Annotated in this window: 102 protein-coding genes and 2 riboswitches (2 of these 104 cut by a window edge); of the genes, 32 read left to right on the forward strand and 70 right to left on the reverse strand. The window is 51.3% G+C overall.

Annotated elements, in window-relative coordinates:
• The 4 genes from thiC to BN2762_RS22980 all read right to left on the reverse strand — a co-directional run.
• Positions 1-1269, reverse strand: the 5' portion of a protein-coding gene (gene thiC, locus BN2762_RS22965; protein ID WP_055109153.1) for a phosphomethylpyrimidine synthase ThiC. The gene continues 513 nt to the left of window position 1, outside the view; 1269 of the gene's 1782 nt are visible here — the first part of the coding sequence; it begins with the start codon at positions 1267-1269; its stop codon lies off the left edge, out of view.
• 94 nt (positions 1270-1363) lie between these two features.
• A riboswitch (TPP riboswitch) is annotated at positions 1364-1475 on the reverse strand.
• Between the two features lie 156 nt (positions 1476-1631).
• Complete coding sequence (locus BN2762_RS22970; RefSeq protein ID WP_009225122.1) at positions 1632-1856, reverse strand: helix-turn-helix domain-containing protein; 225 nt, start codon at positions 1854-1856, stop codon at positions 1632-1634.
• Between the two features lie 132 nt (positions 1857-1988).
• Positions 1989-3479, reverse strand: a complete 1491-nt coding sequence (gene glpK, locus BN2762_RS22975) for a glycerol kinase GlpK (protein WP_055109154.1) — start codon at positions 3477-3479, stop codon at positions 1989-1991.
• A 780-nt stretch (positions 3480-4259) separates the two neighbouring features.
• Positions 4260-4718, reverse strand: a complete 459-nt coding sequence (locus BN2762_RS22980) for a MarR family winged helix-turn-helix transcriptional regulator (protein WP_083485097.1) — start codon at positions 4716-4718, stop codon at positions 4260-4262.
• A 510-nt stretch (positions 4719-5228) separates the two neighbouring features.
• Here BN2762_RS22980 and BN2762_RS22985 point away from each other — a divergent pair.
• Genes BN2762_RS22985 through nagA form a run of 3 tightly spaced genes read left to right on the forward strand, consistent with a single transcriptional unit; the run spans position 5229 to position 8009 of the window.
• The gene (locus BN2762_RS22985) at positions 5229-6089 is read left to right on the forward strand and encodes a MurR/RpiR family transcriptional regulator (protein ID WP_055109156.1); all 861 of its coding nucleotides are present in this window, start codon (positions 5229-5231) and stop codon (positions 6087-6089) included.
• A 4-nt stretch (positions 6090-6093) separates the two neighbouring features.
• Entirely contained in the window at positions 6094-6822 is a 729-nt protein-coding gene (gene nagB, locus BN2762_RS22990) for a glucosamine-6-phosphate deaminase (RefSeq protein ID WP_055109157.1), read from the forward strand.
• 2 nt (positions 6823-6824) lie between these two features.
• A complete protein-coding gene (nagA, locus tag BN2762_RS22995) occupies positions 6825-8009 on the forward strand; it encodes an N-acetylglucosamine-6-phosphate deacetylase (protein WP_083485099.1) in 1185 nt (394 codons plus the stop codon).
• 84 nt (positions 8010-8093) lie between these two features.
• On the opposite strand, the gene BN2762_RS23000 is transcribed toward nagA, so the two are convergent.
• Positions 8094-9227, reverse strand: coding sequence for a YhcN/YlaJ family sporulation lipoprotein (locus BN2762_RS23000; protein ID WP_055109158.1), 1134 nt, complete (start codon positions 9225-9227; stop codon positions 8094-8096).
• A 137-nt stretch (positions 9228-9364) separates the two neighbouring features.
• Here BN2762_RS23000 and BN2762_RS23005 point away from each other — a divergent pair, with 137 nt between their 5' ends.
• On the forward strand, positions 9365-10438 hold the full coding sequence (locus tag BN2762_RS23005) for a glycosyltransferase family 4 protein (RefSeq protein WP_055109159.1): 1074 nt from the start codon (positions 9365-9367) through the stop codon (positions 10436-10438).
• 69 nt (positions 10439-10507) lie between these two features.
• Here the strand turns inward: BN2762_RS23005 and BN2762_RS23010 are convergent, their stop codons facing one another.
• The 25 genes from BN2762_RS23010 to BN2762_RS23130 all read right to left on the reverse strand — a co-directional run bounded on the left by BN2762_RS23010 (position 10508) and on the right by BN2762_RS23130 (position 33684).
• On the reverse strand, positions 10508-11578 hold the full coding sequence (locus tag BN2762_RS23010; protein WP_055109160.1) for a glycosyltransferase family 2 protein: 1071 nt from the start codon (positions 11576-11578) through the stop codon (positions 10508-10510).
• A 17-nt stretch (positions 11579-11595) separates the two neighbouring features.
• Positions 11596-12585 (reverse strand): polysaccharide biosynthesis protein, encoded by a 990-nt coding sequence (locus BN2762_RS23015; RefSeq protein ID WP_055109161.1) that lies wholly within the window; start codon positions 12583-12585, stop codon positions 11596-11598.
• A gap of 45 nt (positions 12586-12630) precedes the next feature.
• Entirely contained in the window at positions 12631-13326 is a 696-nt protein-coding gene (locus BN2762_RS23020; protein ID WP_055109162.1) for a glycosyltransferase, read from the reverse strand.
• Between the two features lie 45 nt (positions 13327-13371).
• Positions 13372-14664 carry a nucleotide sugar dehydrogenase gene (locus BN2762_RS23025; protein WP_187386574.1) on the reverse strand — a complete coding sequence of 431 codons (1293 nt, stop codon included), beginning with the start codon at positions 14662-14664 and terminating at the stop codon, positions 13372-13374.
• Between the two features lie 90 nt (positions 14665-14754).
• The gene (locus BN2762_RS23030) at positions 14755-15687 is read right to left on the reverse strand and encodes a glycosyltransferase (RefSeq protein WP_055109164.1); all 933 of its coding nucleotides are present in this window, start codon (positions 15685-15687) and stop codon (positions 14755-14757) included.
• 106 nt (positions 15688-15793) lie between these two features.
• Positions 15794-16201, reverse strand: coding sequence for a hypothetical protein (locus BN2762_RS23035; protein ID WP_055109165.1), 408 nt, complete (start codon positions 16199-16201; stop codon positions 15794-15796).
• A gap of 158 nt (positions 16202-16359) precedes the next feature.
• Positions 16360-17073 (reverse strand): glycosyltransferase, encoded by a 714-nt coding sequence (locus BN2762_RS23040; RefSeq protein WP_055109166.1) that lies wholly within the window; start codon positions 17071-17073, stop codon positions 16360-16362.
• Positions 17070-18002: an NAD-dependent epimerase/dehydratase family protein gene (locus BN2762_RS23045; RefSeq protein ID WP_055109167.1), complete on the reverse strand. Its 933-nt coding sequence runs from the start codon at positions 18000-18002 to the stop codon at positions 17070-17072. Before BN2762_RS23045 ends, BN2762_RS23040 begins: the two co-directional genes overlap by 4 nt.
• Positions 17995-18825 carry an SDR family oxidoreductase gene (locus BN2762_RS23050; protein WP_055109168.1) on the reverse strand — a complete coding sequence of 277 codons (831 nt, stop codon included), beginning with the start codon at positions 18823-18825 and terminating at the stop codon, positions 17995-17997. Before BN2762_RS23050 ends, BN2762_RS23045 begins: the two co-directional genes overlap by 8 nt.
• The gene (locus tag BN2762_RS23055) at positions 18822-19808 is read right to left on the reverse strand and encodes a polysaccharide biosynthesis protein (protein ID WP_055109169.1); all 987 of its coding nucleotides are present in this window, start codon (positions 19806-19808) and stop codon (positions 18822-18824) included. The genes BN2762_RS23050 and BN2762_RS23055 overlap by 4 nt, the downstream gene beginning before the upstream one ends.
• The gene (gene wecB, locus BN2762_RS23060) at positions 19798-20892 is read right to left on the reverse strand and encodes a non-hydrolyzing UDP-N-acetylglucosamine 2-epimerase (RefSeq protein WP_055109170.1); all 1095 of its coding nucleotides are present in this window, start codon (positions 20890-20892) and stop codon (positions 19798-19800) included. The genes BN2762_RS23055 and wecB overlap by 11 nt, the downstream gene beginning before the upstream one ends.
• Before the next feature lie 24 nt (positions 20893-20916).
• Positions 20917-22329: a glycosyltransferase family 4 protein gene (locus BN2762_RS23065; protein WP_055109171.1), complete on the reverse strand. Its 1413-nt coding sequence runs from the start codon at positions 22327-22329 to the stop codon at positions 20917-20919.
• 63 nt (positions 22330-22392) lie between these two features.
• On the reverse strand, positions 22393-23526 hold the full coding sequence (locus tag BN2762_RS23070; RefSeq protein WP_083485101.1) for a CgeB family protein: 1134 nt from the start codon (positions 23524-23526) through the stop codon (positions 22393-22395).
• 39 nt (positions 23527-23565) lie between these two features.
• Positions 23566-24663: a CgeB family protein gene (locus BN2762_RS23075; RefSeq protein WP_055109172.1), complete on the reverse strand. Its 1098-nt coding sequence runs from the start codon at positions 24661-24663 to the stop codon at positions 23566-23568.
• Positions 24664-24864: 201 nt separating this feature from the next.
• On the reverse strand, positions 24865-25275 hold the full coding sequence (locus BN2762_RS26300) for a FliH/SctL family protein (RefSeq protein WP_074048677.1): 411 nt from the start codon (positions 25273-25275) through the stop codon (positions 24865-24867).
• Positions 25269-25580, reverse strand: a complete 312-nt coding sequence (locus BN2762_RS23085; RefSeq protein WP_055109173.1) for an alpha-helical endospore appendage domain-containing protein — start codon at positions 25578-25580, stop codon at positions 25269-25271. The genes BN2762_RS26300 and BN2762_RS23085 overlap by 7 nt, the downstream gene beginning before the upstream one ends.
• Positions 25577-25924 (reverse strand): alpha-helical endospore appendage domain-containing protein, encoded by a 348-nt coding sequence (locus BN2762_RS23090; protein ID WP_055109174.1) that lies wholly within the window; start codon positions 25922-25924, stop codon positions 25577-25579. Before BN2762_RS23090 ends, BN2762_RS23085 begins: the two co-directional genes overlap by 4 nt.
• Before the next feature lie 24 nt (positions 25925-25948).
• The gene (locus BN2762_RS23095; protein WP_148499991.1) at positions 25949-26236 is read right to left on the reverse strand and encodes a nucleoside-diphosphate sugar epimerase; all 288 of its coding nucleotides are present in this window, start codon (positions 26234-26236) and stop codon (positions 25949-25951) included.
• A gap of 125 nt (positions 26237-26361) precedes the next feature.
• Complete coding sequence (locus BN2762_RS23100; RefSeq protein WP_074048678.1) at positions 26362-27726, reverse strand: glycosyltransferase family 2 protein; 1365 nt, start codon at positions 27724-27726, stop codon at positions 26362-26364.
• Positions 27723-28817 (reverse strand): GT-D fold domain-containing protein, encoded by a 1095-nt coding sequence (locus BN2762_RS23105; protein WP_055109175.1) that lies wholly within the window; start codon positions 28815-28817, stop codon positions 27723-27725. The genes BN2762_RS23100 and BN2762_RS23105 overlap by 4 nt, the downstream gene beginning before the upstream one ends.
• Positions 28818-28856: 39 nt before the next feature.
• Positions 28857-29588 carry a sugar phosphate nucleotidyltransferase gene (locus tag BN2762_RS23110; protein ID WP_055109176.1) on the reverse strand — a complete coding sequence of 244 codons (732 nt, stop codon included), beginning with the start codon at positions 29586-29588 and terminating at the stop codon, positions 28857-28859.
• A 27-nt stretch (positions 29589-29615) separates the two neighbouring features.
• Positions 29616-30362, reverse strand: a complete 747-nt coding sequence (locus BN2762_RS23115; protein WP_055109177.1) for a glycosyltransferase family 2 protein — start codon at positions 30360-30362, stop codon at positions 29616-29618.
• Positions 30359-31465, reverse strand: coding sequence for a glycosyltransferase family 2 protein (locus tag BN2762_RS23120; protein ID WP_230202576.1), 1107 nt, complete (start codon positions 31463-31465; stop codon positions 30359-30361). The genes BN2762_RS23115 and BN2762_RS23120 overlap by 4 nt, the downstream gene beginning before the upstream one ends.
• 4 nt (positions 31466-31469) lie before the next feature.
• A complete protein-coding gene (locus BN2762_RS23125) occupies positions 31470-32285 on the reverse strand; it encodes a glycosyltransferase family 2 protein (protein WP_055109178.1) in 816 nt (271 codons plus the stop codon).
• A gap of 241 nt (positions 32286-32526) precedes the next feature.
• Positions 32527-33684 carry a glycosyltransferase family 4 protein gene (locus BN2762_RS23130; RefSeq protein ID WP_055109179.1) on the reverse strand — a complete coding sequence of 386 codons (1158 nt, stop codon included), beginning with the start codon at positions 33682-33684 and terminating at the stop codon, positions 32527-32529.
• A 205-nt stretch (positions 33685-33889) separates the two neighbouring features.
• Between BN2762_RS23130 and BN2762_RS23135 the strand changes: the two genes are divergently transcribed.
• Positions 33890-35008: a YheC/YheD family endospore coat-associated protein gene (locus tag BN2762_RS23135; RefSeq protein WP_055109180.1), complete on the forward strand. Its 1119-nt coding sequence runs from the start codon at positions 33890-33892 to the stop codon at positions 35006-35008.
• A 54-nt stretch (positions 35009-35062) separates the two neighbouring features.
• On the opposite strand, the gene BN2762_RS23140 is transcribed toward BN2762_RS23135, so the two are convergent.
• Genes BN2762_RS23140 through BN2762_RS23150 form a run of 3 tightly spaced genes read right to left on the reverse strand, consistent with a single transcriptional unit; the run spans position 35063 to position 38088 of the window.
• A complete protein-coding gene (locus tag BN2762_RS23140; protein WP_055109181.1) occupies positions 35063-35863 on the reverse strand; it encodes an energy-coupling factor transporter transmembrane component T family protein in 801 nt (266 codons plus the stop codon).
• A complete protein-coding gene (locus tag BN2762_RS23145) occupies positions 35860-37479 on the reverse strand; it encodes an ABC transporter ATP-binding protein (protein WP_392391604.1) in 1620 nt (539 codons plus the stop codon). The genes BN2762_RS23140 and BN2762_RS23145 overlap by 4 nt, the downstream gene beginning before the upstream one ends.
• 6 nt (positions 37480-37485) lie before the next feature.
• Complete coding sequence (locus BN2762_RS23150; RefSeq protein ID WP_148499992.1) at positions 37486-38088, reverse strand: ECF transporter S component; 603 nt, start codon at positions 38086-38088, stop codon at positions 37486-37488.
• 103 nt (positions 38089-38191) lie between these two features.
• Positions 38192-38304: riboswitch (TPP riboswitch) on the reverse strand.
• A 183-nt stretch (positions 38305-38487) separates the two neighbouring features.
• Here BN2762_RS23150 and asd point away from each other — a divergent pair.
• Positions 38488-39318: an archaetidylserine decarboxylase gene (gene asd / locus BN2762_RS23155; protein WP_148499993.1), complete on the forward strand. Its 831-nt coding sequence runs from the start codon at positions 38488-38490 to the stop codon at positions 39316-39318.
• Positions 39319-39685: 367 nt separating this feature from the next.
• Here asd and BN2762_RS23160 read toward each other — a convergent pair whose 3' ends face one another.
• The 6 genes from BN2762_RS23160 to pdxR all read right to left on the reverse strand — a co-directional run bounded on the left by BN2762_RS23160 (position 39686) and on the right by pdxR (position 45135).
• Complete coding sequence (locus BN2762_RS23160) at positions 39686-40696, reverse strand: IS3 family transposase (protein WP_148499994.1); 1011 nt, start codon at positions 40694-40696, stop codon at positions 39686-39688.
• Positions 40603-40947 (reverse strand): transposase, encoded by a 345-nt coding sequence (locus tag BN2762_RS23165; RefSeq protein WP_230202464.1) that lies wholly within the window; start codon positions 40945-40947, stop codon positions 40603-40605. Before BN2762_RS23165 ends, BN2762_RS23160 begins: the two co-directional genes overlap by 94 nt.
• Positions 40948-41094: 147 nt before the next feature.
• Positions 41095-41994 (reverse strand): DUF4097 family beta strand repeat-containing protein, encoded by a 900-nt coding sequence (locus tag BN2762_RS23170; RefSeq protein WP_055109185.1) that lies wholly within the window; start codon positions 41992-41994, stop codon positions 41095-41097.
• 605 nt (positions 41995-42599) lie between these two features.
• Positions 42600-42740: a hypothetical protein gene (locus tag BN2762_RS27075; protein ID WP_154674786.1), complete on the reverse strand. Its 141-nt coding sequence runs from the start codon at positions 42738-42740 to the stop codon at positions 42600-42602.
• Positions 42741-42835: 95 nt separating this feature from the next.
• Positions 42836-43621, reverse strand: a complete 786-nt coding sequence (locus BN2762_RS23175) for a helix-turn-helix domain-containing protein (protein ID WP_055109186.1) — start codon at positions 43619-43621, stop codon at positions 42836-42838.
• A gap of 59 nt (positions 43622-43680) precedes the next feature.
• Positions 43681-45135 (reverse strand): MocR-like pyridoxine biosynthesis transcription factor PdxR, encoded by a 1455-nt coding sequence (pdxR, locus tag BN2762_RS23180; RefSeq protein WP_055109187.1) that lies wholly within the window; start codon positions 45133-45135, stop codon positions 43681-43683.
• Between the two features lie 127 nt (positions 45136-45262).
• Here pdxR and BN2762_RS23185 point away from each other — a divergent pair, with 127 nt between their 5' ends.
• From BN2762_RS23185 to BN2762_RS28105, 3 genes are all read left to right on the forward strand, one after another.
• Positions 45263-45886, forward strand: coding sequence for a pyridoxamine 5'-phosphate oxidase family protein (locus BN2762_RS23185; protein ID WP_055109188.1), 624 nt, complete (start codon positions 45263-45265; stop codon positions 45884-45886).
• 103 nt (positions 45887-45989) lie between these two features.
• Positions 45990-47288, forward strand: coding sequence for an aminotransferase class I/II-fold pyridoxal phosphate-dependent enzyme (locus BN2762_RS23190; RefSeq protein ID WP_055109189.1), 1299 nt, complete (start codon positions 45990-45992; stop codon positions 47286-47288).
• Positions 47289-47390: 102 nt separating this feature from the next.
• Complete coding sequence (locus tag BN2762_RS28105) at positions 47391-47516, forward strand: hypothetical protein (RefSeq protein ID WP_262362838.1); 126 nt, start codon at positions 47391-47393, stop codon at positions 47514-47516.
• 79 nt (positions 47517-47595) lie between these two features.
• Here the strand turns inward: BN2762_RS28105 and BN2762_RS23195 are convergent, their stop codons facing one another.
• From BN2762_RS23195 to BN2762_RS23215, 5 genes are all read right to left on the reverse strand, one after another.
• On the reverse strand, positions 47596-48828 hold the full coding sequence (locus BN2762_RS23195; protein ID WP_055109190.1) for an ABC transporter permease: 1233 nt from the start codon (positions 48826-48828) through the stop codon (positions 47596-47598).
• Positions 48829-48831: 3 nt separating this feature from the next.
• The gene (locus tag BN2762_RS23200) at positions 48832-49578 is read right to left on the reverse strand and encodes an ABC transporter ATP-binding protein (RefSeq protein WP_055109191.1); all 747 of its coding nucleotides are present in this window, start codon (positions 49576-49578) and stop codon (positions 48832-48834) included.
• A gap of 57 nt (positions 49579-49635) precedes the next feature.
• Positions 49636-51078, reverse strand: a complete 1443-nt coding sequence (locus BN2762_RS23205) for a DEAD/DEAH box helicase (protein WP_055109192.1) — start codon at positions 51076-51078, stop codon at positions 49636-49638.
• Between the two features lie 138 nt (positions 51079-51216).
• Positions 51217-51993, reverse strand: a complete 777-nt coding sequence (locus BN2762_RS23210; RefSeq protein WP_055109193.1) for an SDR family NAD(P)-dependent oxidoreductase — start codon at positions 51991-51993, stop codon at positions 51217-51219.
• Positions 51994-52100: 107 nt separating this feature from the next.
• Positions 52101-52562, reverse strand: a complete 462-nt coding sequence (locus BN2762_RS23215) for a chemotaxis protein CheX (protein WP_055109194.1) — start codon at positions 52560-52562, stop codon at positions 52101-52103.
• Positions 52563-52845: 283 nt separating this feature from the next.
• Between BN2762_RS23215 and BN2762_RS23225 the strand changes: the two genes are divergently transcribed.
• Both BN2762_RS23225 and BN2762_RS23230 read left to right on the forward strand, forming a co-directional pair.
• Positions 52846-53748, forward strand: a complete 903-nt coding sequence (locus tag BN2762_RS23225; protein WP_055109196.1) for a LysR family transcriptional regulator — start codon at positions 52846-52848, stop codon at positions 53746-53748.
• Between the two features lie 31 nt (positions 53749-53779).
• A complete protein-coding gene (locus BN2762_RS23230) occupies positions 53780-54589 on the forward strand; it encodes a histidinol-phosphatase (RefSeq protein ID WP_055109197.1) in 810 nt (269 codons plus the stop codon).
• Positions 54590-54745: 156 nt separating this feature from the next.
• Here BN2762_RS23230 and BN2762_RS23235 read toward each other — a convergent pair whose 3' ends face one another.
• The 5 genes from BN2762_RS23235 to BN2762_RS26585 form a co-directional block, all read right to left on the reverse strand.
• Positions 54746-55321, reverse strand: a complete 576-nt coding sequence (locus BN2762_RS23235) for a GNAT family N-acetyltransferase (RefSeq protein WP_055109198.1) — start codon at positions 55319-55321, stop codon at positions 54746-54748.
• Positions 55322-55459: 138 nt separating this feature from the next.
• Entirely contained in the window at positions 55460-56197 is a 738-nt protein-coding gene (locus tag BN2762_RS23240; protein WP_055109199.1) for a DUF1361 domain-containing protein, read from the reverse strand.
• Between the two features lie 131 nt (positions 56198-56328).
• Positions 56329-57636, reverse strand: coding sequence for a beta-N-acetylhexosaminidase (nagZ, locus tag BN2762_RS23245; RefSeq protein ID WP_230202577.1), 1308 nt, complete (start codon positions 57634-57636; stop codon positions 56329-56331).
• Positions 57637-57659: 23 nt separating this feature from the next.
• Positions 57660-57827 carry a hypothetical protein gene (locus tag BN2762_RS27080; RefSeq protein WP_154674787.1) on the reverse strand — a complete coding sequence of 56 codons (168 nt, stop codon included), beginning with the start codon at positions 57825-57827 and terminating at the stop codon, positions 57660-57662.
• Positions 57824-58744, reverse strand: a complete 921-nt coding sequence (locus tag BN2762_RS26585; RefSeq protein WP_083485102.1) for a GNAT family N-acetyltransferase — start codon at positions 58742-58744, stop codon at positions 57824-57826. Before BN2762_RS26585 ends, BN2762_RS27080 begins: the two co-directional genes overlap by 4 nt.
• A gap of 190 nt (positions 58745-58934) precedes the next feature.
• Here BN2762_RS26585 and BN2762_RS23255 point away from each other — a divergent pair, with 190 nt between their 5' ends.
• Both BN2762_RS23255 and BN2762_RS23260 read left to right on the forward strand, forming a co-directional pair.
• A complete protein-coding gene (locus BN2762_RS23255) occupies positions 58935-59612 on the forward strand; it encodes a response regulator transcription factor (protein WP_055109200.1) in 678 nt (225 codons plus the stop codon).
• The gene (locus BN2762_RS23260) at positions 59609-61000 is read left to right on the forward strand and encodes a sensor histidine kinase (RefSeq protein WP_055109201.1); all 1392 of its coding nucleotides are present in this window, start codon (positions 59609-59611) and stop codon (positions 60998-61000) included. Before BN2762_RS23255 ends, BN2762_RS23260 begins: the two co-directional genes overlap by 4 nt.
• Before the next feature lie 74 nt (positions 61001-61074).
• Here BN2762_RS23260 and BN2762_RS23265 read toward each other — a convergent pair whose 3' ends face one another.
• The 3 genes from BN2762_RS23265 to BN2762_RS23275 all read right to left on the reverse strand — a co-directional run bounded on the left by BN2762_RS23265 (position 61075) and on the right by BN2762_RS23275 (position 62909).
• Positions 61075-61413 carry an avidin-fold protein gene (locus BN2762_RS23265; RefSeq protein WP_230202578.1) on the reverse strand — a complete coding sequence of 113 codons (339 nt, stop codon included), beginning with the start codon at positions 61411-61413 and terminating at the stop codon, positions 61075-61077.
• A gap of 209 nt (positions 61414-61622) precedes the next feature.
• Positions 61623-62354 carry a suppressor of fused domain protein gene (locus BN2762_RS23270; protein WP_055109202.1) on the reverse strand — a complete coding sequence of 244 codons (732 nt, stop codon included), beginning with the start codon at positions 62352-62354 and terminating at the stop codon, positions 61623-61625.
• 48 nt (positions 62355-62402) lie between these two features.
• Positions 62403-62909 (reverse strand): DUF2569 domain-containing protein, encoded by a 507-nt coding sequence (locus tag BN2762_RS23275; RefSeq protein ID WP_055109203.1) that lies wholly within the window; start codon positions 62907-62909, stop codon positions 62403-62405.
• 340 nt (positions 62910-63249) lie between these two features.
• Between BN2762_RS23275 and BN2762_RS23280 the strand changes: the two genes are divergently transcribed.
• Together BN2762_RS23280 and BN2762_RS23285 are read left to right on the forward strand one after the other, a co-directional pair.
• Positions 63250-67503, forward strand: a complete 4254-nt coding sequence (locus BN2762_RS23280) for a S8 family serine peptidase (RefSeq protein ID WP_055109204.1) — start codon at positions 63250-63252, stop codon at positions 67501-67503.
• A 110-nt stretch (positions 67504-67613) separates the two neighbouring features.
• Positions 67614-68345 carry a L,D-transpeptidase family protein gene (locus tag BN2762_RS23285; RefSeq protein WP_074048679.1) on the forward strand — a complete coding sequence of 244 codons (732 nt, stop codon included), beginning with the start codon at positions 67614-67616 and terminating at the stop codon, positions 68343-68345.
• Positions 68346-68795: 450 nt separating this feature from the next.
• Here BN2762_RS23285 and BN2762_RS23290 read toward each other — a convergent pair whose 3' ends face one another.
• Positions 68796-71339, reverse strand: coding sequence for a beta-mannosidase (locus BN2762_RS23290; protein ID WP_055109205.1), 2544 nt, complete (start codon positions 71337-71339; stop codon positions 68796-68798).
• A gap of 321 nt (positions 71340-71660) precedes the next feature.
• On the opposite strand from BN2762_RS23290, the gene BN2762_RS23295 reads away from it, so the two are divergent.
• From BN2762_RS23295 to BN2762_RS28110, 6 genes are all read left to right on the forward strand, one after another.
• Positions 71661-72989: an ABC transporter substrate-binding protein gene (locus BN2762_RS23295; RefSeq protein WP_055109206.1), complete on the forward strand. Its 1329-nt coding sequence runs from the start codon at positions 71661-71663 to the stop codon at positions 72987-72989.
• A gap of 228 nt (positions 72990-73217) precedes the next feature.
• On the forward strand, positions 73218-74114 hold the full coding sequence (locus BN2762_RS23300) for a carbohydrate ABC transporter permease (RefSeq protein WP_055109207.1): 897 nt from the start codon (positions 73218-73220) through the stop codon (positions 74112-74114).
• Positions 74111-74944: a carbohydrate ABC transporter permease gene (locus BN2762_RS23305; protein ID WP_055109208.1), complete on the forward strand. Its 834-nt coding sequence runs from the start codon at positions 74111-74113 to the stop codon at positions 74942-74944. The genes BN2762_RS23300 and BN2762_RS23305 overlap by 4 nt, the downstream gene beginning before the upstream one ends.
• Before the next feature lie 31 nt (positions 74945-74975).
• Positions 74976-76799, forward strand: coding sequence for a cache domain-containing sensor histidine kinase (locus BN2762_RS23310; RefSeq protein ID WP_055109209.1), 1824 nt, complete (start codon positions 74976-74978; stop codon positions 76797-76799).
• Positions 76799-78304, forward strand: coding sequence for a response regulator (locus tag BN2762_RS23315; RefSeq protein WP_055109210.1), 1506 nt, complete (start codon positions 76799-76801; stop codon positions 78302-78304). Before BN2762_RS23310 ends, BN2762_RS23315 begins: the two co-directional genes overlap by 1 nt.
• 130 nt (positions 78305-78434) lie before the next feature.
• Positions 78435-78557 carry a hypothetical protein gene (locus BN2762_RS28110; RefSeq protein ID WP_262362840.1) on the forward strand — a complete coding sequence of 41 codons (123 nt, stop codon included), beginning with the start codon at positions 78435-78437 and terminating at the stop codon, positions 78555-78557.
• 1381 nt (positions 78558-79938) lie between these two features.
• Here BN2762_RS28110 and melA read toward each other — a convergent pair.
• On the reverse strand, positions 79939-81447 hold the full coding sequence (gene melA / locus BN2762_RS23325; protein WP_055109212.1) for an alpha-glucosidase/alpha-galactosidase: 1509 nt from the start codon (positions 81445-81447) through the stop codon (positions 79939-79941).
• 166 nt (positions 81448-81613) lie between these two features.
• Positions 81614-82651: an AraC family transcriptional regulator gene (locus BN2762_RS23330; RefSeq protein ID WP_055109213.1), complete on the reverse strand. Its 1038-nt coding sequence runs from the start codon at positions 82649-82651 to the stop codon at positions 81614-81616.
• A gap of 265 nt (positions 82652-82916) precedes the next feature.
• Here BN2762_RS23330 and BN2762_RS23335 point away from each other — a divergent pair, with 265 nt between their 5' ends.
• Entirely contained in the window at positions 82917-83858 is a 942-nt protein-coding gene (locus BN2762_RS23335; RefSeq protein WP_055109214.1) for a helix-turn-helix domain-containing protein, read from the forward strand.
• 153 nt (positions 83859-84011) lie between these two features.
• Positions 84012-85304, forward strand: coding sequence for a glycoside hydrolase family 27 protein (locus tag BN2762_RS23340; RefSeq protein WP_055109215.1), 1293 nt, complete (start codon positions 84012-84014; stop codon positions 85302-85304).
• Between the two features lie 246 nt (positions 85305-85550).
• Here the strand turns inward: BN2762_RS23340 and BN2762_RS23345 are convergent, their stop codons facing one another.
• The 9 genes from BN2762_RS23345 to BN2762_RS23385 form a co-directional block, all read right to left on the reverse strand.
• On the reverse strand, positions 85551-85913 hold the full coding sequence (locus tag BN2762_RS23345; protein WP_055109216.1) for a family 43 glycosylhydrolase: 363 nt from the start codon (positions 85911-85913) through the stop codon (positions 85551-85553).
• A 3-nt stretch (positions 85914-85916) separates the two neighbouring features.
• Positions 85917-86882 (reverse strand): pectinesterase family protein, encoded by a 966-nt coding sequence (locus BN2762_RS23350; protein WP_055110347.1) that lies wholly within the window; start codon positions 86880-86882, stop codon positions 85917-85919.
• Between the two features lie 46 nt (positions 86883-86928).
• Positions 86929-87819, reverse strand: coding sequence for a dienelactone hydrolase family protein (locus tag BN2762_RS23355; protein WP_055109217.1), 891 nt, complete (start codon positions 87817-87819; stop codon positions 86929-86931).
• A gap of 11 nt (positions 87820-87830) precedes the next feature.
• Positions 87831-89192 carry a glycoside hydrolase family 28 protein gene (locus tag BN2762_RS23360; RefSeq protein WP_055109218.1) on the reverse strand — a complete coding sequence of 454 codons (1362 nt, stop codon included), beginning with the start codon at positions 89190-89192 and terminating at the stop codon, positions 87831-87833.
• Positions 89193-89294: 102 nt separating this feature from the next.
• The gene (locus BN2762_RS23365; RefSeq protein WP_055109219.1) at positions 89295-90392 is read right to left on the reverse strand and encodes a glycoside hydrolase family 88/105 protein; all 1098 of its coding nucleotides are present in this window, start codon (positions 90390-90392) and stop codon (positions 89295-89297) included.
• Between the two features lie 67 nt (positions 90393-90459).
• Positions 90460-91335 carry a carbohydrate ABC transporter permease gene (locus BN2762_RS23370; RefSeq protein WP_055109220.1) on the reverse strand — a complete coding sequence of 292 codons (876 nt, stop codon included), beginning with the start codon at positions 91333-91335 and terminating at the stop codon, positions 90460-90462.
• 21 nt (positions 91336-91356) lie between these two features.
• Positions 91357-92322: an ABC transporter permease gene (locus BN2762_RS23375; RefSeq protein ID WP_055109221.1), complete on the reverse strand. Its 966-nt coding sequence runs from the start codon at positions 92320-92322 to the stop codon at positions 91357-91359.
• 125 nt (positions 92323-92447) lie between these two features.
• Positions 92448-93977: an extracellular solute-binding protein gene (locus BN2762_RS23380; RefSeq protein WP_055110350.1), complete on the reverse strand. Its 1530-nt coding sequence runs from the start codon at positions 93975-93977 to the stop codon at positions 92448-92450.
• Between the two features lie 325 nt (positions 93978-94302).
• On the reverse strand, positions 94303-95838 hold the full coding sequence (locus tag BN2762_RS23385) for an extracellular solute-binding protein (protein WP_055109222.1): 1536 nt from the start codon (positions 95836-95838) through the stop codon (positions 94303-94305).
• A gap of 204 nt (positions 95839-96042) precedes the next feature.
• Here BN2762_RS23385 and BN2762_RS23390 point away from each other — a divergent pair, with 204 nt between their 5' ends.
• From BN2762_RS23390 to BN2762_RS23425, 8 genes are all read left to right on the forward strand, one after another.
• Entirely contained in the window at positions 96043-98391 is a 2349-nt protein-coding gene (locus BN2762_RS23390) for a helix-turn-helix domain-containing protein (protein WP_055109223.1), read from the forward strand.
• A 111-nt stretch (positions 98392-98502) separates the two neighbouring features.
• The gene (locus BN2762_RS23395) at positions 98503-99498 is read left to right on the forward strand and encodes a LacI family DNA-binding transcriptional regulator (RefSeq protein WP_055109224.1); all 996 of its coding nucleotides are present in this window, start codon (positions 98503-98505) and stop codon (positions 99496-99498) included.
• A 1161-nt stretch (positions 99499-100659) separates the two neighbouring features.
• On the forward strand, positions 100660-102072 hold the full coding sequence (locus BN2762_RS23400) for a tagaturonate reductase (RefSeq protein WP_055109225.1): 1413 nt from the start codon (positions 100660-100662) through the stop codon (positions 102070-102072).
• Between the two features lie 14 nt (positions 102073-102086).
• A complete protein-coding gene (locus BN2762_RS23405; protein ID WP_055109226.1) occupies positions 102087-103574 on the forward strand; it encodes a UxaA family hydrolase in 1488 nt (495 codons plus the stop codon).
• Positions 103575-103620: 46 nt separating this feature from the next.
• The gene (gene uxaC / locus BN2762_RS23410; RefSeq protein WP_055109227.1) at positions 103621-105021 is read left to right on the forward strand and encodes a glucuronate isomerase; all 1401 of its coding nucleotides are present in this window, start codon (positions 103621-103623) and stop codon (positions 105019-105021) included.
• 14 nt (positions 105022-105035) lie between these two features.
• On the forward strand, positions 105036-105854 hold the full coding sequence (locus BN2762_RS27900) for an alpha/beta hydrolase (protein ID WP_055109228.1): 819 nt from the start codon (positions 105036-105038) through the stop codon (positions 105852-105854).
• A complete protein-coding gene (locus BN2762_RS27905; protein ID WP_055109229.1) occupies positions 105851-106549 on the forward strand; it encodes a rhamnogalacturonan acetylesterase in 699 nt (232 codons plus the stop codon). Before BN2762_RS27900 ends, BN2762_RS27905 begins: the two co-directional genes overlap by 4 nt.
• Positions 106546-107388, forward strand: a complete 843-nt coding sequence (locus tag BN2762_RS23425) for a sugar phosphate isomerase/epimerase family protein (RefSeq protein ID WP_055109230.1) — start codon at positions 106546-106548, stop codon at positions 107386-107388. The genes BN2762_RS27905 and BN2762_RS23425 overlap by 4 nt, the downstream gene beginning before the upstream one ends.
• A 230-nt stretch (positions 107389-107618) precedes the next feature.
• Here BN2762_RS23425 and BN2762_RS23430 read toward each other — a convergent pair whose 3' ends face one another.
• From BN2762_RS23430 to BN2762_RS23455, 6 genes are all read right to left on the reverse strand, one after another.
• Entirely contained in the window at positions 107619-108479 is an 861-nt protein-coding gene (locus BN2762_RS23430; RefSeq protein ID WP_230202579.1) for a MurR/RpiR family transcriptional regulator, read from the reverse strand.
• Positions 108480-108729: 250 nt separating this feature from the next.
• Positions 108730-110322: a DUF4127 family protein gene (locus tag BN2762_RS23435; protein WP_055109231.1), complete on the reverse strand. Its 1593-nt coding sequence runs from the start codon at positions 110320-110322 to the stop codon at positions 108730-108732.
• 45 nt (positions 110323-110367) lie between these two features.
• Positions 110368-111201, reverse strand: coding sequence for a carbohydrate ABC transporter permease (locus BN2762_RS23440; RefSeq protein ID WP_055109232.1), 834 nt, complete (start codon positions 111199-111201; stop codon positions 110368-110370).
• Positions 111202-111211: 10 nt separating this feature from the next.
• Positions 111212-112132, reverse strand: a complete 921-nt coding sequence (locus tag BN2762_RS23445) for a carbohydrate ABC transporter permease (protein WP_055109233.1) — start codon at positions 112130-112132, stop codon at positions 111212-111214.
• An 87-nt stretch (positions 112133-112219) separates the two neighbouring features.
• On the reverse strand, positions 112220-113545 hold the full coding sequence (locus BN2762_RS23450) for an ABC transporter substrate-binding protein (protein ID WP_055109234.1): 1326 nt from the start codon (positions 113543-113545) through the stop codon (positions 112220-112222).
• 90 nt (positions 113546-113635) lie between these two features.
• Complete coding sequence (locus BN2762_RS23455) at positions 113636-114340, reverse strand: N-acetylmannosamine-6-phosphate 2-epimerase (RefSeq protein WP_055109235.1); 705 nt, start codon at positions 114338-114340, stop codon at positions 113636-113638.
• Between the two features lie 369 nt (positions 114341-114709).
• On the opposite strand from BN2762_RS23455, the gene BN2762_RS23460 reads away from it, so the two are divergent.
• Positions 114710-115343: the 5' portion of a phosphatase PAP2 family protein gene (locus BN2762_RS23460; protein ID WP_230202580.1), read on the forward strand. 44 nt of this gene lie beyond the right edge of the window; the window shows 634 of its 678 coding nt (coding positions 1-634); its start codon is at positions 114710-114712; its stop codon lies beyond the right edge, outside the window.

Consider the following 115343-nt stretch of genomic DNA (forward strand, 5'->3'; position numbering starts at 1 on the left):
CAGCGTATAGAAAGGAGCCTCCTGGCATATCTCCATTTGTTTGTCTACATTTTCTTTAATTAAATGCATCGGTACGTGGCCCGGCCCTTCGATCATCACCTGAACGTCATGCTTCCAGGCGATTTGGGTCAGTTCACCGAGCGTCTCGAGCTCAGCGAACTGAGCTTCGTCGTTAGCATCCGCAATCGAACCCGGCCGCAGGCCGTCGCCAAGCGAAAAGGCGATGTCATAGCTTTTCATGATTTCACAGATTTCTTCAAAATGGGTATAAAGAAAATTTTCTTGATGATGAGCCAGGCACCAGGCTGCCATGATGGACCCGCCGCGAGATACAATGCCTGTTACACGCTTAGCCGTTAACGGAATATACCGCAGGAGCACTCCGGCATGGATCGTAAAATAGTCGACGCCCTGCTCTGCTTGCTCGATCAATGTATCGCGGTAGACTTCCCAGCTCAGTGCCTCGGCCTTTCCGTCTACCTTCTCCAACGCCTGGTAGAGCGGGACTGTGCCTACAGGCACCGGTGAATTGCGAATGATCCACTCTCGCGTCGTGTGAATGTTTTTCCCCGTGGAAAGATCCATAATCGTGTCGGCTCCCCAGCGGGTCGCCCATCTCATCTTCTCCACTTCCTCCTCAATGGAGGAGGCTACGGCCGAGTTGCCGATATTTGCATTGATTTTAACCAGAAAATTACGGCCGATAATCATTGGCTCGCTTTCGGGATGATTGATATTGGATGGAATGATTGCTCTGCCTTCGGCGACTTCCCTGCGCACGAATTCCGGAGTCACGTTCTCCCGGATTGAAATGTACTCCATTTCGGGCGTAATGATTCCCTTTCTTGCGTAATGCATCTGCGTCACATTGCAGCCGGCTTTAGCTCTTAGAGGCTTACGGCGCAGGCCGGGGAAAGTCTCCGTCTGATCAGGCTGCTTTTCTGTTTTGTATCCATCATCCTCAGGCTTTATGCTCCTGCCTTCATAATCCTCCACATCCCCCCGCTCCAGAATCCAATTCTTGCGGTTCGCTGGAAGCCCTATCCTAATATCCGCCTGGTGGTTAGCGTCTGTGTAAGGACCGCTGCAGTCATATACCCGAACAGGTTCATTCTCCTCTACCGATTCTCCGCGAACAGTCGGCGCAAGTGCAATCTCTCTCATGGGCACCTGTATATCCGGCCGTGAACCTTGAAGATACACCTTGCGACTGCCCGGAAAAGCTAAGAACTCAGGGTTAACCGTGTTGTTGCTAGTTTCGCTTGCCATTTCTATTCCTCCTTAGAATGAATGGGTTCAAGCGGAGCTGATGCTGCTATGTGCAACAAAAAAAGACCGCAACGAAAGAAGCGGTCTCTGTATACACAAAGGCTCGAACATTTCCTCCGCTGGCATTACCCAGATCAGGTATTACGGTCGACAGCGCACTAGCTGTCCTCTCAGCCTGGTTAGCCCAAGCTCCCGTTTATTCAATTCACCAATATATAATATATGGAAAGTGAGGAATAATCAACCCTAAACTAGGGCTCCTCTATCGGCCACAAACAACAAAAAACCTTCTAGCCCCTCTCCGCGTAACGATAGAGGAATTTAGAAGGTTTACTGTTTCTTGACGTGCTTTGGCAAAACCGTCAGATTTTTAGTTCCCCAAGCTTGATTAGCTCGACAACCGCCTGCGCACGACCTTTTACGTTCAATTTCTGCATGACATTAGAAATATGATTTCGTACGGTCTTCTCGCTGATAAATAGTTGCCCCGCAATGTCGCGCGTCGTTTTATCCTGCACGAGGAGTTCAAAAACTTCCCGCTCACGATGTGTCAACAGAAATTTGCTGTTACGATCGCTGCTCTTCAAAATGCGTCACCCCTCCTTGCTCGGGTTTTGTGGTATAACAAGGTTTAGGGATACAGTCAACACATATTATGAAAATAAACGGGTAAGCGTGCGATACTAAGCAAAAATGGGCTGCTCCGGGCAGCCCATTCCTCATTTAAACGCCATAGCGGCATATACGGCCTTTTTCCAGCCATTGTACAGCGATTCCCGCTCTGTCTCCGGCATCATCGGTTCAAATCTTCGCTCTGCGCTCCAGATACGGCGAATCTCATCAAAATCCTGCCAATAACCGACGGCCAGCCCGGCCAGATAAGCTGCGCCCAGCGCGGTCGTTTCTTGTACAGCCGGACGTTCTACCGGAACGTTCAGGATGTCGCTTTGAAATGCCATCAGGAACGCATTCGATACCGCTCCGCCGTCCACGCGCATCGTATTCACCTTGTAGCCGCAGTCCTTCTCCATCGCCACCAGAATATCCTTCGTCTGATAAGCCAAAGATTCCAGCGTCGCCCGGACGAAATGCTCCTTGCTCGTTCCTCGGGTAAGACCGAATACTGCGCCGCGCACGTCGCTGTCCCAATATGGGCTGCCCAGGCCGACAAAAGCCGGCACGACATATACCCCTTCCGTGGATTCGACTCGTTCGGCATATCTCTCGCTATCCTTTGCCTCGCGAAACATCCGAAGACCATCTCTTAGCCATTGTATGGCTGAACCTGAGACAAAGATACTGCCTTCAAGGGCATATTCAACCTTGCCGCGAATCCCCCAAGCGATCGAGGTAATCAGTCCATGCTCCGAGTTGACTGGCCGGTCTCCCGTATTCATTAGCATAAAGCAGCCTGTGCCGTATGTTGTTTTGACCATGCCACGCTCGAAGCAGTTCTGCCCAAACAAAGCAGCCTGCTGATCACCCGCGGCTCCGGCAATCGGCACCTCATGTCCGAAAAAATGGTAGGACGCCGTACGGCCGTAAACCTCGGAGGATGGCCGGACTTCGGGAAGCATAGCTTTCGGCACATCGAGCAGCTTCAGCAGTTCATCATCCCAGCACAGATCATGGATGTTATACATCAGGGTCCGCGATGCGTTGGAATAATCAGTGACATGCACCTTGCCTCCAGTCAGCTTCCAAATGAGCCAGGAATCGATTGTACCGAAGAGAAGCTCGCCGTTTTCCGCGCGTTTCCTCGCTCCTTCAACATGATCCAATATCCATTTGACCTTCGTCCCCGAAAAATATGGATCAATCAGCAGTCCCGTTTTTCGCTGAAATAACGAATCATGACCCGCTGCCTTCAACGCCTCGCAGATGTCTGCGGTTTGGCGGGACTGCCATACCACGGCATTATAAATGTGATTTCCGGTCTCTTTTTCCCAAATAACCGCCGTTTCCCTCTGGTTCGTAATACCGATCCCGGCTACCTGCCCCGGCTTGACCCCCGACTCCGACAAGCAGGAAGCGATTACTGCAAGAACAGAACCCCAAATCTCATTGGGGTTATGCTCCACCCACCCTGGCTTTGGAAAATGCTGCGGAAATTCCCGCTGCGCCAGGTGCACGATTTGCCCTTGCTTATTAAACAGAATCGCCCGTGTGCTCGTGGTTCCCTGGTCTAAGGCAAGTATATACTGTTCCATAAACATCCTCCGCTCTTCGATCTGACTATTTCAATAACGTTAAAAATGCAGATGTATGAAATTAAAAATTCATGAAGTTAGGAATTATTAACCTTATTCTACCTCGACAGCAGATTGCGTTACAATTGAAAAAAACGCTTCTCAAACTAAAGCTGGCGCTTAAAGCAAGCAGGAGATCGAATGAGCCCGCGGCATTGCCGGCACTTCGCAAACTATAGCTGACGCTAAAGCCAGCGATTGAAATGCGCCAGCGGCATTACCGGCGCTTCACAAACTATAGTTAGCGCTAAAGCCAGAGTCTTTTTTCGCGAACTATCCATTGTCCCTAGAGCCGTTATTCCTGCAATCCTGCTGATTTGGAGAGACTAACGGATACAGGGTCCCTTATTGCGGCAATTTTGCTGGTTTTTACGGATTATCGGACACAGGAGCCCTTATTTACTCATAACAGGCGTGAATATAGCGAATTCTAGGCCAATAGCGGAACCATGGTCCGTTACTTTGACTTTGGCGTCCTTTTTATGGAAATAGCGGAACGTCGGTCCGTTACAGCATTTTCAGGCAAAAAAAAGCACCCATAGGTGCTCAACCCGCTTCCCCGTATCTTCAGCTCCAACTCTTCTGCTTCCTCAACCTAGCTCCTTCTACTTCCCTACACTTCTTCTGCTTTTGCTTCCCTACATTTCTTCTTCTCCCTACGTTTCTTCTGCTTCCCCAGCCTACACTTCTTCTGCTTCTCTACGTTTCTTCTGCTTCCCTAGCTACGCTTCATCTACTTTCCTACGATTCTTCCGAGTTTCCGCCTTTAAACCGTTCCGCCTCATCCAGCTTGATGACGATGCGTTCCAGCACTTCCCTCTCGTTCTCATCCAATCGAGCGAAGTAATATTCCAGCACTTCCCTTGATTTCTGGCGGGCTTTCTCGTACACTTCCTTGCCCTGGCTCGTAATGGATACCAATACGGCGCGGCGATCCTGATCATCATGCTTGCGCTCCACATAGCCGTTCTGAACGAGACGGTCAAGCATGACTGTAATTGCGCTGGGCTTCACAACGAGCGCCTCCGCCAAGTAGGAGACATTGCAGCTCTGCTCCCTGGCTATAAGCGACAGCATGTGGAACTGCGGCCCCGTTAACGGCAGATCCCGATGGTTCATTATTTCATTCCGCAGCTTCTTCATTACCGTAGAAAATTTTGATTGCAGCCGGTCTATATATTGATTGAGATTCGTATCCACGCTACTCCTCCTCATCGGACACTGATTCGGATTAAGCCATTGAAGCTTAAATAAATATAAGTGTATTATGGGCTCCCCAAAAAGACAAGGAGCTTCGTTTCAAAAGTGTCACATCCGTGTGGTATAACAGCTTGCATCTTAAGCTGGAATATTTTATTATGTATTAAAATAGTTTTCATCATATTTCGAATATTCGCAAAAATTATTTTCTTTCGCAGCATCCGGATTGTCCAGTATTTGGATTGACCACCTCCTGGTGGCACATCATCCGCGTTGCCCAACATCTGGCCTACCTAGCTGCCAAGCATCCAGCCTGCAATGCATTTGGCTTGCGCCGTGCTCGGGACACCAGCATCCAGCCTGCAATGCATTTGGCTCGCGCTGCACTCGGGATGCCAGCATCCAGCCTGCAATGCATTTGACTTGTGCAGCTTACTTGCCTAACGTTCGGCCTGCCTGGTCCAGCTTGTCTAGTGTCCGACTTCTGCTCAGGAAAGAAGGTGAACCTGTATTCTTACTCCTATTCTGCATGCGTTGTCTGCTCAACTTAACAGCTTGCCGCCTCAAGAAAAACGCTTGGCAGAACACATTTTAAGTGCCCCTACATCTGTTATTCATATGGGCATTACCGATCTCGCTGGGGAGTGTGGAATAAGCCCTTCCACGGTGACAAGATTTTGCAAGACATTTCATTTCAAAGGATTTCCCGACTTCAAAATGAAGCTCGCCTTTGAGCTCGCTCACAAACCGTCAGAAAGCCATTACCAGGATATTATCGCTGGCAACGATCTTCACAGGATCGTAGAGGCCATGGAGGCGAACCACCTGGCTTCGATTACGGACACAACCCGCCTGCTGGATATTACCCAGCTTCAGAAGGCCGTTGAGGTGCTTTGCCGCGCCAAGCGGATTGATCTCTACGGTGTAGCAACGTCTTCCGTCATCGCGCAGGATTTCTATCAGAAGCTGATCCGGATCGGCAAAAATTGCACCGCCTTTGCGGACTCGCACATGCAAATCACTTCTGCTTCCAGCTTGAACGAAGGGGATGCAGCGCTCGCCATCTCCTACTCCGGAGAGACCCCGGAGACGATCGATGCGCTACGATGCGCCAAGGACAGTGGCGCCGTAACCCTGTCGTTGACTCAATACGGGAGCAGCACCCTTGCATCCCTTGCGGACATCTCCTTATTCTCCTCTTCCTTGGAGGAAGGTATGCGCCGCGGCGACATGGCTTCAAGAATCGCCCAGCTCCATGTGATCGATATTCTTTTCACAGGAATGGTAAGTCTCGAATTTACAGAATATACACCCAAGCTCAAGAATTCTTATCAGAACGTCCAAATTTATCGCAAGACTACAGGAGGCTAATAAAATGTTCAATATCATTAAAGTAAGCAATGAACAGCAATTCAATGAGACTGGAGCAGGAATCATCGCAAGCCTGCTGCAAACGAACCCGCGCGCCAACCTCGGTCTGGCTACCGGCGGTACTCCTGTTGGAGTGTATCAGCATCTGATTGAGCTGTACAAGAAAGGACTGGTCAGCTTCAAGGAAGCTCGCAGCTACAACCTGGACGAGTACATCGGACTGCCGGAGGACCATTCTGAAAGCTATCGGAGATTCATGAATGAGAAGCTCTTTAATCATGTAGACATTGATATGAACAACACGCATGTGCCAGCAGGCGTATCCGGCGACGGACATAAAGCCGCAGAAGAATATAACGCGCTGCTGGAGCAAGCAGGCCAAATCGACTTGCAGCTTCTCGGCCTCGGCCATAACGGGCATATCGGCTTTAACGAGCCAGCTGAAGAATTGAAGGCAACGACGCATGTCGTGGAGCTGGACGAAGTAACTCGTAAAGCTAATGCGCGCTATTTCAATTCCATCGACGAGGTGCCGACTCATGCGATTACAATGGGCATTGGCTCCATTATGAAGGCTAAGCAGATTTTGCTGATGGCCAAAGGCGCAGACAAGGCTGAAATCATCGCAAAAGCTTTGAAAGGCCCTGTAACTACGCAATGCCCGGCTTCCCTTCTTCAGCTTCATCCGAATGTCGTCGTTATCGTCGACCAAGATGCTGGGAGGCTGTTATAATCATGGCTGACTCGAACCGGAGTTTTCAAATTACCCACGCAGAAGTCGTTACGCCAAGAGGCATCATTCATGACGGAGCGGTGGTCGTTGAGGAAGGCCTTATTGCATACGTAGGCTCGACATCAGGAATGCCTTCAGAATCTCCGGCTTCATCCACCACGATTGATGCCGGCGGAAGCTATGTGCTGCCCGGATTTATCGATGTTCATGTTCACGGCGGCATGCTTGAGGACTTCTCCAGTCCCAGCAAGAAGGCCTTTGACGAGATCACGAAGCTTCATTGCAGTCAAGGTACAACATCCATGCTGGCTACCACGATGACCATGCCTAAAGCCGTGATCGAGGAAGTCCTTGAAGAAGTCCAAGCTTATATGTCGGACGATATGCCCTACGCTCAATTGGCAGGCGTTCATCTCGAAGGGCCTTTTATTAGCCCCAAATGGCCCGGTGCCCAAAATCCGGCCCACATCGTGCCTCCTAACCGTTCCTGGGTAGAAGCCTGGAACAAGAAATATCCCGGCTTGATCAAGCAGGTCACCTTTGCACCGGAAAGAGAAGGCGCTCTGGAACTGATCCGCTACCTTCGCAAGGAGGGAATCGTCGCGTCCGCAGGGCACACGGATGCTTCTTACGAGGAGATTATGACCGCCGTCGAAGTTGGGCTGCATCATGCCGTCCACACCTTCAACGCGATGACTCCGCTTCATCACCGCAAGCCAGGTACGGCCGGTGCTGTACTCAGCACCCCGGCGATTAGTGCCGAGATTATCGCGGACGGCATTCATGTCCATCATGCGGCTATCCGTTTGCTCGCACAGGTGAAGAATGACGGCAACCTGATCTTGATCACAGACGCCATGTCAGCAGCAGGCCTGGGAGACGGCGAGTATATGCTCGGAGACCTTCCCGTCATCGTGAAGGATAATGTCTGTACCCTCAAGGATAGCGACAACACCCTTGCAGGCAGCACTTTAACGATGATTCGCGGCTTTCGCCATCTTGTTCGCGAAGTCGGACTCTCGGTGGAAAGAGCCTCGCAGGCAGCCAGCCTGAACCCGGCAAGGCTGATTCGGATCGATCATTTGACCGGCTCCGTTGAGACGGGAAAACAAGCGGATCTACTGCTAATTGACCAGGAGCTCAACCTGCAAACCACTTGGGTCAAAGGCCGTAAATTCCAAGCTTAGCCGATATCCAAAAAGCAGCAGCCATTGGATTGAATTGAACATCAATTCATCCTTTGAGCTGCTGCTTTTTTTACAATACCGGCCTTATCGCGTTACTCCGCCAGTGAATCCTGTACCGCTGCCGGTTCCAGTACCTGTAGTGCCAGACATTCCCGTCCCCGTTCCGGTTGTTCCGACACCGCCACCTGTGTTTCTATATCCGTTCGGCCCGGTCATCGTACCGGCACGCCCTGGAAAGATCCGGTTTACAAGGGTTTCAAAGTCGCGTACATATCCTTGAAGGGTAGCACCGGTACGCGATTGGGTAGCGTAATTGCCGACGTGAGTCACAAACTCCTGATCTCCGGAGACATGGACATTGCGGATATGAGGAGCCGTTTTCTTTATGGTCTTGGAGATTTTATCTTTAACGCTCTGTGGAACATTATCCCCTACAGCCGCACCGTTCCCAGTACCAAGTCCTCGAGCAGTACCATTGCCTGTTCCGTCTATGGTCGTCGTACCTCTGTTGCGAGTGCTCTTCATGCCAAGCATTCCATCGGCCCCGCCATTCATTCCGGTTACTCCTCTGTTGCGTCGAGTAGTTGTATCAAACAGACTGCCGGCTACCCCGGATCTGCCCATAAGGCCTCTGCCGAGCCCATCATCTGCTCGTGTTCCGGCGTTGGCACCTGTTCCCGTGCCGGTTGTTCCTAAACCGGTCACCCCATCGCCTGCTCTTGTACCAGTACCGGTCGTTCCGTAACCTGTACCCACGCCATTTCCATAACCTGTCTGATATCCTGTGGTCCCGTAATTGACTGTCCCCGGAGTTCTGGCGTTCAGGCCGTTAGTTGTCCCCAAACCGGCTGCTCCGTAATTCGCAGCCGTTCCACGGCCGTTCTGGTTACCGTGAAGCGTCACGGCAACATAGGCATCACGATCCGTAACCACGACGTGAGCGGACTGGACTTCACGAAGCTGGGATACTTTGTTCGTCAACGCCGGGCTGTACTTCAAAGAATTAATGCGCTCGCTCTGGCCGTTGCCAAGGCTTCTCGTGAAATTCCGGTCACCATCACGCAGCGAATTTACGTCGTAATTTCGCTGATTATTGTTCCGCAAGCTTTGAGTACGGATATTGTTGTTATCCGTTCTAGTCCCGCAGCCCGTAACTCCGACCAAACCGGCAATGAGCGTTGCTGACAGTGATAAGCTAACAACTTTGGCAATTCGCATGTAGTCATCCCCCGTCATTAAAGTAATGTATGATAAACATCTGTTAGGATGCTCGCGGAGCAGTTTTCGCATACAGGTAAACATATCCGTGCATCAAGCGTACAATAGGATATACCATTGCCTGAGGTGAGGCTTCCATGAAAATACTGTTTACCTTTCACGTTCCCAGCGGCGGCGTGGAAACCCTGAATCGGCTCCGCTGCCGGGCGCTGCGGGAAATCGGCATCGAAGGTCATCTCCTCTATCTTCAAGCCGGCTCCGGACTGCAGAATATTTCCGACATCCCTGTATATATTTCCCCTACCGATTATGAATTGTATACCTTGATTACAACGCATCGGTATGATGCCATCGTGGCAACCTCGGATTATTCCATGCCGCAGCGGCTGCGAAGTATCGGCTATGAAGGCCCTGTTGTATACGAAGTCCAGGGGCTTGGAACCCGGGAACAGGCTGAACAGATGCTCAGAAAAGCCGAGCCCATTGTCCAGGAATGCTGTCAAGGCATTCTCATGCCTCCAACTCAGCATCTTCTCGAGCTTGTTACGGCGATATGCCCCGCTCTCCCTCGCTATGTAATCCCCAATTTGCTGGACACTGTAACGTTCTCGCATCGGATCACAGAAATTCCGGCAAGACCGGTGATCGCCTGGATCGGCCGGCTTGAGGTTAATAAAAACTGGGAAATGTTCCTACAAATCGCCCATTCCCTGGTATTGAACAAGCCCCAGCTCCTATTTTGGATTTTTCTTGACGATCGGCTGAGCACGGATGAGGTGCGCAATTCATTTTGGCAGATTGTGAACTCACGGGGTCTTTTTGATCATATACATCTTTTCCCCAATGCCCCGCACTCGGAAATGCCGAAGTATTTATCCGCTGTCGGAGATTCCGGAGGGCTTCTGCTTTCGACCTCTTATCTTGAAGGCTTCGGCTATGCCGTCGCCGAGGCCATTGCCTGCCGCTGTCCCGTGCTTAGTACAGACTCCGATGGAGTGCGATCCTTTATTCGCCATAATGAGACAGGCAAATTCTTTGCCATGGGAGACATTTCAGGAGCTGTCAAGGAAGCTCTTGAACTTATGGATAATCATGACCTGCGGAATAAGATACGCTCCCAGGGCCAGGAATATATCTCTGGCCTAATGTCCCCCCAGCAATATGCGGCTAACTTTCAGCAAATGCTCTTTAATCTCAAGGGCTCTGGCTAAGTTGTATAGAGGAAGCAAAAAGGTTGCCCCTCCGTCATCCAAGGATAACGATAAGGGCAACCTTCTCCATTATGAGGAATGTTCCTCGCACAGCATTCCAAGCGCTAGTTGGAGCTTGCGGCGATTCTCCAGCAAACCGCGGTCCTGCGGAAGATATTCGAGAGCCTTTTCATTATGCTGGTACGCGATATTCAGGTCTCCCTGATGAGCATAGCAAATGCATAACCGGCTGTGAGGGATCCAGGTGCGGAGGCTGCGGTTCTCCATAATGGCTAAGGAAGATGCGGCATGCAGTGCCTGTGAATACCAGTAAATCGCCGCGGGCCATTGCCTTCTTTCCTCGAAACAGCTCCCGATTGCGCAGCAGACCTCGCTTTGCGGCAGATCATACTGGAAGGATTGCAGCAATGCTTGCAGCTTTTTCTCCTTCAAGCCAAGCTCCTCGTAACAATCCGCCAACTTAATACAAGCCAGAATACAATCGTCGATATAACGCCCTGGCTGCTTCATGAACAGCTCCAGCTGAACCACGGCCTCCTCGTAACGCTTCAGATCGGCCAGCTCGCTTCCGTAATGAAGCAGGAGCCTTCCCTCCAGTTTACGGCCGGATGCCATCCACTTCTCGATGATCTGCAGATTACGCTCTGTATGGACGCCCTGACGCCGATGAGTAATAGCCACATCAGAATAAGACAGTTTTGCACCATGCACCTCTATATCTTCATGGACGATTCCCTTCCACTTTAGGCCCTTGTCCCTGCGGACAAGTCTGTGCCTCCGGGCTGAAACAAGCGGATTTCCATCATTGTCAAACGCCAGATGGTAATCCATGATGATGACTTCATGCAGGGGGCTAAGTGTCTGCTTCAACTGCCGCAATTTATCCCGGTCCGGCGGCATAAGATGGTCATCGGCATCCAGCCACATAATGAACTCCTTCGTAGCCTGCTCAAAGGAGTAATTTCTGGCGGCTGCAAAATCATCGATCCAGGGGAAATCGTAGATCTTCTTCGTGTATCGTGCGGCAATTTCCTTGGTTCGATCCGTGGAGCCCGTATCGACGATAATAATTTCATCGACGATGTCGCATACTGAGTTCAGACATTCCTGCAGATGCTTCTCTTCATCCTTTACGATCATGCATAGGCTTATAGATATCAGGAAATGAAGCCTCCTTCCCGAAGCAAATCAACAATATCCTGGTTGGAGATCAGACTGTCATTGGAGTGGTATTCGGTAAAATTGACCCGCTGAAGATAACTGTACTGCTTGATTAAATCTGCTGAAGGATTGGATGGAAGAATGACGAAGTATTGTTCATTGTATTTGTAAGTGTAGGGCGACTCATACCGGGAAACCAGGACCTCATGCAGCTTCTCGCCTGGTCTCATCCCGATCTCCTTTAAAGGCGTGATATGCCCCAAAAAATGCTCCGCCAATGCGTCGGCGATATCGGTAATCCGGCACGCTTTCATCTTCATGACGAACATCTCACCGCCGATCGCCGTTCTCGCCGCCTTAAGCAGCAGCTCAATCGCTTCCTCCAGCGTCAGGAAGAAACGGGTCATTTGGCTGTCGGTAATCGTCAGTTCGCCCCCCGATTTCAGCTGCTCGATGAATAAGGGCACCACGCTGCCGTTGGTTCCCAATACATTGCCCCCGCGTATGCAGGTAAAACGGGTATCCTTACTCAAATAATTCGCATGAATCATCAGCTTTTCCCCGATCGCTTTTGTCATGCCATACGTATTGATCGGATCTACTGCCTTATCAGTCGAGACATCAATGACTTTGAGCACCTTCTGAGCTATGCTGGCCCGGATGATATTCTCGGTGCCGAGAACGTTCGTCTTCAGAGCCTCCGTCGGCTGATGCTCGCATACAGGAACATGCTTCAAGGCGGCCAAATGGAATACATAATCCGCACCCTTGCATCCGGCTTCTACAGCATCGTAATCTCGAACGTCGCCGATGACAAACTTTAGCCTGTGATCATATCCGAATTCACGCTGCATCAGAACCTGAGCATATTCGTTGCGGGAAAAAATGCGTACTTCTCTCGGATTTTCCCGGAGCAGCGTTCGGGTCAATGTTCTCCCCCATGATCCGGTGCCCCCCGTAACAAGAATAGTCTTATCCTTAAACATTACAGCACCCTCCTTTCTTTCCGTGCCACCGGATGCCACTCCGCATTATTTAGGCGGCCGGGCCATAAAATTCCGCAACACGCCTTTGATTTCATCTGCCCGCATCCGATTCTCTTCCGGAACGACTTTCGGCGACGTATTGGTCGAGTGGACAACATTGACCCAATTTCGCCCGTCCAGCTTTTCATGAGGAAATTTAATGACATGACCATGATCTCGTACGGTATACCGTTCCCCCTTCAGAAAATTCTTAGCCTGATAAATCAGCACATAAAATTGGGGAGAAGCATAAAACCTCGGTGCCATTATATTGCGATCCCGATCCCAGTAATATCCGTTCTGATTGAGCAAAGCCCAAGTTTCAGGCTTATGGCGATATTTATGCAACTTTTGAAAATAGTCCCGGTGCAGCAAATCATCCGAATCCGTTCGGGCAATATACAGCTCATCTGCCCCTTGGATATATTCAGCTATCGCTTGGTCGTACTGCTCCACCGGAACAAAACGGATATGATCCGGCAGCTTGATGCCCAGATCGCTTAATACTTCATAAATGACGTCATGCGATCGCGGATCATATTTAAGCAGCGTCAAGAAATTCTGATTGCTCTGATGAATCAGACTGTTCAGCGTCAGATCCCGGAACAGCTTGATGCGATGCTCTACCCATGGCCGAGTTAACCGGTCCCGGCACATGCCCATGTTGTTAAATCTGATATCTATCACCAACCGCCTTGTCAAGAATATCCCTCCTGTTCTGGATTTGAAGAGGCTGCGGTTATACTGCTATGCCGTACCTGTTCGGCCGCCTCCCAGAATTATAACCTTCGCCCTGCCAGGCGGCATGCCGGCAGTGGCATTTCTAGTGTCGAATACTAGCCGGGAATGCTTCAGTACCCGCTCCAGCGGGAGTTCGCGGTGATCGGTGGCTATCACGACGCAGTCCGCCCGGCGAAATTCCGAATTGCTGGCCTGCGTGGCTTTCAGCATCGTTCCTTGAATGTCGAGCTTTTCTATATAAGGATCATAATAGAGTACCTCCGCCCCCTCCTTGGCTAGCAGACGAATCAGTTCAATAGAGCTGGAGCCCCTGATGTCAGCGACGTTCTTCTTGAAGGTAACCCCCATTATAAATACTCTCAGGCCCTTCATGCTTTTTTGCCCTAGCGCTTCCTTTATTCTTGAAAGGACATACGCAGGCATACCCCGGTTAATGCGGGACGACAGCTCGATGAATGAACTGGTTACCCCGATTTGCTGGGTCTTCCACTGCAGATAATGCGGATCCACCGGAATACAGTGCCCCCCGATTCCCGGCCCGGGATAGAATGCCGTATATCCAAACGGCTTGGAGGATGCCGCCTCGACAACCTCCCATACGTTGATATTCAATTTGTCGCATAATACGGCGAATTCGTTGATAAAAGAGATGTTGACGAACCGAAACGTATTCTCCAGCAGCTTTGTCATTTCGGCCGTATCCGTGGAGGACACCTTGATCACTTTGCCAAAAACGGACTTATACAGCTGCTCAGTCCGCAGCGCACATTCCTCGGTCACGCCGCTCACCACTTTGGGAATAGCGGTTAAAGGAAATGCTTCATTCCCCGGATCGACTCTCTCGGGCGAGAAGCCGATGAATAGATCCTTGCCCGTGGATAGGCCGCTTTTCTCCAGCAGCGGCATCAGCACTTCTTTGGTGGTTCCCGGATAGGTCGAGCTCTCTAAAGTCACCAGCTGACCGGCCCTCAGATGAACCCTTAAACGCTCAGCTGCATCTATCAGATAAGAAAGATCCGGCACATGCTCCTTGGTTATCGGGGTAGGTACGCAAATGATGACCGATTCAGCGGGCTTAATGGCGCTAAAGTCCGAGGACGGTGTAAGTCTTTCCTGTTCAACAGCCCGCTTGACGACCTCGTCCGGCACATCGGATATATAACTTTTGCCTTTTCGCAGACTCTCTAATTTTTGTTCGTCCAAATCGATTCCTATTACACTGTATCCTTTATTTAGAAAAGCTGCGGCTAACGGCAGGCCTACATAACCAAGCCCAATGATGGCAATAATTCTATTCACTATCAGCCCTCCTTCTCCTATACTGCTAAATCAGTATATGAGAGGATAACCATAACAGCTTGGATGCTTGCTCATCTCACAATTTCATTTTTAGCTGGTTTTCACAATGTTCTGTATAAATTTCAACAGTCTCTGGGCGCGCGTCGCTGTCGTATGCTTCTCATGAATGAACTCGTATCCTTGCCTGGTGATCCGCTCACGCAAGCCTTCGGCATGCGGCTTTAAATAGAACGCGACTTTATCTTCATAATCATGCTTGGCAATTGCAACATAGTGTACGCCCGGTCTAAAGCCCAAATCTCTCAAATCCTCATTGGGCGGAGCCATTAAGAGCGTATAGCTGGCCGGCACCTCAAAATACTTGCGAAGCGAGTATTTATAAATAGAATCACAGGTCAGGAATATTTTCGCCCGGTTAGCCTCCATGGCGAATCGTTTGGCCACGAGCACCTGGTCATTTCCGTCAAAGTTGGCGTACCCCGGATGCTTGTGGAAGACAAAGCCTGGCTCCCTCATATACCTGGTTTTCATTAAATAACGCAGCGGATATATCCTGCGGTTAATAGCCCCCATCAGCAAGATATCAATGTCCTTGACTTGATGATAATTCTGGAATACAGTAGGCTCCGCAAAATGAGGGAGCCAATATAGATTGCCCTCGTATTCCGGATACCTGTTGCGAAAGGCGCTGCGGTAGATCGTAAATATATTTGGCGGCTTTCTGGCCAGAAACGCCTTTCGTTTCTCTACATGCCCATGGAGATCGTGCATAATCATCCCCCAAGGAATTTGCAGGTCGAATACTCCTTCCACGGGCGGACAATGCGTGGAATGAAACATGTCATTCAATAGGATAAAATCAGGAGTAAATGGCAGCCGCCGAAGAATCTCCGGCAGCTCTCCACCTTCATGACAAAGCGCCAAATCCGCATGCTTGGCAAGCTCCAGCTGCAAATAATAAAAATTCCGCTCTAAATACTGACTAAAATCCTTTGTAATAAACAAAATTTTTAGCCGCTTCATCGCTCCCATCCTTTCTCAAGGCGGCCTTTCCGGTTCCCATTCCTTATATCTAAAAGTTCAAAAAGCTTGCCAAGATGCTCCTGACAAGCTTTCGACCAATTCTTGACTAAGGAGTTGAAGCTGTGCCTACAAAGGCTTCCGGGCCATTGCGAACCGACGTGGATACTCCTGATACAAACGAGGAATAAACCGTAAGCGGGGAGGCTGGCGCATTCAGATCTGCGGCAACAAAGCTGACAATATTCGTTGACGCATCCTCGCTCACCGCAGCTTCCAGCGTGTAAATTACATTAGACGGAGCATAGGTAGCACCTCGTACAATTTCAATCGTAAATGTATCGCCAATATCCCCCAAAATGCCGATAGTTCCATGAAGAGTCACAACTGGATTGGGCACATTCTGCGTCTCCAGCCCGATAATTCCGAACAACTCGGGACTGGAGGACAGCGGAGTACCCGGGAAACCTGGTTGATTCGAGTTCACCGATGTATTGGTGTCCAAGAAAACTCCCATGACATTACCTCCTAATATTTCAAGATATATTACCTTATGCTAGAATTCCGGTAGATGAATAGACAAGTTCCCTGGGATAAATGCTCATTTTAAGAAAAGAACAAGTATTCGATCTCATTAGGAGGATTAGCTTCTATAGTACGCGCCTAACTGAATTGTTAACGCCCACGATGAATCAGCCGGCTCAGCCTTCGCTTGTAACGCTGCTGTACCGCGACGATTTCATCATCGATTACGCCCTGGTGCCGGAGCGTTCCCATGCCGGGATGGCGGCGATAAGCCGTAAGCGGCAGATTCAAATAATGGAACGGAATGCCGGCTAACAGGATTCTATGCCATAAATCGTAGTCATGAGTATATGGGAGGCGTTCATCGAATAAGCCTACTCGGGCAAGCAAGCTTCGTTTAATCATCACCGTGCATCCGTTCACCGGATTGCCCCTCTGGAATGTAAGCAGGAGCTCCCGGCGAGTCATGGCAGGGGCGCCTGCAGTATATTGGAACGTTATTCCGTTCTCGTCAATGTAATTGAAATTGGTATGAGAGATGAGCGCTTTATTCTGGAGCATATAATCAAGCTGTACGCTGACCTTCTCCGGGTAGAACAGATCGTCCGAGCTCAGCCAGGCGATATAATCTCCGGATGCATGGCGTATTCCATGGTTAAGGGCTGTTGCCGTTCCTCCGTTCTGCTTGCCCAAATAAAAAATACGCTGGCGATAGGGATCAAGCAGTTCGGCATAAGAGGTCGAACCGTCATCCACTACGATAATTTCAATATTAGGGTAGGTCTGATTCATAGCGCTTGACACAGCCTGCGCGATATAAGGACAATTGTAGAAAGGTATAACGATGCTTACCTTTGCACTCATGTTTGATCCGCGTCCTCCCTTCGAAAATAGCGCAAAATATCGCTTACAGAGGCTTCCCAAGCGATCGCTGGGCGCCAGCCCATCTCCTTTAAAGCGTCGGGCTGAATCGGCGAAGCAACCGGCTGCATCCCTGCATGCTTGCTTCGGCATTCCTCCTCGATAGGGCACTCTACCTTCGCCATGCCTATGAAGGATTCGCATACATCGCCAAGGCTTCTCTCCACCCCGGAGCATACCGGATAGATTTCTCCGGGAATTCCTCGACGTAGAAGCAGTTCATAAGCATGGACGGCGTCCCTTACATCAAGGAAGTCCCTTTGAACTTGGGCGGAAGACAGGCTGAATGGCTCCCTTGTCTCCCCCCGTTCGAGTGCGGCAATATGTTCGGCCAGCAGGGAGCAGATGCCGGTGGAGGGCCCCGGCCCGATTAGATTGCCGGGTTCGGCTATAATGATTTTCTGCTGGAACAATTTCCCCCACGCCAAGGAAACAATCTCCTGAAGCGATTTACTGAGACCATACGGATGAGTAGGCTTTACCGGGAAGCTCAAATCGAATTTAAGCCGGGAGCCTGCAACCAGGATCGTAGCGCCCTCGTACTCGCGCAGGGCATTCAATAAATGCACGGTAGCCATAATGTTGCTTTCCATATAGAAAATAGGATTCGTCCACGATTCCGGGACCGAATTCTTGCCCGCAAGATGAAGGACGTATCGAGGAGCGACGCGCTGCACAGTTTCATGCACCTCGCTCGGCTCATTCATGTCGCAGACGTGGTAATCCACGCCCGCCACAGGAGGCAAAGCTTTGGGGGAAGCCGGTGTCCGTATCAGGGCGGCCACCCGATAACCTTTGTCCGCCAACACCTGGCACGCATGCCGTCCCGTAAATCCTCCAGCTCCCGTCACCAGAACGACCGGGCTATCCATCGTTTCTCATCCAGTCTGCCATTTCAGCGATCATTTCCCGGAAACCGGGCAGCTTAAAATGAGCATCCTTCCGGGTGGATACCAGAGTGCGATCGATGGACGGCTCATCCGTTGGCACGATCGTGACGTCCTGCTTGTTCCACAATTCCTGAAACAGCTTCAGCATGTCGTGCTTTGTGACGATTTCAGGGTGAGCCAGATGCACAAGCCCCGAAAGGGAGGAGTCGAGCACAGAGTCGATGGCCTTGGCAAGCTGAATAGTCGTAACACCGTTCCAGGGAACGCGCCGGTAGCCGTTCACCTCGCCTTTTTGCTTCAGGAACCAATGCAGCAGCCCAATGCCATTCCCTCGTATTTCCGGACCGATAATCGATGTCCGTATCGTAAGATGCCCCTCCTCGCGCACCTCGCCGAGCGCCTTCGTGATCGCATAGGTAGACGTGCCATCCGTTGGATCGTTCTCTGTGTATCCCCCTTGGGTGCCCAGGAAAACGCAATCCGTACTGATGTGAATCAGCCGGGCCGACAGAGCATCCGCTGCTCTGCGAAGCCGGTGAGGGAGAAATCCGTTAATATGGTAAGCTGCGATTTTATCCTGATCGGCAAATTGGTTGAGAACCCCTACCGCGTTGATAATGACATCCGGTCTGACAAGCTGTACAGCTCGATCTACGGCCGCAATGTCATCGACATCAAGAATGAGCGACCCGGGGTCGCTCGTATCCCGGGTCGTATAGAATACGCGATGCTTCCCCTGCCGCTGGAAATAACGGACTAATACATGGCCCGCCATGCCATTGCCGCCCACGATTAGAATTTTCATGATATAAACCCTCCGCGGATCAACAATTTCCGGATCTCTTCCTTACTCATCAAATTATGTTCCGAGCTGAAGCTATCAAAAGGGACGATGGGATAGTGCTTGTAATGATCCTTTAACTCCGGGAAATGCAGGGTGGGAAGAATAACCAGATACTCGCGATCATAGATTACTGTAGTCATGCTCTCGTATTCGCTCATCAGGATTTCATGGATTTTCTCCCCAGGGCGAATGCCCGTTTCGATAATTTCCACGTTTTCTTTGCCGGATGCTTCAATCAGCACTTCAGCCAAATCCACAATACGGCAGGTCGGCATCGACATTACGAAGATTTCCCCGCCGATGCTCTCGATGGAAGCCTTAAAGAGCAGGCTTATGGCGTCCGGCAAGGTAAAGAAAAAGCGGGTCATGTTCATATCCGTGATTCGAACATGATTCTTATTCGTAATTTGTTGTTTAAATAAGTGAATGACGCTGCCATTCGTGCCAAGCACATTGCCCCCCCGGACACAGACGAATTTCGTCTCGTTTTGCAGCAGATTAGCATAGACGATCAGCTTCTCCCCGATCGCCTTGGTCATGCCGTAGAAATTGGACGGGTTGGCGGCTTTATCCGTGGAGATGTAAATGACTTTTCTCACTTTATTCTCTATTGCAGCCTCAATTACGTTCTGCGTCCCGATCACATTGGTCTTTAAAGCCTCGTAGGGCTGATCCTCGCAGACGGGAACATGCTTCAAGGCAGCTAAATGATAAATGATATCGACATTTCTGCAAGCATCCATCAGGGCCTCTTTGTCACGGATATCGCCGATGCGAAAGGTAAGTCGGCTATCCTCGAATGCCCGGCTCATAGATACCTGTGTAGACTCGTTACGGGAAAATACGATAATTTCCTTAGGCTGCTGCATAAGCAGCTGCTTGACAAGCTCATATCCCCATGAACCCGTCCCCCCCGTAACGAGTATGACTTGATTAGTGAACATTCGCCTTCCCCCCAAGCACGAATTTTACAACCTTATGCGATACTCGCTCTTCTAAATAGCCTTCGGGACAAGTCCAGGATCGCTCCAGCCCGATCATTAGCTCCACTGCGGCTGCAATTCTCTTCGAATCGAGCCCGGATACGACATTGCTGCCGCAATCCACTGTTTCAGGCCGCTCGGTCGTACGGCGAATAGTTACCGTCGGCACCTGCATAATACAGCACTCCTCCTGCACAGTGCCGCTATCGGTCAAGGCGCAGCGGGCATGCCGCTCCAGTTTGACGAAATCAAAAAATCCGAAGGGCTCATGAAATTCGACCAACGGGTTCATCTGGATTTTCAAATCCTTGGCGATGCGGGATTCAGTACGGGGATGAATGCTGCAAATGAGGCGCTGTCCATAGGCTTCGGCGACCTTGTTCAAGCCCTCCATAATTGCCTGCAGATGGCTGGGATAATCCACATTCTCAGCACGATGCGTCGTAACCAGAAAATAATTGCCCGGCTTCAGCTTAAGCCGATCAAGAATACTGCTGGCCGCGATGAATGGCTCGTAGTGCTTCATCACCTCGTAAATCGGATTGCCTGTCACAATGATCCGCCGGCTGGGTACTCCCTCCGCAATAAGATGCTGCTTGCTTTGCGGAGTGTACGGCATGTTAATCGTCGAAATGGCATCGATCAGCTTGCGGTTCTTCTCCTCCGGCACCTCCAGATCAAAGCAGCGGTTCCCGGCCTCCATATGAACGACCGGAATACCCATCCGCTCCGCCAGTATGGCGCACAAAGCACTGTTAGTGTCGCCCAGCAGCAGAACCCGGTCCGGCCGTTCCGCCTGCAGGATTGTCTCCATCTGAGAGAACATGGCGGCCAGCTGATTCCCCAGAGAAGTATTCCGGTTCTGCAGAACATAATCCGGCTTCCTGAGACCGAGCTCCTGAAAAAAAATATCACTGAGGCTGGAATTGAAATTCTGACCTGTATGAACCAGCACATGCTTATCGGCATAACGATCCAGCAGGGGAATAATCAAGCTGAGCCGAATGATTTCCGGGCGTGTGCCGAGTATCGTCATAATTCTCACTATCTCATCTCCCTGTTGAAGTTCTTAGCCTGCTTTCCGCTTTCGTCTGCGGCTGGCCCGCTTCGCTTGGCGAAGATAGCGCCCGCCTCGTTTTATCCGTTTCTTGCCGTCAGGCTGGCGCCGCCGATTGATTTTTCGAATTCGCCGGCGAGCGGAAGAGGACCGTCTGATCCTTTTGGCGCGGCGAAGTGTTTTTCGCTTTGCTTGGGGTGCTGCTGGAAGACTCGCAGGCAATTCCGAGACTGAATCATTCCTGATCGGCAAATGGTTAATCTGGTTAATTACGGCCTGAAGATGGGCATCATAGGCCTCCGGTCCAAAACACGCCTCGATCTGAAGGCGATTGTTGCCGCCAACAGACTCTATCAGCCCCGGCTCCTGAAGTATCAAGGATATTTTGGCGCTAAGTTCATGATAATCCCCCGGTTTAACAAGATACGATTGATTGCCCGTCAATCTTAATATTTCCTCAAGTCCTCCGGATGCATAAGCGATGACGGGCTTGCCGAGGATCATCGCTTCCATGGCCGTGAGCCCGAAGCCTTCATCCCTCAGGCTAGGGACAACAACGACATCCATCGCACTAAAAGCCGCTTCGATGCTGGGTACGCAGTCAATGAATATAAATCTGTCAGCGTAAAGAGATTCATTAACCTTTCGCCGAATATTGCTGTAGAATGAAGCGCCGTTTGCTGCACCGATAACTACAAATTTGCTATTTCCATGTCTGCCTGCCAGTTCCAGGGCTGCATTAATAAAGTGCTCGCTTCCCTTCTCGGCGGTCAAGTAAGACGATATATAACCAATCAGCTTTATCCCGGGATCCACGTTCCATTCGAGCCTTTGCTGTTCTCGCACTTGCGGCCACAAGCTAGGGTTGAAGTCCTTCCAGGACCAGGAAGGGTACAGAAGGCTGAGCTTTCCGGCAGAGCATCCGCGTAAGGGAGCTGCTGCAGATTCCGAGATGCAGACGATCCAGTCGCTGTATTGATCAATAATCCGGGCAGAATCCGCAGTATGCTCGTTATTAGCGATGACTTCGGTAATATGCCAAATCACGGGGATCGAAAGGGACTTCGCAGCCATAGCAGGGATTACGTGGACACTGGTGTTCACCAGCACGTAATCCGGCCGCTCCTGAGACAATAGCCTGGACGTTTCCGCAAATGAAGCTTCCCTTGAAAGAGCTTCGGCCTGCTGCGACAGCCCTTCATACGGCAGGCACATCCCGTAGAGCAGCGGGATAGGGTGCACAATCGTTCTTATGCCGCTTTGGGCTGCCAATCGGGTAAGCATTCCTTCTTTGGGAACCACAATGACGCATTGATAATAGGCTGACAGCTTCGCTGCAAGAAATAGCAGCAGCTTTTCGGCACCTGTAATATTCTTTTTGTTGCAGACGTGCGAGAACATAAACAGCTTCTTCGTGCTAGACATCATCGTCTCTCCTTACTTGAAGCACAGGAGATCTCACCTCCTCGTCCTGTAATGAATAGCAGCCTAACCGAAAATGCGGCTTAGCATTTCATGCAGACGATGGGAATACGTGTGCTCCCGATACGTTCTCTCCAAAGCGCGAAGAGCGATTTCACGGCGTTCCGCCTCATGGGTCAGATAATATTCAACCTTCTCATACAGCTCGCTTGGGCTGCTGAAGGTTTCTATCTCCTGCCCGGGAATATAGAAATTGCTCAAATCATCCCGTACATCGGCAAGCTGCAGCGTGGCACAGGCAGAGATTTCGAAAGTGCGGGGATTGGGCGAAGCAGCCGTAAGACCAATCGTATTATTGTTCACGGACTCATCATGCGGAGAACGATGCAGGTTCAGCACGATCCTTGAGCCGCTGTACACCTCCGCCGTTTCACCGGGTCCCATCCACTTCCCAATTTCGATCCGGTCAGGATAAGAAGCATATTCAGGCAGCCGATCCCACCAAATTCCGTTAATCGTCAAGCCTTTATCCATCAGTCCCCCTAAAATCGGCTGCAGGAAATGAACTCGATTCCAGTAAGCAGAGCCGATAAAGCTGATCTCCCGACGAATGGCAGACCGGGTCAGTGTCGGTCGATAATGCTCGATAAAAGCGGCAAAAGGCAGATAAAATACATTCGCGCAGCCCACTGAGCGATAGAAATCCAAGCAGTTGCGCTCCAGCGTAAATACATAATCGTAATGTGGCGCGATTCTAACGGTCATGTCGGTATAGTAGGGATCATCCGTCAACCAAATCGCGGTTCGAATCCCCTTGGACCTTATCGCGGCAATATGCTCAATACCCAGCTCCATCCCGTCCAGCACCAGCACCAAATCGGGCATCGTGCTCACCGCAAGCTCCGATACCGGCTGGCTGGGATCGGCTACGCTCACTCCTGTTGCAAGCGTATGAAGCGTAGCGATTATGGCTTCATCGATCGGAGAATAAGGATATCCTTTTCCTGAGGATACATAGAGTACATTCAAGGGCCTTTTAGGAAAAATCGTGCGTGAGGACTCCACGATCGCTTTCGCTCTTCCACGCAAATATCCCTCATTAAAGCCGTCCTTTAGCCCTGCTGCCCTACCTCTACTTCCTGAATCATGCACTTCTCCCTCACTTGGAGGCATAAACTGTGGTTCCGAATGAACGAACATATTGTCACTCCTTCTGATGTAGTTCACTTCACTAACGGCTTAGGGGATATTCAGTTCAGCAAGCAAACGCACAATGCGCTCATGAAACGTATGCTTTTGTCGAGTCGTCCATAGAGAACGCCAGGCGATATGGAGACGCTCTTGATCATGATTCAAGTAATAGTCGATTTTCTCCCGAAGCTCGGCAGCGTCTGTAAACGTCTCGATGTCGTAACCTGGTTCATAATAAAGCGTTAAATCGCTGCGGATGTCCGTTATTTGCAGCGTTCCGCAGCTGCTGATTTCATAAGTTCGCGGATTAATCGAGCCCCCCGGAATGTTCATGCCGTTCCGGTTATCCGACCCCGTTGTCGCAGGACGATGAATATTAATGACGATTTTTGAGCCGTTATAATAGGAAACTGTTTTCTCCGGGACGATCCAATCTTGTTGAATGGATGGAGAGAGCTTGCTGTAATTGGCCATGCGATCCCAGTGCATGCCCGCAATAAATACTTTCTTGTCTTGCAGATACGAAGCCAACTGATCGAATATCTCGACCCTATTCCAAAAAGCATTGCCGATAAAGCAAATATCATAGCGGTATTCCGGCGACGTACGCACCGGGCGGAACATGGCCGGATTTGCGGCAAGAGGGAGGTAATGAACACGCTTGTGCCCGATTCTTCGGTAAAGCTCTACACACTCCACCTCATGCGTAAACACGACATCATAGCTTAGGGCGATTCTACCTGTGTCATCCGTAAAATAGGGATCATCTACAAACCATATTGCTGTATGAATTCCCATTTCGCGGATCGCTCGAATCTGCTCCTCGTAACCGGGAGGAAAGACATGCAGTCCGTTCATCACCAGCACCAGATCAGGACGTGCAGAGGCGGCTAAAGCCAATGCCGATTCAGGAGCGCCAACGATGCATTGCGCCGTTAAATCCTGCAAAGCTTGGATAACTCCGCAGTCAATCGCCTCAAAGCCTTGGGAAATATAGAGCACACGATATTTGCTCTTGCCGGGTAGATTCAGCTTCACAACCCGTTCAAGGACGGCCTGGCATCCGCCGAATCGATAACCTTCAAGGTATCCGTCCTCGAAGCCTTCGTTTGCATCCGACTTGTTCAAAATACTCAAGGCATTCATCCTATCTATATTGGAATTTCCTAGGTCTGTATAAATATATGCGGGGAGGGCATGTGCATCATGGACGACTACCCCGGAATTTCATAAATTGGCGAATGCCATGGAATTCAACCAATCAGGCCCGGGAGGATACTGCCCGGGAAAATGCAAACAAGCGAGCTTCCCCCGGCTATTGCCGGGAAGAAGCTCGCTTGTTTGCACCTAAACTCTATTCTTGTAAGCCAGTTTATGACCGTCTTCAAAGCCTTTGGAGAAGCCTGAATTGAACCCCTCCTGGTAGGCTTCATCGTATGCCTGCTGATACAATGCGGGATCGTGTACATACGGCGCCTGCAAGGGAACTGCTTTCTCTGGCTCAGGCACTGGCACTGGCCCCGGTACTGGCTCGGATACCGCCGCAGGTGGGAGCACAGGGTTAGGCTGCTCTACCGGCAGCGGCAAGGGCAAGCGGCCCCTTCTGCGCCGCAACCTCCCCTGTCTTACTCTGGAGCCTCTCCTTCTGCGCAGGGGCCTGCGCTTGCGTTTAAGCAGCAGCTTGCGTTTGCCGCCTGCTCCGGTTCTTTTACGCTTCACTAGCGTTCGGCGTTTACGCCGGGGTTTGGTCGTTAACATTCATAATCCTCCCATTCTCCTCGGGCTGCAGTGTTTGCGGGGTAGCACAAATTCGTAATCCAGGGCTTTGAAGGAGTTCCATAGTATACTTGATGCAGAGTAATTCCGCATACCGTTTCGGCTATGGCCTGCTGATATTTGGTTAAGGCCTGAATATTTTGCGTCAAATGGCGGGCCGTCTCGGCTGAATGATCCGATACATCCGCCAGACTGTCCAGAATCCGAGCCATGGCCATCTGGCTCTTGGCGATCGAATCTATCAACCGCAGCTTGGCTGCCTCAACGGAGCCGATTCCCGGCATCATTTCTCCGGATCCTCCATATCAAAGGAGCCGCTGAACAGTCCGCCGAATTCATCGTCAGAGCCCGACTCCTCTTCATCGGAGACAAGCATGGCTTTCAAATTGCTGCAAAATCCATTCTGCAGCTTTGTTAAACCGTCTATGACCTCAACGAGCTGCTCATGGATATCCAGCGGTTCGGACAGCATTTTCTCATGGCTGTCGAAGCTGCCTCCATGCACATGATTCAGTACCCAGTTGCGCACCTTTTCAGCCTCTACCGCTTTGGCCTCCAGTATCATCGATACATTCCATTGAACCTTCGCAGCGGCATCCAACACATTCAAAAAAGAATCCTCTCTGCTCATCGTATCATCCTCACTCTTAACAGCCTATTCTTCGTCCTGATCCCTTAGTTCTTTAATCACAAGCTCTAAATTTTGCGCCATGGCCTCCTCCAGATCAGCAATCGAATTCAAATAGGCGATGACGCTCTTGTTTATGCGCCCCGCGCTTTCGATTAATCCGTCTGTCCCATCAAAGGCCGGTTCTGCATCAGGAATGGCATGGATAATTTGCGCGATGCGAACCGCAACATGCCGCTCAGCATCGATGATTCTTGCGATTTGCCCATGCGAATGGGACAAATGAATAATCATATCTGTGATCTTCTGATCCACCCGGATTCCTCCTACTTCACTCGATTAATGCCGGGTACAGGCAGTTTCATTCGTGACCGGTCCCGGGTTCACCTGCTCCAGCATATGCGGAGACCAAGCTCATCGTTACTCCAAGCAGTTTGAAATTACAGATCTTCCGATCCGAGCCTTGGCGGCGGCAGAATAGGAAGGCCTATCTCGTATTTCTCCATCTCCCTGAGAGACATAAGCTTCGTCTTTAAAGGCAGTCCCCAGAACTCGCAGGCATAGGCTGAGACGATTTCACGCAGTCGGCCTCGATCCAGTTGATACCGCTTGCCATGCTCGGTTCGAACGACTGCCCCCTCCTGCAAGCAGCCTTCCTCGCCATAGGCAGGGTGAAGCGAAGGAGGCGGCCCTGCTCCTGTGGGGATCTGCAGCAAATCGATGACCGACAGCCTCACCGGCCTGACGGGCAATAATTTTTTATCCGTTAGTCCGGATAAAGGATATTTAATGCCGTGCTCCAGCCAAAAGCTCTTGCCGGGGCCTCCTTCAATCCACACATGCGTCGGATAGAAATCTGCAGACCTTTTTGGGCCGGACTCCCCCATCCATTTCTGCATACGCCCACGAAGCTCCAAGGGATTCCCCCATTTATGATGATAAAAATACTCGTTCTTGCCATTTACGGCAGCAAAGCCATCCTTGCCAAGGCTCTTCATCGACACGCTTCCGAAATGATGGACAAAGGTATCGCCGGCAACCATCAAGCGCTTGCCCTGCAGCTGCAAGCGCAGCAACCAATCGTCGTCTTCAAAATTGCCTGTCTCATACCCTTCATCGAAATAGCCGACATCTTCAAAGGTTTCGCGCCGAAATAACAGACAAAAGCCGACCAGCCGATCGGTATACCGCCATTTCGACCTGTCGGTCACGTTATAGTTCGCCGCAAATAACTCCATTTCCGGCACATCCTTGTAAGCTGTCTCTATTTGCTGATCTCCGCCAATATAATTTGTGACCGGGCCTACCGCCGATGCCGCCGGATTATCGTTCAGCGCAGTTAGCAATTGGCTAAGCCAGCGTTCCGTAACGAGAACATCGTTATTCAGCAGCAGGATCATCCGTCCCTTTGCCATCATCAAACCGGTATTCACCGCACTGGCAAAGCCCCGGTTCTTCAAGTGGACGCCGATGCGAATCGACCCTCTCCGCTTCTGCAGCGCTTCGCAGGTTCCATCCGTGGAGCCGTCGTCCACGACGATGATTTCATAGGGATGCGCGGTGTGTGCTTCAATACTGGCAATACATTGGAGTACCAGCTCTTTTTGATTGTAAGTGGGGATAATGATACTCGTGCCTTCGAAAGGGATGCCAAAAGCCCGCTGTCCCTCGACGAGCCCCCGGACGTAACCGGCCTGGAATCCCTTCTCATATTTCTTAATGGATCCCCTCTCTGAACGCCTCACCGCCTCGGCCCGCTCTTGTTGTACAGCGCGGCGCAGCGCTTCCAGCCTCAATTCTCTCATCGATTCACCTCCAAGCCGGGCAGCAGCGGAGCTTCCCCGCTCTCGAGCCGATTGGCCAAATGCCCCAGATCCAACGATACTTTACCGAGCTCTTCGGCAATAGCCGTGCAAATCATGACCGCAGCCACGCCTGCCGCAACCAGGGCAAGATCAAAATCGACGGCTGCAGCTTCTCTCGTAATGCGCGCAGCATCATGCACCCCGTTGACAGGTGTAATGATACCGGCGACCGCAAAGCCGTGGCTGTTTAGCACATTCGCCACGCCTGCCGCTCTGCTCCCGATCAGAAGCAGTTTCCGCCCTTGAAGCATTCTATAGAAAAGACCTTGCTCATGCAGCGCATAGTTAATTGTAGAGGTGGTCAACTTCAGCTCCCGGCAGGATATCCCCAGCTTCCTCAGTACCGGAAATAACAAGCCTTGGAAGGAAGGATGACGGGATTCAGGAATCCCTACGATGCTCGCCTGGCGAAGAGAGGCTGCTAATGCACGGCGCGCCGCTCCGTCTGGAAGAACGACCCCGGCATAAGGCAGGAACGGCCCCCACTGCCGTGCCTGATCCGTAGAAATAACCAAATCATGCGCCAGGGTAAGCAGCTCCCCGTCCCCAAGGCGGACGACCGATAACGGCCGCCGCCGATCAAGAGCCTGAACGATCTCCGTAAATACGGATGCCGGAGGCATGATGGGAACGAGCGAAGCAGCTGCTTGCTGAATCCCCCGGGCGATTACGTCGTCAAGGGTCAAATCGGGCAGTACGGTATAGGGAGGCAAGTGCCGGCACAGTCTGCCTTCTCCGCCCTCATAGTATCCTTGGCGGTAGCCCTCCTCGAAGGCTGCAGCGGAGATGTCCGCTGGAGGCTTAACCTGTGAATCGGCCTCCGTCCCCTTTGCAGCCTCGGAAATTTCCCTGTGCTGGCGCATTCTATGCCCGGGAAGCAGCGCCGATGGAGATTCCTTGCGTAACCGTCTTCTCCCCGCATTTGCACGCCCGCGAGACGTTCTTCCCCAACCCGTTATTCCCGTGTGGTACATCCTTTTCCTTGAATCGCGTTTGCGGCGTACGGAACGTTGGCGGCGTTTCCCTTCCATGCAAGCTCCCTCCTCCGGTTTGTTATGCGCAATGCTGTTTTAAGGAAGAACTCCTCTCATACGAACCCCGGCCTCCAGCAAGGATTCGAAGGTTCCAGCATCCCCCCACCATAATTGAAGAATATCGTATTCCAGCTTCCCCTCCCTGGCATATAAATTGTTCACATCGGTTATCTCCAGCTCCCCTCGGACAGAACGGCTTATCTTGCTGATCCGTTCGAAAACCGTGTCGTCATACATATATATTCCGGTCACCGAATAATTGGATTTCGGCTTTTCCGGCTTCTCCTCGATATATGAGATCAATTCGGGACGAGACGGATCAAACACAGGAACCCCATACCGTCTCGGATCATCGACCGGCTTCAGCATCACTCTGGCGCTTCCATGAACCTGCTTCATGAAGCTCTGCACATAAGGCGTCAAATCATCAAGGAATAAATTATCGCCCAGCAGCACTACGAATTTCTCCCCCGGTGCGATAAAACTGCTAGCCAAATTTAACGCCTCGGCAATCCCCCCGGCAGTCTCTTGAACGCGGAAGGTCAAGCTTACCCCAAAGTTCTCCCCGCTTCCCAAATAATTCGTATACAGCCCTGCGGACTGCTTGCCGATAATGAGAAGAATGTCCTTAATTCCCGCTTGCCGGAACCGTTCAATGCCGTAGCTGATCATTGGATAGCTCCCGACCGGGAGAAGATGCTTGTTTACGATTCGAGTCAACGGATGAAGACGGGTTCCCGTCCCCCCCGCCAAAATAACACCTTTCATGGGCTCCCCTCCCTTTCAGCTGTTTTCTTACATAAATATCCACGGATCGACTCCCCATTTATCTATAAATATCCGGCGATTGCGTTCGATCAGAGCCTTCCAGTCATTCGGATGGTTTGACGCAAAGCTGACGCTGCCCTCATGGTATACCAGTGTATCCCCGCTAATGAACAGCCGAAATGCTTTCTGTCGTGCCCGGTAGCAATAGTCATCGTCCTCATAGTGCCCTGGCGAATAACGCTCATCTAACCGGCCCACCATATCCCACAGCTTCCTTCGAAACAAGAAGCACAATCCGACAAGGCGCTTAACCTCCTGCCATTTCGCCGGGTCAGACTGATTATGCCGCTCCGCAATTTGCATGAAATCCTCCAGCGAATTCCATGTCATGTCCACCTGCTGGCGTCCGCTGGCATAGTTGGTAATGGGTCCGACAATGCCGACGTCATCGGCGCTGTACAAGGCACGAAGCATATTAGACAGCCAGCGAGGCGTGACTATGACATCATTGTTGAGGAGCAGCAGCTGCTCGCCCGAAGCAACGGCCAAGCCCCTGTTGCAAGCGGCCGGAAATCCTTCATTTTTAGGAAGGGCTATTAACGTAAGCCCCGCTTGTATGCAGTACTCCTGAGTTCCGTCCGTAGAGCCGTTATCGACAACGATAATTTCGTAGGGCACTTCGGTATAACGGCGAATCGATTCGATGCAGGGGACCAGTAACTGAAGCCCGTTATACGTAGGGATTACGATGCTTGTAAGCTTGGTCTCATTCATCGGCCGTTCCTCTTCCTAGCCAGCTTGGATCGCGGCATTTTCGTCATGCCCAGCCTCGCTCCCTGCAGCTCCATCGCCGCTTGGAAGGCCTCGATATGATCGCCCAGGATGAGACTTGCCACTTCGTTGCCTTCACCGACGTTGCCGCTTCGCAGCCGATTCCTCTTTACGACATCCACCGGCTTGGGTGCCCGGATCTTCAGCCCCTTCACGATGGCCAAAGCCTGCGCTTTGGGAGGAACGATCAAAGTACGGGCTCCTATCGCGCTGATCGCCCGCCGGGAAAGGGCATGTGGAACGGCGGTCAGCGAATTCGCCTTCAAGTCAGGCCGGCCGAGCATGTAATTTAGAAACATTTTGCTCCGCGTTACGGCATCCTGCTTCGAGAATGGCGGAAGATACGGAGAGATATCGTTCAGGACAACGTCCGCGCCTTGATCGATCTCAAGCAATAATGGCGCCAGATCCTCTGCGGATAGAACAATATCGCCATCCGTAAACAATACAGCATCCCCTGCAGCCAACGAAGCGCCGATCCCGCGGGCAACATCATGTCCCAGGCGATCGGGACAGCAAACTACAATTACTTTATCGTGCCTCCTAATACAGTCATAGCTGCGGTCCTTGCAGCCGTTCAAGATAACGATAATCTCCCGGAAGGGCAGACGGATTAATTCCGAGATAACGGCAGCAATTGTCCGCTCCTCATTGCAGGCCGAGACGACAGCGGACACCGTTCCCCGCAGCGGCAGGGGAATTCCGGTCAGCGTCTGCTTCGCGGCCGTATTATATCCCCGGCGGTAAGCACTGGAAACAGCCAGTATGTTCCGCCAGGATAACGCTTGACGTTTAGCCTCCTTAAACCAGTCCAGGAATGCGGATTGCAAATGGTCATACGAAAGGGAGCTATCCTCATGACCGGAAGCAGCCGAATATCCTGCCAGAAAGGCTTGCTGCTCCAGCTCTCCAATTTCTGTCCTGCCCTGCTCCGTGCCCTTTCCGGCTTTGAGCAATGGCAAGGACCGCTTCCTGCGGCTTCGGTCCTGGGCTCTTACCGCAGACCGACGAGGTCCAATCGGCTTCTCCAGCTTGGTTCTTGACACGCCCTCACCTCACCTTGTCTCGTTGACGGCCGAGATCGCTGTATCCCCCGCGTGAGCCGCGTTCAAGAATGAGACGATGTACAGCCTCCAAATGATCCCCCACGATCAGGCCGGTCAGCGGGTCCTCCTGCCTCCCCCTGTACTTGATCGGATTCATTCTGCCTACAGGGACGGAATGAACAGCCCGTACTTTATAACCACGAAGCAAAGCTGCAACTAGCGCTAATGGCGGTACTTCAAGCGCTTCATAACCGATGGCTTCGGCCACACTTCGGCTCATGGCATGAGGTACGGCCGTTAAAGAGGCCCCTTTCAAATCAGAGCGTCCCAGCAAAGAATTCAGTGAATATTTCGCCAGAACGACCGGATGGATCTCCCGTCCTTCTAAGGGTCCCGAATAATCATTAAGGGCCACATCCACTCCCTCTGATACGGCCTTTACATAAGGTCGAAGCTCAGTGGCCGGAATAATCATATCGGCGTCAATGAACAACAGTATCCGCCCTCTTGCAGCTTCTGCGCCGACTCGGCGGCCTACATCATGTCCAAGCGGCTCTTCAGTTACAATGACGCGCGCTCCCCATTTTCTCGCAATTGCCGGCGTACCGTCGGTCGATCCGTTAGCTACGACGATCGTTTCGCTTCTGGGATGCACCCGGCAAGTTTCCCGGAGGACACCCGGCAGGGTGGCCCTCTCGTTCATCGCTGGAATTATGATAGACACGATCGGGTTTGGATGGTTGAGCACACGCCGAACCGGCCTCTTGCTATCCCTCGCACGCTGTCTGGCACCGCCTGCGAGCCTGCGCTTTCTGAGCATTATTTCACCTCCCGGCTCCGGATGAACGGAGCAAGGTAAAACGAATAGGGCTTTTTGTACTATTCCATACAGTGTATGTGGCTTTGGTGCCGTTGCAACGGCAAACGTACAGACTTCTCCCTATTAGAAACTGCTAGCGTCCTGATTCTGACAAACAGGCTGCCTATCCATGAACAACAAAAAGACTATTCTCGGCTTAACGGAGCATTCCGCGCAAGAATAGTCTTTGTAGCCCGGGGCGTTATCTCCCGGCTTCCTGTCCTTTCATTAAATGAACCCAGCGCGCGGCGGTATGCTGCCACCGGAACTTGCGGCGAGCCAATTCCCGTCCAGCCCGCCCCATCCTTTTCCGCCGTTCCTCGCTGCCGAGCAGCGCCTTGATTCCCTTGGCCAAATTTTTCGGCATGGTGGCCGGAGGCAGCAGCAGGCCGGATTCCCCGTCAATCACTACCTCCGGAATGCCTCCGGCACGGCTGGCCACTACCGGAACCGCAGAGGCCATCGCCTCCACGTTCACTAAGCCAAAGGCTTCTTCTTCCCCGGAAGGAACGACTACGAGATCGGCCAAGTTATACCAATCGGCAACACTCGGATATGGAGTGTAAGGAAGAAAGGCCACTCTGTCCTTAAATGGCTCCGCCATCCGCTTTAAGCGCCGGACGTATTGGCTCTCCCGGTTGACCCCGTAATATGCGCTGCCTACGATAACCAGCATCGCCTCCTTCTCCTGCTCCAGGATTTCCGGAAGGGCATGGAGCAAATGATGGACCCCCTTAGAAGGCAGCAGCCGTCCGATGAACAGGATAATTTTACGCCGGCTCCAACCCAAATCAGCAAGTCTGGCCTGCCGCAAATATTCCCCGGGCGAAGTCCAGCGGGGGGTGAAATCCTCCAGGCTTACCCCGAGAGGATTCACGGAAATCGGTGTACGGAGCGACGGATACCGCCACTGAAGCTCCTCCATTAAATACCGGCTGTTCACGATAATCCTATCCACCCCGTCCAGCAAGCAGCGCAATCGCACTGCGGACGGTCTGGAAGCGGCTAAAAACGTAGTCGAGTGAAGAGTCAGGAATACCGTGGCCATCGGAAGCTTGTTCTTCAACTGATACGCAAGCAGGGGACGATTATGAACATCCACCCTGTCGGGATGCCATTTCCGCAAATGCTGCAATAATGAAGTTAAATACTGCCTGCCGCCAGGCATTCGGAAGCAGGGGATCTTTCCGAGCTGACCTAATTTGGGGATTTGGCCATCCGATACACCAAATACCCGGATTTCCAGCTCTTCCACAGCCAAAGGAGCCACCTTCTCAACCACCCGCTCAACGGAGCTGCTGTGTCCTGAGGGAATCACGAAGGTTCCTGGAGTAACGACCGCCACTTTTTGTCTGCTCATGCGCCATGCTTCCTCTCCGCAAGAAAATAAACCCTTAACATAAATTATGCGCTAATAGCCGCCAAGGTTAATGAAGCAAGGAGAAGCCTCCTGCCGCCGCAGCTCCACAGCAAAACAGGCTGTTGTTGCAGCACAGTCGTCCACGCCTTTTAGGGGTTGCCACATAAATTGAATCAAAAGACGCACACAAAAAGGAGGAAAATCCATGGGGCAAGACCACGTCGGTATTCTGCTAAACTCCAGCATGTACCGGGGAATTCCCCAGCGAAAAACCGGCCAGGAATCGATAGCCAATTATGAAGAAGCGGCACGGGCTAACGGATTCATTCCTTGCTTTCTGAGATTGGGAGATATCCATGTTGAAAACAACAGCAGCATCGCCTACGTGCAGAACGGCCAAGAATATGTCCGGATGACGATACCCACGCCAAGAGTCATCCACAATCGCGCCCTGTACAGAGACGCATCCGCCCATCGAAAAATTCGCAGCCTCGTATCCCAGGGCATGTGCATCTTCAATATAAACAATCGCTATGGTAAAAACGTTATTCATCGTCTCCTGCAGGAGGATCCGTATTTACGGGAATACCTTCCGGCGACAGCCGAGGCTTCCAGCGCCTCTCTGCGCAAAATGATGTCGGAATACGACGACCTCATATTGAAGCCTGCACGCGGATCCGTTGGCGATGGCATTATGAGAGTGCAGCGGGACCATTCAGGCTGGACGATTACCTATCCCTCCAAGTCTAGAAAAGGGTGGGTTACCGATAGAATCAGCAGGGACAGCTTCCCCGCCTGGCTTCAGCGCTTACTTATGCGTACCTCTTATCTTGTTCAGGAACGCATCCCGCTCGCCGAATACGATTCCAGACCGCTGGATCTGCGCGTGACCGTTCAACGGGGCACATTCGGAGCATGGAGCGTTACCGGAATTTTCGTCAAAATCGCGCCGCAAAACAGCTTTCTATCCAATATTGGCAAAGGCGGCCGTCCTTTTCCCGTCCAGTTGCTGAACGAATGCCTTCCCGCCCGGCTCGTGCCGAATGCTCTGTATCATGTAGAGATGCTGGCTCTGTCCATTGCCCGCCATTTATCAGCACGCCTTCCCCTGCTCGCCGACCTCGGAATCGACATCGGCTTGACGGAGACAGGACAGCCTTACTTCATCGAATGCAACGGGAGAGATCAGCGTTACGGCTTTCGAAAGGCAGGATTGGCCGAGATCTGGAAGGAGACATACCGGCGGCCAATGGATTTCGCAAGGTATTTGTACGATCAAGAACAGCCCGGACCCATGATAGAATGGAGCCTAACGAAGCGATGAAACAACAGAAGTCCAAATTCGCTGAAGCGAACCTGGACTTCTGTTCGTCATATATCAGTACCGCACATCCGTAATACCGAAGAGCGGGAATAGCACCGACAGGCTGTAAGCCGCCGCCAATGCTGCAGCAAGCAGCAAGAGCAGCAGCAGGTCGAACCTTGTAAACACAGAGGTATAATAATACGTCCTGCGGCGGCTATGATGAAACGCCTTGGCCTCCATGGCAATCGCTACACGGTGAGCGCGGCGGATGCTCTGCGACAGCAGCGGCACAGCATACAGCTTCGCCTGCTCAATCCAGCCGCGAATGCCCCGGCTATGCCGGACCCCCCGGATCTGCAACGCATTGCGCCGGATCTGGAATTCTTCCCACACCATCGGCAGCAGCCGTACGGACGCCATGAAGCTGTACGCATATTTAGGCGCCAGCTTCACCTTCTGCATCAGGGCGTAGAACAAAGCGACCGAGGAGCTCGTCAGTACATACAGCAATCCCTCTGCGGCAAAAGTGACCGATTTGAAGCCGATATGAATCCCCCGGTAGAAGCTCTCTTCCGAAATACGGATCATCCCCCATTTCCACCATAATGTGTCCCCTTTGCCAAACAGGATCATTGTAATGGAGGAGGATACGAACACGAGCAGCAAGGGGAGAGTCAGCAGCATGATTTTCCATGGCGGGTGCCCGCTCATTAAAAATAGCACAAGGAATATGGCTAGCGCCTGATACGCGATAAAATCCAGGCTGTGCGTAAACAAAGTCAGCAGGAACAACAGCAGTATCATACCCAGCTTGGCGGCAGGATTGGCCCGGTGCAGCCAGGTTACCCGTACAGGCGTAAGAAATTGTCTCATCGCTCTCCCACTTCCTCTGCCGCTACATCCCTCAGCCGCTTCATCTCCGCTCCTCGTGGCGTCAGCCTCTGGGAGACGATCCGTCCCTCCCGAACTTCCCATCGCTGGGTTGCGACCCGATCCGCAATTTTCTCCTCATGTGTAACCATGACAATCGCCGTTCCCTTGCGGCGCAGCTCCTCGCACACCTGTAAAATAGCAAAGGTATTTACGGCATCCTGTCCGAAGGTTGGCTCATCCAGAAGCAGTATGGGCTTGTTCAGCACAGCGGCACCGGCTACGCTTAATCTTCTCTTCTGACCAAGAGAGAGCTGATAAGGGTGACGGTGATTCAGGCCCTCCAGACCGAAGGTCATAAGTGCCTCGCGTACCCGCTCTTCGACAGCCTCCTCCGGCAATCCCTCCTGCCGTAAGGAAAAAGCGATTTCCCCCGCTACTTGCTCAGCCACGAATTGAAATTCGGGATTCTGAAACACAAAGCTGATACGGGAAGCTGCCTGCTCAACCTGCTTAAGGCGATTCTTCCGCCGCTTCCCGCTCATTCTGCGGGGTTGTCCGTCATGTCCACGGTTCAGGGGCTGTCCCTGCAGCAAATAGGTTCCCTCCGAGCTGAGCAGTCCCATCAGGCTTAGCAGCAGGGAACTCTTTCCTGCGCCGTTTGGTCCGGTAATCGCAATAAAATCACCCGGAGCAACGCATGCCTGCTCGGCCTCAATTACCGGTTTGCCATACCTCAAGCCCCGGAATTGAGCCAGCTCCAGGAGCCTCTCCGCAGGCTCGGCTCCCAGCGGTCCCGAAGTCCCCGGTTCAAGGAGCGCCGCTCCTTCCGGAGAAGCGAAATACTGCTCCCATACGCCCGGATACCAAATTCCAAAATCGACTAGCTCGGATCGGTATTTATCGAATACCTCCTGAGGCGTCCCTTCGCCAAGCAGCTGTCCTTCCGGGCCAAAGAGGATGACCCGGTCGACGAAGCCGGCGATTTCCTCGATCCGATGCTCGACAATAATCAGCGTCCGGTCCGGTGAAATCTTCTTCACCGTATCCCAGATCTGTTCCCGGCCCTCCGGATCCAGCAGGGCGGAAGGCTCGTCCAGGAACAGCACCTGCGGATCGGAGAGCAGAATCGAGGCAAGCGCCAGCCGCTGCTTCATCCCCTGGGATAAGGATTCAATCGGAACATGCAGCTCCGGCAAATGAAGTCCCACCGCCTGCAGAACCTGCTCCATCCTTCCCTGCATCTCACTCTGAGGTACCGCCAGATTCTCCAGCACGAACGCCAGCTCCTCGTCCACGAAGGGCATACAGAACTGAGTGTCCGGATCCTGGAACACAAATCCCCAGGATGCGGGCCGAATCTGCTCCCGACAGCGCAGCGGCACCTCGACCAGCGACGGAATGATGCCCGATAGCACCTGCAGCAGCGTCGATTTTCCGCTGCCGCTAGGGCCGAGCAGCAATACCTTCTCGCCGTGCCGTACCTGAATATCAAGGTCTTTAAAGACAAAACGCTCCTCACCCGGAAATTTAAGCCTCAGCCCGGTGATACCCGCTGCAATTGCCGCTGCCTGGTCATGCCGGTTGCTTGCCGCGGCCTGAGGTGTCAATGTAGGCATCATTGCTTAATCGTCCAGTGCCGCATAATCTTTATCCTCGACCGGCCGCAGAAGGTTAGTTACCCCCGTCGCCTCCACCGCTTTGACGATTGCGTAGGCCAGGTATCCGCAGATGAGGGCCGAGCTGACCGCGCGCATGCCATACTTGGCGATGAGCAGCCAGGTCGGATAATCCTGAATGTATCCGTAATAAATGTCAGGAATCAACGAGCCTGCCGCTGCGGCTATTCCAGCCAAAGCCGCCACGGACGCCGAATAGTTCTTATAGCGGAAGGCCGCGAAGACCAGCTCGGCGCCCAGACCTTGGAGCACGCTGTACATGACGAGCTGAATTCCCCATTCGCTTCCGAACAATATCGAGACATGCGCCGCTGCAATCTCGGCGATCAGCGCCACGCCAGGCTTGCGGATCAATAAAAATACAAGCGTAGCTGCCATGAACCACATGCCATAGACGAGCTCATCCGCCTGCGGAAAAAATGAGAATAAATTATAGACCGCGCTCCAGAAATAATATACGACGCCTAGTACAAGCGACACTAGAATCGTCACGAGCAAATCGCTGAGCTTTAATCCTCGGCTGCCCCTTTTTTGAACTGCTTCCTGCATTACGTTCATCTCCCCTTCTTCTTGCTCCTTGAAATAGTATGGCTAAAAAACAAAAAAACCGCTGGATATGCTCAGGCGGCTGTATGAGTCCATAGGCACGAGAAAACCTTGAACGGCGGATTATCTACGCTGGCATTATCCAGATCAGATTAACGGTCAGCAGCGGATTATGCTGCTATCTCAGCCTGATTGCCTCAAGCTCCCGTATCACTATGCGATTGACTTAACCATACAACAAGAGCTGCTGTGCTAGCAAGCATTATTTAATTATTACAGCTTCGTTGTTGATTTAGATTGCATTATATGTCAATATAATTCGGAAATAGAAAACGGAGATAGGAAACGGAAATAGAAAGCGGAAACGTAAATTGTTCAGCAAAGGAATTAGGGGGAACCGATTTGACCGCAAAATGGATGAAATGGATGACAGAACTTACCTCCCGGAAGTGGATCTCCCGGCTAATAGGCCGGTTTTCGCACTCGGAAGTAAGCCGGCTCCTTATACCGGCCTTCGCCAAATCCTATGGCATCCCGCTGCATGAAGCCGAGAAGGACATGAAGGAATATCGGACACTGAACGAATTCTTCACCCGCAGACTTAAGCCGGATATGCGTCCGATTCACTCCCTGCCGGAAGGGTTAATCAGTCCCGTCGATGCGTTAATTACGGCTATGGGGGATATTCAAGCAGGAACCATTCTTAACGTCAAAGGCCAGGACTACTCTCTGGAGGAGCTGCTCAATTATTCCCCGCGTACGGAAACCTACAATCATGGGTACTTCTTCGTGCTATACCTGAGTCCGACCGATTATCACCGCATCCACGCCCCCGTAACGGGACGCAAGCTGGAGAGCGATCATATCAAAGGGAAAGTCTATCCCGTCAACGATTTCGGAATGAGGAACATGCGTAAAGTGCTCAGCCGGAATGAACGGCTCATCACTTATATTTCCCATGACCTTGGCGAAGTCGCCGTCGTTAAAGTAGGCGCTATGAACGTAAGCAGCATTAAGTATACAGATGCCCAGGCGAAGCTGTGGAACCGAGGAGACGACTTAGCGTATTTCGAATTCGGATCGACCGTTGTCCTGCTTATCGAGAATGGCACATTTGAGCCGCTTCCAGAGCTTGCAGCAGGCTGCAAGGTGAAAATGGGCGAACCTCTGGGAAGATTCCGCACCGCCGGCAATACCAGACGCGGCGCCGCGGACACATCTCGTTCTGATTAACACGAAACAAGAGGAGCAGGCCGTCCCCTGGTACTGGGGACGGCCTGCCCTCTTAGGATAGCCTGCCCCTTTTAGAACCGCCTGCTCCTCTTAGGATATAATTTATGCAAGTTATGTTGAACGCTTTGAAAGTATCTAAATGTAATACATACACTTAGTCAAGTGATATTTGCCGTGTCAGGGAAAGATAACTGCAATACCTACAATTCATTTCGGACTATTACGACGATTTGATCCAAACAAGCCAAACTAACAGCATAAATTCCATTTAGGACAAACATATTTATAAAAAGTGCTTAGCTAGTTGCTTAAAACGGTTCAACCCCCTAAGTTTGGACACTTTCCACATCATACTTAGGAAATCACATTATAGCGCAATTTTCTTTGGGTTAATCAAGCCCGCGGTGACTAAACGCAAGTATTCCTTGGGCGGCCAATCGTAGAGACTGCCGTGGATGCGTTCTGTGTTGTAGTATCGAATAAATCGGTCGACCACTGCAAAAGCCTCTTCGTAGGTTTCAAAACAATTCCGCTGGTAGCATTCTTGCTCTACAATGCTGTGGTACGACTCAATAAAAGCATTCTTGTTTGGCGTTTGGTTGGCGATCCTTTCATGCTCTAACCCCGCTTGCTCGCAAAAGGCATGGAACGCTTTGCTAATGAACTGCGGCCCATTATCCGTCCGGATCACCAACTTGTGTTCTTGTTCGTGGATTCTACGTTTAAAAAGCGCCTTCTGGATCGTACGCAAAATGTCTTCTGTGCTGCAGACCTTTCCACGGTAATGGGCGACAATGCTCCGGTCAAACACGTCAATGATGCTGGCCAGGTAGAAATGTCGGCGTTTGCCGGCTACGTAACCATACTTAATATCCATTTGCCATAGCTGGTTTGGTCCGCTCACAATACGGTTATTGGCGAGCTTTTTAGGTACGGGGTTTTTCAACTCTCGCTGTGGATGGAGAATCCCCATTTCTTTGCAGAGACGGTAGGTCTTCTTTTTGTTAATAATTAGCCGGTATTTTCGCCGCAACAACGTCGTCAGCTTCCGATAGCCGAAGGCAGCGTTAAGGCCTTGAATCAAGCGTCTGAGGTATCCTTTAATGCGAGCATCTCCTACCTTTTTTCCATCCTTGTCATAGGAGAAGCCTGGAACAGGCCGACCGCTGCTGACTGGCTGCTGGCGTTCAGGATGCTTTAGGCGATAGTAGTAACTTGAACGTGGGACTCCACATAGAAGGAGCACCTTTTGAACGGGATACCCTTGCTGAATCCAATAGATAGCTACTTCCAATCGGGATACTTTTTTTTTACCAGGTCTCGTAGAATGCTGTTCTCGAGCTCTTTTTCGCCTAGTAGCTTCATGGCATCGTTGTATTTCTTCTCTAGTTCCTTGAAATTGGCTGCATCCTGCTTCATTTTTTCTGCATCGTTTTGCTTCTTTTTCATAAGGTCACCCACCTCATCTTGATACTGGCGAACCCACTGGCTTAACGTTCTAGGAGACATTCCATGCTTCCGGGCTACTATCTCCGTCCGATAACCCGAGAGCACCTCTACCACAAGCTCCTTCTTCGTTTCATTGGGGCACCTAAATCGTCTTTTCATGGATTCTAACTCCTCACTCATTTTAGTGTATCTGAGGTGGATTAGAGTGTCCAATTGGATTAGGGGGCTAAATAGAAAATACATCTAGGATTCGAATTCACTATCAAATCGGGCTGGCTGGATATAATCATCTTCTATGTTACACCTATGGTACACCTTTGGTACACATTACTTCACCGCGATCGTACCGATTTCGGATTGGAGCAGGATCTCTCCCCCGCCTCCATTGATTTCAGTGGTTCCTTTCTGGGTGCCAATAATTCCCCCAACCTCGCTCTTGGTGACAAGTGTGCATTGTACAGCATCGTCCAAGTTGAATTCGATATTGCCGACCTCCGTCTTGGCGTTTAGCCGGCTTTGCTCGTTCATTTCCAATATATGAATTTCGACGCTGCCAGTAGAAGTACGTATGGATGATTCCCCTGCTATGCGGGCATTGTCTAGTCGGATCTGCCCGACGTCGCTTTGAATGTCAAAGCTTCCCGCCAAGTCATGAAGCTCAACGATTCCAACATCATTGCTGATATCGTAGTTATCGAGCGATGCTGGGACTTCAATTGCATAATCGATCATAAAATCAGAAATCCCGTATTTTTTATGCGCCCACTTCCATAAGCTCGTATTTTGATCATCCTTTGGATGGGCCACGACCCGAAGCTGGCCGTCTTTCTCTATAACGGACACCTCCGCCTGATCCAGGATTTGCTGCCTATTCTCCGGCATCGTTAATTTAGCGAACCAAATCGTTGCATTAACGCGGATTTCATTCCCCTCATAGCCACTGATTAGGATATTGCCGACCGCATGCTCCAGACTGAGCTTCGATGCTTCGCCCGCTTCGTAAGCCGCCGATATATCACGAGACATTCCGGCCTCTGTTCTTCTTTGCTCGAGTTTATCGGCGACATGGATCACCGATTGCTCCAGCGAGCTTGCGGCCTGGCCGATCGCTTCCTCGGTTTTGTCCTGTATGCTGCTGCATCCGGCCAGCACGACCAACGTGACGGCCGCCGCAGTCATCGTGATTGAGTTCAGCCTGCTCCTGCTTTTGCTTCTTGTGCGATTCATAATTCAACTTCCTCCTGTGATAAATTTCCGTTGGGTACACAGAGTACATAGTGTAATTGGTATATTTCGACTTCCTTTATCGACATACGCTGGTACGAAGAGTACATAGTGTAATTGGTATACGGTAATTGGTATACGGTATATGTAACGCAATAAGCGTTCCCCCTAGGGTGCTCTCTTTATTGTACCGGATTAAAAATACGACTCCACGGACTGGAGACCGGAGTTATCCCAGACCTGAGCCCAGGATGTTATCTTGCTTGCACGGCCAACTTGCAGATAGGCTGCCCTGCATATGTTGCCCTGCATATGTTGCCCTGCATATGTTGCCCTATATATGCTGCCCTGCATAAGTTAACCGCATATATTACCCGCATATGCTGCCCTGCTACAGAAGGTTGCCCCGCTTCGGCCCGGGACTAAGCAGGCTTCAGAAGCAAGCCAGCCTTTCCCTCCTCCATGAATCAGCCCAAGGGAGCAGGCCGTATTAAACGAATCAGCAGCCTAAATTCGGGATTAGAGCTAGACCAATAAAGTTGTGCACAGCCTCCTGTGAAAATTAAAAAAGCAGCCGGCTGCTTGGGCCGCTGCTTCGATTTACCATGCTATATTAAACTATAAGTTTTAGAACCAATAATCTCCTTCGAGACCGGATACTCTGCTGCGACGTATACGATTTCGAAATATGTTGCTGCCAGCCGATACACACTGACGGCTGCGAATCCGCCGTCTTTGTCCCATTGCATGTCACCTCCCTTCAAGACGTAAATCTAAATCCCTTTACCCTTTTGGGAGGCGGTTGAAACATCTTTTTTAAAAAAATTATTAATGATTATTGGGTCTATCTGATTTCTGAGGGACTCTTTCCGGTATGCTGCTTGAATTGGCGGCTAAAAAAGAATATATCTTTATATCCCAGAGCATCGGCAACCTCGGTTACGTTCATCCCCGCATGCAGGAGCAAATGCTGGGCACGTTCTATCCTTGATTTAATAATGTAGGCCTGAACCGGCATGCCGATCAATTCCTTGAATTTCAGGGAGAAATACCGGGGCGAGAGTCCGGCACGTGCCGCCAGGCTGTCCACCTTATGCGGCAGGCCGGGATGCTGCACGACGTAATTGGCCGCCTCCAGAATGATCTCCGTGAGCTGATTGCTGACCCGTTTTTCCACGGGAATACGGCGTTCCTCGCGAAGCAAATGAATAAGCAGCTGCTTGAGGATCAAGCGGGCCTCCTCCTCGAAGGCATAAGCCTTAAGCAGAAAAAGCCGCACATACCTGGACAGCATGTATTCAAAATCCAACGTATCCTCCAGCCTGCGATAAGGGCTCGGGATCTCGGTGACAGGACCCTCCAGATCAAAGTGAATATAAGTCAACACTAGCGGACGCTGCGGATTATGCGTAGCGCTGGTATGATCGCCGCGCCGGAACAGGAAGCAGCTCCCTTTGGCGACAGGTATAGGCTCATCATTCAAAATGACCGTCCCTTCCCCGCTCCATACATAGAATAGATCGTAATTCGCTAACGGCTTATCCCGCTTATGCCATTTCCAGCCCGGCTCGCACACGATTTTCGCAAAAGCCGGCTTTAATATGAACGAGGATGGTGATGCGTGGAGCATGTCCTTTCCCTCCTGAATCAAAGTATCTCTACTGGCCATTTCTGATTATATTATATCGCCTACTTGCCCCCGCTTGAAATAACTTTCCACACATCCGCCATGCGCTTTATTCCTTCCAAGATTTGTTCACGGTTCAAATGGGCGAAGCAGAAGCATGCCGCCGGCGCCCCAGGCGCCAAGTGATAGATCGAAGCATCCCGAAATTGTACGCCGCCTTGCGCCGCCACCGCGCGGAACAGCTCATAATCCTCCACCGTGCCCCGCCAGTGCGCGTAGACATGCATGCCCGCTTGGGAAGGCTGCAGTTCAAACAGCCTCCCGGCATGCTCCTGCATCATAGCGCGGAACCCCTCCTGCTTCTCCCCATAGTAGCGGCGCATCCTCCGCAGGTGGCGGGCATACTCTCCGCGCCGCATAAAACGGGCCAGCGCGCGCTGCTCCAGCCTCGCCGGAGACACGGGCTCGTACAGCGCCTTCGCCCGGATCGCCGGCAAGGTAAGGCTCGGCGGCAGCACGGCATATCCGATGCGAAGCGAGGCGAACATCGTCTTGGAGAAGGAGCCGACATACACGACGCGATCCTCGCGGTCGAGTGCCTTCAACGGCTCCAGCGGGCGGCCGGCGAAGCGGAACTCGCTGTCATAATCATCTTCGATGATAACCGCGTTCCGGCGGGCCGCCCACGCAAGCAGTTCCCGGCGCCGCGCCGGGGACAGCACCGCGCCGGTCGGAAACTGCCGACCCGGCGTCACAAACAGCAGCCGCGCGTCCCAGTCGCGCGGCACGATGCCGTCGCCGTCGACTGGAGCGGCGACAGCAGTGCCTCCGCAGGCGGCAACGGCCCTGGAGATCCCCGTGTAGCACGGGTTCTCCAGCACCGCCGGCTGGCCTTGACCCAGCAGAAGCTGGGTCAGCAGCATCAGCGCCTGCATCGAGCCATTGAACAGGCAGATCTGCTCCGCATCTGCCGCAATGCCGCGGCTGCGCCTCAGATGAGCTGCGATCGCCTCGCGCAGCTCAATATCGCCTGCGGCGTCCCCGAGCGCCAGGGAAGCGTTCAGCTCCTCCCTGACGGCAGCGGCGATCGCACTCTTCCACTCGGCGAGCGGAAATTGCTCCAGGGATGGACCGGCATCGCAGAACGAGATCATGCCCTCCCGGGAGGACCCGGCCTGATCTTCCCTCAATGACTCTGCCACCGCCCTTCCCCAAGCAGACAGCTCAATCGCCGCTCCCGCGCGCGGCTGTTCCGCCAAGCGAGGCACCGTATGCGATACATAAGTTCCGCTTCCCAGGACTGACCGAATATACCCCTCGGCATGCAGCATATCGTAGGCCTGCGAGACGCTGCCGCGAGACATGCCATACATGCCGGCCAACTCGCGCGACGAAGGAAGGCGGGTTCCCTCCGGAAGCGTCCCCTCATGAATGGCCTCCCGCAGCGCGTGATACAGCGCCAAGTATTTATAGCGATGCGGCTTGCTGTATTTTTCAATCGGAAGGATGAAATCCAAGCATACCCCCCCTCTCTTCCCGTAAAAGTGGACTAATAAAATGAATGTAAATTGGTTCTTTTTTATTGTCAATTAAGCTCATACACTAAACTTCAAGTCAAGTACAAATAAGTGGAGGGAATTACGAATGAGAAGGAAAGAATTTTCAATGAGCGAAAATGAACAGGAAATTGCCAAATTTCTGCAGGAAATGACCTTCGGCTTTCTCGGAACCGTGGGAAGCGACGGCGCATGCAGGGTAACCCCCTTAAATTTTGTATACGGGAACGGTTACTTTTATTTCCATGGCACCCGTGCCGGGGAGAAAATGAAACATTTAAAAGCAAATTCACAGGTAAGCTTCACGGTGGCCAAGGAGTATGCTATCATTCCTTCCTATTTCACCGATCCGCAGCTGGCTTGTCCGGCCTCCTCCTATTTCAAAAGCGTCATGGTGCGGGGGCGCGCCGAAATCGTGGAGGATCTGCGGGAAAAGGCCGATGCCTTCACGCTGTTCATGGAGAAGCTTCAGCCGGAAGGAGGCTACGATCCCATCGACCCGGATGACCAGCGGTACGCCGGGCAATTGAAGGCCGTGGCCCTGTTGCGCATCGTCCCCGAGGAGATCAGCGCGAAATTCAAATTCGGGCAAAATCTAAAAAACAACAAGTTCGATGATGTTGTCCAGGGCCTCCAGAACAGAAACAGGGATATTGACCTGGAAGCCGTGGAGCATATGTATAAATACTGCCCTTTCCACAGCGGAAGGTAAAGCATGAAGTCATCGACTCCATAATATCAAAGTGATATAATGTTAGGCAGTAAATTCGGAAGCTAACCATTATATCAAACTGATCGGAAGGATGATTTACGCCATGAACCCACTTGCGGAGCAGTTGAACGAAAGTCTTAGAGCAGGTAACGCCCATTTATATGAAATGCTGTCCACGTTGGGGAAGGAGATTTATTTTCCAAAGGAAGGAATTCTCAGCCAATCCGCTGAAGCCTCCAGCCTTGCGAAGAAGTTCAACGCCACGATCGGGATTGCCACGGAGAACGGCGGCCCGATGCATCTTGCTGTCATACAGAACAGCCTGTCCGCTTATAAGCCGCAGGATCTGTATCCATACGCTCCTCCTGCCGGCAAGCCCGAGCTGAGAACGGTCTGGCGCGACAAGATGATTCGCGAGAATCCTTCCCTAAACGGCAAGAGCTTCGGCAATCCCGTAGTCACCAATGCGCTAACGCATGGGCTGAGCATCGTTGCCGACCTGTTCGTCGATGAAGGGGACGCCGTGATCTATCCGGACAAAAATTGGGAGAACTATGAACTGACTTTCGGCATCCGCCGTCACGGCTCTATCGTTAACTATCCGCTATTCACTGAAGATATGAAATTCAACAGCGAAGGTCTCCGCGAGGCTCTTCTAGCGCAGAAGGACAAAGGCAAGGCGATCGTTATTCTTAATTTCCCGAACAATCCGACCGGCTACACCCCGGGCGTCCAAGAAGGAGAGCAGATCGTCGCTGCCATTCAGGAGGCCGCGGAAGCGGGCATCAACGTCGTGGCCGTTACCGACGATGCCTACTTCGGCCTCTTCTTTGAAGACTCCTTGTCCGAATCCCTCTTCGGGAAGCTCGCCGGACTCCACCCGCGCATTCTGCCTGTCAAAGTGGACGGCGCGACGAAGGAGGAGTACGTCTGGGGATTCCGGGTCGGCTTCATTACCTTTGCAGCAGAGAGCAAGGAGATTCTTGCGGCTCTGGAGCAGAAGACGCTGGGAATCATCCGCGCCACCGTCTCCAGCTGCTCTCATCCGTCGCAGACCTTCATTCTTCAAGCGCTGAAGTCGCCGGACTTCACAGCACAGAAGGAAGAGAAGTTCCAAATCATGAAGGGCCGCGCCAACAAGGTTAAATCACTCCTTGACAGCGGAAAATACGGCAATGTCTGGGAATACTATCCGTTTAATTCGGGCTACTTCATGTGCCTTAAGCTGAAGCAGGCTCAGGCCGAGGAGGTCCGCCAGCATCTGCTGAACGAATACGGCGTCGGGACGATTGCCCTGGGCGACCACGATCTCCGCGTTGCTTTCTCCTGCATTGCCGAGGAGAATCTGGAGGAATTGTTCGAACTTATACACAAGGCCGTTCTAGACGTACAGTCCAAATAACCTTCAACACGGATCAGCACAATCGCCCAAGCATATTGCGGCCCTCTGTCATACAATACGGTGTAGCTACTTACACATGGCTTGTAAGAAAGGGGTATGCACATGAGCGGTGTTGAAGAAGTAAGAGGCGGCTGTGGAGGATATGGCCCTGGTCTGTGGACCAGCACGGGCGTAATTCTCGTACTCTTTATTTTGCTGGTTATTGTATGCCGTGCCTTCGTCTATTAATCCACGGATTTAGGCGCGCAACTGAAACTAAACGCCCTGCGGCTGCAGGGCGTTTAGTCATTTATAAAGCTAATTCCTCCTATTCATCCTCCTCCAGCTCGCTCCATTTCCGGTTCCAATTCGAGCGAAGAACCAGCACAAGCAGCAGGCCTGCCGCCAATCCCCCTATGCTGAAAAGCAGGGCTGATTCGGAGCCGGCTGCGGATGCTTCAAGCAGAGGCAGCCATAATATGACCGCTAGAATGAGAAGCATCCGCGTAATCAGGCGAATCACTTCCTTGATCCGTACCCCCTGCATGATGGGGTAATAGGAAGCTGCTGGTGAATCCCGATGAACATAACGCAGCGTGGAGAGCTGAGTGCCGATCATAAATAGGAAGAACACATAAACGGCAGCCCCGAGCCAAGAATCCCCGGTCCAATAAAGGACCAGCATCCCGAGCAGTCCTAAACGGGTGATGATGCCAAGCAGCTCGCTTCTTACAAAAGTCTTCGTCAACAAATAACGGTACGAGGTTCCCTGCTTCCAGGGAATCCGGTTCCCGGCCATAGAGAGCCAGCGGCGGCGAACAACCTTCTGTCCTTCGGCAGGGATCTCCACAAACCAGCCGAGGATCATCATCGTCCGGGCAGCTCCGGCCTTCTCGTTAGCAATCAGGCTGTCCCAAGGCACGGCATGCTTCATCGGAAAACGCAAAGCCAGAATATAATTCGCGCTCAACAGCAGCATAAACAGCAGGCTCTTCCACCAGTCTGGCAGCCAGATCCACGCCGCGAGCATAAGCAGAATAAAGCACCAGCGGAGCAGGCGGTAGCCGTTCCTGGCCCTGGATGTCGCGATTCTAAGCTCCTGCCACGCCCCGTAAGCGCTAAGCACCTTCAGCAGAAGCAGAACGAGAAGCATTGCCCATAAAGGAACAGTGGCCTCCCCGGTTCGGATATACATCGGCCATGCAACAATAGTAACCAGATACAGTCCCAGCAGTTTATAGATTACGCCGCTAAAGTACGCTGGGGACAGGTACTGCTTCATTTTCGACTCCTGCGGCAGCAGAAAAATAACGTCGGCCGGCTGAACATAAGTCCGAAACCCGGAATAGACCGTAAGCGGGCCCAGCAGCAGGAGCATGATCCAACGGATAGGCAAATCAGGAGGCAGAGCCTGAAGGAATGAAGTATACCATGCCGAGAAAACAATACATAGGATTAGGAGCACGACCGCGACTCCACTCTGGAATACATAAGGCAAATAAGGGATAATCTGTCCCCAGAACGATGATTTGCGCCGGCTGCGCAGCGTCCTCAGTTCCATCTTCTACTCCCCGCCCTTGACCAAGTCATAGAACATGTCCTCAAGCGCTGCCCCCGGCGTTCCCGCCTGTTCGCCAATTTCGTTCAAGGTCCCTTGGGCGATGACTCTGCCTTTGTGAAGTACGATAAATCGGTCGCAATAATTTTCGATCGTCGATAAAATATGCGAGCTGAGCAGGATCGAAGACCCGCTCTCTTTCATCTCTAGCATGAAGTCCAGCAGGGAGCGAATTCCCAGCGGATCAAGCCCCAGAAAAGGCTCATCAATAATGTAAAGCGGAGGCCGGGCGACGAAGGCGCACATAATCATGACCTTCTGCTTCATACCCTTGGACAGATGCATCGACAGGCTATCCGCCTTCTCCTCCATATGGAAGAGCTTGAGGAGCCGCTTAGAGCGCTCCTCATAATCCTTCTGCTCCACGTTATAGGCTCTGGCGGCAAATTCCAAATGCTCCCTTACGGTCAGCTCTTCGTACAACAGCGGCGACTCCGGGACAAAAGCCAGGGAGGACTGATATGCCTCCGGCTCCTCGCTCCGCGTCCTGCCCTGTATGACGACGCCGCCCCGATGGGGCGTCATCAAGCCCAGGATATGCTTCATTGTCGTGCTCTTTCCCGCTCCGTTAAGCCCGATCAAACCCACCATCTCACCGGGCTGGACCTCAAACTGGATGTCATGCAGCACAGGCCGACCGAGGCTGTAACCCCCGCTTAGTTCTTCTACCTGCAATACGGGCGTTTCATTCACAACCGTTTCCCCCCTAGTCCTCAATTCTTTACAAACATCAATTCTCGATTGCTTCTACTATCCTTTGTTCTGCTTATCCTTCAGCCACCGGGGAGCGCCTTTGTTCTTGCGGTCCTGGTTCCGGTCATTCTTTCTCCCGCCGGCTGCTTTCACACGGCCATCTCCCTTAACTGTTCCAGAACCGGAGCGCTTTGCCCCTCCAGTGGGAATGCCGGATATGTCCGCTCTTCCTTCGGCGGCTTGTCTGGCTGGCAGCCGCTTTGCTCCTTGCTTCGCTGAGCTTGGCCTTGCTGCCCCCTGTCCGGCAGAGCCCGATGCCCGGCCTGTCCCTCTGACAGCCTTGCCTGGTCCGCTTGCGGAAGCCCCCGGCTCCAACACTTGGCCGGCATACATTTCCCGGGCTGAGATAGCTATCCCCAGCTCCCGCGAAAACTTGCGGATAATGAATTCTTCTTTAGGGGAAATGATCGATATGGCCAGCCCCTTACGCCCCATCCGTCCCGTTCGGCCGACGCGGTGTACATAATGCTCGGTGTCCGGCGGAGGATCGAGATTAACGACCAGCTCGAGCTCCTCGATATCCAGCCCGCGCGCTGCGATATCGCTGGCGACCAGCACGCGGATTTTGCCTTCGCGGAAGCGGCGCAGCATGGCGGCCCTTACCGTTTTATCAGCATCTCCGTACAATGCCCCGGCGCTAAGGCCAACATAATTCATCTTTGCCTCGACCTCAGCAATATTGTCCGTATGATTGATAAATACAATCGTCCGCGCCGGGTCATAGTGACGGATGATTCTTCGCAGCATATCGATTTTATCCCGTTCCTCCGTCATAAAGTAGATATGCTCCAGGCTTTTGGCGGTGCGCTGCTCCGGCTCAATGCCGACCTCTACCGGTTCCGTCATCTCTCGTCCGGCCAAATTCCTGATTTCCTCATTGATCGTGGCCGACAGGAACATCAGCTGCCGTTCACGCAGCGTTCCCCGCAGAATATGCTCGACGTCCGCTGTTCCGCCCAGCTGGAACATTTGATCCACCTCATCGACAACAACCGTCCGCACTGTATGCAGCTTAAGCTTGCGCAAGGCCAGAATTTCCCGGATTCTCCCCGGCGTTCCAACCACAATCTGCGGATGCTGCTTCAGACGCTCCAGCTGGCGCTTCATCGACGCTCCTCCAATCAGGGCCTGAACAGAAACGCCCAGCGGCTCGCCGTATTTCTCGGCTTCACGATAGATTTGCATCGCCAGTTCTTGGGTCGGCGCTAATACAAGCCCCTGCAGCCCTTTCTCGGCAGTATCCACTTTCTGCAGCAATGGCAGAAGATAGGCCAGCGTCTTGCCCGTCCCGGTCTGCGACTGAGCGAGCACATCGCGTCCGTTCAGCGCAGCAGGAATGCTCTCCACCTGTACGGGCGAAGGCTCTGTTATTCCGTATTCAGCCAGTCTGGACAACAACGGCTCTTCAATACCTAATCCGGCAAAACTTGTCGTAATCATATATGTTCATCCTCATCGTAAAAAGTCATATCTTTCATTATATGCGATAACAGCAAATCCCACCAAATTCGCCATGTTTTTTATTTGCTTCCCGGCCCGAGGCTTCAAAAAAACCGGCTGAATCCAGCCGGCTCGCTTCTATTTCTTATTTAACAACCGATAGCTTAGCCTATCGCCAAGCCCCGGGAACAACTGATAGAGCTTGGCGCCTGCTCCGGCGATCCATGGCAGATTAACCTCTGTCCTCCCCTTCTCCACGGCCGCCACAATCGCTCGGGCTACCCTCTCCGGCTTCAGCATAAACCATTTCACGTTATTGACATAATGCCCGCTTGGGTCTGCCAAATCAAAAAACGGAGTATCGACCGGTCCCGGATTGATCGTGGATACCGTGATCCCGTATTCCCTGACTTCCTGACGGAGGGCATTGCTGAAGCCCAGCACCGCATGCTTGGTTGCCGTATAGCCCGTCCCCTTCGCCGTGCCCAGCTTGCCGGCAATAGAAGCGACGTTGACGATTCGGCCGGACCGGGCCGCCTTCATGGATGGAAGTACAGCCTTGGTGCATCTTACGACCCCCATATAATTCACGTTCATCATAGCGGAGAACTCCGCAAGCGGCGCTTCATCGCAATATGCAAATATCCCGTAGCCGGCATTGTTCACCAGGCAGTCTACCCGCCCGTACTCGGAGAATATGGTCTTGAACCCCTCCGCTACGGATTCATCGTCCCCTACGTCCATGGCCAGCAGCTTGAAGGACCCCTTAAGCCGCGCTCCGACCTCCTCCAGCTTTTCGATCGACCGCGCTGCCAGGACGACGTTCGCCCCGCGTTCCGACAGCATTTGCGCCGTTAGCGCTCCTATCCCGCTCGAGGCGCCTGTGACAATAATGACCTGATTCGTTAACGACATGATCTTTGCAATTCATCCCTTCCAACGGATTCATCCGGACAAAAATAAAGAACCAGCCCCGATTATAAACGCCATTAAGAGCTAGTTCCTTGTGCCGTAATTCTATTCTAAGAGATCATGACTTGAATATCCAGTTCGCCAATGCCATCCATCATCAGTGGGATGCATAGTGCTTTGCGAGGGAGTGTGCCGTCCATGGCCGTGTCGGTTTTGATGACCTGGGGAGGAGTAATATCTACGGCGTAGCCTTGGTTCGATAAGATCGTGCTGGCATTTCCGCTGATCATATTGCCCAGCTCCGAAATCGCGCTCTGCCCCATTTCGTCCATTTCGGTAAGAACAAATCCGCCCATCATCGCCGATACGATCCGCAGCGCCACCGTCTCCTTCAGTCCAAAGACGACCATTCCGCTGTAATGCCCCGTCATCCCGATCTGTATCCAGATATGATCATGCTTCGGAGTAATGTCTTTGATGCCAAGATTCCCGGTGGAAGGTGAAATCTGTATCACCTGTTCAATGACCGACCGCGCGGATTCCAGAAAAGGATTTATCACTTCCGCTTTCACTATTATATGCGCCCCTTTACACTTGGAAGTAATTGATTCGCTACAAAAGTCCCGTTTTCCACTTGTACAACATTATACTTTATTCCTAACGATAAGTCATTAAAAATCGAACAATGCAATTTGCTGTATTATACATTTAGCGCCCCAGACTGTCTGAAGCCCCGAGGAAATACCGCCCCGCATTGCTTTACCAAGGGCTAATCCCCTATAATTAATGAAATGAACATGTTCGCCATCGTGGCAGCAAAATAAGCTGGCAAACAGCTGCGAAAGGAGAGTTCGGATGAACATAAGCCAACTGGAAACGCTCCTTATGATTTCCAAAACCAAAAGTTTTCGAAAGGCTGGAGAGCTGCTCAACCTGACTCAGCCCGCAGTTTCCGCGCAAATCAAGAGCCTGGAGGACGAGTTCAACACAGTGCTAGTCAACCGCAATCAGCCGGTGACATTGACCGACCGCGGACAGGTATTTCTGGAGCGTGCCGAGGCTATCCTTGATATTGTCGAGGAGTTGAAGCAGAAGCTATCCGACATGGAGCATATTCCGCAAGGCCATATCGTGCTGGGTACGACCACTTCGATTGCCATACAAATTTTGCCGCGGATCCTATCCTATTTCCAAGATCAATTTCCTCTGATCAAGACGACGATTCAATCTATGCCCTCCTCGCAAATTTATCAAAACGTTGAGCAAGGACTTGTTGATATCGGCATCGGCTATCTGATCGAGAATAATCCCCAGGTTCTTGCATCTGTCCTGTATTATGATACGTTCGCGCTTGTCGTATCTCCGCTCCATCCTCTGGCCCAGGCCAAGTCGCCTTCTTTGGATTCACTGCGGGAGGTGTCGATGATTATGCTCTCTCCCGATACCGTGGGCAGGCGCTTTGCCGACGAGGTCTTCCGCAAGCATGCCATTGAGCCGGAAATTGTAGTGGAGTTGTCGAGCAGCGAGGAAGTCAAGCGAATGGTGGAAATCAACTTGGGTGCCGCGATTATTTCCAAGCAGTCCGTCATGCGGGAGCTGCGTCAGGGCACATTAAAAATCGTCCCCATTCCTGAGCTGGAAACGACTCACCCCGTAGGCGTCATCTATAAATCAAGCCGATACATTAATTCGGCCATGCAGCAATTTCTCGGCGATCTGAAAGGAATGCCGGAAACCCATTTCATCGGTTCTGAATAACCTATTCTAAATCTATCAAAGGAGTAACAGCATGAAATTCGATCTGCATACGCATCACTTCCGCTGCGGCCATGCCGACGGCACCATCCGCGATTATATCGAAGCCGGAATTAAAGAGGGACTGGCCGTCATCGGCATTAGCGACCACACTCCCTACTTCGGGAGCCCGGAGGAGCAGCCCTTTCCCCGCATTGCGATGGCCAAGCGGGAGCTAGAAAATTACGTAGAGGAAGTACTGCAGCTTAAACGAGAATATGAAGGAAAAATCGATGTCCTGCTCGGGATCGAATCGGACTTCTTCCCGGAGCATGCCGAAATTTACCGGGAGACGCTGGCCAAATACCCGTTCGATTATGTCATCGGCTCGGTCCATAGCGTCGGTAACGACAGCATTTTCAATAAAAATCGCTGGAAGAATCTCAGCGATGAGCAGCGCATCGCCGATAAAGAAGCCTATTACGCCTTGATTCAGGAATCAGCACGCAGCGGCATGTTCCAAATTTTGGGGCATATCGATGCTATGAAAGGGAATTACCCCGCATTTACGGATATTCCCGCTGCAGAAGCAATTGATAAAACGCTGAAGATCATCGCCGAAGAAGGCGTAGCCATAGAAATCAACACCTCCGGCAAGACGAAGCTTTCCGGCGGCTGGTATCCTTCCGATTCCATTCTGGAAAGAGCGCTGCATTTCGGGGTCGAAGTTACCTTCGGCTCGGACGCCCACGTGCCCTCGCGCGTAGCCGACGAATGGGAGATGGTTGCCGCCCGGCTTAAGGAAATCGGCTTCACGGAATGGGTGTATTACAAGAACAAAACCAAGCAGTCTGTACCGCTGTAATAACAGCTTAAAATTAGCAAAAAAAGAGAACCCACACGTTCGGCGCTGGGTTCTAAAGACAAATATATTCAAAAGGGGGTCATGTATTAAGTGTACCCCCTTACTGTTAGAGAACGATCACAGTAATATTTCATTTATGTAACAAACAAGGTTCTTCTACCCGCTATTCGCAATATTTCCCCGCTGGATCTCGTATAGCTTAAGCGTTCCTTCATCCCCACGCTCCCTCGAACCAGCTGCAATCACTTTGACATAGGTCATCCCGCATTTTTGAAGCACGCGCTCTGAGGCAGGATTGTCCGGTGAACAGCGCGCCTCGATCCGGTTCAGCTCCAAGGCTCCGAATCCGAAATGAATTAATGACCGTGCCGCTTCGGTAGCGTAGCCCTGACGCCAGCTTGCCGGAGACAGCAGATAGCCAAGACGGGCCTTCCCATGGAACTGATCCCAGTACTGCAGCGAGCAGACACCAATGATTCTATGGCATTGCTTCAATTCTACGGCGAAATGAAGATCACGGAGCGTCTCATAGCACTCGGTAAAATAACGGTACAATCTGGCTGGGAACAGAAGGGTCTGCGGCTCGAATGAGGTGCTGCGCCTAACCAGAGGATGGTTCATGTACTGATGCAATTCCTCGCAATCCTCCAGCGTAATCCGGCGCAATCTAAGACGCGGACTCTCCAGCACGGGAAATCTTTGGCTCATCTTCTGTTTGGCATGAACAGCCATTCCGCCTTCCCTCCTATTCCAGCTTCAATGCCCTCTTACTTGGGCTCAGGATGGTTCGCTCCCCGGCTTATCCTTGATGCAGCCTGTTGATTGATTTCTACTAAACCATTACCCGGAAAGAGGCCGATTGAAGAACACTTATCTATGATCACTTGTACGCGGCTGCATAACTCCAAAATAGTACGCAGTCACGTAACAGAAAAAGGTAATCAGGAATATCCATTTGCAAAACCCGATCGCATGCAGCAAATATTCAAAATCCATCAGGTAAATAAATGTCTCCCCAAGAATGCGAACGGGCTCCTGAAGGATATCCCAGCTATTCCAGCGGATGAACCTTCCCAGGTATACGCCGAAGCTGCTCAGCAGCAGGACGGCCAGAACGAATATCCAGCCTACAGCACTGCCCAAGTATTTGCGCACAAGGGCATGAACCGAAGCTAAGGCTGCGGTGGCGATGGCAAGACCAAGCAATGCGGCGAAGAACATCGTAAACAAATGGTCCCAGAACAGATTCTCCTCCCAGAATCTTACCCCCGCACCGGAAGCAATAGGATACCGGTTAAACGGATGCAGCATATCCGTGATCAAATAAGCGGCATTGGGATAGAAGAACAGCCATAGTAAACCTACTCCGAGAAATAGCAGGCACTTCAGCAACCTTCCCTTTAGCAGGCTGACCATGTCCAAGACGACGGCCAAGCCCAATGGAATCCATGCCAGAAATGTGTTCCACAGCATAAACAGATACGGAGGTCTCCCCCCATCCGGCAGCTGTGTATGTACGACATATCTCATGCCGATCATTGTAGCGATAAACAGAATCAGATATAATATCCACTTGCCCGGATAACCGAGCTCCCTCCAACCTTGCAATTGCGATGCCTCCTCCATTCCAGAGCTATCTTAAGCTAAGTTATGTCCTGTCAGGCTATAGACGTATTGCAAAGGCGGAAAGTTACAATTGTTGACAAACATATGTTTGGTAAAAAAAGGATTGCAGGAGATCATTTTAATTTCTTAATGTTATGTTCCTTTAAAAGATCTGTGATCTCCTGATTGATCGCCTTGATATCGGGCCCGGCGGCCGGTTCATCCCGCAGGCCATACTTCTCCTTCAGCTTCAGAATAGAGTATACCCGTTCATCCAGCATTTCTGCCGGGATTTCTCCCTTGTTCACCGCTGCTGTCAGTGCATCTATCACCGCAAGCTGCCGCTCCCGCTGATGGCCGACCATTACGATATTGCCCCCGGCCTGAATGAATTTTACCGCCGCTTCACCGATATCGTAATGCTTGACAATCGCTCCCATCGTCATATCATCGGTGATGACTACGCCCTCGAAGCCCAGCTCCCCGCGCAGCACATCGGTGATGACGGCCTTGGAGAACGATGCGGGCTGCTCGGGATCAAGCTTCGGCATCAGCAGGTGGGCGACCATCACGACGTCAGCCCCATCCTCGATTGCCCGGGCAAAGGGAATCAGCTCCAGTTGCCGCAGTCTCTCCAATTCATGCTCCACTACAGGCAGGCCGAGATGAGAGTCGACCGAAGTGTCGCCATGTCCCGGAAAATGCTTCACCACAGGGATAACCCCCTCCTGCCGGATTCCCTGAAGCATGGCAAGGCCCATTTCGCTGACGATGCCCGCTTCACTTCCGAAGGAACGGTTGCCGATGACCGGGTTGTCCGGATTGCTGTTGATGTCCAGTACTGGGGCGAAGTCCATGTTCAAGCCGAAGCCGGACAATTCCCTGCCGATTACACCTCCCAGGCCTGATGCCAGCCCGGTGCTCCCGGCATCGCCGATGACCCGCGCAGAGGGCAGCGCTTGGAACTCCTGCGGCATTCGGGTAACCCGGCCCCCCTCTTCATCCACGCTGAGCAACAGAGGCACCTGGTTGCCCTCATTCATTGCCTTCAGCTTGTTCAGGAAGCCAACGGCCTGCTTGGCATTGTCGATATTGTTCTTGTAGAAAATAAAGCCGCCGACATGATAGGACTCTATGAAACGGCGAGCCGTATCGTCCGGCTCCGTCCCTTCCACCCCGACCAGCACAAGCTGGCCGATTTTCTCGGCCGTGCTCAGCTGCTCCAGCTTGCGGCGGGCCGGATCAGCCTCCTCCTCGGAGCTGCTGCTCTTGCCGCTCCCGGCTGAATTTGATCCGCCTCCAGGCGGCCTGACATCCGTTCCGGAGTTCTCCGGCGGCCGCTCGGCGTTTGGCGCTTGCTTAGGTGCGCAAGCTCCTGTAAATGCCAATACAAATATCATCACGGCAATGAAAACGGAACGTATCCCTTGCTTCATGAACATGAGCTCTGCCTCCTGCCTATTCTTCATGTGCTATTCCCTGAATACAGCCACAGGATAAGGATAAATCCAATTTGCAGCAAGCTGAGCATGGCGAATACGATGACGATGGCGAAAAAGAGGATTTTCACAAGCCGCTTTCCAACGCTGCAGCTTTTGCGGCAAACCGCCTGCAGCAGGCTAACGCCATTCACTGTAATCGCTCCTCCATCTCAGCTATATGGTGCCGGTCATGCGGAATGAAATCCTTCAAATATTGTGCTACGAAGAACGGCTGTCCATCCGCATCAACATATTCTTTATCGTACAGGTCGTCCGGCAGCGCCCGAATCACGGCTATAATCTTCTCCCGATAGTAAACCGCCTGCTCCATCAGTCTCGAAATACGGGTCTGCTCGCTGAACAGCTGCGCAGCCCTGTTGAATTCGTCATAATCGGTATGCCGCAGTGTTAGCGGCTCCCGGGTATGTATCTTGCCTATAGCATGCTCATAGAAATATTTATCCCACAGCATCATATGGCTGACGACGGCTCGAAGCGGCCATTTTCCCGGGGCAACCGGCTGGTTCCAGAGCTGTTCGTCGCGGTCTCGATGCTTGCTTAAGAAGGCAATCCACTCCTGAAACGAGGCCAGCAGCACATTCTTCTCATCCTGCGGTATCCGTTTTTCCAGGTAAACGAGATTTAACCGCTCATGGATCGGCTCTGTGCGGAAAATGTTGTATCCGAGCTTTTGATACAGGTACAGGTTTCTTTCGCTTAGATGCCCCGTAAACAATTCTATTCTTGCACAGTGCGCAAACACCCTCTCAAGCTCCCGGATCAGGGCTGTGCCGATTCCTCGATTCTGATAATCGGGATGTACGATGATTTTGCCAATGTAACATGTTCCATTACCCTCCCGGGCTCTTGCTGAACCTATAATCTGACCATCGCCAAGCACAGCTTTAAGAATAGTGTGGGAGGACGATTCTTCCACTAAATCCTCCAGGGTTTGCGTTAGCGGAGGAATCCGGTCATCATCGTAAATTTGAGCCTCACTCTTATACGCCTCATATTGAAGCAGCAGAATGGGTTGAAGATCAGCCTTTTCAGCTATGGTTATCCTCATGGGCCATCGCCCTCCCTTTTCATTTTTTATAGGAATAGCCTTATTCTAACATAGGATGAATGCATCATTGCACGAAACTTCCCGTTTCCTCCCATTTGTGGAGAGACAAGAAATTGCGGTATATTGGCTTCAGCCGGATTGTAATACACAGCGCTATTTTTTATAGCTTAGATAAGGAGATGCATAGTACGTGATCCATATTCTTATTGCCGAAGATGATCCGCATATTCGCGAGCTCGTACGTTACTATCTTGAATCCGAAGGCTACTCGGTCACCGAAGCAGCTGACGGCAAAGAGGCCTCCGAGCGTCTTGCCGCCCAACAGATCAACCTGGCCATCGTTGACGTGATGATGCCCAACAAGGATGGCTATCAGCTGTGCGAGGAGATCCGGAAATTTTACGATTTCCCTGTAATCCTGCTTACCGCCAAGGATCAGCTAATAGACAAGGAGAGAGGCTTCGCGGTCGGTACAGATGATTACCTGACGAAGCCCTTCGAACCGAGGGAGCTTCTATTCCGCATCAAGGCCCTGCTGCGCCGTTACCAAATGGTGAACGCCGAGACGATCCGGCTGAACGAAACCATCATTGACCGGAGAAGCTATGGGGTTCACAGCAATGGCAAGCTGTTTATGCTGCCCATGAAGGAGTTCGATTTACTGTCCCAGCTTGCCAGTTATCCCAACCGGATATTTACGCGGGAGGAGCTGATCCAGCTCGTATGGGGGCCGGATTTTGACGGGGATGACCGGACGGTGGACGTGCATATCAAGCGCCTTCGCGACCGGTTCGGGGACTGCCCTCAGGATTTCAGCATCACCACGGTGCGCGGCGTCGGCTACAAGCTGGAGGTCGCATCCCGATGAAGTCGCTATATTTACGTATCGTCATTACGACGATCTTCGTCATGATCCTCAGCTTTATCATTTCCTTCGTTGGCTCTAACCTGTATTACCAGCATCTTCTGAAGCCTTATAATGATCAGAAAATTACGGCGATGGCTAAAAGCATCAGCACCTTCTACGGGCAGAATCCTGAGCTTGATCCGGAGAGCTATTTCAGTCATGTTGGCGAGTTGGGCTACCAAATGTATCTGGTACAGGCCCCAGAGCAAGGGAGCTTCTACGGCGCTCCGTTCCGGGAGACAGAGCTAAGTGATGAGGTCGTGCAAAGCGTCATCCGGGGAGAGGAATATCACGGGGTCTCCAAATTTACGACGGGACCATTCGTAACCGGCTTCTTCGACAATGCGCTGATCAATACGGTTGGCGTTCCCCTGCAAGCAGCAGGGCAGGATTACGCCTTGTTCGTCAGGCCCAACGTGGGCGTGCTGTTCGGGGAGCTGCGGATTTTCTTCGCAGTGCTTGTCGTTCTCTCAGTGCTGTTAAGCATTCTGTTCGTCGTCATCAGCACCCGCTATATTGTGGATCCGATCGTGAAGCTGACGGAGGCCACCAAAATGCTCGCCCAAGGCAAATACGGCATCCGGCTTGAGGTCAAGCGGCGGGATGAGATCGGCAAGCTGGCGGGAACCTTCATGCAGATGGCCAAGAGCCTGCAGCAGCTCGACCAAATGCGCCAGGAATTTGTATCCAATGTATCGCATGAAATCCAATCCCCGCTGGCCTCGATCCAAGGCTTCTCGCACACACTGCAATCTGCGAACCTGACAGAAGAGCAGAAGAAACGCTATTTGGCGATAATCGAAAGCGAGAGCCGCCGCATGTCCCAACTTGGCAAGCAACTGCTGATGCTCGCCTCGCTCGATAAGGAAGAGTCAATTCTGGACAAGCGGATGTTCGATGTGTCTGACCAGATCAGGCAGGTAATGTTCATGCTGGAATGGAGCTGGCGCGAGAAGGAGCTGGCGGTAGAGCTGGATCTTCCTCCAGCATGTATCGCCGGAGACGATAAACTGCTGCAGCAGGTGTGGATCAACCTAGCCACGAACAGCATCAAATACACGGAGCCCGGCGGCACCATCTCCATCCGCCTGCGCCAGACTGAAGCTGAATGCCGTGTGGACATCGAAGATACCGGCATCGGGATAGCGGAGTCGGACCTTCCCTACATATTCAACCGCTTCTACCGGGCAGACCGGGCCAGGGACCGCAAGGAAGGAAGCAGCGGACTGGGTCTGGCGATTACGCATAAAATTGTCGATCTTCACCACGGACGCATTGAGGCGGTAAGCGAGCTTGGCAAGGGTACGACGTTCCGGATTACCCTGCCAAGTCCATTAACCAAACATTGAGGACGGAAAATACCCGAGTAAACGACGTATATTCTGATAAGCCAGACCGATCACAAGCATGAAATCGGCCTGGCTTATTGTTCTTCTATGATGGAATGGCCTCTGGAGAAATCGCGGCAGGTCCACTGCCATTCCTCATGCAGCTGAAGCTTGCCGGAAGGCAGAATGACTGGGCGGGAATAACATTGCCCTGTCATGATTTCCCCCTTGTCATTTACATGATGATATCTCATATCCAGTTCTCCCTGCTGGTTAACGGCAGCAATCAGATGCCCCCTTGCAATTCCTCCTCCCGCATAATCGGCCCAGACGACGCTTCCTTCCTGATAATACCGGAATATCGTATTGCTGTTAACTTCTCCGTTCTCCGTCGTCTGCACGGAGGCAAATGTTCTCCCGTTGTAATTGATCACAGGCTTCGCCTCGATTCCATTGTTAATTTTACGCCCCTCCGGCCTTAATCCGCAGACTCCTTCAGCTTCTTCACCCCTATAGGCCTCATTGTGAGAGGAGTGTATTGAATGATGTACTCATCACCGGTGCTGAGGTTATGGGGAAGAATATAATGAACTGTAACTGTGCCAATCAGACCACCTCACTTTAAGCCGATTGAACAGTGAATTTAAAACCTCCAGAACTTTTTTTTACAGACATTTTTGCGGGTCGGATTCAATATTTCATTGATACCCGCCTTCTCCAATTTAGGATACAACGCCTCGGCCCCCTGGCTAACCTTTAGCTCCATCTCTTCTTTGTAAAGCGGCAGAAGGCTGAAGAAATGCACCGACTTGTCTTCGGAGAAAGTCAATGTGAAGAAGGATTCCGGATCCTCGACGGTCATTGGTACCGTAAGCATGATTCCCGACAGCTCCGTATTGCTCGCATACGGCTCGGCCGGATCGCCGTTTGGGATCGAATGCTCGGCAAACAGCCAGGTATCATATTCATGCGGAAATCTAGCCAGCTGCTTCAAGCAGCGTATAGGCCAGTAGTGATTCTCGTCCTTGAATGCTTCCTCGGACAATGGCCAGGCCGGCGGCAAACAAATCATCAACTCGGCGTATTTAAAGCTTTCGGCGCCTTCTGGAACGGTCATAGGCAGGTTACTCATTCCGCAGGTAACAAGCGTATAATAATTCCGCTCTGAAGTAGGCGCGACGACAAAAATATCAATATGAACCAAATCCGAAATGAGTTCATGGTAGACAAATTCTACCTTACCGATATGCGCTTCAATATGCTGCTCGATTCTAGCGATCGCTTCGTCATCCCCGGCGGCCAGCTCGAAATCTTTAGTACGCGGGCCATGCCGATAAATAGGATAACCGGAAGAAGATTGTTCGTGTTTACTCATGCCTGCCTCCATCTAAGACTTATGTATTTGGTGTATAAGATGCTTCTTTTAATTTCTAAAAGTATTCCGCACGCGTTCAGATTTCAGAAAATAAGGAATCCAGATCGCGCATCCCGCAAGACCGCCAATGATCGTGGATATTCCGCTTACGCCTTCTACCTCTTTAGCTAATGGTATTTGATTTACCAATAGAACGATCGTCACTAGCAGTAAAAAATTTAGGATATAGAACATAATCATCATACGGGGCAAAATCCTTTTTTTCTGATAAAAACTAACCAGGATAAAAATAGTGAAGATGAGCATACCAGCTGAGGTTATGCCTTCTATCATAAAAGATGTCTTCCATAAAGGATGGTATAACGGCGAGCCTGGCGAAGTCAGAGGATGACCGGTATCAGGCCCTGCTATGAGCGGCAACGACTGCAGTAAGGTGCCAACTCGGGTAATGATAGATAGATATAGACTAATCTGAACGAGTACCAGCCAGCCTCCCAAGCCAGCTACCCCTAGAGGGGGTTCTTCCGTTTGCTTCTGCCTTTCATATGTTTCCATAACGATACAACCTTTCATTCAAAAAATTATTGCGGTGAGCTATAACTGAATCCCTATCCTCTTATAGTTAAAACCTCCCATTCTCATTGTCATTCCATTATATCTGATAATGTGACAAATATATACAAAATACGGCCTTAAAACCTACTAAAGAGAGATGGCAATTCACTATTACTAATGGTAAAATCTTCTTTAGTATTTTTTCCCTATTACTCTAGCTAATATCAATTCTATTTATCGGTCGCCGAGAGATTTAGCATCCTGCTGTACTAGCTGAACGACTGGCAGCAGAGTGAACCTGGGATTCAATCAAATCTATTGACCAAGTGGAGGGAGTTCATTGAAGAAAGGATTGTGGCTTCGTAAATGGTTTGTTGTAATTATGGCTTCTGCACTGCTAATCGGAGTTTTTCCTGGCGGAGGCCATGCTACGGCTTCGAGTCTGGTGCCCCTGCAGGTGATCGAGAATTCATTAAGTCCAGCCGACTCCACAGAGACGTTCATTTCGCCGGAAATCGATACCAGCTCCAGCAGCAAGGTTCGCGTCATTGTACAGCTTGAGGGCCAGCCGGCCGCGGTAGGCAAATATGCTGACCGGATCGGCATACGTTCCCTGGCTGCAGCATCGACAGAATCAGCAGTTCGCAGCGAGCAGCAGGATTTTCTTGACGAAGTACAGGATATAGGGATTAATCTGGAAGTGAATTATCAATACAACACGGTATTAAACGGCTTCGAGGTAACGATACCTGCCCATGAAATTCCTGCTCTCGCCCAAATTCCGGGAGTCAAATCGATTCAGAAGAACAGTACCTGGTATGCTGCTCCTATCGCGCCCAGCGCCGCAAACGATATGATCAATTATGACGACATTCCGCTGAAGCAAATCGGAGCCGAAGCCGCTTGGGCCAAGGGATTAACTGGCAAGGGCCTCAAGGTAGGCGTCGTGGATACAGGGGTAGATTATACTCATCCCGATTTGAAGGATGCCTATAAAGGCGGCTACGACTCCTTCTACAACGATGACGACCCTTATGAGGAAATCCCGCTTACTCCAGACCAAGATCCTTATAATCAAGGGTACGTAGGTACATCACACGGCACCTTCGTCGCGGGAATTCTCGTAGGAAGAGGGGCTAATTCGACCGGCAGCATCGCCCAGAAAGGCGTAGCCTATGAGGCCGATCTCTATGCCTACAAGGTGCTGGGGCGCGACTTGGATAATCCCATGACGGCAACAGGCACCTCCGCACAGGTCATTGACGGTATTGAACGGGCCGTCAAGGACGGAATGGATGTCATCAACCTGTCGCTAGGCTCGGACAATGAGAAGAATGTCAACTCCCCGGATGCCATTGCGATCAATAATGCCATCTTGTCCGGCGTAATCGTCGTCTCGGCAAACGGAAACGCTGGACCGGGGTACTATACTATGGGATCACCGGCAACCTCTCAGCTCGGGATTTCCGTTGGCGCGGTTACGAGCGAAAGCAGGCTGTATCAGGGGAAGCTGCATCCGGCCTTAGTAGATCATCATGCTACTGACGATAGCGGGAACCCTATCTCAGTGACCGCCAGTACCTATGCTCCTGCCGACATTCGTGTCATCGCCTGGGAGAGCGGCAGGGATGACTTTGCCAGCATTATCGGCAACACGCCCCATGACATTGTTTATGTCGGACTTGGCGATATCCCGGATTATGCCAATACCGATGTTTCCGGCAAAATCGTATTGGCTTCTCGGGGCAAGCTGAGCTTTACGGAGAAAGTCGCTTATGCCGGCCTGCACGGTGCTAAAGCGATCGTTATCTTCAATGGAATTAACGATGGGAATAATGCAGACTTAAGCCCGTCGATTCCAGACAAAGACGGACACATCGATACACTGCTTGGCGACAACCCTTTATTTATTCCTACTTTTGACATGAAAGGTACGGAAGGACGGGCATTGGCCAGAGCTATTTTGGAGAACCCGGATTTATCACTCCAATTTACTTTCGGTACGAATTATCATGCTCAAATTACTAAAGGCGACACTTTAGCCAGCTTTTCCTCCTGGGGACCAAACGCAGATGCCAATTTAAGCATCAAGCCGGATGTCATGGCTCCGGGTGTAAATATTTTGTCCACCTACCCCGCATATGGCAAAAGCAATCCAAGCGCATCCTATGATAAAACATACCTGCGCACGAATGGCACGAGTATATCTGCTCCGTATGTATCAGGCCTAGCCCTCCTGCTCAAGCAACAGCATCCGGATTGGACACCGTTCGACATCAGAGCTGCCCTGGCCAATACGGCTGATGTGCTAAGGGATGAAAATAGCAATTTATATGATGTGTACCAGCAGGGAGCTGGGCGGGTCAGTGCAGACAAAGCGACGAGCACGCCTGCTTTACTGCAAGCCCTAGAGCCGATTACGATTCTCGACACCAATTTTGCGCCGAAAAATGTCATTAACTATAATTCCTCGGCAAGCTTCGGCAGGGTCGCTCCAGGCAGCGTATCCGCCAAAAATCTGCAGCTAAAAAACACAGCCGATTATGATGTAACCTATGAAGCTTCCGTAGAGTGGCATCGTGCTGATCCAGGAGTTAAAATTACGCTCGATAAGCAGACTGTCACGGCTGCTGCCAAGTCGGCCTCCGTAATACGGCTAGACTTGAATGTTGATAGTGGCGTGGCTGAAGGCTTTTACCAGGGACAAGTCAATCTGACCAGCATTGGAAAGCCTGCGCTTCATTTGCCCTTCACCTTATATGTAGGAAGCAAGCTGCCTGATAATGGATTTGGAATCCAGGAAGTGAAGCTTACGAATTCGGTTATATATCCTAGAAGAAGCAGCCAGCAGACGACAGACCTTTCCTTCCGGCTAACAGCTCCAGATGTAAACTATTATGTCATTGATATCGCAAACTTGGAGGACGAGCTCCTCGGTTATTTCGGAGGCTATGCGCTTGATGATTTGAGTCAGCGCTTAGAACCCGGCGTGTATACCATTCCAGACATCGGCAGCAAGTATTACCTTTATGATGCCCAAGGTGCAGGAACGACAGCCTCTGCCCAGCTTGCCGCAGGAACTTACAAAATATTCGTTAAAGCTGCTCAACTCACGCCAACCGGCGAGTTTGCTTATAACGGCAATAAGCGGATTTCATATGATGCCATTACTTCCTTCCGTGTAGATCTTAGCGCGGACAACCAAGGCGGAAGCTCTGGCGGTGACGGTGGTGCTGGTAGCGGTAGTGGCGGTAGTAGTGGCGGCGCTATCGGAGGTGGCAGCGGTGGCAGTGCACCGGGAGCCGCTCCTGGCGCTGATTCTGCCCCGGCTCCCGGCACTTCTGGCACTCCTGCATCCGATCAAGCTGCCGATATTAGCCCGGCTGCCAGAGCGGTAATCGAACAGGGGCAGAAGCATACGGTAATTACGCCTATCCTCAGCGATACGAAGGACTCGGCGGCGTTTGTTGTACGTGATGAGGCTTTAAAAGCCGCGTTTGAAACGATCGGCAGCGAAGCGGCGGCGATCATCATTCCTGTTCCCGATCATGATGAACATCGAGGTGAAGCAAGGCTTAGCTCCGATCAACTCAAGCAATTGTCACAAAAGCTGAGTGCAAAGAGTACGATAATCTTTAGCTTTGAAGGCTCCGCCGCTGCAGTGCCAGTTGCCTTGTTCAAAGAGGCCCCTGCGGATGCCGGTTTTGAAATCATCATTTCGCAGGCTGAATCGAGCAAAGCTAAATTCGCTGCCAAGGCTGGAGCAGCGGTCATCGGTTCACCGGTCTCTTATGAGGCAAACTGGATTTCGGGAACGTCTAAGCAATCTGTCAGCGTTCCCAGCAGCATTTTCATCAAGCATTCCCTCACGGTTCCCGGCAAAATCGGTGCGAACCAAGCAGGTGTGCTCTATGAGTCCAATGGGAAAATCGGTCCCGTTGCTTCCGTGGTAAAGGAGCAGGCCGACGGATCAACTATCGTTACAGTCAGCCGTCCGGGGTTCTCCGTGTACGCTGCCGTCGGACGTTCCGTACAGTTCAAGGACATCTCCAGTTCATGGGCAGCATCCGACATTACAGCTCTGGCGAACAAATTCATCATTGAGGGCACCTCGGCAGAGACGTTCTCGCCAAATAGCAATTTGACGCGAGCCGAGTTCACTTCCCTGCTCGTCCGGTCTCTGGGCCTGAAAGCAAGCGGCTCCGTTGCGTTCTCGGACGTTCCATCTGCGGCCTGGTATGCGAACGATGTTGCAGCTGCATTTGAAGCAGGGCTGGTCCGAGGCACGGGCGGCGATAAATTTTCGCCGAATGCCCATGTAACCCGCCAGGAGCTGAGCGCCATTTTGGCCCGTGCCCTTCAGCTTACAGGCACCGAGTTAAAAGCAAGCAGCCCTTCCCTAAAAGCATACAAAGATGAGGCCAGCATAGCTGGTTATGCTTTGGATAGCGTTAAGGCGCTTTCTGCGGCAGGCATTATCAGCGGCGACCTTGACGATAATGGCCAGAGCTTCCGGCCTGCTGCACCGACATCGCGGGAGACGGCCGCCGCTGCGCTTCGCCAATTCCTGCGGTATGCCGGACTGGTTGAATAAGCAAAATTATTAAAGGAGAGCTTTCGCTCTCCTTTTTTTGTATTTTTCAAGCAGTATGAAAGTCTGTATTTAGCACAAACTACATAAAAAATAAAATCCACGGTGACGTCATGACTCTAACCAATTTAACTGCAATTCTCAAGCTGCTTAGACCGCTATTCCTTATTTGTGTTCTGACAACAGTGGGGATAGCCTTCTGCAGCCGCACCTCTTTCTCCTTCGCAGCTGCTCTAGAAGACCCTTCACTCCCGATCGTAGCGGATGAAGGATTATATACGATTGAGATCTATCCGCAGTATCATCAACTGATCATACGGGCTCAGGGCCAGAAATTCAAAACCTATCCCATCGCGGTAGGTAACCCGGCCACACCAACACCCGTCGGGGAATATAAAATCATTTATAAAGGGACCGATTGGGGACCTTCCTTTGGCCCTCGTTGGCTGGGGTTGAACGTACCTTGGGGAACCTACGGCATTCATGGCACGAATAAGCCTTATTCCATAGGACAGCATTTAAGCCATGGCTGCATACGGATGCGGAATAGAGACGTACTTGAGCTCTACGACATGATCCCCGTTGGTACCAAAGTTACTATATATGGCCATGTTCTGGGCCATATTAAGCATGACCCGAGGGCATTAGCCGAGGGAGATGTCGGGGGAGAGGTTCAACTGATTCAATCCCGGCTAAAAAGCGCGGGGTACTTCAACGGAGTTTGCAACGGCAAATTCCGTGCCGATACAACCGCTGCATTAAAAAAATATCAGCGCGACCATGGCCTCATGCCCAACGGGGTTGTCTCGCTCAAGGTTTATGAATCCCTCGGACTGCTAGAATAATGTATATTGCAATAACGTAACGCTTGCTGTGCCCGCCCTGTGCACTCAGGATACGTGCCGCTGTTGGCGCCGTTCCGCCTATTGAACTCTAACGGACCCAGAAGCCGCTATTCTCCCGGAAAACACTTGAATTGATCCCCTAACGGACCGTAGATCACTTATTTAGTGAAAATCACCAAAAATTCAAGGTGTTTTCTCTAAATAGATGATCGTATGTCCGTTAGCTCAGCGTTTTATAATATTTTGCCCAAATAGCGGAACCTGTGTCCGATAAATTTACTTAGATCCCCGACGTTCTGCTAATGGCTACGCTAGCCAACATCTAATCGCTATGCTGGCCAGCGTCTAGTCACTTCATAAGTGGGATAGTGCCTGACTCAACAACCACGGTAATACGGCAGAGCAACTAGTGTCAGGTTAGGCACAGCAATGATATCCGCTACATAAGTCTTATACAATGAAGTCCTTCATCGAGCTGACCGTTAACGCACCCGGCTTGCCTTGAGTGAATGCCTCCTCGCCGGAGCTGCGGCGATAGAAGGTAACGGTGTGCGGCACGCCGGGAATAAGATCGAAGAAGTTATCGGAGAATATCCCCTCTTCTTCTGTGGACAGCCACACCTGCCTTGCTAGAGCATCCGTCCGGAGCATAAAGGATGTACCTTCGCTGCCCGGAACTTCCTCGACCGTAATGGAAGCCTCCGGCCAATCGATTTCGCGGAACGTCTCAAAATAGTATGGCTTACTATCCAGAGTTGCGCCATCCTCTTCCAACTGAGCCAGCAAGACTACGCGCTTCGGATCATGACCTCCCAGCCACTCGCTGGTTTGAACCCGAAGCACGACGTCCGCGGCGTCCGCACCGACAGCTGCCTCCTGGCTCATTTCATGCAGCAGCCTGCCGGCGAAATCGTACAGGCGCAGCCTCAGCACGCCAGCAAATGGCCCACGCCGGTCGGAAACCAGATGAACCGCCACTTCGCCATCCTTCGTATCATCGATCGAAATCATAACATCCCGGAAGCTCCGGCGTACTGTGTACTGCAAAGCCTTCCATCGTCCATAATAGTCCATGCCCGCCCAGGAAGCGACCGGCCAGCAGTCGTTCATCTGCCAATACAGCGTACCCATGCAATAAGGCTTGTTTCGGCGGTGTGCCTCAATAGCCGTCTGGATCGCCTGCGCTTGCAATAATTGGCTCATGTACAGAAACGACTTGAAATCCCGCGGCTCCGGCAAGTATTGGCTCATATATTCCTTGATCAGCTGATTGCCTCTTCCATTCTTCTGGTGAGCGAGCATGACCTTGGATTCCAGCTCCAATTGATCTTCTGTGGCATACTTCAACACCGTTCTAAGCTCAGGAAAGGATTGGAAGCCGTATTCGCTCATAAAGCGGCCAATTTTTTGGTTGTAATTGTCAAACGGCTCTACCGCATGCCATACCCCCCAATAATGCACATCTCCTTCGCCCGTAATCTGGGTAGCATGCTGATTCTCATCCCCCGTCAAGCTGCGCAGGGGAGAAGACGGCCAATAGTCGGTGCCGGGCGCCCATTTCTGGACGGCCTCAGGAAGGATGCGATGGAACACAGCTTCATAATCCGCCCAAATTTTATCCCTGAGCTTCGCGCTGTCGTATTTCTCCTTCCAGCCCCAGCCTGTATTCCATGCATAGTGCGCCCAGGCCGAATCGATCTCGTTATTGCCGCACCATAAAGCGATTGAAGGGTGATTCCGCAGACGCCTTATGTTGTATTCCGCCTCAGCGGCCACGCTGCTCAGGAAGGCCTCGTCTCCGGGGTACATACTGCAGGCAAACATGAAGTCCTGCCACACCAGCAGCCCATACTCATCGCATAGCTCATAGAATGCGTCTTCTTCATAAATGCCTCCGCCCCACACGCGCAGCATGTTCATATTGCTCTCCGCCGCAGAGGCGATCTCATGACGGTAGCGCTCCCGCGTTACCTCTGTCGTAAAGCTGTCATTCGGAATGTGATTAGCACCTTTCATAAACACCCGGACACCGTTCAGTCTGAAATAAAACGATGCCCCCGCCTGATCCTTTTCTCGAACCAGCTCAATGCTGCGCAGGCCCGTTCTTACAGCCCGCTCAGATACGATCTCCTCACCTTGCTGCAAAGCCGCATGAAAAGTGTACATCGATGGCGAGCCGAGTCCCCGGCACCACCATAGCCTCGGAGCTGCGATTTCCATATCCAGCGTCAAAGTCTGCAGACCAGGCTTTAACGCCACTTCTTGCTCCCAGCTCATTTCCTCTGTGCCGACACGCAGCCGGCCCTGCCAGCTGGACACAGCCTCTACTTCAACGACGGCCGTCAGCCTAGCCTTGTCAAGGTTTACCTCATCCTGGCGAATATACAAATCCCGGATTATCGGAGCCGACCAGCCTTCCAGGCGAACCTCCCGCCAGATACCGCTGGTCACAAAGCGAGGCCCCCAGTCCCAGCCGTAGTGATATGGCGCCTTCCGTGCAAAAATACTGACCCTGCGCTCGCCAAGACCGCCCAATTCCGATTGGTCATTCGTAGCCGGCAGATCATGCCCCAGCTTTTCAAGCTTCGGCAAATCCTCCTCAATCGGCGAACGGAACCGGACGAGCACCTCGTTACTTCCCGCTTGCAGCAGCTCCTGCACATCCACCCGCCAGGCTCTGAACATATTGTCAGCCGACAGCACATGTTTCCCGTTCACATAAACGTCCGCATAGGTATCCAGCCCATCGAAAACGAGCTCAATCCGGCGCAGCTCCCTCCAGCGGCTAGACAGCTCAAAACTAGATTTATATTCCCAATCCTTCTTATCAATCCACTGCAAATCATGCTCATTCGTTCCGAAGAACGGATCCGGAATCAAGCCATGCCGCAGCAAATCGGTATGTACCGTCCCCGGAACCTCGGCGCTATGCCAGTCCGTCTCATCGCATGCTTTGAAGCTCCACTGATTTAATACCTGCTGTTGAATGATCATAAGCCCTCCATCAAATAACACATTAGTTTTCAGTAACCACATTGAAAGAAAACAAACAACATAAAGCCTAATTCATCCAAGCTTCTCTTTCTTTCACTTGAATTATAATTTATTATATTACATCATCAATATAATTTGTTATCATTTTGTTATATAATTTACAAAACAAATAATCCCGTCTAATAACCTTCCCAACCCAATCCGATAACAAGCTAATTAAAGACAATAAATAACAAACCAGTACATTTAAAGTGAAATGACAAAACTATACAATCAAACTGTAAGCGCTATCAAAATAAGTATAAAAGGGGCGACACAAGGATGAAAAAGAAAGGCCTACTCATCGCATTCATGATGGTTTTTGCGCTAACCGCAGCTCTAACAGGCTGCAGCGGCAGCAAGGGTAACGCCGGAAATGGCGGAGACCCTGGTAATAACAACGGTTCTTCTAGCGCCGCAGAACAAAACACAACCGATCAAGGAGCTTCCGGCAAACTGAGCGGGAAGGTTACCTTCCTAACCAACCGGACAGACATGATCGGCAAGGAGTATGATGACTACGTCAAGCGCTTCAACGAGAAATATCCCGACATCCTGATCGAATTTGAAGCTAGCCAGACGGACTATAACCAGCAAATCAAAGTCCGCATGGCCAGCGGCGAGCTGCCGGATCTGATGTTCATCCCGGATATTCCGAACTCGGATTTGCCGAAATATTTTGCTCCGCTCGATGATCTGGAGTTAAGCGCAGAGGTCACCTTCAAGGATTTCAAGTCCTACGACGGCAAGCTGTACGGAATTACGACGGGCAACTCCACATCAGGCATCGTATATAACAAAAAAGCCTTCGCCGATGCGGGAATTACCGAAATCCCCAGAACATGGGATGAATTTCTCGCCGCCTGCGAGAAGCTGAAGCAAAACGGCGTCATTCCGCTTTCCTCCAACTTCAAGGATAAATGGCCGCTGGGGAATTGGGTCTATGATTTGCCGAGAGTCATCGAGAACAATAAGAACTTTCCCAACGAAAGGCTGGATATGGAAGCTCCTTTCTCCATGGACAACGGATACGGCAAGGCGATGTCTTTGCTGAGAACGCTCGCCGAGAAGGACTATCTGGAGAAGGACATTAACTCCACCAATTGGGAGCAATCCAAGAAGGATGTGGCGAACGGCAAAATGGGCATGTACTTCCTTGGCAATTGGGTTATCAACCAGGTGATTGGCGTGGGCGCCGAGTCGGATAACATCGGATTTTTCCCGCTTCCATTCGACAACTCTGGGGAGATCAGAGCAGGCTTGAACCCGGACTTCTTCTACGCCGTCAACAAAGACAGCAAGAATCTGGAAGCCACCAAGGCATTCCTGACCTGGATGCTGGAGGATTCCGGCTACGAGGATTTTGCGGGCTTCATTTCGCCGCTGGAGGGCCGCGAGTCCAAGCTGACCCAGCTCGCCGAATTCCAGGCCACCGGGGTAGAGCTGCAAGAGGGTACGCCGGATGATCCGAGGGTCATCGAAATTTCCAACAAGGCGCAAATCGATCTGCCGGCCATCGCCCAGGAGTTCGTGCTGGCGAAGGATCCGCAAGCCGTGCTTGATAAATGGAATAAAGCGTGGGCCAAAGCAAAGAAAGACCTCGGTTATTAAATGGCGTTGCCTTGAACTTCAAGGTACATCGAGATATATCACTGTTCATCACACATGCAACGCAGTACATTGAGATGCATCACTGTTCATCGCACATGCAACGCAGTACATCAAGCTGAATCACAGTTCACACAGTGCAACGCAGTACATCACGCAAAATGGGTTATCGGTCAGGCGATAATCCATTTTGCTGTCAATACAGCGGATAGAAAGAAGGGATTTTCGGGCATGTTTGGAACCTTATCATACAAAACGCAGAAAAATATAATCATCTTTTCCTTTTTACTGATTCCGGTCGCGCTCCTGCTGCTCTTCACCTACTATCCAGCCCTCAAGCTGGTCTGGTTCAGCTTCACCGACTGGGACGGCTACAGCCCGGAGAAACCATGGGTGGGGCTCGACAACTACAAGGAAGTTTTCTCTAACCCGGATATATTCGGGGTGTTTACCCATAACTTCGCTTATTTTGTCATGGGGATTGTCCAGAACATTGTGGCGATTTATTTCGCCGTCCTCTTGAACGGCAGGCTGCGCGGAAGGAACGTGTTCCGGCTGCTGCTCTTCCTCCCCTACATCATGAACGGTGTCGCCGTCGCCTTCATGTTCGGTTACGTGTTCGATACGACGCAAGGCTCGCTCAATCTGCTGCTGCAGGCTGTGGGACTGACCAGCCTTGGTGAGACCAGCTGGCTCGGGACGCCCGGCTTGGTCAACTACTCTTTGGCCTCCACGGGACTATGGCGGTTCATGGGCTATAACATGGTTATTTACATCGCTTCCCTGCAGGCGATCCCGCGGGACATTTATGAGGCGGCAAAAATAGACGGCGCCAACGCCTGGCAGACCTTCTGGCGGATTACTCTGCCCAACATGAAGCCCGTCATCCAGCTGAATCTGTTCCTCACCGTCACCGGGGCTCTTGAGGTCTTCGATCTGCCCTTCGTGCTCACCAAAGGCGGACCAGCCGGAGCGTCGCAGACCTACGTGCAGCGCGTCGTAGAGACGGCATTCGCTTATAATCATTACGGCCTGGCTTCAGCCATGAGCATCATCCTGCTGTTCTTCGTCATTATCGTCGTCGGCCTTCAGCAATTCGTGCTAAGCAGAGGAGGGAGCGGAAAATGAACAGCAAAAAGTTCACCGGAATAGACATTATCAAATACTTGTCCCTGCTGATCGGCGTATTTGTCGTCCTGTTCCCTCCCTATGTCATCATCGTCAACTCCTTTAAATCCAGCGATGAATTCAATACGGCGAGCACGATGGCGCTGCCTGACAGCTTTCTTAACTTCGATAATTTTAAAATCGTATTCGAACGGGGCGGGCTGCTGACCGGCTTCACCAATACGCTGATTATTATTTGCATCGCACTCATCTTTAATATTATTTTTGGCACCATGGTCGCTTACGTGCTGGGCAGATTTACTTTCAAACTAAAAAAAGCGGTATTCGGCGCCTACCTGTTTGCTACGGTCATTCCCAGCATCACCACCCAGGTCGCTACATTCGGAATCATTAAACAGCTGGGTCTATATAATACGCTGGGGGCACCAATCATCCTGTATATCGGAGCCGACGTGATTCAAATCATTCTGTACCTGCAATTCATTCGCAACATTCCGGTCGATCTCGACGAGAATGCCATGGCGGAAGGAGCATCTTTGTTCCGGATTTACCGTTCGATTATTTTTCCGCTGCTGACCCCGGCCACAGCAACCCTTGTCATCCTGAAATCGATCAGCATTTATAACGACATGTACACGCCATATCTGTATATGCCGAAGCAGAGCCTCGGCGTGGTTACCACGGTGCTCATGCGCTTCCAAGGCGTAAACATCGCCGATTGGAACCTGATTAGTGCGGCGATATTATTGATTTTACTGCCGACCGTCATCTTGTACTTCGTGCTTCAGAAATATATTTTTGAAGGCGTGACCAGCGGTGCGGTAAAATAACCGGCATTTTCTGCAGGAGGGACGGCAGCCTATGATCTCATCCATTTTTAATTCATTCCGCAAAGCTTGGGTGTTCTTCGCTAACCTGTCCATGCAAAAAAAGCTGGTCATCGTCTTCGTGTTTCTGATATCCCTGCCGATCACGTATGTCAGCTACTCGTCGTACCGGGCGAACTCGCATTCCATTCTGAGCAACATGACGAGCTCCGCCGGCCAAATGACTGACAACGCTATGGACAAAGTGGATCGCTACATCGCCGACCTGAAACGGTACACCATCCTGCCGTTATACAACAAGGACGTCGAGAAGCACCTGGATCAGCGCGAGACGGATTGGGATAAAAGCGCGAGCATCAATATGTTTCTGATGTACCTGGCAAATATGAAGGAGGAGATTGCCGGCGTTTACTTGACCGATCGCTTCGGCAAGACTTTTTATAATACGAAGCCCGGCATTAATGTAATATATCCGGAAGAGAGACGGGCAGGATGGGAGATCCGGACACGCGAGGCCGGCGTATCTCCCGTGCTGCTCGGAACCCATCCGATTCGGGTCAACGGCTCCGAACAGCGGCAGGTATTCACCATTATGCGCTCCATCCAGTCCGTTAGTACGCTGAAGAACATCGGAATCGTCGTGATCGATGTGGATATCCGCCTGTTCGAGGAAATCATCGAGCCGCTGAATTCCGTTACGCACGGAAATACCTTGATCGTGGATGAGAACGGCAGAGTCGTATACAACTCCGATCCCGCTATGCTGGGCAAGGATTTAAGCGGCAGCCCCTTGTTAGAGCAAGCTTCCGGGCCACGCGGCTATTTCGAGCTGGACATCGGGGGCAAGCCCTACATCTCGGTCTACAGCTCATCTGCCAGCACCGGATGGAAAACCATTTCCTACATCCCCCTAACGGAGCTGCTCGCTCCGATGAAGCAAAGCCGCAACGCCCTGATAATTACGGCATTGCTTATTGTTTTCTTCGCCCTGGCGGTAGCGATCTTCATCTCCTATGCACTGACCAAGCCGCTCACCCGGACGGTGCGGTTAATGAAGCAGGTGCAGCGAGGCAACCTGGATGTCCACGTCGAGGTAAAATACAATGACGAAATCGGCCGGCTCGGCAGCCACTTCAACCGGATGATCGACCGGATAAAAGGGCTCCTGCAGGAGGTGTCCGAAACCGAGAAAAGCAAACAAAAAGCGGATATGCTGGCGCTCCAAAACCAGATCAACCCGCATTTCATATATAATACGCTGGAATCGATCCGCATGCTCGCCGAGCTGAACGACGACGACCGCGTTGCCGAGCTGACCTATCTGCTGGGGCTGCTCCTCAGATACAGCATTACGCGCAGCGACGAGACCGTGACCGTTGAGCAGGAGCTCCGCCATGTCCGGAACTATTTGCAGCTGCTGCAAATCCGCTTTCCGGATAAATTGGATTTTCAGATTGAAGTTCCGCAGCACTTCTATCATCTGCCGATCATTAAGCTGGTTTTTCAACCCATCGTCGAAAACGCTGTGTTTCACGGGCTGGAGAAGCAGGAAAAGCCGGGAACCATCACGATCACAGGCTGGAACGAAGGCTTGGATGCTGTATTCGAAATCCGCGATGACGGCGTTGGCATGAATGCAGACAGATTGACCCAATTGAATCATAGCCTAACGGATGGAAAAATCGACAAGTTCGGGATCGGCCTGCGCAATGTCAATGAAAGAATCCGCTTAAACTATGGTAGCGGCTCGACATTGACCGTAGACAGCCTGCCCGGGAAGGGTACAACGGTAACCTTAAAGATTGCAGGACTCCTGGAAGAAGAATACTGCAAACGGTACAGGGAGGGAGTAAGTTAATGCTTCGAATCGTTATAGTCGATGACGAGTTCCCAATCCGCGAAGGAATCGCCAAAATCATCTGCAAAGAGAACGCAGCTTTTTTCGTTGCCGGCGTTTTCTCCAATGGGCAGGAGGCGCTGGATTATATCACGACAGCGGACGTCGACGTGGTCATTACGGACATCCGCATGCCCACGCTGGACGGATTGGAGCTGATTAAATGCCTGAAATCCGCTCAGCCTGAAATCCGGTGCATTATTATGAGCGGCTTCACCGATTTTGAATATGCCCGTCAGGCGCTTCGCTATTCCGCGGTCGATTACCTGCTCAAGCCGATCGACAAGCAGCAGCTCCTCAAGCTGCTCTATATGCTGGACGAAGAGAAAGAAGCCAATTTTGACGAAGAGCAGCGCCTTCGCTCCGGGGTTCTGCTGTCTTATTTAAAAAGCGCCACCTCCCTTTGCAGCAAGCTTCCTGAGCCTGATTTTCCGCTGCCCTTTTTTGCCGTGCATGTGCTGCGCAGCCGCGATATCGAAGCGCTTCTCGCCCAATTGAGCCTCGCGGTCGCGGACCAGGGCCTTGGCTGCCCCGCCGATATCATCGATACGGGGGAAGGCATGCTGACGCTGATCAGCTATTATGCAGATGAACCCGATGCAAGCATGATCAAACAGCTTCCAAGCCGGCTCCGCCCCCTTCTCGCTCCGGTCGGAACCATCCAGGCCGGCTCCAGCCGGGCGTACAGCCGGGCAGCACAATTAGGCAAGGCTTACCTTGAAGCTGTTAGGGCCAGCGACTACGGGCTTTACGACTATTCAGCCTGGAGCTGTTACCATTGTGAAGATATGCAGCTGCCGGACTTTGATATTGCGGAATGGTTCATTGGCACAAAGGAAGCGCTTAGCGAGCATATGCAGGTCTTGAACCTCCCTCAAATCAAGGCGGATTTGGAGATCTTGTTCGACCAGATCAAGGAGAACAAGCCCTCCAGGCAATCGATCCTCTCCTTATGCCAGCTAATTCACGATACGGCGCTAACTGGGCTTCAGGAGTGGAAATCGCTGTATCCTGCGGCAGCTGGAGAGCAGCTTGAGGAGCGCTTGCTGGCCTGCCTTACTTTTGCGGAGATGAAGAGCTTATTCTTATCCCAATTTCTTAAGGGTCTCGAAGAAATTCGGGCTGGCCGCCTTCAGATGTCCGACAGATCCGTCGAGACGGTCAAGCGCTGGCTCTACGAAAATTACGATCAGCAGGCTGAGCTGGGGCACCTGGCCTCCATGGTCTACCTGACCCCAAGCTATCTCAGCAAGCTGTTCAAGAACGAAACCGGCATGACGATAACCGATTATTTAATCGAAGTCCGTCTCAAGAAGGCAAAGCATCTGCTTAAAACATGCCCCGACATGAAGATCCACGAAATCGGTTGCGAGGTAGGCTATCCCGATCCGGCTTACTTCAACAAGCTGTTCAAGCGCATCGTCGGCGTAACGCCCAATGAATATAAGAAAATCAATTCATACTAATGAACTGTCCTCGGCGGCATGATTATTGTTTTTTTCATGCTCAACGGGAACTTGCAAGTCTATACTCTCAAGACAAAAACGGGCTGCCCCAGAAGTCATCGTAGATGACGAGGGGCGCCTCTTTTTTTAGATGGCTATCCGTCTGGCTATTCGTCTGGCTATTCGTCCAGCTATTCGTCTGCTATTCGTCTGGCTATTCGCCCAGCTATTTGCCTGGCTATCCGTCTGCCGGAATCCGTCTCTGCAGGATTAATTATTGCGGAATCAACTTCCCCATTGCCTGCATCCCGTTTTATAGCTCATCTTATATAAGCGCTGTCGAATCTTTAGCGCATCTTATATAAGCTATGATTAGCAGTCGAACTCGAACATAAGCTTTTGAACTCAAACATAAGCTAGAAACTCTAACGTAAGCTTTTGAACTCGAACATAAGCTAGAAACTCAAACTAAAGATGTCGAACTCGTACACTAAAGTCCATTCTTTTTGGGTTCATGTTATACAAGCTATGGACTCGAAACACTAAATGGAATTCATGTATCTAATTGCGCTCTAAACGAATGGTTCAATGGATTAGATGGATTTCATGCATTTAAAATCAAGAATCCCGCCCATGCTGGCGATCTCCCTTCTTCTAACGACATGAAATCCATTTAAATCTACTTTCCTTGCTTTGCCGTAGAAACTAACTACTATAAATCCATTTAGAACGTGAAATCCGTACTTCATGCTCGGCGTAAAGGTGAGATGGAAAGTGTGTTTGGTCAGATCAGGGGCTACCGGAGGTGGGGAGCGTGTTTACTCACTTTAACGCAACCGGAGGTGGAGAGCGTGTTTGGTCACTTCAACGCAACCGAAAGTGGAAAGCGTGTTTGGTCATTTCAGGGGCAACCAGAGGTGGGGAGCTTGTTGGTCACTTCAACGCAACCCGAGGTGAAGAGCATGTTGGTCACTTCAACGTAACCGAGAGGTGGGGAGCGTGTTTACTCACTTCAACGCAACCGGAGGTGGAGAGCGTGTTAGGTCACTTCAACGTAACCGAGAGATGGGGAGCGTGTTTACTCACTTCAACGCAAGCGGAGGTGGAGAGCGTGTTAGGTCACATCAAGGGCGACCGGACCTAAACAGCGAACAAGATACATAGATAGGCGCGGCTGGACAAACAATCCTTTTTCGGAGAGTAAGTAAGGAGAAAACAGAAAGCGGGTATAAAAGCGAATCTAATATCTAATAGCTAATATCTAATAGCTAATATCATTACCGAAGCGCCGGCTGTGAGGATTGTGTGCTAAAGCCGCAATCTACAAAAGCCCAAGATGATCGTGATATTCAAAGGGTGCTTTCTGCCTTCCCTTGCCCACAATCTGAAAGCCGCCGTCGATGCCAAAAAACCAAAGGGCTAAGCGAGAACAAACCGCTTAGCTCCTTGGTCTTTTACAGAATTATCATCCATATTTTCCCATATGAAGTGTTCCAAATTTTACTTATGGGACAGCCTCTTTTCGCTCCACCCTCATTACCGCATCCGGGCTGTGTAGGGCCAAGGCCAACTGGCCTCACCCCTTTCCTTGCCGGATGCGGGCAGCGAACCGCCGTCCTGCTGTTCAGCACAGCCCGCTGGAAATAGGGGCACGATCAGCTTCCCGCGGAAGCCCGCTCCTTCCCTTTGTCGGCTTCACGCGCGTTCTTGTTCGCTGCCTCGCGGTCCTCCATCATTTCCTCCACCGTCTTCACCTGCTGACGCGCAGCCCCGGTATAGCCTTGCCGCGTTGGGATGCGCTCGCCGGAAGCCCGGCGCTCCTTCGCTGCGGCGATTGCTTCTGCATACTGCGGCAGCCAGGCCTCCTGAGCGATCAGCATATCGTCGACCATCTGCCATATTTCCGGCGGATTACACACTGCTCCGACGAGCGGGTCCATCATGAACGCCTGACGCAGCAGCTTGTCGTCGCCATGCACCGCGGCCTCCACAGCCAGCCGCTGCACGGAAATGCTGGCATTGCACACAGCCGCCGGACCGAGCGGCAAATCGCCGACATGCGGCATCGAAATGCCGTTGCCGTCTACATAGCCTGGCGCCTCGATGATCGCATCGTCCGGCAGATTGGAAATAATGCCCCGGTTGACGACATTGAAGTGCCCGCGGTATATGCGCCCCGTCTCAAGTCCCTCGATAATATAGGAGCCATGCTCCTCGCTTCGCTCTGCGGATTTGTATTCCAGCGCCGGCTCCTTCATCCAATTCGGGAAGTCCGTCTCGAACCAATTGCGCCCTTCCGTGCATACCCGCAAGTATCCGCCTGTCTCCCCGTTAATCCAGCTGCCGAGATCGATCCAGTTCTTAATTTCGTCCGGACGCTTCCGGTACCATGGCACATATTCGCTCAAATGCCCGTTCGATTCGGTGCTGTAGTATCCGAAGCGGCGCAGCATATCGATCCTCACCTTCTCCGTTCTGGAGAAATCGGGATGCTCCTCGAACGCATCAAGCAGTTTGCCGGTCAAATCCTCCCCATTGTGGCGAATGCTGATATACCAGGTCTGATGATTAATGCCCGCGCAAATGATATCGACCTCTTCCTTTTTCAAGCCGAAGGCTTCAGCAATTTGCGCATGGCCTCCCTGGACGCCGTGGCAAAGACCGATTGTACGCACACCGCCGTACTTATTGCAGGCCCAGGTCAGCATAGCCATCGGATTCGCATAATTCAGCAGCAGTGCGTCTTCGGCCGCGACCTCCCGTATATCCTTGCAAATGCTCAGCATTTCAGCAATCCCGCGCTGTCCATACATAATCCCCCCGGCACATAGCGTATCCCCAACGCATTGATCCACTCCGTATTGCAGCGGAATGTCGACATCGGTAGCAAAGGCCTCCAAGCCCCCGACCCGGATCGTACAAATCACATACCGGGCATTCCTGAGCGCTTCCCGGCGATCGGTCGTTGCTTGGATCTGGATTGCCAAGCCGTTCTCCTCAATATCCCGCTGGCACAGCTCGGTGACCATTGCCAAATTGTGCGAATTAATGTCTGTAAAAGCAACCTCAATTCCGCTAAATTCCTTCACGGACAGCAAATCCCGAAGCAAACCCCGGGTAAATCCGATACTGCCAGCACCGATAAACGCGACCTTGAATGACATAGCCATTCCTCCCCCTAAGCTTTGAAATAACGGGAGCTCCTTAGCAACTCCTTACTCTCTAAGGAGTGTTCCGATGGAATTCCCCCGCAGTTGAACCTTGGCCCCATTGTATCAAGGGGAGCATAGGGAGCGTTATCAATATCCTGACTTTCTGCGGCTGTCTATGTCAGAAATCCTCACTTTTCGCTTCTGCATCATTCTTCTGGGCGTGAAGTGAATTGCGGTAGTGTACCGGGGTCCAGCCGGTATGCTTTTTGAAAAGGGCGTGAAAATACTGGCGGCTGCCAATGCCCACATAATCTGCGATATCCGCAACCGGAATATCCGTGTGCAGCAGCAGCATCGCTGCCTTATCCATCCGCAGCCGGGTCAGGTACTGCATTAGCGTCTCGCCCGTATGGCTCTTGAAAATGCGCTGCAAGTAGCCTGGATGCAAATTGACGATCCTAGCCACGTCCTGCACGCGGATGTCCTGATCGTAGTTCTCATGCAGATAATTGAGGCATTGCTTCACATAATGATCGTACTCCTGCTGCCCGTTAGAGCTATGCTCCTGTCTCAGCCGTCCCAACGAGATGAGCAGTTGGGCAAACAATAACCGCACCATGGCCTGACCCTGGCCTAGGATCATCCTCCCATGCTGTTGTAGCCTGGCTGCCGAGTTGCCATCGGCTTGGCTTTTTCCAGTCTCTCCCCTGCCATTCCTGGCAGCAGAAGGTTCATGGCCGATGCGGTCCAGCTCCAGCACCAAGCTTTTTAACGTATAATAAATATCCTCCGGATCCCGCATCACGATGTAGTCAAATGGAGCCGACGCCATTATCGCTACCTCCTCCCCGCCATCCTCAAAATATTGCCGCAGCGAGGGGTGGCGCCCCTCGCAGGCGGAGAAGCGAAACTCAATGTTCAGCATCCGGCACGGGCTCTCCTTCTCCACGATCAGTCTGTGGGGCACATTGGCATCAATCAGAATAAACTCCCCTTTTTTTAGACTAACACCGTCAACTTTGGAGCTGCTTCCCTTGGCACCGCCGCTGCGAACTTCAACCCGGCAAACGCCGGATATAATATACATAATTTCCGTAGAATCATGACGATGAAACGCCATATGCATCTCGTTCCATTGCTTAAAATAATAAGCTGTAACTTCCGGTAGATAATCACCGTCCAATAATCCCGTTCGAAATAAGCTTCCTCGCTCCAATGCACTCGCCTCCCGACTCTCGCGCCTCAATCCGCATCTGCATCTTACCGAATCCCCTGCCCGATACTAATGTAGCTCGCCAGCAGCCTTTCTTTCAAGCGGCTTTGGCGGCTACCATTGACACCGCCTCAGGCCGGGCCGGCAATCAAGCACTACTATTGCGCTTGCTGCTGATCAAATACCCGCATCCCCTGTCGCGGAAATATGCTATTCTATTGATGTTTGCAGCAGCGAACAACTCACTAATGATCGTAGGGGGAAGCCCATGAAATCAGAGACGCCTTGGGGGACTTACGGATTCCGATTCAACGATGCTCCGCACCTGCCGTTATGCAGTTTATTTGCCGTTGGACATGAGTTTGCAGATCATCCGAACTACTTTTGGGATGGCTTGACCCGCACGGATGGCCCTCTGCTGTTATTTCAATATTCCGTTCAAGGCGAGGGGGTCCTTGAAGTCGGCGATCCAAGAAATAGGGAAGACGGAAACGAAGATTCAGTGCCAGGCACCGGCAGCGGAAGCATTACTCACATTCATGCCGGCCGGGCTTTTTTGATCGAAATTCCGAGCAACCACCGCTATTATTATCCGGCAGAGGGCAAGGCCCTGTGGGAGTTTTATTTTTTGCTGATTCGTCCACGGACAGCCTTGCCGCTATGGACGGAGATCGTTTCTCTCATCGGTTCAACGCCTTATCTCGATCCCCACGGTCTGCCGATTCAAAGGCTGAAATCGCTATTCAACGAAGCTCATAACGGCAAAATCACAGATCCGTATATCGCCTCCTCTTATGTATACCAATTCTTGATAGAGCTCAGAAGAGCCGCTTCCGACCGCCATCGCGAAGAGGAGCATTGGCCTGTCACCATTCGTGAAGCCGTTCGCTTCATGAATTCGCATTATCATCGTATGATCGGTCTGGAGCAGCTTGCCCGGCAGCTAGGCTTATCCAAATTCCACTTTTTACGCACATTTACGAAGCATGTTGGCATCACGCCCAACGATTACGTCAATAGAAAGAGAATCGAGGAATCGATCGAGCTGCTGCGGTCCACGGATTGGAGTGTCGAAAGAATTGCCAGCCAAGTCGGATACTCATCGGGGAGTTATTATATTAAAGTGTTCCATAAATTTACGGGGCAAACTCCAGGCTCCTTCCGCTCAGGCAGCCATGTTCTGCAGTATAACCGCCTCTTTTTCGATTGATTGCAAAGATCTCTGTATACACAACAGCAATTTTCTGCTATTCATATTCCTAAATTGTTGTAGATGTCCATTATCAAAGCATCTTAAGATAAAAAGACAGAGCAACTTTATTCGATCAACAATAATAGGAACATGAATTGGAGGAACAATTGTATGGATCATCGTTTGTTTGCTCCCACGCCGCCCATGGGGTGGAATAGCTGGGATTGCTATGGGGCTGCGGTAACCGAAGCAGAGGTTCGCGGAAATGCCGAATATATGGCCAAGCATCTCAAGGAATATGGATGGGATACGGTCGTTGTTGATATCCAGTGGTATGAGCCGGGAGCGGATTCCTCTGTCTATCGCCCGTTCGTGCCGCTCGTGATGGACGAATTCGCCAGGCTAATGCCGGCGGAGAACCGTTTCCCTTCAGCAGTGAACGGTCAAGGCTTCAAGCCGCTCGCGGACTATGTTCATCAGTTGGGACTGAAGTTCGGCATTCACATTATGCGGGGAATTCCGCGGCAGGCCACCCATGCAGGCACTCCGATCAAAGGAACGTCTCTCACGGCCCGCGATATCGCCCATCCGAATTCAATCTGTCCATGGAATACGGATATGTACGGTGTGGATGCCGCCAAGGACGGGGCACAGGCTTATTACAATTCGTTATTCGAGCTTTATGCGCAGTGGGGCGTGGACTTTATTAAGGTCGACGACATCGCCGCATCGAAGCTCTATGATACGCATCAGCCGGAAATCGAGCTGATCCGCCGCGCGATCGATCACTGCGGCCGGCCGATGGTACTGAGCCTGTCGCCGGGTCCAGCGCCGGTTCAGTATGCGGAATTCCTCTCGCAAAATGCGAACATGTGGAGAATGACCGACGACTTCTGGGATCATTGGGAACTCCTGCTCGATATGTTCGACCGCTGCGAGAGATGGCAAGGCCGCTCAGGAGATGGCTGCTGGCCCGATTGCGACATGCTGCCGCTCGGCCATATCGGTATCCGCTCCGTAGATGGCGGCGGCTCCGACCGCTGGACACGTTTTACACGCGAGGAGCAGGTGACGATGATGTCGCTTTGGTGCTTGTTCCGCTCCCCGCTGTTCTTCGGGGGCGAGCTGAGAGACAATGATGAATGGACTTTATCGCTGTTGACGAACCTCGAGGTGCTGGAAATGCACCGGAACAGCAGGAATGCCAGACTGGTGGAGCGGGAGGGGCAGCTCATTGTCTGGGCAGCCGACGGGCAAGGCGGCAGTCTTTATGTGGCCTGCTTCAACACCGGCGAGACCCCGCTAAGTATCCGTCTCCCGATTGGCGCGATCGGCGCCGCTTCCCCGGTTCAAGCCAAAGAGCTGTGGACGGGAGCAGCGAGCGAGATTCAAGACAGCCTTTCGGCGATGGTTCTGCCCCACGGAGCTGCCCTATTTCGCTTAGATCCGGTGAAGCTAATATAATAAATACAGGAGCTATCCCTTACCTTACCGCCTGTAGAGCAACAGGATACTCGTAGAGCAGCAGGATAGCTCCTTTTTTTGTACACCGGCTCATTTGGATAGGCATTGACCAGATTGATTCTAAGGAATGCGGATATGTCTGCAACCCAAAAAGAGCCCTACCCTATTCATTCAATTTCTAGCTGTCAACACAGCATAAATCAGAAATAGGGTAAGACTCTTATAACGTTTACAGGAAACCAGCGATCACCATGAACTAAAGGCCAGGCCGCTGCTATGCAGGCAAATGGGCTCCGACCACGGCCCTTCCAGCCGATCCGCGACCACAAGGTAGCTCTCACAATTCAGTGAGGAGCGCGTTGAGCTCTTGAAATCGGAATAGATCAGATAAAATTGATGGTCATGATAGCTCAGCTGCGGGGCGCAAAGGCTGGGATTCGGACTGACGTTCCACTCACCCTGATTGGTGAAGATATCTGTGTAGTACTCCCACTGCTCCAAATCCTTGGACTGATAAACCCGTACGCCCGGCAAGCCGTCAATCGAGGGCACCGCTGCATAGTAAATGTCCCCGACGCTAATAATGCTCGTATTCGCATCAAAATTCATCGTCTACCCCTCTTCTCGCTTCCAAAAATCCGTATCGGCAAATACCTGCTCCTTCCCAAGCGTCTCCGCACCAGCCTCATAACAGCCAGCCCAGGCGGCCCGCTGCCGCCGAAGAACAGCGGCCCCGGCAGAGCTGTATTCCTCGTAGCAAACGGTCGCTTCATTCGCAGGATCATTCCAGTTATCCCAGCCGAGCGGATGAATATGCTCGCCAAGCTGGCAATTCAGAAATGCAGTTCTGGCATATTCACGCCAGGGTCTGCCCAGGTACACATCCGTCACCCCCTGGGCCGCGGTCAGGAAGCAGCGGTGAAATACATAACCATGCTTCTGTCCTTGCGGCGTGGAGGCTGCCGTAATGTAACCCGGCTGATCGTCGTAGTGGCGCAGGCTTCGAAGCTCGCAGGACTCAAAATAAGCTGTCGCTCCGCCAAAAATAAAATCAACGGTTCCCTCAATATAACAATTCTGGTACAGCTGCCTATAGTTCGCATGATGCTCCTTGAGCGGAATTCCACCGAACTCCGCTCTCTCTCGAGGCGCCGGCGGCAAGGGTCCCGTAAACAGCGTATCCTGGTGGCCCCTGAAGGAGCAATTCCTGAACACGGCCAAATCACAATGCGCATATACGGCGATCGCTTGGCCGATCTCCGGACCCTGGCCTGCAGTATTCGATACCACGATATTCTCGACGACCAGATCACTACCGCCCAGGAACAAGGTGGGCGTGCCGAACGTCTCGATGCGCTTGCCGCGCTCATCCAGCTCTTGCGCATACCGCTTCCCGGTGATTTCGACGCAGCCCAGGCCGATGATCCGCAAATGCGAGCGGTAAATGAGCACATTCTCCTCATATACTCCCGACAATATATATAACGTTTGAACCGTATCCGCAGCGTACCTCTCCAGGAAATCGACCGCCGCCTGGATACTCTGAAAATGACAGAACGATTCTTTTCCTACTATTATATGTTCCGATATTTGAACCGGAGATAGCCCCGTTAACTCGACCATACTACAGATGCTCCGCCAAAAATTTCTGCCAGGCCACCCGCATCTCCAAGGTCTCCATATGACCGGCGCTGGAAATAACGGGCTGCCAATGATCGCCCTGGCCTGCCGACTGATACGCATCATACAGCCCGTCGGCTAAATACTCGACACCCTCGATCGGGGTCATCCGGTCATTACGCCCGACCATGCTCATGCGCGCCCGGGGAACGATCAGCTTCTGAATGTCCAAGGTCCTGAAATGCTTCAGCAGGCCCGGAACATACGAATAAAACCCATGGTGGTCGAGCCCGCGCTTGGCAATCAGCGTCTCGGCATCGACCTGCCCGCAGATGTCGATCGTGACCTTGATCCGCTCATCGAGAGCCGCGAGCCACCATGACATCATGGCGCCCATCGACATCCCCATCGTCGCGATGCGGGAAGCGTCGATATCCTCGCGCTGGCACATATAGTCAAGCATACGCATATTATCATAAATCATCATGCCCCACATCACGCGGCCTCGCCAGAGCATTTCCTTGACGAGCTCGCTCTCCTTCTTGCCGCCGCGCTCGTTGAAGCCCCACATGTCGATGCAGCAGGCCGCATATCCCATTCCCGTAAGAACCTTGGCAAAGGAAGGCTCCTGCAGATAATGGCTGCTCTTGATAAACTCCTTGCGTCCCCGCTCGTAGTCCCCGCCATGAGAGTGATTCACGACGACGAGAGGAAACGGCCCTTCTCCATGCAGAGGTTTAGCCACATAAGCGGGTACTTGTTCGATTCCGTTTAAGTCGAGCACCAAAGATTCCAGCCAATAGCCGTCGTGCTCCTCCTGAGTCAATACCTCAGCCGAAATCGGCTTGTTGACAGGCAGGTCTCCTAACAATCCTATTAATCGCTCTCGTGCCATAATGCTCCACCTCATTCTTTGATATTATCGTTCGAGGGTGCAACTGTAACTTGTTCTATCAGCTTTTCTGGCTTGCTGGTGTTCCTGGATTCACACTGCGTGATCTCAACATTCTCGCCGTTCTCAATATAGAAGGCGGTCCCTTCATGGTTCTCGATCGTGACCCGGTTAAAGCGAATATCCCGCACATTCCCTAGATAAAAGCCGCGGCGCTGCATTTTGTCGATGCCGGCCATCATTGCGGGATAACCAGGAATCGCATCCTTTGCCATAGAAATATCTATGTCATTGAACGTGATTTCTGATATATACTGCTCTGCAAGTCCATACAGGAAGCCGGCAGCGGCATGGACGTTGCGCGCCGTAATATTGGCGAAATGAATGCGGCGGAAGCAGGGGGTTTCCTCCGTGACCGGGTACGGATTTTTGTCCCATACGTACTTCTCCTTGCCGCGAGGGCCGCAGAAATAATACAGATTCAGCTTAATAGGACAAATTACATCCTCCATCACGATGTTGCTAATGCGAATATCCTCGACGATCCCGCCGCGGCCGCGTCTGGATTTCAGCCGAATGCCCCGATCCGTCTGCTTAAACGTACAGTTGCTGATCGTGACGTTGCGTATATTGCCGCTCATTTCGCTGCCAAGCACGACAGCGCCATGGCCATGAACCATCGTACAGTTCGTAATCGTAATATTCTCGCAAGGCACACGTTCCGCTGTATCCTCGGTTCCCGCCTTAATCGCGATGCAATCGTCGCCGACATCTATATTGCAGTTGCTAATGCGTACATTCGTGCAGGACTCGGGGTTAATGCCGTCCGTATTCGGAGAATCCGCCGGGTTATAGATGGAAACATTGTCCACAGTAACATCGTAGCAGCAAATCGGATTCACCGTCCAGCTTGGGGAATTTCTGATGTTCACATCTTTGAGCGTCACCCGCCGGCAGTTGTAAAAGCCGATCGTCGTCGGCCGCGGAAACTCCAGCTCCTCCGGCCTGTTCCGATGCTTATCCCACCACGGCTGCCCATTCCCTTCAATCGTCCCGCTTCCGGTAATCGATACATTCTGTAGATCGAAGCCGTTAATGCAAGGAGCGTGGACCTGCCGCCTGACCCCCTCCCATCTCGATTCCACGGCCGGATAATCCTCCGGATTCGTACTGAAGGATAGAACAGCTCCAGGATTTAGGCGCAATTCAATATTGCTTCTCAAAAAAATAGCTCCCGTCAAAAACGTTCCCGCCGGTACATAGACGGTACCGCCCCCTGCCTCGCTGGCCGCGGCTATCGCTTGGGCTATCGCCTCTGTCGCAAGCGCCCCGCCGTCTCGCTGCGCTCCGTAATCCATAATATTGTAAACTTCCATTTGCTCTCGCTCCCCTTCATATGCTATCGTCATAGAACCATAAGGACTTGATACCCTGAATTGCCAGAGAATCAAGTCCTGTCGTGATAAAGACACCTGCCATTAGCCGTTGATTAAAGATTGCATCTCCACACATGCCATAATCAGGGCGCCGACCCCGTGCAGATCATTATTTACTTTCGGCCGAGTGACGTAATTGTCATAGTCTCCTGCGGAGGTGCCAATGCAGATATCGGGCAGGATCAATCTTCCCTGCTCATCTTCCTGCAGTACATCGATCAAGCCTGCATAGCCTTTCTTCGCCGCTGCCAGAGCGTTCTCACCGGAAATTCCCAGCTTGACGGCCTTGGCAATCGTATACACGAATAAACACGAGCCCGAGGTTTCCAGCCAGTTATCCGGCATATGCCCTTTATCGACGACCTGGTACCACAGACCGCTGTCTTCATCCTGATAACGAATCAGCGCCTCCACGAAATCGCCGAGAACCGGCAGCAGCTCGGCGCGGCCCGGGTGTTCGTCCGGGAGCAAATCCATGAACTGCGCCAAAGCAAGACCATACCAGCCCAGCGACCGGCTCCAGAATTCCGGGGAACATCCCGTCTCCGGATTTGCCCACGGCATGCGGCGGCTCTCATCCCAGGCATGGTACAAGAGACCGGTCTTCTCATCCTTCATATGCTTGCGCATCAATCTCTCCTGATGAAGCACCGTATCCCGTAGCCCGGCCTCTCCAAAGACGTTGGCATACTTCAAGGAGAATACGCCGGCCATATAAAGGCCGTCCAGCCACATCTGATAAGGATATTTATCCTTATGCCAGAAGCCGCCCTCTGAGGTCCGGTTGATCGTGAACAGCAGGCTTCTAAGCTTTTCCGCCGCGATTCGGTATTTCTCCTGCCCCGTTCTTTCGTGAAGATTGAACAGCAGCAGTCCTGCCTGCATAGCATCCAGCTCGTCCCGCTGAAAGTACAAATTGCCGTGCTTATCTACAAGATCGTCTACATATTCCTGAATATAATTGACGTAACGATCATCCTGAACCGTCTCCCATAGCAGCTCCATGCCGCATAGAAATACGCCCTGATGGTAATGCCAGCGGCGGGCCGGAGGAAGCTCCCCCGCCTTGTAGGTGTCCATTAGAGAATCACAGGCTTTTTTGGCCCAGTCGAGCGGCGCAGCAGATCCTTTTACAGTCATGTCTAAGCTCCCTCCATGTTAACCATAGTCCTCTTGCTCCAAGATGAACTGCAATATGCAATATGAATTATCCTTTCATCGAACCCAGCATTGCTCCTTTGGCAAAATGCTTCTGCAGGAACGGATACACCATCAGAATCGGCAGCGTGGCTACGACGATAACCGCCATTTTAATCGTCTGATCCGGCGGAGGAACCGCTGCGTCCAGCGTAGAGCTGTGATCCATGCCGCTGGCTAGGACGACAATTTGTCTAAGCAGAACCTGAATCGGCCACTTCGCACTGTCATCCAGGTACAGGATCGCCGTCATGTAGGTGTTCCAATAAGTTACCGCATAGAACAAGGAAATCGTCGCGATCGCCGGCATGGACAGCGGCAGTACGATTTTGAACAGAATGCCGAAGTCGCTGCAGCCGTCAATTTTGGCCGATTCCTCCAGCCCTTCGGGAATGTTCTGGAAGAAGTTCCGGAGAATGATCATGTTAAAGGCACTGATTGCCGAAGGGATTATCAATGAAGCGTACGTATCGATCAGCCCCAGCTCTTTGACGACCAGGAACGTAGGAATCATTCCGCCATGGAACAGCATCGTGAATACAACCATGAAGTTCACGACCTTGCGTCCGTCCAGATCCCGGCGGGACAGGCCATAGGCCATCAAAGCCGTCAAAAACATACTTACCAGCGTTCCGACCAGCGTCACTCCAACGGATACGCCCATAGCCCGGAATATCGTGTTGGTTGAGAAAATAAACTTGTATGCTTCCAGGCTCCAAACCTTGGGAATCAGCACGAATTTGCTCGCCGCCAGTTCTGCGCTGGTGGTGAATGATCCTGCTACAACGTGGATAAAGGGAAGCACAGTAATCAAAGCGATGATCGCTAGCAATGTAAAGTTTACAGCGGCGAATAGCCTGCCGCCGAAAGATCTATCTTCTACCATTTCAATTCCTCCCGTAGCATATCAATAGACGCCTTCTTCTCCCATTTTCTTGGAAATTTTATTAACGGCCATGACGAGAATGAGGCCGATGATAGATTTAAAGAAGCCGATCGCAGTACTGTAGCTGAACTGTCCTTGCCTCAAGCCTGCGGTATAGACATACGTATCGATAATTTCCGCAACCTCTCTGTTCATGGAATTCAGCAGCAAGTAGACATGCTCAAATCCCAGATCGAGAACGGAACCAATTTTCAGAATAAATAGGGTGACAATGACGCCTCTGATCGCCGGAATCGTGATATGCCAAATTTGTCTAAGCCTTCCGGCACCGTCCATGCGTGCTGCTTCATAGAGTCCCGGGTCAATTGCCGCTATGGATGCCAGGTAGATAATCGTTCCCCAGCCCGCTTCTCTCCAAATGACCTGAATGATATACATAGGCCTAAACCAGCTCGGGTTTAGCAGAAAGTTGATTTTTTCAAATCCGAAAAAGACTAGCAAATCATTAATGATTCCTCCGTCCATCGTAACCATAACGAATGAAATGGAGACGACAATTACCCACGACATGAAATGGGGGATATAGAGGAGCGATTGAAAAATCCTTTTAAAGAAATTGCCTCTAAGCTCATTTAACATGAGGGCGAGTATGATCGGGATCGGAAAGTAGATGAAAATATTCAATGCGAACAGAATCAATGTATTCATTAAAATATTTAGGAAATCCGGTTCGGTAAATAGCCTCGTAAAATGCTTCATTCCCACCCATTGGCTTCCGAGGATGCCATTATAGGGCTTGTAATCCTGGAAGGAAATGATGAGTCCGTACATCGGCAAATATTTGAAAATAATGAAATACAGCAATCCCGGCGCAATCATGACATAGAGCCAGCGGTTTCTCCATATTCGCTTTCTGACTTCGTGATTGCTCTTCGAAGCCTCAGGTACCGGTTGAATCCTGCTCGGCTGTGCGGTGACTTCCTGCATGATCTTCTTCCTTTCTGTTTCATATTGGAGCAAGGGTCTTGGCTCGGCTCCAAGGAATAGAAGAGGCTGTTGAGTGCATCAACAACCTTTTCTCTTCCTTTATCACTTGGCCTTAAGCTGGAGCTTTACTTCTTGTATGCAGCGTTGTACTCCTCGATGATTTTGTCCCCGCCGCGCTTCTTCCAGTTCTCTACCTCTTTCTCAAAGCCGGCTTTATCGATTTGGCCATACATGTACTTGTATGTTGCATCCGTAATGATCTGCTGCAGCTCAACGCCCTTCTCAGTATACGTAGCGGAATCAAGCGGTGCCGTTGGATCCGGAACCCCTACCTTGACGTTCTCAAGGAGCAGCTCCTCAGCATGGATTCTGCCCGGCAATATGTTGTATGGCTCATACATGCCGTTCGTCTCGGATTCGCCGATAACGCTATCTTTATAGCCTTTAACTTCTCTTTCGATCAATTCCTTGTCATCGGTCGGCTTCGCTTTACCGTCTTCAACCGTGTAGTGGACACCTTCGATGCCCCAGAACATAAGGTTGGCTACCTCCGGAGTCATCATTTTGTCGAAGAATGCAAGGATTTTCTTCAGCTCTGCCTCGTCTTTAACGGCACCTTTAGGGAACAGAACGACGTTGTTATATCCAGGAATCATCCACTGAGCAAATTTGCCATCGGGTCCGGCAACCATGCTGTGCGTATCCAGTACGGCTTCCGGAACGTTTTTAATAAGGTCTTTGTTCAAGGAATCGATATCCTGCATGGAGCCGCCAATATATAGTCCAGCCTTGCCGCTTGTGAACATTTTGACAGCATCCGTCTTGCTCGTAGCTGCGAAGTCCTGGTTCATATAACCGCCATCGCGCAGCTTCTTGAAGAAATCCATCGTATCGATATATTGCGGGAACGTAAATTCAGGCTGTAATTGGCCATCCTTCTCTCCCCAGCCGTTCGGAGTTCCGAACCAGGAGGAGACGGTCTTAAACGCGCCATAGGTCAGCTCGTTCCGGTCAACAACCCCGATCGTATCCTTGACCCCGTTTCCATCCGGATCCTGCTCTGTAAACGCTTTAGCCATTTCGAACAGCTCATCTACGTTCGCTGGAGGAGCAAGATTCAATTTGTCCGCCCAGTCTTTGCGGTAGATGATCCCTTGACGAGCCAGCGGTCTGCCGATGTACAGCGAATACAGCTTGCCGTCGACCTTCGTATTATTGAGGATTTCCGGCTTCAGCTTGCTCAGGTTCGGGAATTCGCTAAGATAAGGCCCGATCTCCCAGAATTGTCCGTCTTTAATCGCATCCTTCATTTGGATGAAGGTCGTCTGGTTTTTCAAATAAGTCACTTGCGGCAGCGAGCTCGTTGCAAAAGATGAATTCAGCTTCTCTTCATAAGTGTCTGCCGGGAAAAATTGATACGTTAATTTCGTGTTAGTCAATTTTTCTAACTCTTTTTTAATGGTGTCTGGCGGTGTCTCTGAAGTATTAAGTGGAAGCATGATTTTGATTTCCGTCGGTGCATCCGATTCGGCGCCTTTCGCCGTGTCGCCCCCTGCCGGTGCTGCTGCTGGTTTTTCATTGCCGCCGCAGGCTGTCAGCATTACGCTTAGCGTTAGCAATGCCGCTAACATGATGGAGAAGGATTTTTTCTTCATAACCATTTTGACCTCCATTTGACTTATTGTGTTTACAAGGTCAACGATACCGCTTCAATCAGGTTACGAATACAATCATTTACTCATAAACGCCGTTATATCAGGGAATCTGAATAAATGATTATCGCCGTAACAGGGCTGCAAATCCACAAAAAAGCCAGCCAAATCCTTGGCTGACCTCCCCATACAAATTGGTATAATGATGAGCGAACTGATACAAAAGCTAAACTGAAACAAAAGCAATCTGATTCAACATTGCAAGCCGCTCAATCATGCAAGAAGCCGCTGGGCAAAGCCGCAGCAGCTTCTTGAACTTCTTCTATGTTTATCGCGATTCGCGCAAACGCTCGCGTTCCAATGCCTCGCCATACTCCTGAATGATCATGTCCCCGCCGTTCTGCCGCCATTTGACGGTCTCTTGCTTGAATTCCTCCGCTGTAATTTTACCCAGTATATAATTATACGTCGCATCGGTTATGATCTGAGCGAGCTCCACATTCTTCTCGTCATACGTATCGGAGCTTAAGCCAACGGTCGGGTCCGCTACAAGGAAGGATTCATTATCCTCACTGAGGCGTTCGGCGGCCGCGGTCAGCTCTTCCTTCTGGGCAACCTCCAGAATGTTGCTGTTGCTCATGTTGGCAATCATTAGCGAGTATAGAGGGTTTACTTCATCCACCCGCAGCCTTGAGGTTTCCTCGGGCAGAATCACCTTCCCGTCCACAATTTCATAATGCCGCCCTTCGACGCCATACATCATCAGGTTGGCCACCTCTTTATCCATCGTCCGGTCGAAAAAAGCCAGCACCTGCTTCAGCTCCTCTTCGGTGGCAATAGCTCTTTTGGAAAAGAGATATAGCCCGTTATAGTTAGGGATGGACCATACCTTATATCCTTTCGGCCCCTTGATCCGGTTGATCAGAGCCAGTCTGGCCTTGGGATTCAATGCTTGTGTTTCAATGGACAAACGCTGGACATCCGTCATGCTGCCAATGTAAACGCCTGCCAAGCCGCGGATAAAGCTGTCGCGCTGCAGCTCCTTGCTGGTCAGAGCAAAATCCTGGTTGATCAGCTTCTCATCGTATAGTTTCTTCATAAAATTCATCGTGTTCATATATTCTTCGGTCTCAAACTCCGGGATGAATTCGCCGTCTGCCAGCTCCCAATTGTTCGGAGTGCCGAAATAAGAGCTCAGCGTCTTGAATACGCCGTATACGAGGTCATTTCGGTCGACCAGGCCAATCGTGTCCCGCTTGCCGTTCTGATCGGGATCGTTATAGGTAAACTGCTTTAACACTTCATACAGCTCCTCCAAGGAATTAGGCTCAGTCAGGTGGAGGTTATCCAGCCAATCCTTGCGAATGATAATCCCCTGCCTGGAGGAGGGACGCTCGGTATATAAACCATATATTTTGCCTTCTACAGCCGTCTGCCGGAGAATAGAAGGGCTCAGCCGGCTTAAGTTGGGGAATTCCTTGAGATAAGGCTCGATCTCCCAGAACTCTCCTGATTTTATAGCATTCTTGACCAGGCTGTAGTCCGTAAATTTCACAAAGGTAACCTTGGCTAAAGAATTCGTCGTAAGCGCCGTGTTCATTTTATCGGTGTAGACCCCTTCAGGAACCCAGCGTATGTCCAGCTCTACCCCAGTCAATTGCTCCAGCTCGGCAATGACCTCTTTAGAGGGCTGCTGCGGAAAATGAAGCGGAGCCAAAATGGATACGTAGGGCCGTTCGTCGCGGGTGCGGGCATCCGATTGAGCCGGCCTCATACTGCTGCACCCTGCTAGTGCAGCAACTATAAGGATAATGAACAGATGAACACAGTGCAGCACCATTTTTCTCGTAGATACTCTAGGCATTTCAGTTCCCCCTACAAGTAATGAAAATTTGTCACTCGCGAATAATAAACATAAATATACAATACATCCTATTACTTGAATTTTTTCAAATTTGTATTCATAATTAGAGGAAATGATTATTGCGTTATGAGATGATTATTGTTATTATTCATCAGAATACAGGTTAGGCTGACTACTTCTACAAGAGCAGAGGTGCTGAGTTCTGTGAGACCATTAAGTTTCTTGAGCAAACTGACGCTTTTCGCCTTTGTGATCAGTACGCTTCCCGTCATTTTCATCGGTTCATTCTCATATCTGACTTCTTCTAACGAGATCCAAAAGAATGTGAACAAGAGCAAAATGGAACTTATCCTGCAAATCAACTCCAATGTAGAGCATAAATTAACAACAGTCAATCAAACTTTAAACCAGGTTGTCAACTCCAGTGTGTTAAAGAGAGCGCTTGACAACCCGTTAAATGAGAGCGATTTCATACTATACAACGAATTAAGAAACGAAATACGCAATATGCAGTCCTTCGATACAAAGCTGGAGGACGTCGTGCTGATCAACCAGCGCAAGAATTGGATGATCAAGAACTCCGGGCTGTACCGGCTGGATCAATATAAAAATTATGAACAGCTTGCGAATTTAATCAATACCTCGGATAATACGTCGTGGGTTTTGACCCCCTCTTCCTGGTTTTATAGCGAAGAGAGCTTGAACGTAACGGATTGTGATTACAATATCAGCCTGATGAAGCGGCTGCCGGCTTCCAAGCTGCACAAGTACGGGCTGATCATGGCCAACATCCCGGCCTGCAGCCTGAAGGAATTCATAAACTCGGAAATTCAGCCTTTTGACAGCATCATGATTCTCGACGAGAACAACCGCATTCTCCTTCATCCTGATGATTACATGATTGGCAAGCCCGTTTCTGAAAGCGGATTCAACGATATGTTGGCGATCTCTGATTCCACCGCGCAGTCAGGGCAATTCAAAACGCTGATCGATAAAAAGGATCATGCGGTGACCTACCTGAAATCGCAGCTGAACGGCTGGGTCTACCTGTCGGTAACCTCTATCGAGAGCATGACCAAAGAATCGAATAAAATTGGCACATACACTCTGTACATCTGTTTATTCATGCTGCTGTTGTCCATTTTGATCGCCTGGCTGGGCTCGCGCCGCATGTATACGCCGATCGAGCGATTGCTGAACCAGATGGGACAGCGCAAATCCGATATCAAATCCAAGCATTCCAATGAATTCCAGATTATCGGAGAGCATGTACAACATCTCTTCCAATCCAAATCAAGGCTGGAGAAAGAGGTTCAGCAGCATATTCAGCAGGTGCGGACTTTTTTCCTCATCAAGGCATTCAACGGCCGTCTCAAAAAAAGGGAGTTGACCGAAGAGCTTGAGCAGTTCGGTTACTTGGACCAGGTCGAGGCTTGGAAGACGATGGCGGTATTTACTTTATCGATCGATTTCTGCGAGGATTCGGCCTATGAGAAGAAGGATCTGAACCTCCTGCTATTCGCGGCCCATAATATGATTGAGGAGCTCGTCCCTTCGGAGAAGCGTCTGGCCCCGGTCATGATCGACCAGACGGTTGTCACTCTGGTCGGCAGCACCGATGCGAATGAGGCCTCGTTCCATCAGACCTTGTATTCGTTAACAGAGAGGCTTCAGCAGGAGATCAACAATTACTTGAAGCTGCAGGTCAGCATCGGCCTGAGCCTGCCCTTCCACTCCGTGCACAGAATATCCACCGCTTACCGCGAGAGCCTGGAAGCGCTGAAGCACCGGATCAAGCTGGGCAAAGGCGTGATCATTCAGTACGAGAACATTAACTCGGGCAAGCATTATTTGAACTTGAATTATCCGACACATAAGGAAAATGACTTGATGGACGCGATCAAGCTGGCGGAGACCGATAAAGCCAAAGAGCTCGTAAGCCAATTGTTCAAATCTATCTTTGCGCTGGAGCTTACGCCGCAGGAGTATCAAATTCCGCTGACCCGGCTCTTGAACAATCTGCTGATCATGATGCAGGAATCGGGAATCAGCCTGAACCAGATCTATCACGCGAATGGCTCCCTGTTCGAAGAAATGCTGGATCTGCACACGGTAGCGGAAATTGAGGACTGGTTCTGGAGCGTTGTCATCCATCCGATGATCAAAATTTTCAACAGCAGGCAAAATGCTCAATACCACAACATCTCCGAGAAGATCATCGATTTGGTGCAGCATTATTACGATACGGATCTTACCCTTGAGGAGTGCGCCTCCAGGCTGCATTACAATGCCAACTACATCAGCAGCATTTTCCGCAAGGAGACTCAGTATAATTTCAGTGAGTATCTGACCATGTACCGATTCAAGATGGCCAAAAAATGGCTGGAGGAGACGGATATGCCGATCAAGGATATCGCCGCCAGACTGAGGTATAACAATTCCCAGAACTTTATCCGTTCGTTCCGCAAGCAGGAAGGCATGACGCCGGGACAATACCGCGATGGCCATGCCGCATCCAAGAAGCCGAATCCAGGGCTGGACGAATCGATGTGAGATGTTCAAATTATTTTCACGTGTGCATTTTATAAAACGCTTGATTTATCAGCTATCAGGTTATACAATGAAATCGTTAACAATTACTCAGATTCAAAATAGTGAGGTTCTATGATTACGATTAAAGATATTGCACGAGTCGCCGGCGTATCCCATACGACCGTCTCTCGCGCCCTCAACGGCAACCCGCTGATCAAGAAGGAGACCCGGGATCGGATTGAGAAAATCGCTGCGGAATTGAATTACGTGCCGAACTACAATGCCAAGAGCCTGGTGATGAAGAAGTCGTATACCATCGGCTTGTTCTTCTCCAGTATCGACCAGGGTACCTCAGCCAGCTTTCTTGTGGAGGTCATCAAGGGAATCAACCATGTGCTGGACGAGAATTATAACCTGTCCGTGAATGGGATCGACAGCATCCATAATCTTGACAATATCATCCCCCAGCGCTTTGACGGCATTCTCGTCATGAGCCAGAGCGATGCGGACAACGAGTTTATCTATCACGTAAAGAGGATGGGCATTCCCCTTGTTGTCCTGAACCGGCAGTTGGAGGATCCGAGCATTATGAACGTCATCGCGAACGACCGCGAAGGCGTCAAGGAAGCGATCGACCACGCGATAGCCCGGGGCCACCGCAAGCTGGCCATGATCGAGGGCAAGACGGGCTTCAAGTCCTCCACCGAACGCAAGCAGGGCTTCCTGGACAGCATGATGGAGCACGGCGTGCAGCTGGTGCCGGATTATTTTGCCAGCGGCGATTACAGCATCGAGAGCGGCTACACGGCGATGTCCCGATTGCTGGCATTGCCTGACCCGCCTACACTCGTATTCTGCGGAAACGACGACATGGCGATCGGCGCAATGAACGCTTGCTTTGCCGAAGGAGTCAGTATCCCGTCCCAGCTGTCCCTGATCGGGTTCGACGATATCGTATTTGCCCGCTACACGAACCCTGCTCTTACGACGGTTCGGAGACCGATTGCCGACATTAGCGAGCTCGGTACTCAGAAGCTGATCGAGCTGATGCAGCATCCGGACCGCAGACCGGAGCAGCTCTTCGTCAAAACGGCGTTAATGGTCCGGCAAACGGTAGCCGAAATTTAAAGCAGCCGCGTGAAGTGCTGCGATGGATACCACGCGGATGCGGTTTTGTACGATTTTTCGTACAAAATGCTGCGATGGTGCCACGCGGGAGCGGTTTTGTACGATTTTTCGTACAAAATGCTGCGACGGATGCGATGCGGGTGCGGTTTTGTACGATTTTTCGTACAAAATGCTGCGACGGTAGCGACTCGGGAGCGGTCTTGTACGATTTTTCGTACAAAATGCTGCGACGGTGCCACGCGGGTGCGGTTTTGTACGATTTTTCGTACAAAATGCTGCGACGGTGCCACGCGGGTGCGGTTTTGTACGATTTTTCGTACAAAATGCTGCGACGGTAGCGACTCGGGAGCGGTTTTGTACGATTTTTCGTACAAAATGCTGCGATGGATGCGATGCGGGTGCGGTTTTGTACGATTTTTCGTACAAAATGCTGCGACGGTAGCGACTCGGGAGCGGTTTTGTACGATTTTTCATACAAAATGCTGCGACGGTAGCGACTCGGGAGCGGTTTGTACAATTTTTCGTACAAAATGCTGCAACGGTAGCGACTCGGGAGCGGTCTTGTACGATTTTTCGTACAAAATGCTGCGACGGTAGCGACTCGGGAGCGGTCTTGTACGATTTTTCGTACAAAATGCTGCGACGGATGCAACGCGGGAGCGGTTTTGTACGATTTTTCGTACAAAATGCTGCGACGGATGCAACGCGGGAGTGGTTTTGTACGATTTCGTGCTATTGTATCCATGCAATCATTCGTTAAATAACGTGAAGACGATGACACTGGCGAATATAGCATATGAAAATTCTATGATATACGGCAGATATGAGAATGGAATGGCATACGACAGATTTGAAAATGCAGAGCATCCATTGGCCATGGTAGATACACCAAGCCATATTGCATTACACCGACACATAGCACCACACCAATCCATAATGCATTACACCGACACACAACATTACACCAAGCCATATTGCATTACACCGACACGTAGCATCATACCAATCCATAATGCATTACACTGGCCATATCTTAACCAATATAGTCTAGTGCTGCAAATGACCCCATATTTATCAAAAAAAGAGATTCCTCTTTTTTTAAATAAAAATGTTAACGTGTGCAATATGACGTTAATCACAAAAAGGAGACAACGATCAATCATGACACAACCACAGCTTTCCAGAACAACCTACCCTGATCTTCCCGTTTATCCGGAAAAAATGATTCAGTTTGGCGAAGGCAACTTCATGCGCGCGTTCGTGGACTGGCAGCTGCAGCAGATGAACAAGCAAGGATTGTTCCAGGGCAGCGCCGTCCTCGTTCAGCCGATCGAGCAAGGCCTCGGCGATATGCTGGCGAAGCAGGATTACCTGTACACCGTCCTGTTGAACGGCATCATGCAGCAGCAAACGGTCAATGACCACGAGATCATCACCAGCGTCAGCCGCGTCATCAATCCTTATTCCGATTACGAGAGCTACCTGGCCTTGGCGGAAAACGACGAGCTGGAGTTCATTACGTCCAACACGACGGAAGCGGGAATTGCCTACCGTCCGGAAGACCGGCTTGCTGACGCTCCGCCGAAGAGTTTTCCCGGGAAATTAACGGCTCTGCTGCATAAACGTTTTGAGCTGGGCAAAAAAGGCTACACCATTATCCCTTGCGAACTGATTGACCGCAACGGCGAGAAGCTGAAGGAAATCGTGCTGCAATACGCGAACGATTGGCAGCTGGGCGAGGCGTTCATACAGTGGCTTGAGCAGGAGAATACGTTCTGCTGCAGCTTGGTTGACCGCATCGTGCCAGGCTACCCGCGCGACAAAGCGCAAGCTCTTGCGGAGGAACTGGGCTACCAGGATCATTTGATGGTTACGGCCGAGCCGTTCCTGTTCTGGGTCATTGAAGGACCGGCTTCATTGTCCGAGCGCCTGCCGCTGGCCAAAGCGGGGCTGAACGTGGTGGTCACCGACGACATGACCCCTTACCGGGAGCGCAAGGTTCACCTGCTGAACGGACCGCATACCGCCATGGTTCCGCTGGCTTTGTTAGCCGGGCTGGAAACGGTAGAAGACGTTATGAACGACGCTGCTTACTCCGTCTTCGTAAAGAGATTGATCGAGGACGAGCTGATTCCGATGCTCGATCTGCCGAAGGATGAATTGCAATCTTACGCAGAAGCCGTGCAGGAGCGCTTCAAAAACCCGTTCATCCGTCATGAATTGACTTCGATTTCGTTAAACAGCATTTCTAAATTCAAAACAAGATTATTGCCTGTCCTGCTTCGTTATCAGCGGGAAAAAGGCGAGCTTCCGAAGCTCACTACCCTCGCCTTTGCCGCTTTGTTGTTCAGCTACCGCGGCGACAAGATCGAGCGCCAGGACGGCGCTGAGGTCATTGCCGTCTTTGACCAGGCTTGGAGCCGTCCAGAATCGGTTGCAGTCACGATTCTTCAAGACGAGAGCTTATGGGGCGAAGATTTGACTAAGGTTCCAAATTTAGTGCAAGCGATTGAAGGGTATTTGCAGCAGCTAGAATCATCCGGAAGCCGTGCTGCTCTACAACAATTGATTTAGGAGAGATGATGAGGATGCAAAGACTAACGAAAATGAACTCCCGCGATACCGTCGCTGTTGCCTTAAGGCCGATTAGCGCAGGGGAAGAGCTGAATTTCGATAATCAGGTGCTAACAGCACTCGAGGATATTCCACAAGGCCATAAAATCGCTTTAACCAGCTTCGAGCCTAACGATGTAGTGACTAAATACGGCTACCCGATCGGTCACGCCACGTCCGCGATCCAGCGCGGCGGATGGGTGCATACGCATAATTTGGCGACAAATCTGGAGGGCGAAGAGGAATACGAATATGTTCCGGATCTCCATCCGGTGACGCATCCAAAACGCGATCTGACCTTCCAGGGCTACCGCCGCAAGAACGGCAAAGTCGGCATCCGCAACGACCTGTTCATCGTTCCTACGGTTGGCTGCGTCAACGGGGTTGCCGAGCTGATGATTAAGGAATTCAAGGCAATCCATCCTGATCTCGGTACCTTTGATAATATTACCGTGCTGAAGCATCCCTACGGCTGCTCCCAGCTCGGAGACGATCACCGTATGACGCGCAGCATTCTGGCGGATGCGGTCTATCATCCGAACGCCGGCGGCGTACTCGTCTTTGGCCTGGGCTGCGAGAACAACATCGTGTCTGAATTCCGCAGCATACTGGGCGACTATGACGAAGAACGCGTCAAGTTCCTCGTTGCCCAGGAGGTCGGAAATGAAGTGGAGGCCGGCTTGCAGCTGCTGGAGGAGCTTTATATTGCAGCGCAAAATGACCGCCGCGAGCCTGTACCGCTCTCTGAGCTCAACGTTGGCCTGAAATGCGGAGGCTCCGATGGCTTCTCCGGCATTACGGCGAATCCGCTGCTCGGCGCGTTCTCGGACTTCCTGATCTCCCAGGGCGGAACCTCCGTATTAACGGAAGTGCCCGAAATGTTCGGCGCAGAGAAAATGCTGATGGCCCGTGCAGAGAACAAGGAAGTTTTTGAGGACATCGTGCATTTGATCAATGACTTCAAGCAGTACTTCCTGTCCCATGGGGAATCGGTCTACGAGAATCCTTCCCCGGGCAACAAAGCCGGTGGGATCAGCACGCTGGAGGACAAATCGCTTGGCTGTACGCAAAAAGCCGGAACCGCTCCGGTCGTCGATGTGCTGCAGTATGGCGAGAAGCTGCGCAAGAAGGGGCTTAGCCTCCTGCAGGCGCCAGGCAACGACCTTGTCGCCTCCTCTGCGCTTGCCGCTTCCGATTGTCAGCTCGTTCTGTTTACGACGGGCCGGGGAACACCGTTCGGCAGCTTCGTACCGACGGTAAAAATCGCCACCAACAACGACATTTACAATAACAAAAAACATTGGATGGATTTCAACGCCGGCCCGCTGCTCGACACGCCGATGGAACAAGTTCTGGAGGAATTCATCGATTATGTGATCGCCGTAGCCAGCGGCCAGCCAACCCGCAACGAACAGAACGAAGTTCGCGAGCTGGCGATCTTCAAGACCGGTGTCACGCTGTAATTGGACTTATAGGATATCTCGAATAACCATAAAGGAGCCAAGCGGTATGTTTCTAAATGACAACTTCCTGTTAACGACAGATATGGCCGAGTCGCTGTTCCATGACTACGCCGACAATATGCCGATCATCGACTATCATTGCCATCTTGATCCGAAGGAAATCTATGAGAATAAGAATTTCAAGAATATTACGGAGGCGTGGCTCTACGGGGATCACTACAAATGGCGCCTGATGCGCGCCAACGGCGTCCCCGAGTCCCACATTACCGGAGACGCCTCGGACTACGATAAGTTTCTCGCTTGGGCAAGAACCGTTCCGAAAACGATCGGCAACCCGCTGTTTAGCTGGACCCATCTGGAGCTGCGCCGGTTTTTCGGCATCGATGAGCTGTTAAACGAACAATCCGCACCGCGAATTTGGGAGAAAGCGAACGAGAAGCTTGCTTCCCCGGACTTCCGGCGCCGCAGCCTCATTAAGGCTTCCAAAGTGAAAATCATTTGTACGACGGATGACCCCGTTGATTCCCTGGAGTACCATCAAGCCCTGAGCAAAGAGGAGCAAGACTTCCAGGTGTTCCCGACCTTCCGTCCGGACAAGGCGCTCAACATTGACGCCCCGGGCTTCAAGGACTGGATTGGACGTCTGGAGCAGGCAGCCGGAACAGCGGTCGCTTCGTATACAGACTTGGTGAATGCGCTCAAGAATCGCGTGCTGTTTTTCCATGAGCACGGCTGCCGCCTGTCGGATCATGCCCTAGACGTGCTTCGTTATCAAGCCGGAGAAGCGGGCGACGTGGAGCGGATTTTTGCCAAAAGGCTGGCCGGGGATGATCTGTCCAAAGAAGAAATAACCATTTATCGCACTGAGCTTCTGTCCGCATTGATCGGCATGTACCATGAAATGAATTGGACGATGCAGCTGCACATCCACGCCTACCGAAACAACAACACGCCGATGTTCAAGAAGCTCGGCCCGGATACGGGCTACGACGGCATCAATGATCTTTCGCTGACCGAGTCGCTCTCGCAATTGCTGGACCGCGCGGAAACAGCCCAAGGACTGCCGAAGACGATTCTGTATTCCTTGAACCCGAACGATTACCCGGCGATCCTGGCCCTGATGGGCTGCTACCAGAAGGATACCCCAGGGAAGCTGCAGCTCGGATCAGGCTGGTGGTATAATGACACGCGCAGCGGAATGCGCCATCAGCTTACGATGTTTGCCGACAATAGCGTGCTGGCCAACTTCGTCGGCATGCTGACCGATTCGCGCAGCTTCCTGTCCTACACCCGCCATGAATATTTCCGCCGGGTCCTGTGCGAACTGATCGGCGAATGGGTGGAGCGCGGGGAAGCGCCGAATGACGTTGCACTGCTCGGGAAGCTGGTCGAGGACATTTCCTATAACAACGCAGCGAACTATTTTGGCTTCAGTTCTGCCAAGTAAAGGAGACGGCGCTCATGTTATTGGTTTGCGAAAGCAATGAGCAGTTAATTAAAGAGGAAGGGAAGTTTCCGCTGGAAACCTCCCTCCTCTTTCTCTATCCTGTCACAGAGGCTAACAGGGAAGCAGACATCGATGAGCGCAGCCAGGCTGAGGATGGCGGTAAAGCCCGTCCTTTCGTTCTTGTGCTGCCTGGCGGCGGTTACACCCATCTCGCTCAACATGAAGGCGAGCCCATCGCCCGCTGGCTGAACAGCCTGGGCATTCATGCGGGCGTACTTCATTATCAGGTTGGCGATTTCGAGTTCACTGACCTGATCAAGGATGTAGAGGATGCCCTCCAATGGGTACGGGAGGCACCCAAAGCTTGGAATGTCATCCCTGACCAGGTCGGGATGATCGGCTCCTCTGCGGGAGGACATCTGGCTTCGATAACGGCGACTACGGGAACGGTGAAGCCTAATCTGCTGCTGCTGTGCTACCCTGTCATCTCTTTACATGACCCCTACACCCATGAAGGCAGCCGGCGCAAATTCCTGGGGGCCAACCCTCCGCGGGAAACGCTGGATGCATGGTCATCCGATCAGCGCGTTGCTCCAGACACCCCTCCCACCTTTATCTGGATGACAGCCGATGACAGCGTCGTGCCCGTAGAGAACAGCCTGCTGTTTGCAGCTGCCCTGTCCCGCCATAAGGTTCCATTCGAGCTGCATATTTTCGAGGAAGGACGCCACGGCCTAGGTCTTGCAGGGGATCATGCCCATGTACGGCAATGGCTCAGGCTTGCCGAGAATTGGCTGGATCAACACCACTATGTAAAGAAGGGATTAGGATGAGCTATACGTTGTTTATCGCCGGCGATTCCACCGCGGCTCTGAAGGGAGCATCCGAGAAGCCAATGACCGGCTGGGGCGAATATCTGCAAGGGTTCTTTCAGCCCTCCATACGCGTGGACAACCGGGCCATCAACGGACGCAGCACGAGATCATTTCTGGCTGAAGGGCGGCTTGCGGACATTGAACGGGATTATAGAGCCGGCGACTATCTGTTCATTCAATTCGGGCACAACGACGGCAAAGCAGAAGACCCGGGCCGCTATGCCGATCCCAAGCTAGAATACCGCCAGAACCTGAAGCAGTTCATTGCCTCCGCCCGCGAACGCGGCGGTACGCCGGTGCTGCTGACCTCGGTCAGCCGGCGCCGCTTTCTGGAGGACGGCACCCTTGATCCCTACGCGGTAGGCGAGTATCCCTCCGCAATGAGGGAGGTCGCATCGGAGACAGAAACACCGCTGCTGGACATATATGCTGCCTCCCAGCAGCTTTACCAGTCGCTGGGGGCAAAAGCTTCGAAGCGGCTATTTATGCACCTGCCCGAGCAGGCGCATCCGAATTATCCATCGGGCATTACCGATGACACCCATTTCTCAGACGAGGGAGCAAGGCTGATCGCCAGGCTTGTAGCTGAGGCCATCCGGCATTCGGCTGAATTATCTGCTTTGAACCAGCATTTAAAAGGAGAGATTACATGACTGTTCCGCTTCATCTCGGCGTTCGCGCCCATGACTTCGGACAAATTGCGCTGACGGATCTTATTCAGAAGCTGCAGCAATACGAATTCTCACATATTCAGTTCGCAATCAAAAAGTCTTTCCCGCAAAGCGCTCCTAGCCTATCCGCGTTGAGTCCGGGTACGGCGGCTTACTATGGCAACGCCTTCCGCCGGGCTGGCGTTCAAATTGCCGTGCTTGGCTGCTACGTCAACATCGTAGCCCCCGATCCACAGACGGAGGCTCAGGCGCTGGCGGACTTCAAGACCCATATCCGCTTGGCCCGGGATTTTGGCGCCAGCCTCGTAGGCACCGAGACGGGCAGCGTTGGCAGAGGATATACGACCGATAATTTCACCGAGGAAGCCTTCCAGAGAGTCATCGCTGCCGTTGGCGAGATGGTCGCCGAGGCTGAGCGCTTCGGTGTTACGGTCGGGATTGAGGCGGGTCTGAATCACCCCCTCCATACAGCGCCCCTAGCCCGCCGCCTGCTCGACGCGATTCCTTCCAACAACCTGCAAATCATTCTCGACTGCGCGAATTTAATGTCGCCGGACAATTATTTGCGGCAGGATGAAGTCGTCGCCGAAGCGTTGGAGCTGTTGGGAAATCGAATAGCCGTCATTCATTTGAAGGATTTCATTGTGCAGGACGGGAAAATCCAGATGGTGCCCGTTGGCCAGGGCTGGCTCAAATTCGAGCCTATTTTACGCTACATGAAATATGAGCGCCCTCATATTCAGGGCATCATGGAGAGCACAACCGAGCCGCATTTGGCGCAGAGCGCTGCATTTCTGAAACGGGTCTATGAGGATGTGTAAAAATATCGCGTGTGACACGTGAAAACCCGGTGCAAGTCACAGTGATGTGACCTGTACCGGGTCTTTTTTACGCTGAGGAAATGTCTGGCTTGATGGGGAGCTCATAAAATAAGTGTTCCGGGCAATCGATCCATCCCAAAGTCCTCGCATCGTCCAAATCTGCGCAGCTTCATAGCTGATAGGATCAAGTTATATGAAATGAACAATAATTGAGATTATTGTTGTTCTCGTTAGTACAGTTTCTCTGAGATTGCTTTTGCCGTAATTTTACGGTACTTCAGAGCTTCATCCTTTATTTTCAAAGAAACCCCAACATTCAGGATATCAATAATTGCTAGCTGGGATATCTTTGCAGCCATGGAGCTGCCTTGAAATGGATTTTCTCTGGCAACCATCAGCAGCTCGATATCGGCCAGCTTACTGATTGGAGAGCGGGCATTGCTTGTAATAACCACTATTTGGGCGCCGGCCTTCTTGGCCAGGCTCAAGTTCTCCAATGTGTCCTTGGTGCTTCCCGAGATGGATATCCCGACAGCTACATCTCCCGGACGCATTAACGAAGCTGTCATCGCTTGAAAATGCGTATCCGTCTTTGCAAAGCTTTGCTTGCCGATCCTGGAGAAGCTGTGTGCAGCCTGCAAAGCCGTCAGTCCCGAGGAGCCTACGCCAAAGAAGTGAATATGATTCGCTTCGGTCAATAAATCAATAGTCTTCTCCAGTTGATCCGAGCTGATCAGCTCCGAGGTTTGCTCCAGCGTCCCAATATGCATAGAAATTACCTTGCGATTTAAAGTCTCGGCATCATCCTCTTCGGACACCTCGTTATACAGCCGGTCGGAAGGCTTGACCAAATCCTGCGCCAGAGCTAATTTAAAATCCTGGAAGCCATGAAATTTCAGCTTACGGCAGAAACGGATCACCGTCGTCTCTCCGACGTCAGCTCTCTCCGCAAGCTCAGTTACCGAATGATAAATGATCTCTTGAGCATGATTCAATATAAAGTTAGCAACTTTCTGTTCTGTTTTGGTCAATCCATTAAAATGACTTCTTATAGACAATAACGTCTTTCCCATTCCCTGCTCGATGGACAAAATCAATTCCCCTTTCAGGCAGCCCGACAAAAGTGGTACTGTAGACTCACCTATATTAAGTTATACATAAATTCCTGTAAAAGGCAATCTGCTATGTCCCAACAAGCTGCAGTGAGGAGAAATTCATTTTAAATAGCTGGCGCCGCAGCTCATACGAACTGGCTCAGCCTCCCCTTCTAAGGAGGATTTTAACGGGCAATGGTGTAATGAACCTCGTCCTTCTGAGGCAATCCCTTGGCCCATTTCTGCCCTAATTCTGTCCGCCTTGCAGTGTATGCCGTTCTTCAGGCTTACCTGTATCAAGCCTGAAGGCGACTTCGAACATCCGCTCCCAAGGCAGCGATACATCGCTAACAGTCATGTTCGGGGCTATCGTGTCCCGTAAATATTTATTGACGAAATCATTCAGCTTCCGCTCGATCACTTCGCAGACCTTATCCTGAACATGGGACAGCTGAAAATAAGCAGCGCCAAGTTCAGGCAGATGATCCGCGCATACCTCTTGGCGAACCAATGACTGGTATCCCCAGTCTTCGATCAGTCTTGAGAGATAGAACAATCTGCTGTGAGAGCTTGATTCATCATCCGGTTGCTGGATGGACCGGTAATAGGACTGGATTACAGCATGGGAAATGACCGTTCCAAGCGAATTGCCGGAGGTGTTCCAGGCTGCGTAGCCTTGAAGACGGCCAAGCAGGCCGGATTGATGCAGTAAATTCATCAATAATTGGTCTCCGCCGTTGCATAGTGCTACATCGGCAAGCATGACCAGTCGTCCGGCATCCATATAATGCTTCATCGCCTGGGCGAACTCCCGGGTGTTAATCTCCGAGAAGTAAGAACGATGCCTGTTCTCGATAGAATCTCCGGTCTCTGCCATTTCGTGCTGTCCAACGGCCGGAGAATGAACCATCAGAATGCAGGCCGCATCTGTTGAGGCATCAGCCTGCACAGCGCCTGCAGCTGTAATATGCGCCTTCATGCTCTCGCCCAGACTGCGGTCCTCATATTTGGGAATGCAGTAGGGCCCCTTCGTCGATGAATACCTGACGAATAGAGACGGCGTATAGCTCTTCACCTCACAAAAGACTCTAGCCAACAATGTACAGCCGATTTCATCCGCTCCCGGGTAAATCGCCACACGATGCGACAACCCTGCCAGCTCTGTCCGTATAGTTAGCTCCCGCTGCTCCATGGCGCTAAAACCATATTGGGAGTTGTCATCGAGCGGAATAATCAAGTAATCGATGATTCCAGCCTCCGTCAGATCGACGGCCAGTCTGTTGACCTCCGCATTGGTTTCCCGTCTCTTGCGGTAATCTGCAAGCACTTCCACAGGGATCGCCGCAAGCACTTCATTGAACCGCCCCTCCTCCAAGCCATCTAATCCTACGCTTTCTTTCTTATCGCTCAGCCAGCCGAGCTCGTAAATCTCTCTTCCCACCTGATCATAATAATCCGGCTCTTCTTCGCTGCTGGAGTATGCAGGAACTCTCGTGATCAGGTTGAACGCATAAATTCGCAAACGCGGGTTGGATTGCTTCAGTTTATGCAGAAGCATCATCCGTTCCCGGCAGGCTTCCACCGACTCATGATGCAGTCTTGACGGGACAATTCCGCCATGCACAAGCATATCAATGGAAATGATCAGAAAATCGGCAGTACTGCTCTGTTCCTCCAGCCAGCCGCTTAATCCCCCAAGGTCGGCTCTTTGTTTCTTGCGCCCTAATTTTTCAACAGGAGGAACGATCATTTCCAAATCAGTGATCGCAGCCAGCTGTTGAGGATAAAGCCAATTGCAAGGCCTCTCATCCAAAGGCAAATAAACTATTTTTGTCGTCATTTAAACCACCCACCAATCCTATTGTTCAACTCTGCCTAGACCAAGCTACTCCTTCACGGCGCCTGCGGTAATGCCGCGGATAAATTGTTTCTGCATGAGCAGGAACAAGACGATCATCGGGATCAATGACATGACCGATCCGGCCATAATTGCTGTCCAATCGATATCCCTTGACGAGCGGAACAGCGCCATCCCTACTGGAAGCGTGCGCATCTGCTCCCGGTTAGTAACCAGCAGCGGCCAGAGCAGATTGTTCCAGGCCGTATTAAAAGTAAATATCGCCAATGTCGCCATAGCCCCTCTGTTCATAGGAACGACAATTTTCCAAAAGGTACGGAGCTGGGAGCTTCCGTCAATTCTAGCCGCTTCAAGGACCGCATCCGGCATGGACAGCATGAACTGACGAATAAGAAATATCCCGAACGCAGTCGATATTTGCGGAAGGATCAGCCCCTGGTACGTATCGATCCAGCCAAAGCTTGAAACCATGCGGAATAGTGGAATCATCGTCGCCTGGAACGGGATCATCAGCGTAATCAGGAACAGCATAAAGATTCCATTCTTCCCCGGAAACTTCATTTTGGCAAAAGCGTATCCCGCCATGGTGCAGAGCAATACAGTCACCGCCGTAAGCAGAAGAGCCACAACGATACTATTGATGTAATATCTCTCGAAGGGTATGATGGCAAACACCTTTTTATAGTTCGCGAGGTCCAGGGAATCAGGAATCCACTTCGGCGGAAACCGGAACACTTCACTGCCTGGCTTAAATGAAGTCGAGACCATCCAGGCAAGCGGAGCCAAATTCAAAATTAGACCTGCACTCAGAAACAGGTAGATAAACAACAAAATGATTTTATTTCTCCGGAATTCTCCCATATCGGTTACCTCATTCTTCCTTCTTGTAAATCACTTTGAATTGGATAAGAGAAATGATTAGCAGCATAAACAAAAAGATATAAGATAAGGCAGAGGTGTAGCCCAGTTTCAAGTACCGGAAATTCGAGAATATTTGAAAAACGATCGTCTCGGTCGCTTTTACCGGGCCGCCGTTCGTCATCACATAAATTTGGTCAAACACGTTAAACGCTCCGATAACGCCGTAGATCAGGAGAAAAGCGAGCGTATCCTTCAAGCCTGGCAGGGTAACATTCCAAAAGGATTGAAACGCGTTGGCTCCATCGATTTTGGCCGCCTCATATAAATGATCCGGTATCTTCTGCAAGGCCGCTAAAAACACGATCATCGAAAATCCCATGCCCTGCCATACGCTCGTTACGATAATGGAATACATGGCAATCCGCTTATCCGTCAGCCACCCGACTGACTCTATGCCAAAAAAACCGAGAAAATAATTCAACAGCCCTTTATCGCTGTAGATTAAAGTCCAGACCAAGGCAACGACAACCATTGGCGTAATTACTGGAATAAAGTAAGTTACTTTGAAGAAGCTCTGAAAACGGGTCAGCTTATCAATGGCCAAGGCCAGAATTAGCGCCACGCTCATTCCTGCCGCAAGACTGACTACGGCGAACTTCACGGTATTTAGGATAGCTCTGTGAAAATCCTTGTTCTGCAGGATCTGTATATAATTATCTATACCTACGAATTTAGCGGGCTGCAGCCCGTTCCAATTTGTAAAGCTCATTAAAAAGCCGTAGAACATCGGAATCAGACTGAACAAGATTAACAATACGACCGGGAATAGAATGAACAAATAGGCTTCCTTGCTCTTCCTAATTTCTTTGGCTAGACTTTGGAGTCTGGAAGGTGACTTCGTCCCTGCTCCGGCTATCATGGGTCCATTCATCTTTTTCATCCTTTCAGTTAAAGGGCGGGCTTATCCTATGCACCCGCCCCCAACATTAAGCAAAACTGCGACTTGCTTAATCCCTGCCTATTGCTCCGCCGCGAGAATAGCATTTACTTGTTCAGCGGCTTCGTCCAATGCTTCCTGCGGAGTAGCCTCGTTAAGAACCGCTTTTGCTACCGCATCGGAAATCACTTGGCTGATTTCCTGCCAGGAGCTGACGATCGGGTTCGGCTTTCCTTGTTCAACGGCCTTCCTGAATACATTCAGCGGCACCTCTCCCCCGAAAAATGGATCAGGTGAGTTGACTTCTTCGGATTCCAGCGCTGGCAAGTAACCGGGAGCCGCTCCTGATGTTTTGTAGATTTGAATGGCATTCTCTTCACGGCTCAGGAACTCTATAAATTTCCACGCTTCCTCTTTATGTTTGGATTTCTCAAAGATACTCAAATACGTACCTCCGATGTGGGTGCCATACTGTTTATTGCTGATTGCATCCGAAATTCTCCATTTCCCTTCCTGCTCGGGATTGCTGTTCTTGATTAGTCCCATTACATAAGGTCCGTCCTGGAACATAGCAATAGTGCCATCCTTGAGGCCAGCGATATAGCTTCCGCGATCCGCAGTCCAGTTCACTGCAATTTTATGTTTATTCACCAGATCAGCATAGAATTGCAAGGCCTCTACTCCTTCAGGACTATTAAAGGCCGCCTGCTTGTAATCATCGGTTAGCACCTGGCCTCCGTTGGCATACAGGAATGGCTCGTAATGGTACCAGTCCGGCATAACAAGGAAGGCATATTGATCGGTTTTGCCGTCGCCGTCCAAATCCTTGGTCAGCTTCTTCCCTACCTCGACCAGCTCATCCCATGTGGAAGGAGGTGCCGTGATCCCTTCCTGCTCAAGCAAGTCGTTGCGATAATACAGAGAATACGAGTCAAAATCATACGGAATTCCAAACAAGCCTTGCTCCGTAGTAGCGGCCTGGAGCATCCCCTCGCTATAAACACTGTCAATATCATTCCCATTCACCTTCCCGCCTGACAGCGCTTTCAAGTCTGCAAACAAGCCATATACCGTATATTTAGGGTTCCACATCAGTCCTGTTGTCGCTATGTCAGGCGTCTCTCCTCCTGATGCAGCAGCCGCCATTTTATCCCAAAAGTTATCCCAAGGCTGCTCCTGGAAGTCCACCTTGATATTCGGATACTCCTCTTCAAACTTCGGAATCAAGGGCTTGATCGGCGTTGTTGCACCATAGTTATCCCAGACGGTAATGGTGACCTGGCCTTTATCCCCCTTCGATGTGTCCGGAGCATTCCCCTCCTTGCCGCCTCCAGAGCATCCCGACAGTACAACCATGGACAGCATGAACACCGACAAAATCCCCGCTATTTTCTTCGTGTGCTTCATAGTAAATCCTCCCCTTTTTAATTATCCCATAAGCAATTCAAACCAATCGTATCAGGAAAGCATCACCCCTCTCGCGTTGAATCGTAAGGACTAAGCTTGAGTAACGTTATGATATTGCTTCATCGCATCAGTAAATTTCTTCGTAATCCATTGCGGTCTGGTAATGGCTCCGCCAATCACGACTGCATAAGCTCCGGCCTGAAGACACTGCACAGCCAGATCGCGACTATGAATTCTTCCCTCGGCTAATACGGGAAGGTTAACCCTTTGACTTAAATCCGCAACTAATTGAATATCGGGCTCCTCGCTTTGCGGGCTATAGGCCGTATAACCGGACAGTGTCGTAGAAATAAGGTCAAAGCCCAGCTTCTCTGCCTCGATCCCTTCGGCAACCGTGGATACATCCGCCATTAATAGCACTTGATGCTTCTCCCTGATCTTTTTGACCAGATCCGCCAGACCAACATCGTCAGGCCGGGGGCGTAATGTGGCATCCATGGCCACAATATCGGCTCCCGCAGCAATGACACCTTCAACCTCTGCTAGGGTAGGAGTGATGTAGACGTCAGAGCCGTCGTACTCCTGCTTCCACAGGCCGATCACCGGCAAATTCGTCACTTTCTTGATCGCTGTAATATCCTGTGGGGTATTCGCCCTAATCCCTACCGCCCCGCCCATCTCGGCCGCTAAAGCAAAACGGGACATGTAATCGCTTCCATAAAACGGTTCATCCTTAAGAGCCTGACAAGAAACAATAAGTCCGCCTTCAAGCGCTTGAATCATTGAATGCAGCATCGTAAAAGCCTCCAATAAAAAGAATAAATTCTTCTGTTATTTGTTGTAAAACGGATATAATCTCCTAAATAGCTCAAAAAAATAACTCCCTGTGCCTGATTATAAGTCTGTGTGGAATTTGTGTGGATTAAATCTCCAAATCATTAAACTATTTTGGTTATTTTCTTCGATTATAGCTGGATAAATATTCTTTGTAAACAACTATTTATTTTTTTCATCGCCATTTTCGAGCTAACGCAACGTGAGTTAATATATTAAAACATTGTCAGAAAATTCTTACATTCAATAGGTGGTGTTTTTTCCGCACATCTGCTATACCTATGGAGTAGCTTATATACTGTATATTAAATGAAAATGATAAGGGGTCGAATGGATTTGAAGAGGAAGCTTGCGGACTACAAGCCGCTGTTATGGATTTTAGCTATTCCCGTATTAAATATTTTTTACGGTGTATTGAACCACGGCAACACAACGGTGAGAAGCCTGATGATCTCCTGGGATAACTACATCCCTTTCATCCCGGCTTTCATTATTCCATATATCCTGTGGTACCCTTTTATTCTGGCCATGCTGGTTGCCTATTTCTTAAAAAATAAAACAACGTACTATCGTACGCTGCTTACGCTCTGCCTGGGTCTTATCGCCAGCTATATTACCTTCTTCTTCTACCAGACAACCGTAGGGCGTCCGGTTATTACGGAGACGGGGCTGACTTACTGGCTGGTTAACTTGATTTACCAGACGGATGGACCTTATAACTGTTTTCCGAGCATTCATGTCCTTACCAGTTATTTGATGCTTAAAGGACTATCCGAATGCAAATGGCCCGCCTTGGCCAAATGGACGATTATCATCGCATCCTGGACAATTACGGCCTCCACAGTGTTCGTGAAGCAGCATGTTGTTCTGGATATTGCCGGGGCCATCGTGCTGGTCGAAATTTTATATTTCATTGTGCGCAAATGGGTATTTCCCACTGAGCCGGGCCTATCCACCGCCAATC

The organism is Paenibacillus ihumii, from assembly GCF_001403875.1.
GTDB lineage: Bacteria > Bacillota > Bacilli > Paenibacillales > Paenibacillaceae > Fontibacillus > Fontibacillus ihumii.

Bases quoted from the DNA above. Each gene is read 5' to 3' on its own strand.
- BN2762_RS23425 (WP_055109230.1), top strand. From the start codon at position 106,546: ATGACTGTTCCGCTTCATCTCGGCGTTCGCGCCCATGACTTCGGACAA.
- BN2762_RS23230 (WP_055109197.1), top strand. From the start codon at position 53,780: ATGAAATTCGATCTGCATACGCATCACTTCCGCTGCGGCCATGCCGAC.
- BN2762_RS23145 (WP_392391604.1), bottom strand. From the start codon at position 37,479: ATGCCTACATTGACACCTCAGGCCGCGGCAAGCAACCGGCATGACCAG.
- BN2762_RS23190 (WP_055109189.1), top strand. From the start codon at position 45,990: ATGAACCCACTTGCGGAGCAGTTGAACGAAAGTCTTAGAGCAGGTAAC.
- BN2762_RS23285 (WP_074048679.1), top strand. From the start codon at position 67,614: ATGACTCTAACCAATTTAACTGCAATTCTCAAGCTGCTTAGACCGCTA.
- BN2762_RS23210 (WP_055109193.1), bottom strand. From the start codon at position 51,993: ATGTCGTTAACGAATCAGGTCATTATTGTCACAGGCGCCTCGAGCGGG.
- BN2762_RS23440 (WP_055109232.1), bottom strand. From the start codon at position 111,201: ATGGGAGAATTCCGGAGAAATAAAATCATTTTGTTGTTTATCTACCTG.
- BN2762_RS23360 (WP_055109218.1), bottom strand. From the start codon at position 89,192: ATGGAAGTTTACAATATTATGGATTACGGAGCGCAGCGAGACGGCGGG.
- BN2762_RS23090 (WP_055109174.1), bottom strand. From the start codon at position 25,924: ATGAGCAGAGAGGATTCTTTTTTGAATGTGTTGGATGCCGCTGCGAAG.
- BN2762_RS23205 (WP_055109192.1), bottom strand. From the start codon at position 51,078: ATGATTACGACAAGTTTTGCCGGATTAGGTATTGAAGAGCCGTTGTTG.
- BN2762_RS26585 (WP_083485102.1), bottom strand. From the start codon at position 58,744: ATGAGGATAACCATAGCTGAAAAGGCTGATCTTCAACCCATTCTGCTG.
- BN2762_RS23435 (WP_055109231.1), bottom strand. From the start codon at position 110,322: ATGACGACAAAAATAGTTTATTTGCCTTTGGATGAGAGGCCTTGCAAT.
- BN2762_RS23340 (WP_055109215.1), top strand. From the start codon at position 84,012: ATGGATCATCGTTTGTTTGCTCCCACGCCGCCCATGGGGTGGAATAGC.
- BN2762_RS23125 (WP_055109178.1), bottom strand. From the start codon at position 32,285: ATGCTCAGAAAGCGCAGGCTCGCAGGCGGTGCCAGACAGCGTGCGAGG.
- BN2762_RS23050 (WP_055109168.1), bottom strand. From the start codon at position 18,825: ATGAAAATTCTAATCGTGGGCGGCAATGGCATGGCGGGCCATGTATTA.
- BN2762_RS23045 (WP_055109167.1), bottom strand. From the start codon at position 18,002: ATGGATAGCCCGGTCGTTCTGGTGACGGGAGCTGGAGGATTTACGGGA.
- BN2762_RS23260 (WP_055109201.1), top strand. From the start codon at position 59,609: ATGAAGTCGCTATATTTACGTATCGTCATTACGACGATCTTCGTCATG.
- BN2762_RS23310 (WP_055109209.1), top strand. From the start codon at position 74,976: ATGATCTCATCCATTTTTAATTCATTCCGCAAAGCTTGGGTGTTCTTC.
- BN2762_RS23445 (WP_055109233.1), bottom strand. From the start codon at position 112,132: ATGAATGGACCCATGATAGCCGGAGCAGGGACGAAGTCACCTTCCAGA.
- BN2762_RS27900 (WP_055109228.1), top strand. From the start codon at position 105,036: ATGTTATTGGTTTGCGAAAGCAATGAGCAGTTAATTAAAGAGGAAGGG.
- BN2762_RS23015 (WP_055109161.1), bottom strand. From the start codon at position 12,585: ATGTTTAAGGATAAGACTATTCTTGTTACGGGGGGCACCGGATCATGG.
- BN2762_RS23455 (WP_055109235.1), bottom strand. From the start codon at position 114,340: ATGCTGCATTCAATGATTCAAGCGCTTGAAGGCGGACTTATTGTTTCT.
- BN2762_RS23115 (WP_055109177.1), bottom strand. From the start codon at position 30,362: ATGAATGAGACCAAGCTTACAAGCATCGTAATCCCTACGTATAACGGG.
- BN2762_RS23315 (WP_055109210.1), top strand. From the start codon at position 76,799: ATGCTTCGAATCGTTATAGTCGATGACGAGTTCCCAATCCGCGAAGGA.
- BN2762_RS23225 (WP_055109196.1), top strand. From the start codon at position 52,846: ATGAACATAAGCCAACTGGAAACGCTCCTTATGATTTCCAAAACCAAA.
- BN2762_RS23335 (WP_055109214.1), top strand. From the start codon at position 82,917: ATGAAATCAGAGACGCCTTGGGGGACTTACGGATTCCGATTCAACGAT.
- BN2762_RS23395 (WP_055109224.1), top strand. From the start codon at position 98,503: ATGATTACGATTAAAGATATTGCACGAGTCGCCGGCGTATCCCATACG.
- BN2762_RS23000 (WP_055109158.1), bottom strand. From the start codon at position 9,227: ATGCGAATTGCCAAAGTTGTTAGCTTATCACTGTCAGCAACGCTCATT.
- BN2762_RS23400 (WP_055109225.1), top strand. From the start codon at position 100,660: ATGACACAACCACAGCTTTCCAGAACAACCTACCCTGATCTTCCCGTT.
- BN2762_RS23135 (WP_055109180.1), top strand. From the start codon at position 33,890: ATGGGGCAAGACCACGTCGGTATTCTGCTAAACTCCAGCATGTACCGG.
- BN2762_RS23270 (WP_055109202.1), bottom strand. From the start codon at position 62,354: ATGAGTAAACACGAACAATCTTCTTCCGGTTATCCTATTTATCGGCAT.
- nagZ (WP_230202577.1), bottom strand. From the start codon at position 57,636: ATGTTCATGAAGCAAGGGATACGTTCCGTTTTCATTGCCGTGATGATA.
- BN2762_RS23085 (WP_055109173.1), bottom strand. From the start codon at position 25,580: ATGATGCCGGGAATCGGCTCCGTTGAGGCAGCCAAGCTGCGGTTGATA.
- nagB (WP_055109157.1), top strand. From the start codon at position 6,094: ATGTTCAATATCATTAAAGTAAGCAATGAACAGCAATTCAATGAGACT.
- BN2762_RS23040 (WP_055109166.1), bottom strand. From the start codon at position 17,073: ATGAGTGCAAAGGTAAGCATCGTTATACCTTTCTACAATTGTCCTTAT.
- BN2762_RS23355 (WP_055109217.1), bottom strand. From the start codon at position 87,819: ATGGCACGAGAGCGATTAATAGGATTGTTAGGAGACCTGCCTGTCAAC.
- BN2762_RS23290 (WP_055109205.1), bottom strand. From the start codon at position 71,339: ATGATCATTCAACAGCAGGTATTAAATCAGTGGAGCTTCAAAGCATGC.
- BN2762_RS23055 (WP_055109169.1), bottom strand. From the start codon at position 19,808: ATGTTCACTAATCAAGTCATACTCGTTACGGGGGGGACGGGTTCATGG.
- BN2762_RS23110 (WP_055109176.1), bottom strand. From the start codon at position 29,588: ATGAAAGGTGTTATTTTGGCGGGGGGGACGGGAACCCGTCTTCATCCG.
- BN2762_RS23365 (WP_055109219.1), bottom strand. From the start codon at position 90,392: ATGACTGTAAAAGGATCTGCTGCGCCGCTCGACTGGGCCAAAAAAGCC.
- BN2762_RS23140 (WP_055109181.1), bottom strand. From the start codon at position 35,863: ATGAGACAATTTCTTACGCCTGTACGGGTAACCTGGCTGCACCGGGCC.
- BN2762_RS23035 (WP_055109165.1), bottom strand. From the start codon at position 16,201: ATGGGAGTTTTCTTGGACACCAATACATCGGTGAACTCGAATCAACCA.
- BN2762_RS27075 (WP_154674786.1), bottom strand. From the start codon at position 42,740: ATGCAATGGGACAAAGACGGCGGATTCGCAGCCGTCAGTGTGTATCGG.
- BN2762_RS23385 (WP_055109222.1), bottom strand. From the start codon at position 95,838: ATGCCTAGAGTATCTACGAGAAAAATGGTGCTGCACTGTGTTCATCTG.
- BN2762_RS23065 (WP_055109171.1), bottom strand. From the start codon at position 22,329: ATGTCTAGCACGAAGAAGCTGTTTATGTTCTCGCACGTCTGCAACAAA.
- BN2762_RS23405 (WP_055109226.1), top strand. From the start codon at position 102,087: ATGCAAAGACTAACGAAAATGAACTCCCGCGATACCGTCGCTGTTGCC.
- BN2762_RS23075 (WP_055109172.1), bottom strand. From the start codon at position 24,663: ATGAATGCCTTGAGTATTTTGAACAAGTCGGATGCAAACGAAGGCTTC.
- BN2762_RS23150 (WP_148499992.1), bottom strand. From the start codon at position 38,088: ATGCAGGAAGCAGTTCAAAAAAGGGGCAGCCGAGGATTAAAGCTCAGC.
- BN2762_RS23195 (WP_055109190.1), bottom strand. From the start codon at position 48,828: ATGGAACTGAGGACGCTGCGCAGCCGGCGCAAATCATCGTTCTGGGGA.
- BN2762_RS23175 (WP_055109186.1), bottom strand. From the start codon at position 43,621: ATGCTCCACGCATCACCATCCTCGTTCATATTAAAGCCGGCTTTTGCG.
- BN2762_RS23185 (WP_055109188.1), top strand. From the start codon at position 45,263: ATGAGAAGGAAAGAATTTTCAATGAGCGAAAATGAACAGGAAATTGCC.
- BN2762_RS26300 (WP_074048677.1), bottom strand. From the start codon at position 25,275: ATGTTAACGACCAAACCCCGGCGTAAACGCCGAACGCTAGTGAAGCGT.
- BN2762_RS23105 (WP_055109175.1), bottom strand. From the start codon at position 28,817: ATGGAAGGGAAACGCCGCCAACGTTCCGTACGCCGCAAACGCGATTCA.
- BN2762_RS23070 (WP_083485101.1), bottom strand. From the start codon at position 23,526: ATGTTCGTTCATTCGGAACCACAGTTTATGCCTCCAAGTGAGGGAGAA.
- BN2762_RS23380 (WP_055110350.1), bottom strand. From the start codon at position 93,977: ATGAAGAAAAAATCCTTCTCCATCATGTTAGCGGCATTGCTAACGCTA.
- BN2762_RS23010 (WP_055109160.1), bottom strand. From the start codon at position 11,578: ATGATCGTAAAGGATGAAGAGAAGCATCTGCAGGAATGTCTGAACTCA.
- BN2762_RS23375 (WP_055109221.1), bottom strand. From the start codon at position 92,322: ATGCAGGAAGTCACCGCACAGCCGAGCAGGATTCAACCGGTACCTGAG.
- BN2762_RS23130 (WP_055109179.1), bottom strand. From the start codon at position 33,684: ATGAGCAGACAAAAAGTGGCGGTCGTTACTCCAGGAACCTTCGTGATT.
- glpK (WP_055109154.1), bottom strand. From the start codon at position 3,479: ATGGAACAGTATATACTTGCCTTAGACCAGGGAACCACGAGCACACGG.
- BN2762_RS23275 (WP_055109203.1), bottom strand. From the start codon at position 62,909: ATGGAAACATATGAAAGGCAGAAGCAAACGGAAGAACCCCCTCTAGGG.
- BN2762_RS23370 (WP_055109220.1), bottom strand. From the start codon at position 91,335: ATGGTAGAAGATAGATCTTTCGGCGGCAGGCTATTCGCCGCTGTAAAC.
- BN2762_RS23005 (WP_055109159.1), top strand. From the start codon at position 9,365: ATGAAAATACTGTTTACCTTTCACGTTCCCAGCGGCGGCGTGGAAACC.
- melA (WP_055109212.1), bottom strand. From the start codon at position 81,447: ATGTCATTCAAGGTCGCGTTTATCGGTGCTGGCAGTATCGGATTTACC.
- BN2762_RS28105 (WP_262362838.1), top strand. From the start codon at position 47,391: ATGAGCGGTGTTGAAGAAGTAAGAGGCGGCTGTGGAGGATATGGCCCT.
- BN2762_RS23295 (WP_055109206.1), top strand. From the start codon at position 71,661: ATGAAAAAGAAAGGCCTACTCATCGCATTCATGATGGTTTTTGCGCTA.
- BN2762_RS23345 (WP_055109216.1), bottom strand. From the start codon at position 85,913: ATGAATTTTGATGCGAATACGAGCATTATTAGCGTCGGGGACATTTAC.
- BN2762_RS23450 (WP_055109234.1), bottom strand. From the start codon at position 113,545: ATGAAGCACACGAAGAAAATAGCGGGGATTTTGTCGGTGTTCATGCTG.
- uxaC (WP_055109227.1), top strand. From the start codon at position 103,621: ATGTTTCTAAATGACAACTTCCTGTTAACGACAGATATGGCCGAGTCG.
- BN2762_RS23030 (WP_055109164.1), bottom strand. From the start codon at position 15,687: ATGAAGCGGCTAAAAATTTTGTTTATTACAAAGGATTTTAGTCAGTAT.
- BN2762_RS23100 (WP_074048678.1), bottom strand. From the start codon at position 27,726: ATGAGAGAATTGAGGCTGGAAGCGCTGCGCCGCGCTGTACAACAAGAG.
- BN2762_RS23305 (WP_055109208.1), top strand. From the start codon at position 74,111: ATGAACAGCAAAAAGTTCACCGGAATAGACATTATCAAATACTTGTCC.
- BN2762_RS23170 (WP_055109185.1), bottom strand. From the start codon at position 41,994: ATGAATCGCACAAGAAGCAAAAGCAGGAGCAGGCTGAACTCAATCACG.
- BN2762_RS23235 (WP_055109198.1), bottom strand. From the start codon at position 55,321: ATGGCTGTTCATGCCAAACAGAAGATGAGCCAAAGATTTCCCGTGCTG.
- BN2762_RS23300 (WP_055109207.1), top strand. From the start codon at position 73,218: ATGTTTGGAACCTTATCATACAAAACGCAGAAAAATATAATCATCTTT.
- BN2762_RS23165 (WP_230202464.1), bottom strand. From the start codon at position 40,947: ATGAGTGAGGAGTTAGAATCCATGAAAAGACGATTTAGGTGCCCCAAT.
- nagA (WP_083485099.1), top strand. From the start codon at position 6,825: ATGGCTGACTCGAACCGGAGTTTTCAAATTACCCACGCAGAAGTCGTT.
- BN2762_RS27905 (WP_055109229.1), top strand. From the start codon at position 105,851: ATGAGCTATACGTTGTTTATCGCCGGCGATTCCACCGCGGCTCTGAAG.
- BN2762_RS28110 (WP_262362840.1), top strand. From the start codon at position 78,435: ATGGCTATCCGTCTGGCTATTCGTCTGGCTATTCGTCCAGCTATTCGT.